Source organism: Porphyromonas pogonae (assembly GCF_036320655.1).
Classification (GTDB): domain Bacteria; phylum Bacteroidota; class Bacteroidia; order Bacteroidales; family Porphyromonadaceae; genus Porphyromonas; species Porphyromonas pogonae.
The window spans coordinates 519044-634386 of sequence record NZ_CP143258.1 but is presented as its reverse complement, the minus strand read 5'-3'; the positions used below and the strand labels follow the sequence as shown (position 1 = coordinate 634386).

Sequence of the window (115343 nt, the reverse complement as noted above, 5' to 3'; positions counted from 1 at the left end):
CAAGGTTTCCAATGAGATTATCAATAAAGTACGTGGAGTAAACCGTGTAGTATATGATATCTCATCCAAACCGCCCAGCACCATTGAGTGGGAATAAGGCTCAAGAAAGAACTTTAATCTGTGACAGATTAAAAATATAGAAACAAAAACATAAAATAGGAAGGGTTATTGAGTATGGGATATGTCCAATAATCCCTTCCTATGCTAACATTTTACAAAATCGTGTCTACACAATTCCAACCTGAAGACAAAAGAAAAGTCACCACCCACCGCCTCACAGAGATGAAGAGCCGTGGTGAAAAAATCAGCATGCTCACAGCCTATGACTACTCTATGGCAAAGCTTATCGATTCGGCAGGTATAGATGTCATCCTCGTGGGAGACTCTGCTGCCAACGTCATGGCAGGGCATGTAACCACACTCCCCATCACTCTGGATCAAATGATATATCACGGCTCATCAGTCATGAGAGCCGTAAGCCGAGCGTTAGTCGTGGTGGATATGCCTTTCGGCTCATACCAAGGTAATCCCGAAGTAGCATTGGCCTCAGCCATACGCATCATGAAGGAAACCAATGCCGACTGCATCAAACTTGAAGGAGGCACATGTGTGAAAGAGTCTGTAGCCAAGATTATATCAGCCGGAATACCTGTCATGGGACACCTGGGACTCACCCCCCAATCCATCAATCAATTCGGGTCCTATAACGTCCGAGCCAAGGAGGAGACAGAAGCACACAGACTTATTGAGGATGCCAAGCTCCTCCAATCCCTCGGTTGTTTCTCTCTCGTTTTAGAAAAAATACCGGCCACTTTGGCAGCGCAGGTAGCATCGGAGCTCACTATCCCGGTCATTGGTATTGGAGCGGGTGGAGCAGTAGACGGTCAGGTACTTGTAATGCATGATATGTTGGGAATCAACGACGGATTCAATCCACGCTTTTTGAGACGCTATGCCAATGTGGGAGAGCAGATCACCCAAGCCGTGTCTCAGTATGTTTCGGATGTAAAAGGCTCAGACTTCCCCAGTGAAAAAGAGCAGTACTAAGATAAATACAGATAGCCATTGTCAGTAACAAACGCTACCGATTTTGTCGCTTGGTGCGACTATTTGGGCACTTTCGCCTTTGCTATCAGCGGCATCAGACTTGCTGCTGCCAAACGCTTTGACTGGTTTGGAGCATATGTCATCGGTTTTGTAACAGCAGTAGGGGGAGGGACATTGAGAGACGTCATGCTCAACGTCACCCCCTTTTGGATGGAACAACCATCATATCTTATTATCACAGCATTAGCCCTAGCTTTTACTATTACTTTTAGCAAAGTTATCGTCCGGCTCGACAACACGTTGTTTCTTTTCGATGCTATCGGGCTCGGACTCTTTGTCGTTGTGGGTATAGCCAAAACCTATGATGCGGGGTTCGGATGGTGGGTAGCCTTGATTATGGGTACTATCACCGGCTCGTTCGGAGGTATGATGCGAGATGTGCTCATTCACGAAGTACCGCTTATATTCCGTAAGGATATTTATGCCGTGGCATGCTTGTTGGGAGGAGTGATGTATGTGGTACTGCTTCATTTTACCAATATGTCTATACCTTGGATGCAGTTCTTTTCTGCCGCATTCGTTGTACTGGTACGCATCATAGCTGTTACATACCACATCAGCATCCCTACTTTTAGAGGTGATGACCGCCTACGCACCAACGATTGTGATAATTAATAGAATATTTTATTGGAGTTTTGAGAGGTAATTCATATCTTGTAGCCTAATATGCTTTTATTCCGATAGAAGCATTGATGATTAAACCACACTTTTTCATTCACACCACCCAATGCAAAGACCTAATACTGAAAGCTCCATTCTCATCATTTACACGGGAGGTACTATCGGTATGGTAGAAAACCCGGCTACAGGCGTACTTGAAGCTTTTGACTTCACCTACCTCAACAAGAATGTTCCGGAGCTTAATCGCTTCGGATGTAATATATCAGTAGAGCAGTTCGATCCCCCTATAGACTCCTCTGCGATAACCCCGCAGGAGTGGATACGCATAGCGGAGATTATCAGGGACAATTATGACAGTCATGACGGATTTGTCGTACTCCACGGTACCGATACAATGTCCTACACCGCATGTGCGCTGAGCTTTTTGCTCAACAACTTGTCCAAACCTGTTATCCTTACAGGGTCGCAATTACCAATAGGCAAATTAAGAACAGACGGAAAAGAAAACCTCATTACAGCCATCGAGATAGCAGCAGCCAAAATCAACGGTAAAGCACGAGTGCCGGAAGTTTGCATCTTCTTCGAAAATTACCTCATGAGAGGGAATAGAACCTCCAAAGTAAGTGCTGATCAGTTCAATGCGTTTGATTCGTTCAACTATCCCCAGCTGGCATATGCAGGTATAGATATTAAATATAATGATGGCGCTATCATGCAACTCCCGCATGATATGCCCCCTTTCTCAATCAGTACAAACCTCAATCCCAACGTAGGCATACTCAAGCTTTACCCTGGGATTACCAGAGAAGTAGTAGAGAGCTACCTTGCCATACCCGGGCTCAAAGGCATCGTATTGGAAACATTCGGGAGTGGCAATGCTCCTATGGATGAGTGGTTCCTCGAGGCTTTGGAAAAAGCTGTAAAGAATGGGAAAGTCATTGTAAACGTAACTCAGTGTGTTACGGGCTATGTGGATATGACTCGTTACGAGACAGGACATCTGCTCGAGAAGATAGGACTCGTCAGCGGTTATGACAGCACTAGTGAATGTGCGCTGGTAAAATTGATGTACCTCTTCGGGCAAAACCTTTCTCCTGAAGAAGTAAAATGCCAAATGTGTTTACCTTTGCGTGGTGAAATAAGCATAGAGGGTGTGTACTGTCACCACTGAACGGATCATACACAATGAGCCCTACAGGATCAAGAAGCAAGAGGAGATATAGAAGTTGATAAAATTTATGAGTTTGTCCAGTGGCAGCAGTGGTAACTGCTACTATCTGGGTAATGATAACGAAGGAATACTACTAGATGCGGGAATCCCCATCCGCACCATCATAAAATCGCTCAAACAAGAGCAAATACCCTTTGACGCCAATCACCTCAAAGGTGTACTCGTCACACATGACCATGCCGATCATATACGTACCATCGGGTGCATAGGAGAAGTACATCACCTTCCCGTCTATGCTACCCAATCCGTACACAAAGGCATTGAAAAGAGTCGTTTTGTACAAGAGAGTCTATTCTCATCCAAAAGGGTTATATGCCCCAATGAGACATTTACCCTAGGAAATTTTGATATCACACCATTCCTCGTACCTCACGACAGCTCTGAAAATGTAGGCTACCACATTACAGCACCGGGGTTTAGGTTTACCCTTATTACAGATGTGGGGCATATCACTCCTGAGATTAAGCATTTTGCATCCATGGCAGATCATTTGGTTATGGAAGCTAATTATGACGAAGAGATGCTTTGGGGTGGACAATACCCACAATTTCTCAAAGAAAGAGTATCCGGCCCTCTGGGACATATCAGTAATCAGGATACAGCCGACTTTCTGGCTTCTATCTATCATCCCAATATGAAAAACATTTGGCTATGTCATCTCAGCAAAGACAATAATCACCCTGAACTGTGTTGGAAAACAGTAGAGTATCGACTTTTTTGTGAAGGTATCAGAGTGGGCAAGGACATCTCACTCACGGCATTGCGACGCACAAGCTGCTCTCCCATGTATCTGCTGGAGCCATAAACACGACTTTGCCCACATGGTATATTCGGAGTGCTATTCTCTTATCAGAGAAGAATTATTTTGCCCTCATATAACCGAGACTGTTGCAAAAGTCAACAGTCTCATGGATTTTGGAGGCAAAGCCGACAAAAGACACTTTGACCGGGCAGAGAAGGTAAAGTGCAAGGCGCTAAGAGTGAGTGCACAGGGAGTTTACTTCAGGTAAATGACCAAGCGCGAATCTCGCAAGCAACGAAGCAATTGGCCTGTTATACAACGGTCTCAACCAGCATATAATTTGAAATAAACTATAATTGGAGAAAGGAGCATACAATGAAAAACAATAATTTGAGTAGAATTATTTCTAAAAAACTATTGCATCGTATTTTTACGGTCTTACATATAGGCTCATATATTGCATTCTTCGCCTGGCTCATCTACAATCAAGTCACTGATATTTATGACAGAAGAGTCATGAGTGCTCTACTCATCTTACCTCCAATAGTTGGTTCTATTAAGTATAAATTAAAGGATAAAGAGGATAAAGAAGAAAAATAAAGATACTTTCTCTAAAAAATTTGTAACGCTCAAAAATGTTATCTTAAATTTTTGAAGGGCAAGAGAGTAATAATAATGAGGCTTACACAGACAGGTGTAATTTAAGGAAATTATCTCAGATTTGATTACTACTACTCAAGGAGTGGTAGTATTCCTTTTATAACCAATTTTCCACTGTTTAGTCTTTTGAAGCCCCTTCCAAATCAGAGCCTCGCACTCCTCGTACTATTGTCTGAAGAGTGCGAGGAGAGTCCGTGATCAGAATATGGGAGCTAAATAGTCGCCCCTTAAAATCGCGTTTATTTTCTGATATACAGTGAATTACATTCTTATACTCTTTGATAAATCTGCAAGTTTTTGTATCTTTGGATGTAGAAACTTGCAGATTTTTTATGATACGCCCTACTCAAACAGTTCAATCTCTATTCTCTTCGCTGGACGATTTGCTTAACCAGCAACATCCTCTGTATAAACTTTCCCATAAAATCGATTGGAAAAGGTTCGAAGAGGATTTTTCTTCCTTGTATTGCCCTGACAATGGTCGTCCCGGTAAGCCTATTCGTTTAATGTGTGGTCTTTTAATTCTGAAGCATTTGCGCAATATTTCAGATGAATCTGTTGTAGAACAATGGAGTGAGAACGCTTATTTTCAATATTTTTGTGGCATGCAGGAGTTTACTCCTTCCTTTCCCTGCAATGCCTCGGAACTGGTTCACTTCCGCAAACGTATCGGCGAAAGAGGGATAGAGCTTATTCTTGCAGAAAGTATTCGTGTGAATGATGACAAAAATGAGAAGGATCACCACGATACCGCTTTTATAGACTCCACCGTGCAGGAAAAGAATGTGACTTATCCTACAGATGCCAAGTTGCATAAGAAGATAGTAGGCAAGGTTCTCAAAATCGTAAGGGCTCTCAATCTACCCATTCGTCAAAGCTATACTTTCGTATTGAAAAGAATTTATCGGGATCAACGTTTTCGCAACCATCCCAAGAACCGTAAGAAAGCTCTTAAAGCGGATAAACGGTTACGAACAATAGCGGGACGTTTGGTTCGGGAACTTAAACGAAACCTGGGTAATAACAGGGAGTACGACAAACTCATTTCCCTCTTTGAAAGGATTCTTTCGCAACGGCGTAATTCCACTCAAAAGATTTATTCTATTCATGAACCGGATGTTCAATGCATCAGTAAAGGTAAGGAGCACAAAAAATATGAGTTTGGAAACAAAGTCTCGATTATACGCTCCATGACGGGAGTGATTTTGGGAGCCTCTTCTTTCCGTAATGAGTATGACGGACATACCATAGAGCAAAGCCTCGATCAGGTGAAGAGACTCACGGGAGAAAGGATTAAGAAATTGGCCGGAGATAGAGGTTACCGTGGGAAAAAAGAAATAAACGGTACGCAAATATTGATTCCTGACACTCCAAAAGCTAAAGACAGTTATTATCAACGTAAAAAGAAGCATCGACTTTTCTGCAAGCGTGCAGGAATAGAACCAACTATCGGACATTTGAAGTCAGATTATCGCTTAGGACGTAACTTTTACAAAGGGCTCTTCGGGGATGCTATCAATGTAATGTTAGCTGCAGCGGCATATAACTTCAAAAGAGCCATGAAGCTTCTTTTGTACCTAATAAACAAAATCAGCGAAACACTCCCAATGGAGAGGATTGCGCTGAAATGTGCTTTTTAAGGGACGACTAAATAAGAATCCCATTTCGTTATTTTATAAAGGTAAATCCTTTTGTCACGTTGACGATGTACAATGATCACGTTTGGGTAATACGAAATTAAATTCATACAAAGTGGATTGTCTTTCCACATAATATCTTTTAGAGGTTTCATAAGGTTATCGATATTAGACAACTTCAGCTTTTCAAAGCCTTCTATTGAAAGAAGTTTTCCATAATCCTTAGCAAAATAGAAATAATTTGATATGCGCCAGTACTTTTGATGAACAAAATACCAACCAGCTTCAGGTCTGTATGAGAGTCTCCAAATTCTTTCTTTATTGTTGTCCATTTGAGTTGGATTATCGTAGTAGTCGTAGTAGATGTAAATGGTATCTAGATTGACATACTTTTCAACTATGGTATCTTTATTTGCATGAGTAGATGCTTTGTTTATATAAGCAATACTGAATATGAATAAGCTTATAATCAACTTAATCAGGATAGATTTATTATTATTTTTCATCATCTATGGCCAATACGATTGTAGATTTCTTTTATTCTATCACGTTTTATTTTTCCTAGATTATCCCACTGTTTAGTGCCTTGAAGCCCCATCCAAATGAGAGCCTCGCACTCCCTTATGTTATTTGAGGAGTGCGAGAAAAATTAAAGATCAGAAAATGGGAGCTAAATTTGATTCCCACTTCGTTATTTTATAAAGGTAAAACTTTTTGTCTCTTTGTCGATGCACAACGAAAACGTTTGGGTAATACTCAGATAAATTAAAATAAGTCGGATTATATTTCCACATAATGTTTTTAAGGGGTTTCTTAAGGTCATTGATTTTAGAAAACTTAAGCTTTTTAAACTCATCCATTGATAATGGCTCACCTAGATTACCACAAAAAAAGAAGTGGTCAGTGAGACGCCAATTTTCTTGATAAAGAAAAAAGTTTCGATCATATTTACTTATGATTTTTGTCCAATATCTGTTTTCTTTAAAATCTTTTCGGGGAGGATTATTAAAGTGGTCATTGTAGATATATACGGTATCTGCTATTACATACGGTTTAGGAATGGTATCTGCATTCTTTTGAGCGGATACAATTTTTATGGTTGCTATCCAGATAATAGCGCTAAATAATAAAACGTAAATTCCCTTAGTTTCTTTTATTTTTTTCATCATCTATAAGCTATACGATTATATATTTGGATTATTCTTTGTTGCCTGTCACTTCCCAAATTACTCCACTGTTTAGTACCTTGAAGCCCCATCCAAATGAGAGCTTCGCACTCATCGTTTGAATAATTGGGGTCAAAGTCTGTCATTATTTCACAGAAGATATTGATGTAATTGGCAGCAATATATTCATGCTGGGCTTCCTGTTGAAAACGTTGGAAGTAGTCATGTAGCCCTGGATAATCATGATTGAAATATTTTTCATCCACCACTGCCATGTTCACAATGGGTAAGTGTTTGGATTCAGACAGTAATATGCTATGAACTCTTGCATGCACCATTTCATGAATCACCACCGAAGCCTGTAGTATATCAGAAAGCTTATTAATTTCATCTTCGTTAAAGGCAATATGGGTATTGAAATTACCAGGATTTTTCTCTGTGTTGCCTGGAGGGTATGTTTTTGCAAAAGCAGATCCTTTCATTTTCTCAACTGATAAAATTAGGTTGCCAACTGCATTTTTACCTAAGAACATTTGTTGGATTTTTTGCATCAGATTACTAGATTCCATCAATCTATCATAAATTTTTTTAATGTTAGATTTTTTAAAAGACTCTTTTTCTAAAATTATTGGCTCGGGTGTCAAGGGTGATAAATCAACTCCTCCCCCTCCAGAGTCATCATCATCAGATATAGTCATACATTCGGTATTTAAATTTGAACCTGAGCCAACTCGCCTTTTCTTCAGCCTATCTGACCATTCGGAATTATTAGATTGACCATTTGAGGATTTGCGTTTTCTACCTTCAACAACTATTTCATCTAATTTCAAATTAAACCCAAACTCCGAATCCGATCTAATTTTTGATTTTTGTACAACCATATACTCACCCGGGTTCCTAAAAATAGGATATAATTGAGTTTTATCAGGGATATTATTATCGGTGATTTTGGTCAACCGTTTAATAATCTTACCTTCACTATAAATCCATCCATTGGTAAGTGAACCATTAAGGTCATGGAAAATTATGGAGCCATCATAGTTAGGCTCTCTATGTAAATATGTATTGTATGATAGCCTATCGTAGTGTTTGTCGATGTACTCTTTTGAAGGAATCAAGGTCATTATAAAGCCGCATTTATTGTTATTAGGGTCTGTGATAATGACTAATCTACTGACAGAATGAAAATATTTCCAGTCATCTGGGTTTTTCAAAAATCTATCTGCACTGCTTTCATCGAGGAAATCAAGTTTGATAACGTCTGTTAAATCGTTCTCTACAACTTTGAAGTTATTAAATTGAGATACACCTATGAAACGCCACTTAGGGTTATTAAAAAACAGTTCGGCACTACTATTAGTAGCTTTCATTTTAGAAATGTTGTTGTACCACTCCTGAGCTGATCTGACTTCAGGGCTATTACTCATAAATGATATATTGTCATTTGGATTTGATTCCTGTTTGATTTCAAAATCCTTTTGACAACTCCAAAAAAATACTGATAGAAAAAAAAGAAGAGGAAGTCTTAGTGTTTTCATTTAATTAATAATTATTGGTTGTTAATCCCATGTAAGATAAAGAAAATAATAGAAATAGATGCAAATACTACAAAATAGTTATTGAGCCAGAGATAGGCATGAGCAAAAATCTTATATTTGTAAAATCATTGGATTAACACCTATTTCTATACCTCAAATCTATGCATACCTCACCCCACGTAATGAGTTTGATTATCTTTTTCGTTGTCAGTAGTATCACACTTTATGCACAAGACGAACAGGCTTTTGTGCATGACTGGGAAGCGTGGTTCGAAGAATATGCCCGTGAGCAAAGGACAGAAGGGTCAGAACTGCAAGAAGAGGAATTATCTGCATTGTGGGACAATCTCCAAGCCATGGCCGATAATCCTCTACCGGCTAAGGACATCAACCAGGACTATCTGGAACGGTTGCCTTTTCTCAATAGCTTTCAAATCAATAGACTTGTCAGTTATATACTAGATAAGAAAAGCCTTTACTCAATATACGACCTCAAACTCGTAGACGGGTGGGATATTACTACCATCAAGCGATTCTCTGCCTTTATAAGATTCGATTCCGATAAACTCAGCCTTATAGGCGAAAAGTCGTTGAAGCAGCGGGCCAATACAGAGATGGCCATGGTCTATGGGCGGAAAATAGGAGACAAAGTGCAGGAGGGTAAGAGCAAATGGATTGGAGAAGACTACTATTCATCGGTACGGTTTCGTCACCAATCGAAGCATAAGTTTTCTATGGGAGTAACAGCAGAAAAAGACATGGGGGAGCCTTTCAGCAAAGATATTCACAAAGGGTTTGACAGCTATTCGGCACACATGGCTTTCAAAAATAGGGGAAGACTCCGCCAAGTCATCTTAGGTGATTATCGATTTGGATTCGGGTACGGGCTTGTAATCAATCAAGGCTTCGTCCGAGGGACATATTCATGGCAGTATCAAGCAGGTAAGAAATCACCCGGTCTGAGGGAAAAATACGCAACATCAGAATCCGGTTTTATGAGAGGGATGGCCGTGGAATATGAAAAAGGCAAGTCCCGGTGGGTAGCATTGTTGTCAGCATTACCTCTGGACGCTACCGTGAGCACAGACAACGATGGGCAGTGGACTATCAGTAGCCTTACAGAGACGGGACTTCACCGGACTCCCCGTGAATGGAAAAGAAGGAACACTACCCGTATCTACACCATGGGAATTTTCTATGTGCGCCAGTATTATCATGGTCAGTGGGGCGTAAGCGCTTTGTACTATAGTTTTGGTAAAGATAGATTGCTACAGCCTCCGGGATATGCAGGTATCGAAGAGCTGAAACATCTGAGAAACAATCACAATATAGGTAGCTACTACGAATATATGCCGGGAACAGGACGCCTGAAGGTCTACGGAGAAGGAGCAGTATCTGCAACTCATGGCTATGCTGCTGTGCAGGGGATCAACTACAGCAATGATAACATAGGCTTCTTCAACATCATAGGCAGAGCTCTGGGTCCCACTTATTGGAGCTATTACGGACAGACTCTCACACACTACCGGCACGCCGGTAATGAGTGGGGAGTATATGCAAGTGCCGAATTGCCCAAGACTTCCAAGCAGTACACACTGGGAATGTATGCCGATGTTTATAGGAGTATGCGCCCAAGATGGAGAGCCTCAAAAAAAGTACGGGGTCTGGAGTGGAGTGTATACGCCATGCACACGGTAAATAGATACATCAACTGGAACATCAGGTACAGACATCTCTCTGATCACAAAGGTAAATCAAGACATTCGCTACGTGGGCTATTTACTTTTGTCCCCAACAAACAATATGCTTTGTACATCGAGCCATCTTATTCTTTAGCAAAGAATACACCGGAGGAAGATCAAGCCAGGAAGTCAAGTAAGGGCTTGGGAGTAAGCTTCAAACTGGACGGACAAGATGTGCAGGGACATTGGAAATACGGAGCACATTATGCTTACTATAATACAGATGGCTGGGATAGCCGTTTATATCTCCCTCAACAACGTATGAGATATGTTTACAGCTCGGCTTTCGGGTATGGCAAGGGCCATTTTACGGGGTTATGTATCCGATACAACAACGGGCATAAACTCTCAGTTGAGTCCAAATGGACCTATCGCTCAGGAAACGAACTATCACCACCGTCACAAAACATATTCTTCTCCGTCAGGATAAATGTGTAGATACAAAAAGCGCAACGGATATACCGTTGCGCCATAATATCATATCTCTGAAGGGGGTGAATATTACTGTAGAATAATCTCACCGAAATATTGGGGACAATGGAAGTTAGGTTTGTCCAAAGGTATGGGAGACCAACTCATGTAGTGGGGATCACTTGTTCCGTCTGCACAATTATAAAAGTTGGCATAAAACTTTTGGGGGATAGTGTCATACCCCATCAAATCCCACGGGATCATTACTGTGAGTTTCCATACATGTACGCCATGCTGCTCAGGAATGATCTGCCCCTCAAGAGGGGTATAGCGAAGTATACGTGCGTACTCATCAGGGGTAAAGACTCGGCTTTGCTTTCTTGTCTGATGAAAAGCCGCATAACAGACACCGGCCACATTGAACTCAAAGTTGGTATATGATGCACCCTCTTCCTTTTGCATAAAAAACTCTACACAACTATCTTCATGAACATAATTACCATCGCCGGGCGACAATGCCCGCAGCGACAATCCGTCGTACACGTAAGACAGATAGAGGCCTGCCTTGTTATAAGCAACCCACACAGAAACCTGCGGAGCATAGGGGAACCGGGTAGCCCAGTTGTGCCGGTCAATATTTATCCTTTTACCTTTATTCTCCAGGATGGATTGAGCCTCCATGAATCCGATAGTATTGGTAGGCAGCTCTTCCACGTAAGGGATTGTAGCTTGTATCATATTCAAAAATGATGTTAACTAAGTCCGGGAAAAATTATCATCCATATACCGGATATCAAACCGATCACAGATATTAAGGTGAATAGGAGCGCCACGATCTTATTGATCCATACAATTCCATTCATACTTATTTTTTCCCTGAAATGATTGACAATATAGGTGATAAAAAACCACCACAGAAGCCCTCCTACCGTGATACCGAGGATCGCTGAAATAAACTGCAGTGACGGATGTAAGGATTCCTTGACAAAGTTGAAACGCGAATAAAGAGCGAGAAAGAAGAATACGATAAGAGGATTGCTCAGTGTGATCAAAAACGAAGCCACAACTTTGTGCACGCCTTTCATTGAATCTATTTTCTGTTCCTTGGAGTCTTTGAGTTTATGAGTAGGCGTACTCTTATAAAGGTAATACCCGAAGGCAAGCATCAACAAACTGCCCACGATACGTAATGCGGCATCGTTTTCGGCTATGAAATCCAGCACCAGTCCTATGCCTAAATAAGAAATTATACCATACACTGTGTCGCTTATAGTAGCTCCTACACCGGTAAGCAACCCCTCTCTACGTCCACGTTGTATGGTTTCCCTGAGACATAGAATTCCTATTGGACCCATGGGTGCTGCAACGAGAGTTCCTATAACGATACCTTTTAATAATGTAATGATCATCAATTGAAAATTTTTGTACTTGTGTCTTCAGAAACAAGTCAGAGCCGTGCAAAGGTACAAATTTAATGACTTACTTCCACCTTTGTTGTGTGTTTGCCATGTGAGTCTTCTATCTGTACGATATATACACCACGTGGTAAACGGCTCGCCAAATCTATATAAGTTACAGAGCTTTCCAGCTTGAGATAGATAGCTCTGATGCCACTCATATGATAGACAGAGAGCTTTGTAAGATCTTCTATCTTGCCCAAAGCAGGACGTTTCGATTGAATCATGAGCCTGCGCCCGTCGCACTTTACAATATAGGAGTCGTACATGGATGTATCGGTAGGAGCCTTGCCATGATCGAATGAAGACTGGGTAACCAAGTCTATCCAATAGGCACCGTCGTACGGATGACTGGGGTATTCAGATGCATTGATCCACTTGCCTCCTGCTTCTTGTACATAAGCTATACGGCGGTGGGCAAAACCATCTCTCAGACGAAAGACGGGGAGTGTAAATTTATTACCGGCATTGAGTTCCACACTCAACTGATATTTACCACCCTGATTGATATCAATGTACTTACCTTGATTATCTCTCAAGGGAATAAATACCTCTAAAGAATCCGCAGAGATAGTGCGAGGTCTCTTATTGAAGCCCGAAGAACTAAAATCGTATGACGAGTAACCGGGGTAACCCATTATTGTGTGCCACTGCCCTGCGGAGCCTTCCACCTCACCGTTTTGCTGTACTTCTCGCAGGGCTACTTTGAGCTGAGGGAAACTGCCGGCAATCACTTGATTGCCTTTGAATACGACATAAGCGCCCAATATGCGAGTGCCGGGATCAAGATCATACCTATTGCCTATGCCCCTGACTCCTTCTCCCGGTAGAGCAGCTTCTATATCCTGATTATACACTGAGCCCAGCACCCCGCTATGTCTTACTAAAGGATGTCCCTCCAGAGGATCAAAGCCATTGCACTGCTTCGCTCCGGAGTGATCAGGATCAAGCCATGCACTTAGTACCTGATTTTCCATGGGAGCTTCAGTGCGTTTGTTCCATGCAGTATATATAGCATAATAAGCATCGTTGGCAGGGCTCGCGCAGGAAGACGCTCCGCCGGTGAGAGCTCCTATGATCAATCCGTCTTGATCGAAAAGCGGAGATCCTGAAGATCCTCCCGCCGTACAACCAATATCCCATTTACTGATAAGCCAGTGATGCTTGTGCCATTTAATCATACGATTTTGATCTTCTGTAATAAAGTCATCCAAAGTCAAAGTTGCTGTAGTCATGGAGTACCTTTTTACCGACGCCAAAGGATGATGTATACCGAAGTGGGAGCCCTTGACGTCGGTACTTATATTCCATCCGCTAAAGTAAGGATTGTATTCAGCGGGTATCTTAGATTTGTTGAGCCCACCCTTAGTTGAGGGTACACCGGTTATCTTTACCAAGCACATATCAGACGTCTCATCCAAGGCTACCAGTTCAGCTCCTGAAAGCGTAAGTTCTTCAGTAGCCCTAATATATTTTTCCGGAATTTGAGACTGAAACCCGAAAAAGAAAACCATGGTTTTCACTGCATTGTGGATATAGTTCATATCCCCCTTATTCTTATATATATTATTGACACAATGTGAGGCGGTCAATAGATAAGGTGTACCGTCATTTCTGAGATTGTTGATCAAGGCACCTGAACACACAGTGGTGCCATTGACAATAATAAGGGTTACACTGCGAGCTTGTTTATCTGTCTCCGGAAAACTCTTCACATTAGGGATACAATTTAGTCCTGCTAATTCAAACCAAGGCTCACCTACATTGCTACCTCCGAGTCTTGACACAGATTCATTGTACAATCTCTTTAGTCCTTTGTAGTCATGGTATACATGCGATATAACAAAGGGCACATCTGCACCTGTAGCTTGGGAATAACCTTGTGGAAAATTATATTCTATAGTCACCTCATCTCCTTCGATGGGAGATATCTGCAGCTGCATATCAGGGTTGTTATTCTCTTCCGTGTATGCTCCATGTATTGCTCCATATTCATTGTAAAAAAAGAGCTTACCCCCTTGAGGTATCCTGAAGCGCTCAAGCTTAAAGCCAAGGCTGTAAGCGCCATTGGACTTGATCTTCATGCGCCATATACGCGTTCCTTGATCGTTTGTAAAAATCTCACCTATACCTGATGGGCTGATGCTCACAGCTCTATCTATCGCAAAGTTGAGCACTCTGAATCGTGCATTGTTACCAAGGGCTGCGTTTGTCTCTTGTTTTATTATTTGCATGGTATCAAGAGATGCCATTTTATAGATGGCACTGGCAGGTACCGTGGATAAGCCTCGGTTTGTTTGGACACGGGCACCTACACCTTTATCGGCCAATGAAGCAGGCAAACCTCCTACGGTATATTGGGCATAAACAGTAGGCAGACCTCCTAATAAAAGTAATATTGAAAACAGGTATATACGTAAAGTTTGATTATTTGTCATGTGTAAATGAGATCTTATTGGTAAATGAGAATAGAAAGTAGTTAAATGGTAATTTATATTTACAATGGTGTTTACATTAATTGGTAAGTCGCCACCTCTCCCATATACAACGTGGTAGGAGCTGCCAAGCGCGTACAAGGAAAACGTAACGTCTGTCTATAATCTTGTGTCGACGTTTTTTTCTTATCGCTTTTGTTATTTCACCTGCTACAAAAGTCTTATCCATCATAAGAGGATATTTATCTTGTTTGAGCAAAGGGGTGTCTACAAAACCCGGCTTTATCTCGGTAATGTTGATAGGGGTGTTGCGAATGGCCGAGAGTTGTTTGAGCGACTGCACATACCTTGCCTGAAAAGCTTTAGTCGAAGCATAAGCCGGAGCTACACCCAGTCCTCTATAAGCAGCTATAGATGTGATAGCCACCAGGTGACCATAGCCTTTTTGCTGGAAATAGCGGAAAGCTGTACCCACACTGCGGATAAAACCATCTACATTGACAGCGGCAGTAGCCAATTCTTTGTCCAGATCAAGGTCTCTGTTTTGCCACCCCACACCGGAGCTGTGAATGTAAATATCAATGCCCCCCATCTCGGATATGAAACCCTCGATGAGAGTATCAGCATTGGGTTGAGTAATATCTATTTTTTTTAAATATACGTTGTTGGGATAAAGGCTTTGAATATCCTGCAATTGCTCCGTGTGTCTGCCACACAGAGCCAATTTGTGACCCTCGGCAGCATATCTTATAGCCAACTCCTTGCCCATACCTGAAGTTGCCCCCATGATAAATATTGTAAGTTTTGAGGCATCTGCTGAGGCTTTGGGAGTATGGTGGGCTGTATCATTTTTCATTTTCAATAATATTAAAATCGAGATTCTTCAAGATCTCTTTGTCCTGAGGTAAAGCATTTATTACTTGATATGCGCTCATCTCACGAGGATATTTATAAGCTTTGCGCAGTTCCTCGAAAGTAAGGTAGCTTGATCTTAGAGCCCTATCGGTAGGGACAGGATCAAATGTGTAGAGTAAAGCTCTTTCTATGCGAAACCCTGTAGCCATAGACATGTCTATTCTGGGACTGAGCGGAGGCTCCGGTGTTATATCACGGAGCTTATCTCCGGGATCGATGGAGAAATATTTACAAAATGCATCCATACACATACGAGCTCCGTTGGCCTTGCCGTCAGAAGAAAATCCCGCAATATGAGGTGTAGCTATATCAGCCACACGCAGAAGCTCTCTGCTGATGTTAGGTTCTCCTTCCCAGCAGTCCACGATAAGATTGGTAATAACCCTGTTGCGCTTAGCATCGAATATCGTAGGGGTATCACCCACTGCTCCTCGACAAGCATTTATGACGATAGGTTGCTTGGCACAACTTTCAAAGAACCTTTTTCCTATCATATGATAAGTAGGGTACTTGCCCCCTTTCTCAAGCGGTACGTGAAAAGAAATGATATCACACTGAGAAGCCAGTGTATCCAGATCCCTAAAGTCCTCAACCGAATCACCCTCCTGCTCTGCCCTGGGCGGATCACAAAGCATAACCTCCATACCCATGGCCAAAGCCAGCCTTTTGACTTGCTTGCCTACATTACCCACTCCTACTATACCGAGCCTCTTGCTTCTGAGTGAAAAGCCGTCTCTCATTGATAGCCTGGAAAGACTGCACATCACATACTGAGCCACAGCAAGGGCATTGCAGCCCGGAGAATTCGTCCAGTAGATGTTATGTTCCCTGCAGTATTGGGTGTCGATATGGTCATATCCGGCTGTAGCCGTTGCTATAAATTCTACAGCTGTGCCTTGCAGCAACTCTGCCGTGCATCGGTTGATGCTCCTGATAATAAGGGCTTCAAAGCCATGTCTTTTGAGGTTTTCGTTTGTAAATTCCTCTTTATCCAGATAGGTTACTTCAGCTAATTGATCCGCTACATGGCGGATATAAGGTACAGATCTTTCTACTGCTAACTTGACCATATTAATAATACCAAAACAGGTTGTTAATGATTGTAATTAGGCTTCTCCTTTGATGTGCGGAGGCTTCATCACTCCCGCTGCACCTTGTTCTTCTTCAAGATTTATCTTGCCATGTTGAGCTTCGAAATCAACGACGTTTTGTTGTAGTGTATTGATGAGTCGCTTCACATTGTCGGGAGTCATAATAATTCTGCTGAATACTTTTGCCGAGGGTTTTCCGGGTATCATGCGCACAAAATCCATTACAAATTCGCTTTGTGAATGCATCACAATGGCTAAGTTACTATATATGCCTTGAGCTATGTCATCGGGAAGTTCAATATTAAAAGACTGATTTTCTGTGTCTATATTTTTATCCATTATTAACGTAATTAGGATTAGTGTTATATATTTTTTTCAAAGATAAATATTTAGCCTTATAAAGTCCCTATTTGAGCGCTTAAAAACGCTTATTTTTTAGATGCTCACCTCTCAAAAGCGTACCGATCAAAGTAATTGGAGGAGCTTTGTACTTTTGAGCAATAAAATATCAACAATAAAAAACACAAGATGTATAAAAATGGGAAGTAATAATTTTATTTTTCATCATCATAATTTACGCACAAGGATAATAAATTCTCTGAAAAAAACGACCTTCTCTCTTGACAAAGGGGGTACTGATGTTGTATCTTTGAGGGATAAGAATAATGCGAATATAAAAGACAATGAAAGCCCGAACAAATTATATACCCAATACTGCCACCTCTGCCGAGGTTTGCTCTATAGCACACCCTATGAGCGTTGAGACTTACTCTGGCTTACATTTTGTCAAAATAAATCGAAAGAGATGAAATATCAATTTGTCAGAATATAAAAAATCCATTACAATCATGGACAAAAGCCGTATAGAGGATCTAACACCCTCTTTACGGCTTTTTTGTTACAGTGCTGTAATGTGTGTTTTTCTTAACTAAGTTTTATTATTTTTCTAACTACATGATGATATTTTTCTAACTACGTCACTCCGGTTTCTTAGTTAGAAAAATAATGTAACGTAACTAAGAAAATAATGCGGCTTAGTTACAAAAATACCAAGAGGATTTTAGCCAAACACAGTGTTATCATAAAGATACGGCTTGGTGCATATTACCATATTTTATGTTTCAAAATATGCGTTTTATGCTACTATTTGATATTCTATAAATATAAGATATACGATGGATAAATAAAACAAAATGCAAGTTTTTGCTTAGTGTAATTGTCGACGAGCTGTTTTTATTTTGCCATTCAGTTAATAAACCAATTTTTTAGGAGCTGTTTACTGGAATATTTCTCAAAGTATAAGTTTGCCCGTAAATCCATAGCAGAGGAGTGTGATTGAGAGGCTCCGAAATGGATCTAAATTAACAGTAAAAATGCAAAAATGAAAGATTGAAAATATCAATAGCCTAACCTCAGGGAAAGAGATCATTGAAATACCTTAATCAAGAATATAATACCTCAACAAACGAGACTTATAGAACGCTTCCTAAACTATAGATCTCAAAAAAATGAATTCCGAATCCTCGTTCAAATATTTTATCTTAAATTTATAATACCGTTGTACTTAACACTGGAATGTGCCTAAAGAAGAAAATAATGAATTATTTTGGTTATTAATTAATAATCACTAAATTAGCAATCAATCTCATATTGTGAATAAAGGACTCTAATTACATATAGGCTTAAATAAGTTTGTCTAAAACTTTACATTATCCTGATATACAAGTTTTAAATAAGAAATTCCGTTAAAATTAAAATAGCTTACGATATAATAACGTAGTAACTTATACTGGAATTATGCATCCAACAGTGAATTTTCCATGTAATATTATGGTTTAATAAAGAGGGCTCAACACGCTATAATATAATAACATCATTCTATTTAAAAATGCCTTGATTTTGAACATCAGAGGTATGCAGTTTTGAGGACCATGAGAAAAACTACAGGGAGGTTTGTTTGATTTTACAATAATTATAAAAAAATATAGGCCCCCAAATAATAGGTATAGGATAAGCAAAGACATAAAAGGTGTTCCCATCAGTCTTGAAAGTTTAAATGATGGGTAATCTATTACAATAAATAGTCGTCCCTTAAAAAGCACATTTCAGCGCAATCCTCTCCATTGGGAGTGTTTCGCTGATTTTGTTTATTAGGTACAAAAGAAGCTTCATGGCTCTTTTGAAGTTATATGCCGCTGCAGCTAACATTACATTGATAGCATCCCCGAAGAGCCCTTTGTAAAAGTTACGTCCCAAGCGATAATCTGATTTTAAATGTCCGATAGTTGGTTCTATTCCTGCACGCTTGCAGAAAAGTCGATGCTTCTTTTTACGTTGATAATAACTGTCTTTAGCTTTTGGAGTGTCAGGAATCAATATCTGCGTACCGTTTATTTCTTTTTTTCCACGGTAACCTCTATCTCCGGCCAGTTTCTTAATCCTTTCTCCCGTGAGTCTCTTCACCTGATCGAGGCTTTGCTCTATGGTATGTCCGTCGTACTCATTACGGAAAGAAGAGGCTCCCAAAATCACTCCCGTCATGGAGCGTATAATCGAGACTTTGTTTCCAAACTCATATTTTTTGTGCTCCTTACCTTTACTGATGCATTGAACATCCGGTTCATGAAGAGAATAAATCTTTTGAGTGGAATTACGCCGTTGCGAAAGAATCCTTTCAAAGAGGGAAATGAGTTTGTCGTACTCCCTGTTACTACCTAGGTTTCGTTTAAGTTCCCGAACCAAACGTCCCGCTATTGTTCGTAACCGTTTATCCGCTTTAAGAGCTTTCTTACGGTTCTTGGGATGGTTGCGAAAACGTTGATCCCGATAAATTCTTTTCAATACGAAAGTATAGCTTTGACGAATGGGTAGATTGAGAGCCCTTGCGATTTTGAGAACCTTGCCTACTATCTTCTTATGCAACTTGGCATCTGTAGGATAGGTCACATTCTTTTCCTGCACGGTGGAGTCTATAAAAGCGGTATCGTGGTGATCCTTATCATTTTTGTCATCATTCACACGAATACTTTCTGCAAGAATAAGCTCTATCCCTCTTTCGCCGATACGTTTGCGGAAGTGAACCAGTTCCGAGGCATTGCAGGGAAAGGAAGGTGTAAACTCCTGCATGCCACAAAAATATTGAAAATAAGCGTTCTCACTCCATTGTTCTACAACAGATTCATCTGAAATATTGCGCAAATGCTTGAGAATTAAAAGACCACACATTAAACGAATAGGCTTACCTGGACGACCATTGTCAGGGCAATACAAGGAAGAAAAAGCCTCTTCGAACCTTTTCCAATCGATTTTATGGGAAAGTTTATACAGAGGATGTTGCTGGTTGAGCAAATCGTCCAGCGAAGAGAACAGAGATTGAACTGTTTGAGTAGGGCGTATCATAAAAAAATCTGCAAGTTTCTATATCCAAAGATACAAAAACTTGCAGATTTATCAAAGAATAGAAGAGTGCAATTTGCTGTATATCAGAAAATAAACACGATTTTAAGGGGCGACTAAATAACAATGAACAACTAAAAATCAAACTCACTGATTTATTTGGTGAAGGGAAGATCTCAAGCGAGCAGCTCCTAACTCTTAAGGGAGGATATCTGCTTGAAGATGGTTGCCAAAGCTACGTATGCGCAGAAAAAAGAGCTGGAGCAAAAGAGCTTTGTAGTGGAGGTGCTTGGTGTACGAGTGCTGTAGGTCCATAAAATCCAAGGGCGATATAATCCTTTTAAGGATGGGAGTTCCCTTATATGGAGATTAGCCAAGAGAAGTAATTCATTGAAGCAGAATGGCTTCTCTTGGTGTATTTTTTTAATTATTATTCATATGAAATACATACTTAACCACTACTATAAACTTCGAAACGATTCAAAGAGATGCTATATCATTGCTCAAGGTAATGTTAATTATGAATCTTCAATATCTATTAATATAGGATGGGTTTCCGTAATTCATCCTATATATGCGATGATATTATCTGTATTTTCAGCTCCAATTAATCTTGATGAAGCTAATAGAAAAATCTCTCAACTCATCGGTATAGAGGAGAAAGCCATAAGCAATTTTATCAACAATCTAATTTATGCTAAGAACCCGTTGCATTCTAGATTAAAAGAAGGTATCAGTGGCTTTCCTATAGGTCTAATTATCCCTGAAAGTAAAGCCTTTATGTCTCCCCAATCGTATGAACTAAAAAGTTTCATATTTGATGAAGTTGATCTAAAAAGGGACAGACCATTCAACGCTCCATTGTCTATAGTGATTATGCCTACCAATAAATGCTTCACAAAATGTGTATATTGCTATGCGGATACGGAAACTCAATACAAGGAAATGTCGTTTTATCGCATCAAAGAAATCATAGAAGAAGCAGCTGATATTGGGGTGGGAAATCTAATATTAACTGGTGGAGATATTTTCACTTATTATAATTGGAAAGAATTGGTTTCCTTTCTTTGTGAAAAAGGTTATAAGCCCGACTTACTCTCTACTAAGTACCCCCTAAAAAAACCAGATATTGAGACTATCCAAACTCTTGGAATCCGAGTGCAAGTTTCCTTAGATTCACTTGACTCTGATACGCAAAAAAGCATGTTAAAAGTAGAATCTCTGTATTCAGATAAATTAATTAAGTCTATAAGACTGCTGGATGAAATGGGTGTTCATTATCAAATAGCAACTGTATTGACAAATTATAATGATAATATCCCAAATTTAGAATCGCTTAAATTATTCCTAGAAACCCTTAAAAACTTAGAGCGATGGGAAATCAGAGTAGGATTCCGATCTCTGTATTCAAGAGCCAATTTTGACCTCATTAAATCAAAGAGGGATTCAATAACTACTATAGTGGAATGGATTAAGCAAACTAGAGTTAATAGTAGACTCAATATACTTTGGTCTCCTGACCAAGACAGCAAATACAGAACAGAATATCAAGGAAGCCGGTTCTTCAAAGGAGCTAGATGTTCTGCAAATATTTCCAATATGATAGTACTTCCTGATGGCAAAGTTACTATATGTGAACAATTATATTGGCTCCCAGAGTTTATAATAGGAGACTTATCAGAACCTACGACTTCGATCTTTGATGTTTGGAACTCTGCAAGAGCTAAAGAATTATATCATTTTATTCCTAATAAAACTATTAGCAATAGCCCTTGTTCTATATGTGAAATTAGGAGAGACTGCTTCAGCTATGGAAATAGGTGTATTGCAGACATTATCAAAGCCTATGGAAAAAGCGGATGGGATTACCCAGATCCCCGCTGCATATATGCTCCTCAATTCGACCAATCATTATGCCACGACTAAAAACAACAACAAAGCTCTCGGTAATAATTACACTACACAATGAGGGAGATGAACTCAAAAATACGTTCGATAGCCTTTTTAACCATACAGCCAAAGGTGCATTAGAAGTTATTGTTATAGATGATGCTTCAAATGACGGTTATGATTATAAAATAGTATGTAGCTTTTATGATGTTATATATGTTAAAAACCCCATAAGGTTAGGTGTTGCTTCATCACGCAATATTGGCGTAGAGATGGCTTCATGTCTGTATGTTATGCTTCTTGATGCCCATATGAGATTTTATCAAAGTGATTGGTTGTCTCGCCTATTAAAGCATTTAGAGGAAGATTCTAGACGGCTTATTTGCACCCAAACTGTCGTTTTAAGAAAAAATGAAAAGAATCAAATACTTCAACATGATGAGGATCACTTATCTTATGGAGCATACGTCAATTTTATTGAGCTAGATCGTTTGTTTGAGCCTAGATGGTGTTTTTACAAACATCAAGGCATCCTATCTCTAGCCCATCCTTACAAGATTAGACCTCAAGAGATACCCTTACTTTGTATTTTAGGGGCTACATACACTTTCTCTAAGGAGATTTGGCAAAAATTGGGTGGGGTATATGGATTAAGAGAATATGGACTTGACGAGCCTTATTTAAGTATTAAGGCTTGGTTATCTGGAGTAATTCCTGTTATGATTGAGGATGTATATATCGGGCATATATACAGAAATAGAGCACCATATGCTATAAGTAAGCAAAGTCAGCTCTATAATTCTCTATTTTTATCATTGCTTTTCCTGCCATGTCCCTATATTAAAGGATACCTCTCCGCTAAATCTTTTACAGACGAAGATATTTTAGTATCTATTTTATTCGAGTTTTATAACAATTTAGACTGGATAAAAAGAGAACGAAATATTTATCTTAGTAAAGGAGGAAAATCAATAGAGCAGATTATTGATATGAACACACGTGCCTTTCTCATTGAATGCGGACGACAAGATACTGCATCACAGCTCGAGTCTATTACATCAAGAATAATATCTAATTATCACAATATTGGAGAACTAGGTTTGCTTTCAGGGCGTTTGGGGTGTATACTATATCTACTCATTTATGCTAGAGTAAAACAAAGCTCTATTATTCAGCAGATTGCAGAGACATATTCAACCCAGACAATTAAAGAAATTCTAAATATGATAAAATCCAATGAGGTTTTATTGTTTGAAATGGGATGGTTTTTGGTGTATGTTAATACATATCATTTACTAGATATAGATATGGAAAAGTTTATAGAGCTTATTGACGATGTACTATTAAATAATATCTTAAAAGACCAGTTAAGTGACAATATCACCCTAAGAGATGCAATTGGATTATACCTTGAATGCAGACTTTTTATAGAGAAAGAAAAACCCATTTCTCTGGATCTGAGAGGCTATATAGCCCATTTTATTTCAGAGTATCAATCAATTAGAACATTCTTTTTTTATTTAATAAACATTGAAGACTTTATTGAAGTGAAACCATCTTTATTTGATATTTCCTATTTTTACACTCCGTCTCCCCTCGACATAACGAAATACACTTTGGGGCTTGATGGTCTAGCAGGTGTAGGTATATCTGAGCTAAGATTTTTTGAGTATGAAACAATTGGTAATTATAGTAAAAAATTTAGTTATGAACTCTAAGTGCTTATTATTTTTGATTATGTTCTTGACTTCTCTATATTCCGTCTCCGCACAGAATTTGTTCATTACTGGACGACTTAAATCTACAAAGGGAGAGCATATAGGGATTGCACAAATTCCTATCCGTCTCATATCCCTAGACGAAAGCAAAAGAACCGACATTCAGATAACTGACTCGCTCGGAAATTTCAAATTTAGTGTAGTACAAGGTCGGAGCTATGAATTATTTATTGCGACTGTAGCTATTGAGACTATCAAGCTAAATCTGAATCACATTAGAGAAACACTCAATTTAGGAGAAATTATCGTAAAGACAAGGACCTCAATCCTAGAAGAAGTAGTCATTGAGGCTCCTTTCTCAAGCACGACTCATATTGACAAACAAGTCCTCTATCCAACTACTCCGCAACTTAAGGGAGCAAGTAATGCTATTGATGTGTTAGGTAATATGATGATACAGGGTCTATACATAGATCCTTCACAGAATCGTATCAGCACTTCTCGACAAGGGAAACTTTTAGTCCGTATTAATGGGACACCTGCAAGCCAAAAAGATTATCTAAGGATAGCACCCTACCAAATAAAAAGAGTTGAGTATCACGATTTCCCCTCAATGAGGTATGGTGATGCAGAAGCTGTAATAGATATTATCCTTAAAGAGCCTATACACGGAATCGCAGTAACATGGGATTCTCGAAATACCTTCCACACTCTTTGGGGAGATATTTATGGAGACATGTCGTATAACTGGAGGAAATCTGAGTTGGGGGTGAGTGTATCAGGGACAGTACATCAGTATGCCAAAAGTTATTCAGAGGGGAAAGAGTACTATCGGTTCCCGAGTGATAAAATAATAAGCAGAGAAATTAGAGGAATTCCTTCGAGCTTCAAGGAGGATTACGCAACAGTCACATTACATTATAACTATACAGACCTAGACAAAACATTCTTCTTGATGAAGGTCTCATATGATTACTGGAAAGAGAAATCCAATGAAAGGGTGATGATGTTAGAAAGAATGAATGATGTCCAACGACCTATAACACTATCCAATAATCAAGAGCGACGATATAGGGAGCTAAAGCCTTCCTTTGATTTGTATTATCAGAGGTTATTCAACAAAAATATATTTGCCGTAAACATAGTTGGTAACGCCTTTACCTCCTCGTCCTCAAATAAACTGCGAGAGCGTTATGAGGAGCATCTTAGAAATGAAATTTCTACAGCCGTTGACGGAAGTAGATATTCGGTTATTGGGGATGTTTTCTGGCAAACTTCACTCAAGAGTGGCCAGTTGATTACTGGGATTAATTACTCAATGGGAACAAATCGTAATGAACTCACGAATACAACGACCCTCGCTAGAGAAATTGAGCTAAAGAATTATAATACCTACACCTATGCTCAATGGAAGGGAGTATACAATAAGCTCGTCTATAGCCTTGGACTTGGCTACACTCTATATATACAAAAACAGGAGCATACAGCCCTCAATAGATCACATTTTATTACACCACAGCTAAATCTGTCTCTACTCCTAAGCAGAAGTCTTCAGGTTAGGTACTCCGGTAGCGTAAGGGTTCAGAAATTCTCGACAGGGGAGAGTAATATGATAGAGTATCCGGTAAGTAGCTATGTGATACACAGAGGTAACCCAAGCCTTAAACCATATAATCAGTTCATTAATCAGTTGGGCTTTACATACTCACCCAAGCGGTACAAGCTGTCACTCAGCCTTTTTGACTCTTACGCTAGTGGTAGCATTATGGAGAGCTATAAAGGAGAAGGCGATAAAATTATTCGACAACTTATCAATGCCGACAAATATCACCAATTCCATATTAACTTCGGGCTATCAAGCTCTTTACTTGATAGCAAACTTAATGTTGGAGTAGGTTGCGGACTCCGCCTGATGCAAACAAAGTCTCAGACTTACAACCACAAACGAACAGCATTTTCCTATGATACCAGCATTTCATACAATCATAAAAATTTGAAGTATTGGGCTAACTACCGTTCAGACCAAGCAAACCTCAATGGTGAATCTTTTTATAGAGGGAATGGTCTCATTAATATAGGAATAGATTATCGAAAGCACAATTATAAGATTGGACTTGGTTATATGACTAATGCGAGTAGATTCACAAGTAAAAAGGAGTATCTAGCAGATAGCTACAATACCTCAATTCGTAGTTTCAATGATAGTTTCCGAAACACCTTTTATCTCTCGTTATCTATCAGCTTGCACTCAGGTAAGCGATTCGAAGCAAGCGATAGATATATTTACAATTCGGACTCTGATAGTGGAACACTTAAGTAATGGCTATGCAAGCATATAATTCGTTAGGGATGAGCAATAAAGGACAAATGAGAGATATTGTCGAAACATTATGCTTTAGTTCATCTAACATCTCCCCAAAGGTTGAAGAATGTAAATCACAACTACGCAATTTATTACAGACTCCATGTATTTTTCAGAAATTAAATTACGATGATGGTATTATTGGTATCGGCTGTGGAATCTTATTGCTATTCAATGATGGTATTCTAGATAATGATTTTATGCCACTAATTTATGAACTGGATTCTATTGCGATGAAAATAGTTGACAAAAGATTGCTTACTGGAACATCACTTGGAAATGGGATCTGTGGTGTTGGTTATTATCTTTATTTAAGGTGTAAAAATCTAAATATTCAAGACTGTGATAATCTTAAAGAGTTGACCATCGCACAGTATATCATATTCTTTATTGACTGGTTGTCTGAATCAGTAAAAAGCGAGAGAGTGTGTCTCCTTACAGCTCATCATGTTTTCTATTTAATAGAGCGACTCCTTCATATTGGGTTATTAAAGGATGAGCTACATGATCTCAAGCGGTATATTTATCCATATAAGAGAAGAGTTGTTCTAAAATTAAACCGGAAAAATATAGACCCATATCCACGTTAAAATCACATTAATAATATACTCCATGTATACATCAAATATAAAATATATATCTGTATTAATACCTATTAGAGTAGATAGTCAAGAAAGACTATCAAACTTATTGTATGTAATAAAGCACCTCTCTTTTTTCCCTTATATTGATGAGATCCTTATCCTAGAAGCAGACACACATAGTCGCTTATCTATTCCTCTAGGCAAATTATTTAGGCATATTTTTATTTATGACAATGACCCTATATTTCATCGAACAAAGTATATTAATCAGCTAATTGTATCCAGTAAAAATGAAATTTGTGGAATCTGGGACACTGATGTCATCATTCCAAATATTCAGATTCAGAAGGCTACTAAAATATTCAAAGAAGAGGAATGCACACTTGTATATCCCTATACTAAAGGGATTATCTTTTTAGATTCTTCAACATCTAGACATCTAATATCTCAACAAATGACCCAAGATGATCTTTTCAACTACTTATATCTTAAAAAACAATCACTGATACAATTTAGTAGACCATCTTATGGAGGGGCTTTCTTTGTGAGTAAAACTAAATATTTGAGTATAGGAGGAGAAAATCAATATTTTTATGGCTGGGGACCAGAAGATATAGAGCGAGCTAAGCGAACCCTAATCCTAGGGAATCGCATTGAGCGTGTATATGGCAATGCATACCATTTGTATCATCCAAGAGGCATAAATTCGATTTCAGGAATGGATTCTAGAGGGATATTATTAGAAAAAGAATTACTTAAAGTATGTAGTATGTCAAGGACAGCTCTAAAGGAGTATATAGACCATTGGCCATGGAAGACAAAATTCAATTTAATTTAAGAAATAGTTGTTTATATTTCCTCTGTTATTTTACATTGAATAGGCTATGATCTTTATAAAACAGCGAGATGCTATGAATTGTGGAACAGTGAGTTTAGCTATGGTGATTAGTCACTATGGACGACATCCCAGTTTGGAGGCCTTAAGTAAGTTTTGTGACCAAGGAAAAGATGGTGTTTCACTCTTGGGGATTAGTAAGGCTGCAGAAGAGATTGGTTTTAAAACCATGGGAGGACGACTAAACTTCACCTCTCTTGCAAAGGATATAACACAACCTTGCATTGTGCATTGGGATCAAAACCATTTTGTCGTTGTTTATAAGATAAAGAAGCACAAGAAAGGGGAATATACTGTCTATGTGGCCGATCCGGGGAAAGGACTTGTAACCTATACCAAGGAAGAGTTCTGCGAACATTGGGTTAGCACCCAAACCAATGGAGAGGGAAAGGGTATTGCACTGCTTCTGGAACCTACTGAGCAATTTTACCAACAAGAGCATACAGACAATAGTCCAAAGAAAAAGCGTGTTGGATTTCTGTGGAGTTATCTTCGGAAATACAAACGTTTCTTCACCCAACTGATATTGGGCTTGCTACTTGGCTCTCTACTACAACTCATCTTTCCTTTCCTGACACAATCCATTGTTGACACAGGTATTGGAGGCAAGGATATAGGCTTCGTATGGCTTGTCCTTTTGGCTGAGATGATGCTCCTTTTCAGCCGTACGGCCATTGACTTCATACGTTCCAAGATACTTCTGCACATCTCTACTCGTATCAACATCTCGCTCATCTCAGACTTCTTTATCAAGCTGATGAAGCTTCCGATGAAGTTCTTCGATACGAAGCTCATGGGCGATCTCTTGCAACGCATCGAAGACCACCGTAGGGTGGAGCAGTTTCTGACCTCGAGTAGTCTGAGCTTGCTCTTCTCATTCTTTACCTTTATCATCTTTGGCATCGTGCTGGCGGTGTACAATCTCGGTATTTTCTTGGTCTTTCTCGTCGGCACACTCATCTATGCAGGCTGGATAATCCTCTTTTTGAAGAAAAGGCGCACGCTGGATTACAAATACTTCGAGCAAGCAGGGCGCAACCGCAATGTGACCTACCAGCTGATAGGAGGTATGCAGGAAATCAAGCTACAAGGATGCGAGCAGCGCAAACGCTGGGAGTGGGAGGATGTACAAGCCGACCTCTTCAAGGTTAATCTACAATCCCTCAACCTGCAACAAGTACAGCAGGCAGGAAGCATCACCATCAACGAGGTAAAGAATATCCTCATTACCGTGCTGGCCGCCACTGCCGTAATCCACGGAAGTATGACACTGGGTATGATGCTCGCCGTGCAATACATCATCGGACAGCTCAACAATCCTGTGGAGCAACTTATTCAATTCATCTATTCATGGCAGGACGTGAGCATCAGTTTGGATAGGATGAATGAGATCCATACGGAAACCAATGAAGAGAATACCGAGCGGACACGGAATAGCTATACCGGTGAAGCCAATGAGGGACATTCGCTCACGATCAAAGACCTTTCTTTCAAATACGATCTCTATAGTCCTAAGAACGTTCTTTCGGACATCAATCTCTCGATCCCTAACGGTAAGGTAACAGCCATCGTGGGAGCCAGCGGTAGCGGCAAGACTACCCTGATCAAACTCTTGCTCGGCTTCTATGAGCCGATAGCGGGAGCCATCGAAGTGGGCAAAGCCAATCTCAGTGATTATAATCTGGGATGGTGGCGGCATCAGTGCGGAGCGGTTATGCAGGAGGGGTATCTCTTCTCCGACACCATTGCGAGGAACATTGCCATCTCGGATGACGAACCAGACATCGAACGTATCCGCTATGCCGCTCGTGTGGCAAACATAGCCGATTATATAGAAGCGCTGCCACTGGGCTACAATACGATGATCGGGCAGGACGGGCAAGGCGTGAGCCAAGGGCAACGGCAACGCATCCTGATAGCAAGGGTGGTTTACAAGAACCCGATGTTCGTCTTCTTGGACGAAGCCACCAATGCGCTTGATGCCAACAACGAGCGAGCCATTACCGAGAAACTATCGGATTTCTATCAAGGGAAAACAGTGATCGTAGTGGCACATCGCCTCTCCACGGTGCGCCATGCCGATCAGATCGTGGTATTGGACGAGGGCAAGGTCGTAGAAGTGGGTACACATGACGAGCTTACCGCCAAGCGTGGCAAATACTTTGCCCTGGTAAAGAACCAATTAGAACTCGGCAATTGATATGGACAGAGAAGAAAAGAAACAAGAGCGAAGCTTCGAGCTTCGCAGTGAAAAAGTCCGCAGTATCGTGGGGCAAATTCCCTCCTCGCTGGTTCGCTATGGTATCAGCGTGATTGGGGTAGTATTACTTTGCCTCTTCGGGGTAGCCTGTTTCTTGCCTTACAAACAGGTCTATTCCGGCACAGCTATCATAAGAGTATCCGAGCGAGAGCTGGAAACTAATGCTAAAGCAACAAAGCTGTTACTAATATTTGGAGAAAAGCGTCCCAATTCCCAAGTGATAGAAGGGGCTGACTTGATGCTTCAATCTCCCGACGGACATCTTGCAGGAAAACTCATCAAATTATCTGCCGTGCGTGATACGCTGGGTAGGCAGGAAGCTATAATCGGCTTGCCACAGGATAGTCTTATAAAAATGCAAGGACAGACTGTTGACTTTATACTTACACAATATCAGGGGTCTCTGCTGGAGAGTCTCCTCAGCTTCTTGAAGTGATTTGAACTGACTTTTATAGGCTATAATCCAGATGTGGGAAATGGTAAAGTACTACAATCGCTGTCTTATGTATCATCATTGATAAGTCCATTGTTGAGTATAGTTTACACCAAATTATGGACAGTGCCTATGGCTACATCAGTGTAGAAGATATAATAGAGCCTTTTACCGTGCAAAAGGCTCCTTTATGAGACCGTTGCATAGCAGGCAAATTGCTTCGTTGCTTGCGAGATTCGCGCTTGGTCATTTACCTGAAGTAAACTCCCTGTGCACTCTCTCTTAGCGCCTTGCACTTTACCCTCTCTGCCCGGTCAAAGTGTCTTTTGTCGGCTTTGCCTCCAAAATCCACAAGGCTGTTGACTTTTGCAACAGTCTCTTTATGCCTTTCATCATCTACTTTTAGTAAAGTTTATTATCACCAGACGAAACAAATTCATTAGGTTGTAAACCTAATCATATATTCATCATGACTTTTATAGTCTAAAAGCTTTGCAGTATCCATTTTAGAAAGGAAACATTTTATCGTAAAATAAATCTTCATCATTAAATTGCATTAGTAAACCACGTGTTAAACAATCGAATTAACTATAATGATAAAAAATAGGAGGTTGTTGTAGCATTGATTAAGAAGGAATAATATCTAAACCATGATTTTGTATAGATTGGACAAGCCTATCAGATTGACAATAGATTATATCAATTATGAATATAAAAAATAGAATGATTATTTTATGTGTTTGTTGTATCGTAACCTTGTATCAGAATTCTCAAGCACAAAACGCCAGTAAAGACTCTGTCGAACAAGATCTGAAGTTACAGGAATTGGTGATCAAAGCCAAGAAGATCATTGCCAAAGGAGACCACCAATTGCTACACCTATCCAAGGAAAACAGGGAATTCGGTACCAATGCACTTGACGCAGTTTCGTCCCTAAACTATTTTCGAACCAAACTTAATGAGAACGAACTAACTTCGTTTGATCATAAAAATGTGTTCATCCTTATCAATGGTATACCTTCGTCAGCTTTTGATCTGAAGACTTATAAAGGCGAGGATATCAAGAGTGTCGAATACTATCCTGTAGCACCTGCCCGATATATGGCTTTTACCTCAGGTCCCGTTGCCAATATTATCATGAAGAAACATGAAAGCAGATTATACACTGCCTATCTCAATACAAATAATGCTATTAACACAGGCTTTGGGACTAACCAAACAAGTCTCACTTATGCTGACTCGCTCAACCAAATAAAAATAAACCATCTGATTGACTATCGAAATATTGGCGATATCAACCTCGATTCTCACTATGACTATGGCAAAGAACAACAGACTTTTTACCGAGGAAAAGATAACCGATACAAGGGTATCTATCAGTTTGTACAGATGTCATATCAGCGCTTTCAGAAAAAACATCTATTAAATGCCAATATAAAATATTTATGGAATCCTCGCCAACAAAATAACCTTGCGGAGGTGGAAATTATTGACGGGGCAAATCGCATACAGGGGAGTAATGGAAATGAACTGAAAAGCTATTCGCAGTCATGGATAGCAGACTTTTACTACAATTATCTATTGGGTAAGAACCGCTCTGTTGCGTTGAATATGGTGAACACCTGGTCTAAAGCAAACTCAGATCAACACCTATGGCAGCAACTACTCGCACCACATGAGGCAATGAATTACAACCTTGACAACAATATCAAAAACCATACTTATTCTTTTATCTCAGATGCTGTATACTCCTCTAATATCTTAGGAGGTTCATTTAATATGGGTGCCAGATATGAGTACCTGCATTTGCGACAGAATAATGCCGACAAGATCTATCATACAACTTTGCACAAGGGTTATCTCTACTCGGGGATCTATTGGCAATTGAAAAATATTACCATCTACCCGGCTATCGGCATCATCCAATACAAACAGAATACTACGGCTGGGAATAGCAGTGCCACGATTGAACCGAAGTGTGATTTATATTAATTTAATATACAGTTGTTTTGTATCGGTTTTCTCTATATATGATACCGTTAAGGTCCCATTTCTTGTTTGTTTTCTCCCAAATTAATCACAAACTACTACATCTCTTTTATCACTATTTCACGCCACAATAAGAGAGGTTATATCGACATTGATGGTCTAAGATGGGTACGGTTGAAACCACTCCATAATAGTTTGTAGCTATTCTGTTGGATTTATCAAGAAATAGATAAAATCCAGCAACAGGATGAAACTCATTTAACCACCAATATTATACTAAGCGTACTGCATTTTTGAAGATTGTAGAAATTTTGCAGTTGCTGATTGAAAGTAGAATCTCACAATGTCGAAAACATTTTTGCCACGTACATTGCAGTATTAAATAAAAGTATTACCTTTGCATCAGATATGGCCTCCCACGCTTCCCGTAGAACAGCGCACCCGGGGAGGTCTTCGAGTTTTTATATAGTAGCTTCTGATAAAATTGACTGATAAAACAGATTATGCAAAGAAGCCGTTGCCCATCGCCGAGCAAGTTGCGCGGCTAAAACAACGGGGGCTTGTTTTCGATGATGAAAGCGAGGCATCCGCTTATTTGTTCAATATCAGTTACTATCGACTTCGTGCATACACTTATCCATTCCAAGAGGATGGTGAAGATTCTGAACACAACTTTACTCGCAAAGATATTCACTTCAAAGACATAATAGACCTTTATTGTTTTGACCGCAGACTGCGTTCACTTATTTTCAATGCTATTGAAAAGATAGAAGTGGCAGTGCGCACAAAAATCGTACAGGTATATGCCGAAAGCACAGGTGATAGCCATTGGTACGATGATGAAAGTTTGTATCGTTTCGGCTATGATGATTTGATGGAACATATCAATGCTGACGTAAACCGTAGCAACGAAGATTTCATCAAGCATTACCGTTCTAAGTATGACAACCCTCCGATGCCACCAAGTTGGATGGCACTCGAAGTTGTATCGCTTGCCACATTGAGCCGCTTGTTCCAATCCTTAAAGTTAGACTACCGCAAGGAATACATTACAGAGCAATTCGGTTTGAAGAAAGTTGCTATATTAGAGAAATGGCTACACGCCATTTCCAATCTCCGTAATTGTTGCGCTCACCACAGCCGTACTTGGAATCGCCGTTTTATGGTTAGCGTAACATTGCCATACAACACTCTTTGTCCGTTCATGGATCGAACGACAATCGGACAAATACGCACAAACAAATTGTTTGCAGTGCTTTCTTGTATCGCGTATATCCTTGATATTATCAGTCCCGGAAGTGACTTCAAAAAGAATATCAAGGAATTGCTCAAATTCGATTGCCGTCTGCTCGACCTTAAAGATATGGGATTCCCAAAATATTGGCAATCACTTCCTGTTTGGCGAGAGAAATAGCAAACTCTACATTTTTATTACGCAACCACATAGTTTATTTCCAAGTGTCCCGATAACCCTTGATTTGTCAAGCTATCGGGGTTGTTGTTCTATATAACATTCACTCTTTATTTTATTGCCTGAAAATCAGCAACATATCCCTTCCTTAATACGATTGCTCGCATGCGTATACTAAATAGTCGTCCCTTAAAAAGCACATTTCAGCGAAATCCTCTCCATTGGGAGTGTTTCGCTGATTTTGTTTATTAGGTACAAAAGAAGCTTCATGGCTCTTTTGAAGTTATATGCCACTGCAGCTAACATTACATTGATAGCATCCCCGAAGAGCCCTTTGTAAAAGTTACGTCCCAAGCGATAATCTGACTTCAAATGTCCGATAGTTGGTTCTATTCCTGCACGCTTGCAGAAAAGTCGATGCTTCTTTTTACGTTGATAATAACTGTCTTTAGCTTTTGGAGTGTCTGGAATCAATATTTGCGTACTGTTTATTTCTTTTTTCCCACGGTAACCTCTATCTCCGGCCAGTTTCTTAATCCTTTCTCCCGTGAGTCTCTTCACCTGATCGAGGCTTTGCTCTATGGTATGTCCGTCGTACTCATTACGGAAAGAAGAGGCTCCCAAAATCACTCCCGTCATGGAGCGTATAATCGAGACTTTGTTTCCAAACTCATATTTTTTGTGCTCCTTACCTTTACTGATGCATTGAACATCCGGTTCATGAAGAGAATAAATCTTTTGAGTGGAATTACGCCGTTGCGAAAGAATCCTTTCAAAGAGGGAAATGAGTTTGTCGTACTCCCTGTTATTACCCAGGTTTCGTTTAAGTTCCCGAACCAAACGTCCCGCTATTGTTCGTAACCGTTTATCCGCTTTAAGAGCTTTCTTACGGTTCTTGGGATGGTTGCGAAAACGTTGATCCCGATAAATTCTTTTCAATACGAAAGTATAGCTTTGACGAATGGGTAGATTGAGAGCCCTTGCGATTTTGAGAACCTTGCCTACTATCTTCTTATGCAACTTGGCATCTGTAGGATAGGTCACATTCTTTTCCTGCACGGTGGAGTCTATAAAAGCGGTATCGTGGTGATCCTTATCATTTTTGTCATCATTCACACGAATACTTTCTGCAAGAATAAGCTCTATCCCTCTTTCGCCGATACGTTTGCGGAAGTGAACCAGTTCCGAGGCATTGCAGGGAAAGGAAGGAGTAAACTCCTGCATGCCACAAAAATATTGAAAATAAGCGTTCTCACTCCATTGTTCTACAACAGATTCATCTGAAATATTGCGCAAATGCTTGAGAATTAAAAGACCACACATTAAACGAATAGGCTTACCGGGACGACCATTGTCAGGGCAATACAAGGAAGAAAAAGCCTCTTCGAACCTTTTCCAATCGATTTTATGGGAAAGTTTATACAGAGGATGTTGCTGGTTAAGCAAATCGTCCAGTGAAGAGAATAGTGATTGAACTGTTTGAGTAGGGCGTATCATAAAAAAATCTGCAAGTTTCTACATCCAAAGATACAAAAACTTGCAGATTTATCAAAGAATAGAAGAGTGCAATTTGCTGTATATCAGGAAATAAACACGATTTTAAGTGGCGACTATTTACTCGGATTGCAAGGCCTATTGAGTAGCATCTCATAGTTTAGCGGACAGCAATAAAAAAAGGTGAGTCGACTTTTGATCAAGTGACTCACCTTCTTATGTATTAGACTATCTGTAGATAGCCTCTAAAATTACGGCGTATAGGTCAAAATTACTTATTGCCTGTCGCTTTTTGGATGCTTTTCTTTGCCATCTCGTATGCTATAGGTGTCGCTACGAAGAGTGTACAGTAGGTACCGATAATGATACCCAAAAGAATAGCAAAGGTGAAGCTTCTCATAGTAGCACCTCCCATGATGAAGATGATAAACATAACCAAGAAGGTAGTGAATGATGTATTCAACGTACGTGACAAGGTAGAGTTGAGAGCCCCATTGATCACCTCAAAACGGTCAGCATTGGGGTGATTATGTAATTCTTCACGAATACGGTCAAATACAATCACGACGTCATTAATAGCGTATCCGATGATCGCAAGCAATGCTGCAACAAAGTTTTGATCTACCTCCATTGTAAACGGCATCACCTTCCATAATAGTGTATACAGGGCGATAATGCTGAATGTTGTTACTGCTACTGATGCAAATGCACCTACAGAGAATGCTATATTTCGGAAACGTATAAGGATGTAAACAGCCATAAAGAGCATTGCCAAAAGGACGGCAATAATAGCACCCTGCTTGATGTCTTTGGACATGCTGGGGCTCACTTTTTGCGAGCTTACGATATCACTGTCTATAAATTGATCTTTGCTTGGTTGTGATTGGTAAAGCCCCTTTATACCGTCGTAAAGTTTGTCAGTAATCTCATGCTCTATATTTTCGTTTTCGTCTTCGATCTTATAGTTTGTAGATATACGTACCTGATCGCCCTCCGTACCAATCGTGGTTACGATTAGTTTGCCTTCAAACGGTACTTCAAGAGCTTTTCTTACATCGCTATTATTGATCTTTTTATCAAATTTTACGATATAGTTACGTCCTCCCGAGAACTCAATACCTTTATTCAGTCCAATGGCAAAGAATGAAACGAGACCGGCAAGCATGATTATTGCAGGTATAACGTAACCTTTCTTGCGCCATCCGAGGATATTGTAATGGGGGTTTACAAGAATATTCTTACTGAAAGCAGTGGTATAAGTCACATTTTTCAGCTTTCCTTTCTTTTCCAAAGCCTCCGCCACAATACGAGTAAGGAATACTGCAGTAATGAAAGAAGCCACAAGACCTATGATAAGGGTGGTGGCGAAACCACGGATAGGACCTGTACCAAAGAAGAACAACACAAAACCTGTGATGATAGTCGTAAGGTTGGAGTCGAAGATAGCGCTGAAAGCATTACCATAACCATCGGCAATCGCTCTATTCATTGATTTGCCGTTACGCAACTCTTCTTTGATACGCTCGAAAATAAGTACGTTAGCATCAACGGCCATACCCAAGGTCAATACCAAACCGGCAATTCCTGAAAGGGTAAGTACGGCATGGAATGATGCCAAAATACCGAGAGTAAAGAAGCTATTGATAATAAGAGCACCGTCAGCGATGAGGCCTGGAATAACTCCATAAGAGATGCACATATAGATCATAAGTAATAGGAGAGCTACAATGAAAGAGATGACACCAGCATTGATAGACTCTTGTCCGAGAGAAGGACCTACTATATTTTCTTGTTCGATAACAATGGTTGTTTCCATTTTACCGGAGTTGAGTACGTTGGCAAGGTCACTTGCTTCTTCTACAGAGAAGTTTCCTGATATTTGAGAATTGCCTCCAGTGATTTCCTGATTTACATTAGGAGCTGAATAAACGACCCCATCCAATACAATAGCAATGGCTCTGTTAATGTTTTCTTTAGTAAGGCGAGCCCACTTACGAGCACCATCTTCATTCATGCTCATGGAAACCTCAGGTTCGGAGTGACCAAAGTCATTGCGGATATCGCTCTTGGCTGATCTTACTACATCGCCACTAAGATCGGGATCACCGGTTCTGTTGGTGCGTATAGCATAGAGCTCATAATAATCGGTGGGTTTCTTGGTCTTAGGATCTTCCACAGCTTTTGCTCCCCACATAAGAGCAAGGTCTTCACGCATCACTTTTTGCTCTTTTGCTATTTTTAGCAATGAGTCTATGGCATTCATATCCGCTTTGCGAGCTATACCTACAACAGCGCCACCGCGAGACATGGGTGAAAGCTTGCTGAAAAGTGTATTGGTCTTTGACTGTGTATTTTCTTTTACTTCTGTTTTTGCGACTTCTTGCTTTACAGTATCGGATACTTGTGTAGCTACGGAGTCTTTAGCAGAGATAGAATCTGCGGGAGCTGTTGGTTCTTCTACAGAGGCAACTTGTTGAGCAGGGTGTATTGCCATTTCGGTAAGACGGCGATCGGCAGCAGCTAGATCTTCTTGTACTTCTTCGAACTTGTAAGTGCGCCAAAATTGGAGGTTGGCACTTCTTTGGAGAAGTTCACGTACACGCTCGGGATCTTTTACACCGGGCAATTCGACAAGGATACGTCCTTGACCTTCGAGTCTCTGTAAGTTGGGCGCTACTACACCAAAACGGTCGATACGTGTGCGAAGTACGTTGAAAGAAGCATCAATAGCACTGTTATATTTTTCCTTGAGCATCTTTACTACTTCACCATCCGTAGTCTTGGTGTTGATTTGGTCACGCAAGTCACCTGCACCGAAAAGGACTGTGAGTTTTCCGTTGGGGTCGAGTTTTTTGTATTCGCCTACAAACTGGTCGATAAAGTCTTGCTGTGAATTACTTTTTTCAGCCAATTCCAAAGCTTTGGTAAAATTAGGGTCGTCACTCTTATTAGCCAAATTGCGGAGTAGATCGCCCGCATTAAGCTTGAGTATAACGTTCATACCACCCTTCAGGTCAAGACCTAATCCGATTTGTTGAGCGCGTGCCTCTTTAAGGGTATAACCCATCCAAACTTTTTCATTGGCCATAGAGTCCAGATAGGCCATGCCTTTTACAGGTCCCAATTCTTCTGCTCTCTTGTCATATTTTTTAGTTACAAAAGAGAATGAGAGGTAAAAAGCACAGATCAAGGCCAGAGTCGTTGTGATAAAGATCACAAATCCTTTGTTTTGCATCGTTGTCTGTTTATTATTTAGTTTATTTATTGCATATTCACAGTTAGGGTGCAAAGTTAGCGTATTTTTCCGATTTTAATACTCTATAAGCCTAAAGGTTGAGTTTAATCCATCGAATAATAACAGTTTATTGTGCAAAACACCTCTTCTATTCAAAATTATTTTTATTGCCTCGATAGCCTGAAGTGATCCGATTACGCCTGGAAGAGGAGCTATGACAGGGATTCCTTTAGATGTATTTCTTTGTGAATTATCAGGCATAGTCAGGTGCATGAAAGAAGAGTCATATGAGCCGAACACATCAGTATAATAGATAGGCGTAGCAGAATAACCGAATACACTCAACTGTCCTGACCACCCCTCTATACTCCCGTAAATCCAAGGCTTTGAAAGTTCACGGCAGGTAATATCAATAAGATAGCGTGTGGGAGCATTGTCCGTGGCATCTATAACAAGATCATAAAATTTGATTATTTCCGGTGCATTTATTTGGTTTAGATAAGTCGGATAAGTTTCAATGACGCATGCTCTATTAAGCTCTTTCAAACTTTGGCCTGCACATTGGGTCTTGGAGAGTCCCACTTGTGACTCACGATACAAGATTTGACGCTGAAGATTACTCTCCGAAATGGTATCATACTCTACAATACCAACCTTTCCTATCCCTGCACCTACGAGATATTGGAGCGCCGGCGACCCCAGCCCTCCGGCGCCAACTACCAAAACTTTGGCATCAGAGAGTTTTTTCTGCCCTTCTTCTCCTACCTCGTGCAGGCTCAATTGTCTTTCATATCTTGTTTTATTCATTGATCTATATGGGTTGTTATTTACATCCAGCTGTCCCAATCTTTCCACACAGCCTCGTATCCATGGAGACGAAGTGCTCGGGCAAATTCCTCCGGGCTACGAGCATCATTGATAACAAATTGCTCAAGATCTTCATGATGTTCAGCATAGCCACCAGGCTCAGTCTTAGAGCCTGCACTCATAGACGTAATACCTAAAGGAGTAACATGATCACGGAAAGAAGATCCCTCACGGGTGGAAAGAGAGATTTCTACTTCAGGGTCTAATAGTCTGAAAGCTGTAATGAGCTGTACCATGCCTATGTCGTCTATAGGATCTTTGGGTTCCCACCCGCCTGTGGCAGGTCGCAGGCGAGGGAGTGAGATGGAATATTTGGTTCTCCAATACGTCTTTTCAAGATAGCGCAAGTGCAAAGCTGTGAAGAAGGAGTCTGTGCGCCAGTTCTCCAATCCCAGCAAAGCCCCTATTCCGATTTTTTGGATATTGGCACGCCCTATTCTATCGGGAGTCTCGAGTCGATACCTGAAGTTTGATTTTTTCCCCGTAGGGTGATATTGAGGATAAGCTTTTTCGTTATAAGTCTCTTGGTACACACATACGTATCCTACACCTGCATCATGGAGTGAGCGATACTCTTCTGTGGAGAGAGGTTGTACCTCTAATGATATTTGAGAGAAATGAGGCCTTACCCTTCGCACCATCTCTTCATAATAGTCGGCACTTGTAGCCACTTCCGCTTCGCCTGATACCAAGAGTAGATGTTTATAGCCCAAGCGTAGTATAGCCTCTACCTCGCGATCGACCTCCTCAACTGTCAGTTTACGACGATGAATCTTATTATGCCTGTTGAATCCGCAATACACACAGGCATTAGTACAGATATTAGAGAGGTAGAGGGGAATATACATTTGCATAGTGTAGCCGAAACGCTCTACCGTCAAGCGGTGTGCTTCCTGAGCCATGGGCTCCAGATAAGGTATGGCAGCCGGAGAAATAAGTGCAGCAAAGTCATTGAGATCTCGTCGGGAATGGCTCAGTGCCACTTCCACATCATGAGCATTGCAATTAGCGATACGATGCTCCACTTCATCCCAATCATATTTCCTGAGTTCATTATAAAAAGTATTCATGATATCAGGATATTTATTTGATATTGAGAAATGATGTGAGAGGAGAACTTGCTTGTGCTTCATCTTTTATTGGAGCTAGTTTGGCCTCATAAGCCATACGCCCGGCTTGTACGGCAAGACTGAAGGCTCGGGCCATGGCTACAGGATCTTGGGAAGCAGCAATCGCGGTATTGACCAACACAGCATCTGCCCCCATCTCCATAGCTTGAGCCGCATGCGAGGGTCTGCCTATCCCCGCATCCACGACTACAGGCACTCTGGACTGTTCTATAATAATACGTAAGAAGTCTTTGGTCTTGATCCCTTTGTTACTTCCAATAGGAGCACCAAGTGGCATCACAGTAGCAGCTCCTGCATCCTCCAGATGTTTGCACAGAATAGGGTCTGCTTGTACATAAGGCATTACGATAAACCCGCGTTTGGCGAGCTCCTCTGTCGCTTTGAGCGTCTCTATCGGATCAGGCAAGAGATATTTGGGGTCCGGGTGTATCTCCAGTTTCAGCCAGTCAGTTTCCAACGCTTCTCGGGCAAGCTCAGCGGCCAATACAGCTTCTTGGGCAGTCCTGACTCCTGAGGTATTGGGTAAGAGGTTTACCAAAGGCTGCTTGACCGATCTTACCAAGTCATCTTGTCCTCCCTCATGCGCATCAACTCTCTTAAGAGCCACAGTTACTAGTTCCGAGCCGGAGGCTACGATAGCGTGTGACATCTTCTCGACCGATGAGAACTTACCTGTGCCCAAGAACAACCGAGAGTTAAATAGCTTTCCGGCAATTTCCAATGTTTCCATAATTCGTGTATCTTCTGTTTTTAGCCTAAAGGTGAAAAATCGTCATTATTTATCTTTCTTATAATACAGCCACTCACGGCTATACCTTCTATTCCGGTGGCTCTGATGGGTGAGATGTCCCCTTCTTCTATTCCTCCAATAGCAAACGCAGGAATAAATATCCGTTCCTTTAACATCTCTTGTGCAATGTGTTTGTAACCCTCAAGTCCCAGAATGGGTGCAAGATTCTTCTTTGTGTCGGTGAATCTGAATGGGCCTACACCTACATAATCAGCACCCAAAGCTTCGGCGCGCTTGATATCTTCAAAAGTATTACATGTAGCTCCTATAATCTTATTTGCCCCGAGTAGTGCACGTGCCTTCGTGATGCTGCCATCGTTGCGCCCCAAGTGCACGCCATCTGCATCAGATTGGTGAGCTATATGTATACGGTCATTGATTATCAATAGAGCATCATACTGAGCACAGATCTCTTTGGCACGATAAGCGACACACAACATCTCATCATCTGAAGCCTCTTTCATCCTCAGTTGTATCCAGCGTATCCCCATGCGGCATGCTTTCTCAATTTGCTCGCACTCTTCTTGGATATCTGTCCCATTTGTAATAAACTGTAGTTTCACGTTGTGAAGTTTGAGAAGAGAAGAGTTCATCTCTTGTTTTCGATGATATGCCAGCAAGCTTTCATTGCTTCTCATCAGTGCAGACACATACCTTTGTGCACTATCGGAAGCTATTCTAAGGGAACATCCGCCTGCCCAAGCAGAGGCAAATGCTGTACTATGGGCACAACCCGTACCATGCTTAGGGTATCCGCTCCGAAGCACGGTAGTATGATAGACAAAATCAGCCGTAATAAGTTTGTCGGCTACAGTATTACCTTCGGCATGCCCCCCTTTGAGTACTATGGCGATATGATGCGTGGCTGCCAACTGCTGAAGTTCAGATTCGGATATCTTATCTCCTGCAATCTCTTCCATTTCGGGGAGATTAGGTGTGAGCACATCTATCTTATCCAATATCTGAGGGAGCAGATCTCTCTCTCGCTCAAAGACGAAGCCGGTAGATGAGGCAAAGATAGGATCCCATACAATACGTATAAGTGGAAATGCATCCCGAACCCCATCAATAATACCAAGCAAAACTGACAGATTTTCGATCAGACCTATCTTACAAACGATAGGATGAGCTCTTCCTCTCAAGACATCGACTTGCTTCATGATATCTTCTTTGGAAAGCCAGTTACACCCTTCGAAGACCTCTGTGCTTTGGTAAGTCACGCCTGTACATATATTATACCCATAGCTTCCGGTCTGCTCCGCTACCTTGATATCAGCAGATATACCGGCTCCGGCAGTAGGGTCTAGGCCACCCACCAACAGCACCTCAGGAGTAGCCAGCCTACGCCATCGCATTATTGCCTCTTGCGGGTTGCTCCAGACATATCCGAGTACAGCTACTCCTTCAAATCCCATAGCCATGGTATCCGCTATGGTTTCGGGAGTGATACCCCCCAATGCCCATACGGGGACTGTGCTTTGTGCGATAACATGCGTGGCTGAAGAGGCATCAAATGCTGACACATACCCGGGCTTGGATATGCTGTCGTACATAGGACTGAGAAAACAATAATCAATCTGAAAAGGAATACTCATGATTTCTTCAGCCGAATGACAAGAAGCAGATACCGTGACGCCTTCATCCGTCAAAGGGCGAGTAGTCATTGATTGCCATTTGGCGGTAGAAAGATGTATCCCTCCCAGCTTATAATCATCGGCAAGATGAAAATAATCGTGTATCACTACTCTTCTCCTATAACAATAGGCCACAGCTTCTATGACGCGCCTGTAATCCCCCTCAGAAGCCGTGTGAAGGCGCAAGTGTAGACGCTCCAACCCGGCTGTAAAAAGGCTGTTGAGTGTGAATATCCACTCACTACTCGGGATCGGAGGTGTGATTACTATGATTCGTTTCATCATTTTTTATTTTTCGGCGAAAAGCCATGTTGGCACGCATTGAGCAGAAGTGCTCGCCACACATAGAGCAGAAGTGAGCTTCTTTGTGCCCTTCGTCAGGTAATGTTTGATCATGAAATGATAAGGCCTTTTCGGAGTCGAGTGCCAGATGGAACTGATCTTTCCATCTAAACTCAAATCTAGCCTTACTCATCATATAGTCTCGGAAGTAGGCCGTAGGATGTCCTTTGGCAAGATCTGCTGCATGAGCAGCCATCTTGAAGGTGATTACACCTTCCTTCACATCATCTCTGTTTGGAAGACCGAGATGTTCCTTGGGGGTAACGTAGCATAACATCGATGTGCCCATCCATCCGATCATAGCCCCTCCTATTGCTGATGTAATGTGGTCATAGCCTGGTGATATGTCTGTAACAATGGGACCCAAGGTATAGAAAGGAGCTTCATGGCATGTTTCCAATTGTAATTCCATGTTTTCTTTGATCTTGTGCATAGGCACATGCCCGGGACCCTCTATGAGTACCTGTACATGGTGCTTCCAAGCGATCTCGGTAAGCTCTCCCAGTGTACGCAACTCAGCAAATTGGGCTTCGTCATTGGCATCATGGATACAGCCGGGTCTCAACCCGTCACCCAGTGATATGGCAACGTCATACCGCGCCAAGATCTCGCAGATCTCTTCAAAATGTTCGTAGATAAAACTCTCTTGCTTGTGTATTGTACACCAGTTGGCAATAATGGATCCGCCACGAGATACGATACCGGTAACGCGTTCCAAGGTAAGAGGAATATGATGCCAACGCAAACCGGCATGTATGGTGAAATAGTCCACACCCTGCTCAGCTTGCTCTATGAGCGTGTCTCTAAAGAGTTCCCAAGTAAGTTTAGTGGTGTTACCTTTCACTTTTTCCAATGCTTGGTATAGTGGTACGGTTCCTATTGGTACAGGAGAATTTCGGATGATCCATTCACGTGTCTCATGGATGTGTTGTCCTGTAGACAAGTCCATTACGGTATCCGCACCCCAGCGTGTCGCCCATACAGCCTTCTCTACCTCTTCATCTATTCCTCCTGTTACGGGAGAGTTTCCGATATTGGCATTGATTTTGACCAGGAAGTTACGTCCGATAATCATAGGCTCACTTTCCGGATGATTGATATTCGCCGGTATAATAGCACGTCCCGCAGCTATTTCATCGCGAACAAAAGCCGGTGTAATACGAGCAGGAATATTTGCTCCCTTAGGGTCGCCTTTGTCTATGGTGTATTTTGTTTTGATTTGATCGATGAGCTGATTCTCTCGGATAGCTACAAACTCCATTTCCGGCGTGATAATCCCTTGTCGTGCATAGTACATTTGGGTAACACATTTATTTTTTGCAATGAGCGGAGTGGTGCACACGTGTTCGAACCTAAGTTTGTCAAGAGACTTATCTGCATGTCTCATACGTCCGTATTCTGATGACAGGCCCTCAAGTTTTATAGTATCTTTACGCTCTACAATCCATTTTTCTCTTATTTTAGGTAGACCTTTTCGCAGATCCACGTGGTATTCCGGATCAGTATATGGCCCGGATGTATCATATACTACAATACTTTCATTGTGTTCGGTAGTCCCATCTTCCAGCCGAGTATCAGAGAGGTTAATTCGGCGCATAGGTACATGGATATCGTGCATATCTCCTTGTACATATATTTTTTCGGAGCCGGGCAGAGGCTGAGATATTACTTGTGTTGATTTCATTAGGTTGAACTTATTTTTAATATGTATTAGGCTTTTCGTTTTATCCTCCGTATGTCGCTTGTATTACTACGACTTCATCACCGTCATGCAATGCATACTCATCCCTCAGACTACGTTTCACAATTTTGTTGTTTACGGCTACGGCCACGTGCATATCTTGTATCCGGCGATCTTGCAATAGTAATCCCAAGGTGTAGCCGTCAGGATACTCTACTGATTGATCATTATATTTGATGTTCATGAAAATCTTACCTCCTTTGTTTAAGTTTCTATTTGACTCGTGTTCGGGAGGCTCCTGCGGTTGCAGTATGGTAAAGAATATCACTACTACCTACGCCGGTACTAACCGGATCAGGTTATAGGGTATGATCTCAGCCAATGTCTATGCATCGGCACCCCCGAGTTATTATATGGAAACAAAGATAAGCTAATACCTGTAGAAAAACCAATATTTCAAGTTCAAAATATATCACAGGAGGATATTTCAAGGGAAATATGATTATTTCAGGATAGCTTTACAATTGACATTTTGTCAAAAACGCAAATTCGAAATACCATTAGTTGCCTCTCTAAATTGCATCACTGAATACACATATTATTATAGAGTTCAATTTTCGAAATTCTTTGTAGTTATAGGTCTTGTTTTGGTAGTTAGTATTATTTTAGAGTAATTGAGTGTAAAAAGGATTATATCCGTACGTTCTAAGTGCCATTTGTAAGAATTATTCTGTTTTTTATATCTTTTTTATTGTCCATATCAAAAATATACTTACATTTATAAAAGTTAATTGATCTTAGAATTAACACACAAAATAACCGGTTATTTTTATATAAAATATGCATTGTGATGAACAAGATTAAGGGATTAAGCCACCCTATATCATTAAGACATCACACATGATAAAGTATTATTTTTTAATTTAAAAAATCGGCTGACTAAAGCTATACCTTTACATCTGTTATATATCATTTATTTCATCCTTAATTATAAAAGGACCTCTTGACCATTGCATAGTACCTTATTCATATGCACAATAAAATTTACTTATTTCCCTAAATAAGTAAAAACCTCTTACAATGATTTTAATGCCTAATTCGTGAAGGTCAGGTATTATCTCTAAAAATCATTTCTATACCGTATGTTCATGGTTATTCAGCACTCTATTTTAGAAAGTTTAAAGAGAAATAATTCTTTTAAATCAAAAAAGCACATGAAATCAAAATTACAGTTTCTATTAGGCCTAATGACGATGATGTTTTTCGTCTCGTCATGCTCTGAGGACAACAGCTACGAAGAAGCAAGCCTCAAAGTGTCAGAGAACACAATGCAATTTACCAAAGAAGCCTCCGAAAAAGTTCTCTCAATCCAGACAAACAAAAGTCAGTGGGTTGCCATGTCTCCTCAAGAAGGATCATGGATCGAGCTTGTACAAGAAGGCAGTAACCTGAAAGTAAAAGTTACGCCTAATACCCTGGGCATGGAAAGAAAAGGCGTGATCATGATTACTTCCGGAGATGCCGCGGTAAAAGTAGAGGTAAAACAAAGTGCAGCGGATATTATTTTGGGTACTACACCTGAAGATCTTAAAATCAGCAGTAAGGGTGGAGAAATGAAGGTCGAAATTAGCTCTAACAGCAAAGATCTTAAAGTCGAAACAGATGGAACAGCAGAGTGGCTCTCTGTAAAGTATGTTGCAGGTCAATCAACCTTTGTACTTTCGGCAAAAGAGAATAAAGAGAAAACTGACCGCATGGCCAAAGTTATCGTTACGGCAGGCAAAGTAATAAAAGAAGTAAAAGTAATACAGGCCGGTATACCTTACTACATTTTACCATTGTTGCAATATCCGGCTTCACTGGTTGATGTTGCTGCTTTTGAAAAGGAAAGAGATGGTATTTTAATCAAGACTCCTGATGGCTTATTCAACAGAACAGCATTCCGCTTTGGTACCACAAGCAAGGTGATGCCTTTCTTGGAATACAATTTCGATGAAAATGCTCCAATGTATAAAAATGCAGTAGTAGTTTCATTAGATGCTAAAGTAATGCAAGGTGCGGAATTTGACCAATTCATGACATCAAATGGCTTTGTAAAAGGTGCCGGTGATAAGACCAAGCAACTATACACTAACGAGAAGATGTCATTTACAGCATTAGTTATGTTCCCTTCAACCGGTGGTGCTCAAATGTTAATTCAGTATATACCGAAACAACCTAAACCATACGAAACATTCAAGACCTTCCCGCTTGAAAAGCAACTCCCATGGTTAGCAGACAGAACCGGAGGAGTTCACGGACAAAAACAGCCTATTATTGAAGCATACGAAAAAACTACGAGTTCAGTATTAGATGAAAATATTAGTAAAAAACCCGAGTTCTATTGGTACAACCTAAATGCAACGGAGAAGCCTTTACTCGCCAGAGCATATTGGTTTATCAAAGCTGGAGGGGATGACAATATACCAGCCAATGATCCATTCATAAATGAATTAGAAGCCACTCGTGTTATTGCAAATAATATTAATCTGGCATTCTGGGAGTTTAGCGGTGGTTATATGATGACTAATGAGTTTAAAGCATTAGTTGAGAAAGAAGGGTTTGAATATAAATACATCAATAAAGGCACATTTATATTCTATAATAAAGCAAAGACAATAGTTCTTGCAGCTAAGCCTGTAAAATTCAAAGATTATAATAACGGAGAGATCGTTTTGGATCTTCAAGCATTTAAGATGAAATTGAAGGAAAGCTCAGTTGCACAATTCATGAACTACAAGAAACATCTATCAAGCCAAAACAACGAAATGGATGTTATCATGAAGAAATTAAAGAAGTAAATTTTTCACATTTTAAAATCAAATGAAAATGATATAGTTTGTTCTGTGCTTTTGGTCTGAAAGGAGGCATAGTTTCCCGTCGATTTTCAGTCAAAAGCACAGAATCTTCAAACTCAAATATGTTTTCCTTTCTCATTCATGAGTAATTGTTCAGAATTAAACACACCTGCCTTTGCTTTTGCCAACTTACAATATTGATTTTATCGTGAGGTTTGATTTCGGACACCAACTTATGTTACACTATTTATCATGAGAAATATTATTGTCTGCATATAACAAAATACGGTCTCTCTTATGAAAAAAAATATACTTTATGCTATTGGTTTTACATCGCTGCTTATCACATCCTCTTGTAGCCGGGATCAAGAGCTTAGCACTATGAATCCTGACCAAAGCAGTACAGAACTTAGGGCATCATCAGCTACAGATTTATCCGGGACAGGAATGCCCGGTATTATGTACGTCAGGTTGTCAGACAACGCCGTCGACAAACTTGATATAGATACATCAGGCAAAGTGTCTATGAGAAGTGTATCTTCTACTATGAGCACTACACTCTCAACACTCGGTGCTACGAATGTAGAACGCCTCTTTACTCCTGATCCCAGATTTGAAGAACGCATGCACAAAGCCGGTCTCGATGAATGGTATGTAGTCAGGTTTGATCCGACCAAAAACCTCGAAGAAGCAATTACTTTGATGAGTAAGGTACAAGATGTAGAGCTGGTAGAGAAGTCTTATGCCACAGAGATGATTGATACAAAATACACTGCAATCAACAATGACGCACTACCCACGGCTAAAGCGATGCCTTTCAATGATCCCCAATTGATCAAACAATGGCACTATGACAACCAAGGCTTATATCCCAAAAGTGTTGCAGGAGCAGATATAAACCTATTTGAAGCATGGAAAACTACTGTGGGAGATCCCAAGGTTATCGTTGCTGTTGTAGATGGAGGTATTGATTACACCCACGAAGATCTGAAAGACAACATGTGGATCAACCAAAAAGAACTCAATGGAAAAGCCGGAGTAGATGATGATGATAATGGCTATGTAGATGATATTTACGGGTTCAACTTTATTCATCAAAATGGTTCTATTTATCCCGATGTTAGCTCCCATGGAACACACGTAGCCGGTACAATAGCTGCTCGCAATAATAATGGCATTGGTGTGTGTGGCATTGCGGGAGGAGATGCTACCAAAGCAGAAGCTACGGGAGTACGATTAATGACCTGTCAAAAGTTTGGCAAAAAAAATGAAGCAGGAGAGGCTGCAAATGCATACGTATATTCGGCTAATAATGGTGCTGTGATCAGTCAAAACTCTTGGGGATATACCTATCCGGGGCCAATCAACTTGCCGGAACACATCCGTGTAGCAATTGATTATTTTACCGATTATGCCGGATGTGATAAGGATGGCAATCAGCTTGCCAACTCCCCCATGAAAGGAGGGCTTGTAATCTTCGCAGCGGGTAATGATGATAAAGATTATGTTTCTTGGCCGGGAGCTTACCCAAGAGTCGTAGGAGTATCTGCTATGGCTCCTAACTGGAAAAAAGCATGGTACACCAACCGCGGAGACTGGGTGGATATTATGGCTCCGGGTGGAGACCAATATTTTCCACAAGGAGAAGTTCTCAGTACATTAGCTCCATCTATTACGGGAGGCAAAGGCTATGGTTATATGCAAGGTACATCTATGGCGTGTCCGCATGTTTCGGGCATAGCAGCACTCGTTGTATCTAAGTTTGGAGGCAAGGGATTTACCAACGAGATGTTGAGAAAACGCATATTGGGAGCTCTGAGGCCTATGAATATTGATGAGCAGAATGTAGGCTTTGAAGGTCGGTTGGGTGTTGGTTACATCGATGCCGGAGCAGCTTTTGCAGAAAATAAAAATAAAAAGCCACAGCAGGTAGCTGGAATGACTGCAGAGGCGAGTTACGTTAATATTAAGCTGAAATGGAAAACCGTAGCAGATGAAGATGATGTTACAGCTGCCATTTACAATATATACATAAGTGACCAACCTCTCAATGAAAACAATTATAAATCAGTGGCTCCGATCAAGATCAATGGATTCGGATTTAAGGTAGGTACAGAGCTAGGCTATGAATTTACAAGCCTTAAGCAAGATACTCATTATTATTTTGGAATTGAAGCTGTGGATCGTTGGGGACTGACCTCAAAACCTGCGTTTGCACAATTTAAAACCCTGAAGAATAATCCCCCTATAATCTTGGGCTTCCCACAAAAACCAATCAGAGTTAGTGGAGCCAACATTGCAAGATTCCAACTCAATGTGTCCGATCCGGATAAGCATCATATAATAATCAATGTCGAAGGTGAAGACAGAGGAGTATCATATTCTATCGAAAATAACAAAATCAATTTCAGTATTCGAGCAATAGCTCCGGTAGGTAAATATACTATCAAAGTCATAGCTCGTGATGAGATAGGAGCAGAGATAGTCGCTGAAGTCCCATTTGAGGTCTTTACTTACAATCCGCCCAGATTGCTTGGTAACATAAAACCTATGATTGTGGGAACACAGCAAAAGACTAAAGTACTTGACTTGGTTCCGCTATTCAGCCATGAAAGTGATCAAAAGTTACAATTCAAGGCTTCTTCTGCAAACGGATCTGTAGCATCTGTTGCAGTTAGCGAAGATGGTAAACTTTTACTTACAGCACATCAGAATGGAACCACAAACATCAAAGTGACCGCTACTGATGGTGTGAGTGACCCTGTAGAAACCTCTTTTGAAGTACGTGTAGTACCCAATAGTGATGATGCTGTATATGTAGTGTATCCGATACCTGTAGTAAAACAACTGAATGCTGTGGTAAATCCCGACATCAAGCGAGCCAATTTCGTAGTGGTTAGCTCTATGGGACAAGAGGTATTCAACCGCAGTTATGATATCAATGGTATGAACCTCGTAACACTGAGCCTTTCCAAGCTAGTGCCGGGTAGCTACACATTGATTGTAACTTCAGAAAAGGCTACATACAAGAAGAATTTTGTAAAACTCTAATCCCATCCTGAATTATGAAAGTAAAATATATCATTCTTTTAGCATCATTCATAGCTGTAAGCCTCGGAGCAAATGCTCAGCAAGGCCGACCATTGCCTATTCTCGATCAGAATCCGGATGCTCGCTCCGGTGCCATGGGAGGGAATATCTTCGGGGAGACATCTTCATCGTACATCTACATCAATCCCACTTCACTTCTCTACAAAGATGTTACGTGGAATGTGACTTTAGGTGCAAAAGGATTCTCAAAGATGGTCGATTCCGACAGGCCTATTCTGTATAATATTAACGGTGCTTATCGCTGGGGGGATCATGCTTTTTTTGCTGGTTACCGTTATTTAGGCGGACAGAAATACACTCCTATCAATGAGATGGGCGTGGAGAAAAAAGAAGTAAAGCCCTACGATTGGACTATCGATTTAGGTTATGCTTATAAGTTCAATGACAATATATCGGCCTATGGAAGCATGTCTATAGTCTATAGCTACATTGGCAAGAAAGCACAGACTGTAGCCTTCAATATAGGTGCTTTCTACCGCAATACCTTCACCATGTCTGATATGGAATTTGATTATGTTGTAGGTATTAAGGGGATGAACATGGGTCCCAAGATTGATTATGGCAAAAAATACAGCTCTGCTAACTTACCTGCTTCATTTGGTGGCGGTGGTGAGATAGGTATGGAATTTGCCACTGTACACCGTGTAAGTCTTGCCGGTGGTATGCAATACTTCTACTTGCCTAAGAAAGCCAAAGCATTCTCTGCAAATATCGGAGGCGAATATTCTTTTGGCAAAATGATCTTTGCACGTGCAGGTTATAACTATCAGGAACACGATATGAGTCACTTTGCTTTCGGTGCGGGAGTAGCCTATAAGATGCTGCGTCTCGATGGTTCTTATCATACAAAAGCCAACGATAATGCACCCAAAGCTGCAATAATTACCCTTGGGGTAAGTTTTTAAATTTCTAATCAATTATTCCTAAGAGGAGAGCCGTGGGGAAAGAGCAGTCCCTACGGCTCTCTATTTTTATAGAATTTTTGCATGGCTGCAATAAAAATGAATAGTGAAAACATACATCGACAATTATATTTTCCACCGGCATTTGAGATTTGGAACTATACCGTTACAGATGCTATCATTGGTATTCATCTCTAAAATGCCCTATCATCTTGACATAATGTCAAAATAAACCGCTTTTACTTAAATAGCCCTGAAATACGCAACGGTATATACACAAGTATATTAAATAAATTTCTTAATTTTTGATAAGGCTCAGAATTTATCGAGTCTTAGTTACAATTATACGCTTATTTATACAAAGTCTAAATAAGAATCCTCTATTTTGAGTATCAGAATCGACCTGAAATACGTGCTAAATAAATCTGCGGCTATACTTTTCCCTCCAAAATGAATAATGGTAAAATATGCCGCGGTATTATTCTATTTCTTTACCTTGCACACCAATTTTGTGAGGATAGAATTTGAGATCAAAATTTCACCATAATAGGATCACCATGCGCCCTGACTGCACGCTGGTTGGCTTGTATTACGTATCAAAATTTCACCATAATAGGATCACCATGGGTATACGATAAGTCTAATGACCTATTATGATAAGTCAACCGACTTGATACGATAAGTCGATTGTCCGTATACGATAAGTCAGCTGACTCTATACGATGAATCAGCCAACTTATTATGATACGTCACAGAGGGGGCAGATGCGGGGTTGTTGATGTTTCAGTAAGTAATGTACAGAAGTATCAGAGCGGTTATGCCCGGTATGATACTTCTCAGCTTGTATCATTCACTGAGGAGGCAAAGACTTGCCCCATAGGAGGTGAGGAACGGCAATCGAGTCAGATGCATACACCCTGTATATCCCTCTAAGGATAAGCTCTTGTCTGGACAAGGATGTAAAGTATTTATCGTCATAACTCTTTTTTTGTAATAATGTAATTCGTGGGATGTAAATGGGGCAATCACAAAGATACAACATGTACACCCCTTTGTCAAGAGCTCTAACATAGAGAAACAAAGCTGGAACACATGGTCCAATGCTTTGTGCCCGAAATTGACAAAATGATAGTTATACGAGTTAGCGGGGAGAAGTAGTGCACCTTTTAATTAGCAGTGCATCGTGAGACACATTCTTTGAAACAAATCCATAAACCAACCTATTACAGATAATACTCCTTTTATTGAGCATAAACGCTCTGATCCATTGATATGCTATTTCTTTAGTTCTTTTTGCCGGTAGACTCTCTTGTTAGGTTGGAATTCCAACGATATATTTTAATGTGAGGAATGGAGCATTCTTATAACTTCTTCAAGATATCTACCGTTTGCTCCACGAGAAAAGCATCAGTAACGGGAAGTCGGTATTCATCGATCATAACCGTTCCCCCCATACTTACTTCCCGACGGCGAAACTTCATAGGGCTCTCCATATTGGAGCGTAAGGACGTATGAAATTGGGTGATACCCGTGCGTCTTGCCAACTCAGCTATATTAGCAGCTCTCACGCCACACCCCGCCATAATACCAATACGTCCCTGAGATTGTCGTACGAGATCGGTCAGCAAATCCACACCCTCCGGAGCTGTAGGAGCACATCCCGAAGTAAGCACACGATGAAAGCCGTCATCAATGAGCCGTTCTAATACTTCCGTGGGGTAACGGCACATGTCAAAGGCCCTGTGAAAGGTAACTTGCATCCCCTTAGCTTTACTCATGAGTAAACGATTGGCATAAGCATCATAATTACCATCTGTATCCAAACAACCAAATACCACACCATCAGCGCCCAGTGAGCGAGCTACCTCTATATCATAAGCCATAGCATCGAGTTCCGAAGGCGAATAACAGAAATCGCCTGCACGGGCACGGATAATGACGTGAATAGGTATCTTGATAAGCTTACGAGCTTCTCTAATCTCCCCAGCCGATGGTGTAGTACCACCCTCAGGTATCCCTGCGCAGAGCTCCACACGTGTAGCTCCTCCCCTCTCCGCCTCCACACAGCTAAGAGCCGAATTGGCACAAATTTCGAGTTGAAAATTATCCATTCTGATACTTTTATAATGAGTGAATTAAAACATTGGGTAGAAAAGATTATAATTCCTACCTGATAACAAATGTAAATATAAAATTTTACTGTATTTTTGATTGTTATTGGGTTAATTGTCTTAAAAAAAGTAGGAACAGACGATGTCGATTAGAAATACTTTACCACTCACGTTACTAACAATCACTCTTATTTTTTTGTCAAATATATATACTTCGCAGGCACAATCCCGTAACAGAAGTTCAAATCAGTTTGTACTGGTGCTCGATCCCGGCCATGGAGGCCATGACCCCGGGACTATGGGAAACGGAGGCAAAGAGAAGGACATTGTGCTTGCTGTAGCATTGAAAGCCGGAGAAATGATCAGGGCTAAACATCCTGATGTAAGGGTGATTTATACGCGATCCAGTGATGTTTTTATTGGACTACAAAATAGAGCTGATTTCGCCAATAGAAATCATGCCGATTTGTTTATGAGTATTCACGTAAACAGTGCAGGCGCCAAAAATGTGACGGGTAGTGAGACTTATGTATTGGGATTGGAGAAGTTTCAGAAAAATCTCAATGTGGCGATGAAGGAAAATAAGGCAATGCTCTTGGAGGCTGATTATGAGAAAACCTATCGAGGGTTTGATCCTACCTCTACAGAAAGCTATATTATTTTTGATATGATACAAAATAGATTCCTTGATCAAAGTATTTATTTGGCAGAAGCTGTGGAACGTAATTTCAGAGCGGGTGGCAGGTACAGCAGAGGGGTACGCCAAAACGTATTCTGGGTACAGGTATATTCCGCGATGCCCAGTGTGCTGATAGAGCTGGGATTCTTATCCAATCCTACAGAAGCCGCCTTTTTGCTAAGCAATTCTGGACAGACCAAAACAGCGGAGTCTATAGCCAATGCATTTTCCCGATACTACAGCAGATATGGGAAAAAAGGAGTTGCGAAAAGTACCGGATCGGATAGTGAGGAGTCAAAAAGCAAAGACGATGATGTGAATGGCGGTGAAGAGACTGAGAAAGATACTACCGTACAAAATACAGGAATAGCATCGAAGGTCAATAACGAACAGCAAGATCCTCCTACCGCTAAGAAATCGTCGGCAGAGCGTAGCACAAACAAAACAGATGCTGTAAGCAACCGCGGAACTATTTACAAGGTACAGATATTAGCTTCTGTAAAAAAGATCAAACCGGGTAGCAGTGAGTTTAAAGGCATCAAAGAGAAAATAAGTGAAGAAAAGGGTGCAAAGTTTAATTATTATATGGTGGGCAACTGCTCATCGCTCAAAGAAGCCAAAAAGCTAAGGGCCCAAATGGCAAAGAAATTCAATGGAGCATACATTGTTATTTATAAAAACGGAAAACGTACAGGACAAATCTATAATTAATTATCGGCTATGGATAAGAAATATTCAAGAGAAATAAAAATCGGATTAGTTACCTTAGGAGCTCTGATCATAACTTATTTTGGGATTAACTTCCTGAAGGGGATAAATATCTTTAGCCCCAAAAACACTTATTATACCAATTTTGTCTCTGTAAACAACGTGTCTATAGCTACCCCTGTGACTGTGGGAGGCTTCAAAGTAGGCTCAGTAAAGGACATGGACTTTAATTACAAAGCCGGCAAAGGAGCACAGTTGGAAATCAGGTTTGATAAGAAAATAAAAATCCCTGTGGGATCTGCTCTCAAGATCAAACAAAATGCTCTCAGCGGAGCTGAGATAATCCTGTATATGGGAGACACAGCCAAAGGGTATCTTGAGCCGGGCTCTACCATACCGTCATTGGAGTCGGGCGGTGATATATTCTCGCTTACTTATGAGAAAATCCTGCCCATGGTAGACAAGCTTATGCCCAAGATAGACTCGGTACTTACGGGTGTAAACCAAAAGGTAAACAACCCCAATATCGACTCTACGCTCAGAGTGTTATATCAAACATCTCTCGACGTCAAGGATGTAGCCATGGCTCTGAAAAGCTCTACTTCTAACCTCCCTGAGATTATGAACAAAATAGAGCGAAGCACGGCTAATGCTGAAGTATTTACAAAAGATCTCCGCCAAGTAAATCTACAGGAGATCATAAACAATCTCAACGAAGCATCAGCTTCAATAAAAACGACAACACAGAAATTCAACTCCAAGGATAATACAGCAGGACTTCTTTTCAATGACCCCGCCTTATACAATCGTATAGACAGCCTGGCAAGAAGTGCGGAGATGCTGATGAGAGATATCAGAGAGAATCCGAAGAGATATGTACATTTTTCTGTTTTCTAAACAAAAGCTTAATGCCTGACAAAGAGACAAAGAGAATACTTATCACAGGAGCCTCCGGTTTTATCGGAGGCTATTTAGTACAAGAAGCGGTCAAAAAAGGCTATGAAGTGTACGCTGCCATAAGGAAAAACAGCAACACCTCCCGCCTGAAACAAAAAGATATACGACTTATCGAGATTGACTACACTAACCCGGAAGCTATCGCCCGTATGTGTGATCAACTCGCGCCATCTGCCGAAGAGCCGGCATTTCACTACGTTGTACACAATGCCGGTGTAACAAAAGTAAAAAACCTCAGTGATTTTCGGGAAATCAATGCAGAGAATACACGCCGTCTTATCGAAGGATTGAGCAAATCCCTACAACCTCCTTTGCACTTCGTTCTTATGAGCAGTATGGGAAGCTATGGCGCAACGCCCAATAACACAGATCCACTCTATTGTACCGATCCGCAAAATCCCTGTACGGAGTACGGCCGCAGCAAGCTCCTTGCCGAGCAGTATATAACGCAGAGCAAATTACGCTATAGTATCCTTATGCCCACAGGAGTATATGGTCCCGGTGACAAAGACTACCTTATGGCCATCAAGGCCATCAACAAGGGATTTGATTTTATCACCGGCCCCACTCCTCAGATGCTGACGTTTGTATATGGCGAGGACGTTGCACGTGCTGCCCTCTTTATTTTGGACAAGCCCGAGAGTATCGGGCAGCGTTACATCGTTTCAGATGGGAATACCTATACCGATATGGAGTTTGGCCGTTTGGTGCAAAAGATTTTGGGTCGTAAGCGGGTATTACACTTGAGAGTCCCCCTTCATTTTGTGAAACTGGGATGCCATTTAGGGCAACGCTGGGGCGACCTTACGGGAAATATCCTGCCTCTCAACAAAGACAAGTACGCTATCCTGGCTCAACGCAACTGGCGATGTGATGCCTCCCCTCTCTTCCTTCTTGGCTTTAAGCCGTTATATGATCTTGAAAAGGGTATCAGAGAAACAGTAAAATACGCCCGTGATCATAAACTTCTGTAACGGGAGATACGATATATCATAATGTCATAACAAAAGAAAGATTTTGAGCGTATGAAATGGTTAAATAGAAACAACGACACATCCAACTTTGAAGACAGAAGAGGCCGTCGTGGCAAGAGTATTGCCATTGGCGGCGTAGGAGGTATCATAGTGATACTACTGGCTCTGTTTTTGGGACAAGATCCCGGTAAGATGATGGACATGGCCAATAGTGTAGCCGGTGGTGATGGCAATTCGCAAGAGAGCGTTGACCCCGAAAAGGCTCATGCCTATGAGGAGTGGAAGGATTTTACGCTGGGGGTATTCAATAGTTGCAATGATGTTTGGTCAAAGATATTCCGTGAAGAACTGAAACAAGAGTATACCAAGCCTACATTAGTCGCTTTTACAGATCAAACAACATCTGCATGCGGAGGCGCATCGGCTTCTATGGGGCCTTTTTACTGCCCTGCAGATACTAAGGTGTATATTGACTTATCTTTTTTCAAAGAACTCGCCGAACGCTTCAAGGCTCCCGGAGATCTTGCCATGGCATACGTGACTGCCCATGAAGTGGGACATCACGTACAAAACCTTCTGGGAATCTCAGACAAACTGCATAGCATGCGTGGACGCATCAGCGACAAAGAATATAACAGACTAAGTGTGAAGCTGGAGCTGCAAGCAGATTTCTTCGGAGGTTTATGGGCTCATTACGCTGACAAGATGGGTATTATCAAACTCGAAGAAGGCGACTTGGAATCGGCCATAGCTGCGGCACAAGCTATAGGAGACGATGCTTTACAAAAGGCAGCGCAAGGCTATACAGTGCCGGACTCATTTACACATGGCACATCTGCCCAACGTGTATATTGGTTCAAAAAGGGATTTGTTACCGGTGATTTTTCACAAGGTGACACCTTTGGAGATACCTCTCTCAATTAATATCTTGGTAGTATTCCCAAAGAATATGTCGACAGTTTCAAGCAAATATGTCGACAGTTTCAAGCGAATATGTCGACAGTTTTCGGCAAAATATGTCGACATTGCAAAATGCCACCATTGCTCATCGCCGGCATGGGCCCATTGCTCACACTCAGGGCTACAAACTCACGCCCGCTTTAGCCCCTCCCTCCTCCTTGCAAAGAAGTCATCAAACCCAAAATAGTTTCCTTAAATTGCACCTGTGTAAGTCTCATTATTGTTATTCTTTTTTTCCTTTACAAATCTAAGATGAGACTGTTGCAAAAGTCAACAGTCTCCTGAATTTTGGAGGCAAAGCCGACAAAAGACACTTTGACCGGGCAGAGAAGGTAAAGTGCAAGGCGCTAAGAGTGAGTGCACAGGGAGTTTACTTCAGGTAAATGACCAAGCGCGAATCTCGCAAGCAATGAAGCAATTGGCCTGCTATGCAACGGTCTCAAGATAACATTCTTGAGTCTTACACACTTTTTGGAGACAGTATCCAGTATCGGGATATTGGATCGTCTCCATAATCTAATAGTGCAAAAACACCTCCATAGAACAACTATTCCACGGAGGTGATATACATAGAGGCATTAATCCAAATATCAAGAACCTGTCACTCGATGAACTTCTCGGAACGGTTCCTGAGCTTTGTTCGAGTCTTTGTCTTTGGATCGCTCTCTTTTACGTTCGTCCATACGCTTGTTGTATTCGATATTCTTATCCACTTCTTCTTTGTTTTCTTCAGGCTTAACCTTTCTCAACTCAAGGGGCTTCTGTTTATTGAGAGGAATCTTGTTTACTTGCCACGTCTCTCCCGTGGTAAATCCTTTCTTGAGAGCAAACATTATAGGACAGTAATATACATCTTCAGGCTGCTTGTCCGGGTACTCCCCCGTATCCCAAACGCCATTGCCATTGGCATCAACGAAGAGACGTGCGTAGTAATCGCCCGGTTGTATGTGATCGAACTTTGCCATCAACTTCTTATCCGCAGCTCCGGAAGTTGCCGCTAAAGAATCTGCTACCACAGTACTGTCTTTGGGTATCGTCAAAGAGTCTTTGTTGGCAATAATCAAAGGTGGAGATTTTGCAGCAACACTATCCGTTGTAGACGTTTGAGTCGGCTGTTTTTGCGGGATAAGATTATTTGATGAAGCTGAATCTCGAACCCCTCGTGCTGTATCACCCATTTTTTTGTTTACAGTAGAATCCGTATTGGCAGACGGGGCAAGATATTTTGCAGGAATCACGGCAACTACATTGTCGGATTTATCCAATAGCTCTACAATAGCACGATCATCTGTATTTTCAAGAGTAATCTCCAAGCTACTCAATTCTTTCTCAGCTTGAATACGTAAACCAAATTCCGTCTTGTTACACCCTACTCCATACACATCCTTGATAGCTGCTGAGTCAATATTGACTTTGTATTGAGTATCAAATTCCCATTGGTGCATCAAGTAATATTGTTTGCGATACATGGAGTCTTGTTTGATAGTGAAAGAGATGGGCGTACTCACAGAGTCTACGACTTTATTGATTTTGATCTTTGACTCATCAAAAGGAGACAAAGGCCGGTTGGCTATAAGTTTAATAGTATCACCCGGAGTGCCCCCATATACGCCTTTGGAGCCTGTAATCTGCAGGTTGAGCAGCGGTTCATCTTGGTTTTTACCTGATTTCTTTTCTTTGAATTTGGAGCGGTTGAAGTCTAAAGTGTCCGTTGCTGCCAACACTTTTCCCAAAGAATCGGTTTTGTCATACGTAATAAGCATTTTTACAGACTCTGCTCGTACTAAGCGAGGATCCGTAAACCAGTACTCCAGCATATTCTTCTCTCCCCGAGTGATAAATATAGCCTTATCGGCATCAATGCCAGACTGATCAACCAACTTGACAGGAACCAAGCGTGTGGGCGGAGTAAGAAAATCCACGGTAAAGAATAAGGAGTCTGGACGTGTAGAGCGTGATATACCCATACGTTGTAAATTCTCTTTGAAGAGCCTGAGCACAATGTTGTCAGGTTGATATCTTATATACTTTTCGGTAATAAGAGAGTCCCTTACCACCGTATCACGAAGGGCATTGAGCTCTTTGATCTTGATAGTATCCGTGCGATTAGCAGGTTTAACTGTGGTGAGATACTCTGTTTTGTCAAAAGCTATTCCTTCATTAGGTTGGCTGAAATAGAAATTATTATCGTTGTCTTCCAAGCCGAATATCCTATACTTTCCGGTTGACAAGTTGAGTAGTTTAAACTGCCCTTCATTGTCCGTACGGGTAGCGTATTTGAATTTCTTTGATTTGAAAAGAGAGTCTTGTCCTGCTTGATATACTCCTACGACCTTATTCTGAACAGGCTCTAATGTACGAGCATCTAACATAATACCACTCATTTGCATAGTATCGATAGTGGGTCCTGTAGAAAACGCATAGGTGAATCCTTTAAGTTTGTTCCCCTCAGTATAATCAACTATAGCATCATTGAAATTGAAGCTATAGGTTGTGTTATTCATAAGCTCTTCTTCAAACTCTATATCCAATGTTTTACCCACAGCGTTGAACTTGGGCTCCTTGGTCTGCGGAGGAGATACTATCACTTTCTCGCGCTGTTTTTCCAAATTGATGTTCTCATCAAAATAGAGTGTAATCTTTTTGGGTTTAACATTTACTGAGTTGGGCGGAGGTGTAGCTTTGATCATACGAGGTGGAGTTGTGTCGAAAGGCCCTCCCTCGGGAGAGCCCATATTGGCACAACTGCCCAAGATGAACAGTACAAAAAAGAAAAGGACAGTGGCTAAAGCCACTTTATGTTGATCGGACTTATACATGCTTTTTGCGAAATTAACTGACAGCAAAGTTAAGAAATATACTAAAAGACCATTACACCGGCTTGAAACTCAGTCGAAAAAACGTTTATCAACCATTAGGAATGGTCTGGGCAAGCTGTTATGACCCGAAATGATAACGCTTGAGACGCAAACTATTTGTCACCACAGAAATAGAACTGAGAGCCATGGCAGCACCTGCAATGCCGGGATTCATGACAAAACCATTGATAGGATATAATACTCCCGCAGCAATAGGGATAGCTATAAGGTTGTAAATCATAGCCCAAAATAAGTTTTGCTTGATAATGCGATAAGTACGGCGTGAGAGCTCAATAGCTTCAGGGATGAGGCGGAGATCAGAATGCATAATGGTAATCATAGAGACATCCATAGCAATGTCACTGCCTTCGCTCATGGCAACGCTGATATCGGCCTGATTGAGGGCTTCTGTATCATTGATGCCATCACCGGCCATGAGAACAACCTTACCTTGTTTTTGCATTTCCTTGATGAATTTATTTTTTTCATCGGGCATTACTTCGGCTACACAAGATTCTATTCCTATACGATCAGCAATAGCTTGGGCTGCCTCATGCTTATCACCGGTAAGCATAATAGTACCGATACCCATCGATTTGAGCTTGCCTATAGCTTCTATGGAGGTCGAGGGGAGTCTATCGGTAACATCAGCTATGGCTATGATTTTGTTTTCTTGGCTCATCCATATACTCCCCAATGAAGTGCGGTCTTTATCACTGGCATAAGACTTCAGTACCATAGTCTCTTCGGATTTGATATACTCTTTGATAAAAGACGGACTTCCTATGGCATAGTGATCTTCCTGATAAGAAAATGTGATGCCTTTACCGGGAATATTCCTTACATCAGTGATGTCTACAGTTTGCAACTGATCCAGTTTGAGATACTCCAGCACAGCTTTTGCCATGGGATGAGTACTCCGTAGCTCAGCAGAATATAGGAGTTGTTTGTACAAAAGCTCTTCTGATGAATCCCCTGCGTAAGACACGTGTGTTACCTCAGGTGTACCCGAAGTAATAGTGCCGGTCTTATCAAATACAGCGACATCTGTTTTTACTAACCTCTCCAGGGCAAGAGCATCTTTGATCAGTATATGATTTTGGGCTGCTTTACCGATTCCTACCACGAGCGCAGTGGGCGTAGCTAATCCCAAAGCACATGGGCATGCAATGACAAGCACAGAGACAGCAAAAACAAATCCTAATGAAGTGCCACTATCACCACCCCATAGCGACCATCCGATATAAGTAAGAAGAGCTATGACCAACACGACGGGAACAAATACGGAAGCAATCTTATCGGCTAGTCTTTGTATTGGAGCTTTGGTTGCCTGAGACTCCCTCACGGTGCGGATGATTCCACCCAATAAAGTATCTTGTCCTACCGAGCGTGTTCGGATAAGCAAAGGGTTAGCTTCGTTGACTGTCCCCGCAAATACGGGTTGCCCTACGGATTTCTCACGGGGCAAGGGCTCGCCATTGATCATGCTTTCATCTATAGTGGATATTCCTTCTTTTATTTCTCCATCTACCGGGATTCTTTCCCCTGAGCGTACTCTTATCAAATCTTCAGGTTGAAGCATGCTGATGGGAACTAATATCTCCTGTCGTCCCTTGACAAGCAAGGCTTCACGCGGCTGTAGCCCAATGAGGCTCCTGATGGCAGAACCAGTATTGTAATTGGACCGCTTCTCCATGAATTTACCCAATAATACAAAGGCGATGATCATGGCAGAAGCATCGAAATACAAATGATACATAGCATGATTGCCGTGCAAAGAATCACTTATAAGTAATATAAAGCTGTAGAGAAATGCAATAGAGGTACTGAGTGACACCAGAGTATCCATAGACGTCATACCATGACGTAACTGGCGCAAGGCATTGATATGAAACAACCTCCCCGACCATAAATAAACAGGAAGGGTGAGAAAAAACATAATGTAATTGACGTAAGCGGAATGATGAGATGTAAACATAATAAGCATCATAACCACTGTACATGCCCATGCTATAATAAGATCTCGCTTCATACCGCTTAGTTCCCGGCGGTATATCTTATCTTGCTGCTCAGAGATATCTTCTCCGGTACTTTCGATTACAATATCAAAGCCGATCTTCCTTACGGCGTCACGTAACTCATCTTGGCTGCATTTAGTCTCGTCATAGTGAACATTGACCGTGTTTTCCGATAATAAAACATTGGCAGACATCACTCCCGTAAGCTTCGAGAGAGCTTTCTCCACATTACCGGCACAAGCGGCGCAGCGCATTCCTATCACAGGAAATATTTTTCGCATAAAGATTAGATTAAATATATCACGACCGTCCTATGTCGAATGCGTGATAAGTATTTATTAATTACAAATCACAGTCGTAGCCGGCCTCTGTGATTTTTTGAGCTAATACGTGTGGAGAAGTCACTGCGTCATCATAGGTCACATCAGCAGTATTTGCTTCCAAAACGACTTGTGCCGATATTACACCATTTTGCTCTTCCAAGACTTTCTTGACGGCTGATACGCAGCCCTCGCACATCATTCCTTGAATGTTGAATATTTTTGATACGATTGACATAATAATATTTTGTTTTGGTATTTAGCAAGAACTATTTATAATAAGAAACCATTTTGCATATGTTATTCCTAAACCACAGCAACACCTTTTCTCTGCATGAGCGATAAGGGATGCTCTGATCTAACATATTATCTATCACACTCTTTATTACTCCTATAAATTTAATAAAATAAAGCGACTAAAGAGTATAAAATCTTTAGCCGCTTCATTGTTTGTATCAATAATGCTTTTTTACATCATCTTAAGCTCCTTGATAAGACGAGGACATTTACCCCATTTGTCTATTGTCCAAAGCACGTAACGAATATCCACAGATATAGTGCGTTGTAAGTCAGGTTCAAATTCGATATCACCACTCATTGCCTCCCAGTTTCCATCGAAAGCCAAACCAATGAGACGTCCGTTTTTGTCAAATACAGGACTTCCAGAGTTTCCGCCTGTGATGTCGTTGGTAGAAAGGAATGCAATATTGAGATTTCCATTCACACCATATTTGCCGAAATCTTTACGCTTTACCAAATCCAGAATATCTTTTTGCAGATTAAACTCATCTGAGTTCGGGTCATACTTTTCAAGCAGACCTTTATCTGTGGTGTAGTATCTATATGTCACAGCATCGGCAGGTTCGTATCCCTTGATAGAACCATAGCTCATACGCATTGTAAAGTTAGCGTCGCTGGGCATAAGTCTTTTGGGATCCATCTCACGACGTCCGGCAAAGTACAAGCGATTACCCTTTTCAATAGCCATAGCATAAGCTTCGTTTTCCGTCTGTAATTTTCGTGCAGCGGCAAGAACAGATTTTCCAAAGATAATACCCGGATCAGTTTTGGATAAATTGGATAGATCTGCCGACGGATTCTTCATGATCTCATTTACTTTTTCTTTGTAGGGCACAATACTGTTGCTAAACAAATAGTCGGTATACTTTTGGGTACTACCACCAAACTGTTTGTCAATAGTCTGATAAATATCCGGTAATTTGTCAGCAGGAACTTTTTTGCGTACAAGATCGAGCATAGCAGGCAATACTTTCTTATCTAATGCAGGAAGATAGTCCTTGTAGTTGTGCTCGTTTACATAATTCAAGAGATCAGCACGGCGTTGTGGCATAGTAGCCATAGCATCTACATATTGGCTGATGCGTCCTATTTCTGCACCACCGATCAAGGCTTCGTACATATAACCCATATCTCTGGCTCCTTGTCCGGATGCTTTATATGCCTGTTCCATAGAAGACAGTACATCCGAATACATAGATTTATTACCTTTTTTTACCCAATCGGCAAAAGCTCTCTCTTCCGCTTCCTTGCGTCCGATAACATCCAGCTTCTGAATACCTCGGTTCATCCCTATAGAGTTTTTCCAATAGTTGGCACTCTGAGCATATTTTGAAGCATATTTAATACGTGTAGCCTGATCTGCCTGCATGGCCTTTTTCCATATCTCCTGCTTTACACCTCGCACTTCGATACGTGGAGCATTTTCATTCTCCATACGGCTTTTCACTCCCCACGAAGGGATATATCTTTCGGTACTTCCGGGAAATCCTATAGTCATAGCATAGTCTCCGGGTTTGTAGCCCTGCATACTTACTGCTGCAAAATATTTAGGCTTATATGGCTTATTATCTTTATTGTATGATGCCGGATTATTGTCTTTGTCGGCATATACACGAAACACTGAGAAGTCGCCTGTATGTCTTGGCCACATCCAGTTGTCCGTGTCACCTCCGAACTTACCTATAGAACTGGGAGGAGCAAATACCATACGTACATCTTCAAACACATCATAGGCAATCATGTAGTAGGCATTGTTTGCATAGAAAGGTTCTACAATAACCTGTGCATGTTTTCCCAGCTTTTCATTTTCTTTGGCAGCCATCTCGCTGCATACTTTACCGGCTTTTTGCAGACGTTCCATCTCATCCTTAGAGTCCTTGATGGCGTCAAGAACTTCCTTGGTCACATCTTTTACAGAACGTAGATATTTGACTTTAAGACCTTCGATAGGAATCTCATCATTGATTGATTGTGACACAAAACCATCACGCAAATAATCATGATCTACAGAGCTCTTACTCTGAATAGAAGAGTAGCCGCAGTGGTGATTGGTAAAGATAAGTCCCGTATTGGAAACGGTGATACCGGTACATCCTCCACCAAAAATAACTACAGCATTGGCAATAGACGGTTTGTTGAGACTGTAAAGAGAATCGGCTGATAGCTTGAAGCCTAACTCCTTCATCTTTTCGATGTTTTGCTTGTTGAGCTCGTTGAGGATCCACATTCCTTTATCAGCTTTGGCGATAGAACCTAAACCAAGGAAAAGGCAAGCCCCAAGTACTAGGGTTTTAAAATGGTGTTTCATAAGTTTCTATTTTGAATTATCGTAAATTATATTGACATATTTTGTTTTAGTTCTATTTTTCAACCATTCGTTTAATCGTGTCTGGTCTTTGTTGGATATATTCTTTTCTTTTTTCACAATTACCAACAATACGGAATCCTGCCCTAATGCCAAAGCGGGTGTAGGAGCAAATGTAATTTTCTTCACTTCCGGGAAGACTACTTTAGCTTCGCTATTAATATCGGGTATCATGCGGTTGTATTGTCCATAAACGTTGAGAAGATTTTGCAAAGAGTCTATTTTCTGCTGTTGATCCTTGATGATTTTGTCAGAGTTATTGTACAGATCCTGCAACAATACACTCTTGAGTTCGCTCACATCATAATCAGTCTGGGGCTCTAAGCCCTGCTTGATCACAAGGGGAATATCTTTCAGTCCGTATTTGGGCATCAGCGCTGTAATGCTATCGATATACGGTTTAGTCAGGGTTTGCCCCAGAAGTATTACTTCAAGTTTGTAAGCCCCTTTCTCCGTCACCAACTGATCTTTGATCACCTGCGTACCTGCTAAGTTGAGGTTCTCTTTTACAAAACGATGGGCACCGTCTTCAATTACACTATCTTTGATAAGTTTGAATCCTAAATAGATACTTGGTACTATTGTACAAATGGCAATAAATGCGACTAATTTGCGTATACGTTGCTCTCTAGCCTTATCCACCATTGCTTTACGGGGAAATTTCAAAGCTCTTACCATCAAAAAGGTGGCCAAAGCGATAAAAACCGAGTTGATGATGTAGAGATAAAAAGCACCGAAGAAGAATTGCATATTCAACTGTGCCAGTCCATAACCTGCAGTACACAACGGAGGCATCAAAGCTGTAGCAATAGCCACGCCGGGGATTACATTACCTTTGGTTTTAGTACTACTGGCAAGTATACCGGCTATACCACCCACAAAGGCAATGAGTACATCATAGATAGTGGGTTGGGTACGGGCGAGCAACTCACTCTGAGCTTTGCTCAACGGGGAGAGTAAGAAGTAAATGGTAGCGGTGAGAATACTGAAAAGCGTAGTAAGAGCAAGATTTCTCAGAGACCTTTTGATCAGTTCAAAGTCCGAAATACCCAATCCCAGTCCGAATCCGATAATAGGGCCCATAAGAGGGGAGATAAGCATGGCACCGATAATAACAGCCGTAGAGTTTACATTAAGCCCCAAGGATGCAATCATAATGGCACAAATAAGTATCCATAGCTTGGTACCCCGAAAATCTACATCTGCTTTGATGGTTTCTATAGTACGGAAATCATTTTCCTTATCATAATTGAGATTGAAAATCTTTTCTAAAAAAACTTTGAACGTCACATTGGGTTCTTGCGGGTTTGCAGATGCACTTGCACTTACCTTAGTATTATTATTTTCCGAGTTCATAATCTTTTTACTGTTTTTTCCTGAGTAGTGATATCTGACCGAGAGGTATATCTCGCTTAATAATTACATAAAGCATGATCAAAATAAGTAAAGTATTTATCATGATTCTGAGCCAGCTCATGCTGTCAGGGATATAATTCCATCCCAGTAGCTCCAAACTTACCAAAACTGAAGCAATAAGCACATAAAAACCTATTGATCTCAGATCATAAGGTACATGATAGTATTTCTTACCAATAAAATAGGACAGGAGCATAATCAATGTATTACTGATTACAGATGCCCATGCACAAGCCATGAAACCGAAGCGGGGAGCTCCAAAGATAATGATAAGCACAGTAAGGGCACAGCCTGCGACTGAAAATATAGTTCCCCAAAAAGTCTTATCGGTTATTTTGTACCACAGAGACAAGTTGGAATATATCCCGAACATCATCTCCCCGAACATTACGAGCGGTACTACAGCAAGCCCTGCATAATAGGCCGACGATACAAAATGTTTGAGAATATCCAGATATCCTATTACCCCCACATAAATAAAGAGCGAGGAAATAATAAAATATTTCATCGCAGATGCATAAGCAACTCTCTCATCAGCGTCGTGTCCTTCTTTCTTATTGAAAATAAAAGGCTCATACGCATAGCGAAAGGCCTGCGTGAACATCACCATTACTACAGCAATCTTGAAGCACGCAGCATAGATACCTAGCTGTTGGTCTGCATAGGCACGGTCTTCAAAGAGCAATGGAAAAAGTATCTTATCCGCCATTTTGTTGAAATTCCCTGCTATGCCCAACAATAATAATGGGAAAGAATAATGCATCATCTTCTTCCATAATTGAAGGTCAAACACCCTGCCCACATGACGTAACTGGGGAGACAGCAGCAACAATGTCATAGCACTGGAGATAAGATTAGCAATAAATATATATCCTATTACATAGCCGGGAGTATAAAACCAATTGACGGAAGCGGGAAAATGATTCAACAACCATGGACATGCAAGCAAGAAGAAACAGTTGAAGAATATTGTGAGGCCTATGGAGATCAATTTGACAAGAGCGAATCTTACGGGACGTTTTTTGTAACGTAAATAAGCAAAAGGTATTGCAGAAAAAGAGTCCATGGCTACTATTATCATCAACATAGCCACAATATCACTGTTACCAGCATATCCCAGAGCCGTACTGATAGGAGAAAGAAAAAACAAACCCAGTACTAAAAACACCAATACATTAAAACCCACACTCCATAGAGTGGTGGTGTATACTTTATTGGGCTCTTTGCTTTGGTTGATGTATCGGAAAAGACCCGTTTCCAAGCCAAAAATAAGGATTATCATCACCATGGCAGTCCATGCATAAAGATTGCTTATAATACCATATTCACCGGTAGAACTGACGGCTCTAACATGCAAAGGGACCAACATCCAATTGAGGAAACGTCCTAAAATACTGCTCAATCCGTATATGGCAGTATCTTTCATCAAACTCTTTATCGTCGAAGCCATAAAAGACTTTTAATTTAAATTATATCCAAGCATTTTCCTCCTTGATTCTCATGATACCATCTCAGATCCGTTGAAAAACCTTTATATTTCATCAAAAAATGTGGGTTGAGATGGGTGCATAGATCTTCCCAAATGCTTATAGGCAAGCTCTGTTACTTCGCGTCCGCGAGGAGTACGCTTGATAAAACCCTCTTTGATAAGGAAAGGCTCGTACACCTCTTCTATGGTACCGGGATCTTCCCCCAAAGCTGTAGCTATAGTGGTGAGCCCTACAGGGCCTCCGCCAAACTTATCTATGATGGTTGTGAGCAATTTATTATCTATCTGATCCAGTCCGTAGCGGTCAATATTGAGAGCTTCCAAGGCGTAACATGCAATGGGTTTATCTATAGCTCCGTTACCTTTGACTTGTGCAAAGTCTCTTACTCGTCTCAAAAGGGAATTGGCAATACGTGGAGTACCCCGGCTCCTACTTGCGATTTCTGCCGCCGCATCATCAGCACAGAAAACATCCAGAATTGAGGCCGACCGCAATATAATCTTCTTTATCGTGATAGCATCGTAGTACTCCAAGTGCAAATTGATGCCAAAACGGGCTCGCAACGGGGCTGTGAGTAATCCGCTACGCGTAGTGGCTCCTACCAATGTAAACGGGCTGAGGTCTATCTGTATGGATCGTGCGCTGGGACCTTTGTCCAGCATAATATCTATGCGATAATCTTCCATGGCAGAGTAAAGATACTCTTCCACCACGGGACTTAGTCGGTGTATTTCGTCGATAAAAAGGACATCATTGGGCTCAAGTGACGTAAGCAGCCCCGCCAAATCTCCCGGCTTGTCCAATACAGGGCCGGATGTGATCTTCATACCCACACCCAGTTCGTAAGCTATAATATTAGACAAGGTAGTTTTACCTAACCCCGGAGGACCATGCAAAAGTACATGGTCGAGTGATTCGCCACGGAGCTTGGCTGCTTGCACAAAGATCCCCAGGTTTTCGACCACTTTATCTTGTCCGCTAAAGCTTTCGAAGCTCAGCGGGCGCAATACGTTTTCTATCTCTTTCTCTCCTTGGGAGCTCAACTGTTCGTTACGAATGTCAAAAGGATTTTCCATCTTCAATTGATAATATACAAATATAGTCATTTTCACATACAGCTCATTGCTTATCTTGCGGTTTGGTCTCTGTATGGAGACTGTTGCAAAAGTCAACAGTCTCGTGGATTTTGGAGGCAAAGCCGACAAAAGACACTTTGACCGGGCAGAGAAGGTAAAGTGCAAGGCGCTAAGAGTGAGTGCACAGGGAGTTTACTTCAGGTAAATGACCAAGCGAGAATCTCGCAAGCAACGAAGCAATTGGCCTGCTATGCAACGGTCTCGTATGAGGTGCAAAGTATCCGGGAGCTGTGTCTCATGATCTGCTGTATAATAAGAAAACTATCAACGCAATTGCTTTGAGGTATACTGTGACACCCGGCAAAATGCGCTGATAGTCTTGATTTGTAAAATTATCATCGAAAAGCTCGATGACAATACTCCGAAACAACTCGGAGATGATAATCACCGTTTACTGCTGATTTGATTTCTTCAGCTCGTCACGGATTTCTTTGAGCAATTGTATATCCACAGGATCTGCGGGAGCTTCTGCCACGGGCTCAGGCTGTTTCTTTCTGAGGCTGTTGATGCCTTTGATCATCAAGAATATCACAAAAGCTATGATTAGGAAATCAACGGTATTCTGGATAAACATACCCCAGTTGAGAGTAATTGCTTCCTTGGTAACTTCTCCTGTAGCAGGATCCATAACAGCAGGGTGAAGGATTGTTTTCTTATCGGCAAATGTATTTCCGATAAGTAGTCCCAGCGGTGGCATCAGTATATCATTGACCATAGAAGATACAATCTTACCGAATGCACCTCCAATAATGATACCCACAGCCATGTCCATTACATTGCCCTTGAGAGCAAATTCTTTAAACTCTTGTATGAACTTTGCCATATAATTCCGATTTGTGATTAGTGTTATTTTTTAAGTACTCCTTGTTTTTTATAACAGCGCCCAATAATAAACTGTTTATATCCTCACCGAAATTAGAACCATTTGATTTTTCTGAAAATATAAAAAGCCAATACCGAGAGTAGAAGAGAAAAGAGTACAATACCCACAAATGCATAAGGTATTTTACCTATATGGATATCCACGTTCATGCCGTAGAAGCTCGCTATCAGTGTAGGTACCATGAGTACAATGGACAAGCTAGTCATACGTTTCATGATCGTATTCACATTGTTGGATATGATACTGGCAAAGGCATCCATTGTACCCGTAACGATATCGCTGTAGATGTTTACCGTATTATATGCCTGTCTCAGCTCTATCACCACATCTTCTATCAGCTCGGGATCCACTATTTGGGCTTTATTCACCGTACGCAGTCTTCCCAGCATAGCCTCATTGCCTCGTATAGAGGTGCTGAAGTATACCAGTGATTTCTGCAACCTCATGATGCGTAGCAAGTCTTCATTACGTATACTGCTTTCGAGGGCTTTCTCTGCGGTGGTTACTTCGAGATATATAATCTTGAGATATTTCAGAAACCAAACTGCTGAGGAATAGATGAGACGAGTGATAAAATCGGATTGTGATTCGAAGTTGATACTCTTGCGACGAATATGATTGATAAAGTCGGGCAGCATCTGCGATTTTTTATAGCAAACGGATACCGTAGCCCGTTCATTGGTAATGATACCTATAGGTACAGTAGTGTAAGGAGCTCCCTGAATATTACTCTCTACCGGGATACGCAGTATGGTAAGCTGCCAGTCACCTTCGTGCTCGGTACGCGGGCGCTCATCCAAGTCTGCAATGTCCGACAGAAATTCTTCAGGGATATTAAGTTCTTGTGTAAGGAAGTTGAAGTCGTCTTCGTCGGGGCATTCTACATTGACCCAGCAACGATTTGCGAAAGCAGGCAGGATTTTGAGCCCGGCTTCCATTTCAATGAAAGTTGTCATACTTGGTAAATCTCCTAAAAACTTTATTGTGGTTGCCCGGGGAGAACACAAGTGAGACAAAACCTCCTGAATAATTAAATGGAGATGATAACTGATTTGTGTGCTATGATAGGCAATGCCACGGATTGCTTACTCGGGGGGATTGAGTCGTCCATATTAATTATTACATCTGTTTATTAAAACAGTTGCAAAGGTAAGCAAATTAGATCTTCCTGACAACTCTATAACACATCCATTTTATGTACTGTAGCTTATAGCCCCTAAAGTATTGTATTTTAGGCTACATTTCCTTTGCTTTTATTTTAGATGAGTACAAGATTTTTCTTACGAACCGTCGCATACTGTATGATGCGCAAAAAAGCACCAATTTATCTTTCACTTCATATTGAGGCTGTTGACCGCCTTACAATAAATGACAAATCATTACCTTTGTGCCAAATAAATTTATTTAATTGATGGAAAAGAAGTTCAAACGCACACTTGTCACCACAGCTTTGCCTTATGCCAACGGCCCCGTACACATTGGGCACTTGGCAGGAGTGTATGTTCCCGGAGATATCTATACCAGGTATCTGAGGCTCAAGGGAGATGATGTAATCATGATAGGAGGATCAGACGAACACGGCGTACCCATCGCCCTGAAAGCAAAAAAAGAGGGTACTACACCACAAGATGTAGTGGATCGCTATCACTTCCTTATCAAAAAATCGTTTGAAGAGTTTGGCATCACCTTCGATATTTACAGCCGTACCTCCAGCCCCACACATCATGAGATGGCAAGCAACTTTTTCCGTACTCTCTATGATAAGGGTGAGTTTATCGAGCAGACCAGCCGTCAATATTATGATGAAGAAGCCAATCAATTCCTTGCGGATCGCTATATCACCGGCACTTGTCCTCACTGCGGTAACGAGAAGGCGTATGGCGACCAGTGCGAAGCTTGCGGTACGTCGCTCAATGCTACAGACCTCATCAATCCCAAGTCTGCCGTCAGCGGCAGCATACCTGTCATGCGTGATACCAAGCACTGGTACCTGCCCCTTGACAAGCATGAGCCCTTTCTCCGTCACTGGATTCTGGACGAGCACAAAGAGTGGCGCAGCAACGTGTATGGACAATGCAAAAGCTGGCTCGACATGGGCTTGCAGCCGCGTGCAGTAAGTCGTGACCTCGACTGGGGTATACCTGTGCCGGTAGAAGGCGCAGAGGGCAAAGTGCTGTACGTATGGTTCGATGCCCCTATAGGATACATCTCAAATACCAAAGAGTTACTGCCCGATACGTGGGAGACTTGGTGGAAGGATCCTGAAACACGCTTAGTACATTTTATCGGTAAGGACAATATCGTATTCCATTGTATCGTATTCCCGGCAATGCTCAAAGCAGAGGGCTCATTTATTTTACCGGACAATGTACCCTCCAATGAGTTTCTTAATCTTGAAGGAGATAAGATCTCCACCAGTCGCAACTGGGCTGTGTGGCTACATGAGTATCTGGAAGACTTCCCCGGCAAACAGGACGTCTTGAGATATGTGCTTACGGCTAATGCTCCTGAGACTAAGGACAATGATTTTACATGGAAAGACTTTCAGGCACGCAACAACAACGAATTGGTAGCAGTACTGGGCAACTTTGTCAATCGCGCCTTGGTGCTCACAGCTAAATATTTCGACAACCAAGTGCCCGCTTGTGGAGAACTGTCCGATTACGACCGTGCCACCATCCAAGACTTCAAAGAAATCAAAAAAGTACTGGAGCATAACCTGGACGAATTCCACTTCCGCGAGGCGCTCAAAGAGGCCATGAACTTGGCTCGCATCGGTAACAAATACCTCGCAGACACAGAGCCATGGAAGCTTGCCAAGACGGATATGGATCGTGTGGCTACTATCATGAATGTAGCATTGCAGATTACCGCCAATCTGGCTATTGCTTTCGAGCCGTTCTTGCCCTTTAGTTCAGATAAGTTGCTCAAGATGCTCAACATGGAGCCTTTCGGATGGGAGCGTCTGGGTGCTGTGGATTTACTTCCTGCAGGACACCGACTGGGCGATGCCGAGCTCCTCTTCGAGAAGATAGAAGATGAGGTGATAGAGGCACAAATAAAGAAATTGCAAGATACAAAGGCAGCTAATGAGCTGGCAGCTCACAAAGCCAACCCCATAGCAGAGGATATTGAGTTTGATCAGTTCCTCAAGTTAGACATCCGTGTAGGTACCGTACTCGAGTGTAGCAAAGTGCCCAAAGCCGACAAACTGCTACAGTTCAAAATCGATGATGGTCTTGGCGGTCGCACTATCGTATCCGGCATTGCCAAACATTATAACCCTGAAGACTTGGTAGGCAAACAAGTATGCTTTATAGCCAACCTACCGCCTCGCAAGCTCAAAGGAATAGAATCAAACGGGATGATCCTTTCAGCAGAAAGTGCTGACGGATCATTGAAAGTCATCATGCCTCAAGGGCATGTCGCTCCCGGTAGTGAAGTGAAATAGTAATAACGCTTACAAACAAAGAAAGGGAGTTGCCTCATGCAACTCCCTTTCTCTTTATGCCCAACGAGGCATCAGAATAAAATATCAATTAAATCTAATCAAACGCCATACCCTTATATAATATGGTCAGTACCACTAATATCAATCCTGATATGTTTACGACAAACCTTTTTGGGTTTTGTAAGTGTAGCCCCGAACCTCAAATATCCTGTTTCAAAATATATATTATCGATAAACCTAAAATAACTATTTACAATAGTATGATGGAGGAGCTCGACCAAACGAGATTTGCTATAATCATAGCATGCTCAATCCGTAAAAATATTTTATTAAACTCCCCCATTACAGCCTTTAGCGCATATTACTTGACAGCCTCATGATGAAGGTAAGCTCATGATAGAGCTGCATTTTTCCTGGAACGTTCGAGTCTTTTTGTGAAATCCTTGTATACTGTAAGGGAGGGCATTCCAATGGTCAGAATGATCATACTTGACGTAATAAAGATCTGTAACACCCTCGTTGAAATGAAGAATTAGTTTTAGTGATGCTATGGTAAACTGTTTAGTTTGATAAGGCTCGTCCTTACGGCATCCCGATGTGCAGGCGATGAATAGAGCTGATGCAATCAGTAAGCAAAAAAGAATACTTTTTTTCATAAACAAAACTTCAGGGTATTAATAATAAGTATTTATAGTTATCGATTATCGTTTATAGATAATTAAGAAACTCATCGGCAACAGGAGCCGACGCATGGCAGTCTTGAAAACAGCAACAATAGAGTATGGTATAGTTCAGAATATTTTTCGCCACGAATATAAAAATTATTATTTAGAAAGCAATAACGGCTCCAAATTAACACTCTTTGTATCAATAAAATACTACCGTATAATAAAACAACTAATCTGACAATAACGGGGATATAAACTTTATAGCTAACTACCCTATCAGAGATTTAAATTAATCATAATCAGAGGAGTCCGAATAAAGCATTTATGTTTATAAACCAAGCGAAACCGCATTACAATATGCAATACAAACCAAGCATATATGACGCAAATTGACAGAAAAACAAACACATTTACTTACAAAGAGCTTCGACACCCCAATCGAATTTGAGGCACTTGGGCTACTTTTCTACAAGATTTTCGGGTGTGGGAAGTGGGACTTCTGCGTTTTAATTGTAACTAAAGGGTATTTTAGTTATAACACAAAAACATTTTAGTTAAGATACCACAACGTTTTAGTTGTAACATGGAGTCATTTTAGTTAAAACACGATTGTGTTTTAGCTGTAATAAAAACAGATTTAGAGCTACAAAACAAAAAAACCGCATACAGAGTCATGACCTCTGCATGCGGTGGTATGGTAAAGTAATAGGTATGCAACTACTCCCTGAATGACAAAATGATATTTTCTTTTTTATCGTCGGTATTGACAAAATGTAACCTTTGGGGTGTATACATCCACACAAGACTTCCGGGGGTATAAATATTCACCGAAATAGAGTATCAAGTCATTAGTTGTATTAGCTTTCATTTGCACCACGTTATAAATAAGTACATAATCAGGGTATAAAATAAACACTACAGCCATAAAGGTACAACATCGTACCCCCCTTTGTCAAGAGGTGAAGCAATTTTTTTTCAAGATCAGGCTCGACACACTTGTAGCTTTACTATGAACAGGGCTACATAGTACCACGAGGCTACTCTAATAGAGACCGTTGCATAGCAGGCAAATTGCTTCGTTGCTTGCGAGATTCGCGCTTGGTCATTTACCGGAAGTAAACTCCCTGTGCAATCACTCTTAGCGCCTTGCACTTTACCTTCTCTGCCCGGTCAAAGTGTCTTTTGTCGGCTTTGCCTCCAAAATCCAGGAGACTGTTGACTTTTGCAACAGTCTCTAATATCGAGTGTGTTTTTACTACCTTTGTGAGTATGAAGATGACAAGGCGAATACTCAACTTAGCTGTACCTAATATCATATCCAATATTACCGTACCTCTGCTATCTATTGTAGATATCTCTTTGGCAGGGCGCATGGGCACAGCCGGAGCCATAGGCGCGGTGGCAGTAGCGGGCGGTGTGGTCAACTTTGTTTATTGGCTGTTTGCCTTCCTACGCATGGGGACTACCGGTTACACAGCCCAGGCTTTCGGCAGATCCGACGTCAAAGCCATAACCTTGCAACTGGCTCGTGGTATATCACTAGGGTTACTGGCCGCCATTATTATTATAGCTGCGCGCCCTCTGCTTTATCACTTTTCTTACCTGCTGAGTGCAGGGCGTGATACTATCAGTGGCGAGGCTCAGAGATATCTGAGCATTGCTTTTATGGGAGCACCGGCAGCACTGATGATGTATGTATTCAATGGTTGGTACGTAGGTATGCAAAATACACGTATCCCCATGATCGTCGCCATTACATCCAACATCATCAATATTACCCTTAGTTTATACTTTGTCAAAGTGATGCAACTGGGCATTCCGGGATTGGCTATAGGCACGGTGATAGCGCAGTATGCAGCGTTGGGAATGCTCATTCTTTACGCACGTCTTCGTTTCGGGCGTATCCTGCGCTTCATGCAACTATCCCAGCTCAAAGATACACGGGGGTATGGCGACTACTTGCGCACGGGGCGCGACCTTTTTCTCCGAACTGCCATGCTGGGCAGTGTAACGCTTTTTTTCACTTGGGCATCGAGCTATTCCGGTGAAGTTACTGTGGCTGCCAATGCACTCCTGATGCAACTATTCACCCTCTTTTCTTACTTCATGGATGGTTTTGCTTACGCCGGCGAAGCCCTTACGGGACGTTATCTGGGACATCGCAAGCCCCGGGAGTTGCACATCATGGTGAGACAACTGTTTCGTATAGGATGGGCATTGTCCGTATTAGCTTCCTTGATCTACTTATTTTTCCCGGAAACAATAATACGCATTTTCAGCAATGAGCCACAAGTGGTGGCACATGCGATAGGATCGGCATACTGGGCAGCACTTATACCGATAGTATCTTTCGGTGCATTCTTATGGGACGGCATCTTTGTGGGAGCCACAGCATCGAAAGAGTTGCGCCAGACTATGACAGCAGCATTCGTAATCTATTTTATTATTTATTTCAGCACCCGCAATCTTTTGGGCGAGGGAGCTCTTTGGCTGGCTTTCATCTGTTATTTGGGAATGCGCAGTGTGATGCAGCATTTTCTCAGTCGCAAAGTACTCAGTATGTCCAGGGCCTCGACAGCCTGAAGTGGTCAGCATTACAACAATAGAGACCGTTGCATAGCAGGCAAATTGCTTAGTTGCTTGCGAGATTCGCGCTTGGTCATTTACCTGAAGTAAACTCCCTGTGCACTCACTCTTAGCGCCTTGCACTTTACCCTCTCTGCCCGGTCAAAGTGTCTTTTGTCGGCTTTGCCTCCAAAATCCACAAGACTGTTGACTTTTGCAACAGTCTCAATAATAACCTATACCCTACGCACTCATCCCGTGCATGCAATAAAAGAGGCGAAGCCATGTGCATCATTGCTGCACAGCCTCGCCTTCGTTTTTGGGAGAGGGAGATCAGATGTATTTAGAGCATCTATCTCCGTGGGAGTAACGCCTGAAAAGTTATTTCTTTCCTTCTCCTGCCATATAGCTTTGATATGCCTTGTACCCGCCAAGCATGTTATACACGGTATACCCATGCTCAGAGAGCAGGCGTGCAGCCTTGGCACTACGTGCCCCTGAACGGCAGTAGACGGCTACGGGACGATCCTTAGACAATGTTTCTAAAGCTTTTGACAAAAAATCAGGAGCCTTGAAGTCTATCATACGGGCTTTGTCGATATGCCCCTCAGCAAACTCGGCAGGGGTGCGTACATCCACGAGTTGCACCTGAGTGTCTCCGATGAGTTTCACAAAGTCCCTTACCTCTAAATTGGTATAGGGTGCTTGTGATACCTGCTCGGCAGGTACGGAATCGGCAGATGCCGCTATACTATTAGCATGATTGTTTTGTGAGCAAGCCGTGAGTCCTAATAGGAACAACGTTGCCAGCATAGACATACATTTTTTTACCATAATACATGTTCGATAAAATTCAACATTCAAACTACATCATTCCTCATTGAGATGAGAATAATCCTGAAAGAGAAAATCGTTGTAAGGGAATCTCGTTACATGAATCTGCTTTACACGCTCGTAAAGAACATCTTTGAGATGCTCCACACCCTCACCTGTTTTGGCAGAAATAAACATGCAGTCATCACCCATCTTTGCCATCCACGTATCCATGAGTTCCTCTGCACTGACATTCTCACGTGTCTTGGGGGTAAGGTCGTCTTCATCCTTGGGATTAAAACTAAAGGCATCCAGCTTATTGAACACCAGAAGTTGAGGAGTATCCTCATTACCATTGATCTCACGCAAGGTTGTATTCACCACTTCGATCTGCTCTTCGAAGTTGGGATGCGACACATCCACGACATGTACCAGCAAGTCGGCCTCCCGCACTTCATCCAGAGTACTCTTGAATGACTCGATGAGCTGAGTGGGAAGCTTGCGAATAAACCCTACCGTATCACTAAGCAGAAACGGCAGATTGTGTATGATCACCTTACGCACGGTGGTATCGAGCGTGGCAAAAAGTTTGTTCTCGGCGAAAACATCGCTCTTAGCCATAAGATTCATGAGGGTGGACTTACCCACATTGGTATAACCAACGAGGGCTACCCTAACCATCTTACCCCTGTTTTTGCGCTGTACAGACATCTGACGATCGATGCTTCGGAGCTGATCCTTGAGGAGTGATATCTTGTCCAAGATAATACGGCGGTCCGTCTCCAGCTGAGTTTCTCCGGGACCTCTCATCCCTACACCTCCACGCTGGCGTTCGAGGTGGGTCCAAAGACGCGTGAGTCGGGGTAACATATACTGATATTGTGCCAGTTCTACTTGGGTCTTAGCATGAGCAGTCTGTGCTCTGGAAGCAAAGATATCCAGAATGAGACTGGTACGATCGAGTATCTTTACCTTGAGTTCCTGCTCTATATTGCGTAGCTGTTTGGGTGATAATTCGTCATCGAATATCACAATTCCTATTTCTTTTTCCTCAACATAACTCTTGATTTCTTCCAACTTCCCTTTACCTACAAAGGTGACGCTATGCGGCTTGTCAAGCCTTTGCGTTACCCTTAGCACAGGCTCTACACCTGCTGTTTCAGATAAGAAAGCAAGTTCGTCAAGGTACTCTTTTACTTGTGCCTCACTCTGAGTAGGAGTGATGAGGCCTACGAGCACAGCCTGTTCGGTGCGAGCCTCTGTGATGATAAATTCCTTCATTGATACAAATATATAAAGAATGCGGGATGTATCATTATAGTACACGCTTATATGCGCTATAAAACAGTATTTTACCCCATGTAAGCTCCTCAATGCACAGTCCACAGTGAAGGGTAAAAGAGGCGAAGCATATGCTTCATCTTTTCTTAACGGACTCTTGTGCATGTCTTCATCTTTGCTTAACACTTCTTCGAGACCTTTGCGGGTGTAATAAAAAGACTGAATTTTCATGACGAAAAACTTCCCACTCACATCAGCGATGCTGATGATGATGCTGTTATTGTTTAGCTTATCTCTTGCAGGCTCCGGCCATAGATTACCTCCTGCACCTGTAGCACTGAAAGGTTTAATCGTAGATGCATCGGACAATAGTCCACTCATGGGTGCATCTGTTTATATCAAAAAAATCAACAAAGGAGCGTTCACAGATATTAATGGAGAGTTTTCCATACCTGCTGTACCGGAAGGCACATACGAAGGTGAAGTAAGATATGTGGGCTATAAGCCCCGGAAGGTGAGTATATCCACCCGAAATAGTAAAGAGACTGACCCGCTTGTCATCAAACTCGAAAGCGAATCGTCACGACTGGAATCGGTATACGTAGTAGCACAAGCTCGCAAAAACAGCGAGGTATCGCTGATATCCCAAGCACGTAAAAGCCTTGTGGTCACTGACGGCATCAGTGCCCAGCAGATCTCACGCACAGGTGACAGCAATGCATCCGATGCAATGAAGCGTATACCGGGCATCACACTTATGGACAATAGGTACGTCATGGTAAGGGGATTGAACCAGAGATATAATAATGTATGGATCAACGGAGCCTCCGTACCGAGCTCTGATGCTGACTCCAGAGTTTTCTCCTTCGATCAGATACCTTCGGATCAGTTAGACAATATGGTGGTGGTAAAAAGCCCTGCGCCGGAGTATCCATCAGATTTTTCAGGAGGATTTATATTACTTGACACCAAAGATATCCCCACATCCAACAGCGCACAGATTAGCGTAAAAGCAGGTGTTAATACTGAAACTCACCTCAAAGACTTTCTTTATAACAAGGGTGGATTCTATGATGCTCTGGGACTTGATGGCGGACACAGAGCGCTACGATCGGTAGCAAAATCACAACTTGACAATGGTAATCGCACACAACTTGTCGAGGCTGCCCAAAGCGGATTTAATCCGAATTGGCTCATACGTAATGTCAAACCGGTATCAGACTTCGGTGTGAGCGCCTCTATCAACAGGATATTCAACTTGGGAGATGGTAAAAAGGCTGGCTTATTGGCTTCGGTAAATTACAATCACACCTATAGGTCTGTCAAGGATATGTCCAACAACAGACTCGACCTCTACAACAAGAATAAGGACGAACCTATCTATCTAAAAAAGTTTCACGACAACCGCTATGTTATCGGCAATATACTGGGCGCTATGCTCAATGTATCTTACAAGCCTACCGAGAGGCTGAGTTTTTCGTGGAAAAACAACGTGAATCTGCTGGGCATCAATAGATATACCGACAGAAGTGGAAAAGAGGTTATCAGCGGAGAATACGACGTGACGAAAAACGAATACTTCTACAACAGTCGCACCATACTCACTAGCCAGCTATCGGGCACTTGGAACGGTACATCACACGAGCAACGTGTTGATTGGCTCGCAAGCTACAGCTACTCCAACAACAATAGACCCGACAGAAGAATATTGGATAGAGAGGAGAATACCAATCCCTCAGACCCACACTTCGGGCAACTTGAGATGGTAGAGGCATCTCGACAATTTACACGCCTAAGCGAAAATATAGGTACGGCTAAAGCTGACTACAAACAAATACTAAACATCGGTAAGACCGAGATGACTCTGAAAACAGGTGCTTACGCAGAACTGAGACAAAGAGAATATCTCACAAGAGCCTTCAACTATGACCTATCAGCCAACAGGAATCGCCCCGGATTTATCGATATGCTTTATAACGATCCCGTGAAAGAAATCTTTGTTCCCGGAAATTACACGACTGACAAACTATTTATTAATGAAGATATAGACTGGACCAATAGCTACGGAGGTAAGAGCCTGCAAGCGGCTTACTATGCGGCTTTGAATATTCCCATAGGAAAGCTGAGCATCTACACAGGAGCAAGACTGGAGCACAACAGGATGACACTGGATATATACAAAGCCAAAGACAACCCTTCACTCCGCGAAAACAAAACGTTTACTGATCTCGGTATTTATCCCAGCGTCAATATGACCTACGGCTTCAATGAGAAAAACCAAATAAGACTTTCATGGGGACGAACTATAAACCGCGGTGAGTTCCGTGAATTGTCACCGGCAGTGTACTATGACTTCGAACTCTTTAGTGACGTTAGTGGTAACCCCGAGCTTAAGCCTGCATACGTACATAATATAGACATGCGCTATGAATGGTACCCTGAAAATAACGAGAAAATTTCGCTGGCACTCTTCTACAAGAACTTTACCGACCCTATAGAGTGGAGTTATGATGTGGCAGGCGGATCATATCGCTACTACTTCAAAAATGCTAAGGCGGCGGACAACTACGGTGCAGAGCTCGAGATCCGCAAAGGACTTGGTTTTATGGGACTCAAAGACTTCACCCTACAATTCAACGGTGCTTTGGTCAAGAGTAAAGTCAGATTTGAACCTAACAACAGATCGGCAGACAAGGATAGACCCATGCAAGGTCAATCGCCTTACATGATCAATGCCGCTCTCTTTTACATGCATCCCTCAAAAATTGTGTCGGCCTCCATCCTATACAACCGTATCGGGAAACGTATTGTAGGGGTGGGTATGACCGACACCACAGGGGCAACGGATGCGGACAGAATAAACAATAGCTTCCCTGACAGCTATGAGATGCCTCGGGATATTATCGACCTCACCGTGGGATGGCAACCTACCGCCAGACTGGGGCTCAAACTCTCTATGAAGAATATACTCAACAGCCGCGCGCTTTACAAAGAGTTTCCCCGCTTTATTGACAACGAGGGCAAACTACAACAGCGTGAGCAAACAACGCGGGCTTATAATAGCGGCACTGATATATCACTCTCTGCTTCTTATAAATTCTGATCAAACAAATCACACATTAACAACAACCAATTCAATCAAGATGAAAATGAAAAAAAGTTTGTTTATCCTTTCAATGAGTTTATTAGCACTGACGGGGCTTTCCTCTTGTGGCGAAAGCAACACAACTAAAACCATACCGACTCCTATACCGGGAACAGGCGACATGAAAGCAATGCCGGTACTCGACGGTAATATTATTGGCGACGGCACCAATGCCTACGAAGTGAAAGGTGGTAAATACCTCCTCAAAAAAGGTACTTATGTGATGAAAGGCTGGATCTACGTTACCAAAGGATCGTCACTGACTATAGAACCGGGAACGGTGATCAAAGGGGACAAGGCCACCAAAGCTGCGTTGGTAGTAGAGCCCGGTGCACAGATATACGCACAAGGCACTCCTGACGCTCCTATTGTGTTTACCAGTAACCAGCCCAAAGGCATGAGAAAACCGGGAGATTGGGGCGGCATTATCCTCTGTGGCAATGCAAGAAACAACCAAGGAACTGCAACTATAGAAGGCGGGTTGCGCACTAAATTCGGCGGAGACAATGACGAAGACAATTCCGGTGTACTCTCCTATGTGAGAATAGAGTTTGCCGGTACTCCTTTTACTCCGGACAATGAAATCAACGGTCTTACATTAGGATCTGTAGGATCAAAGACCAAGCTAGATCACATACAAGTATCACACTCCAATGACGACTCATTCGAGTGGTTTGGCGGTACGGTCAATGCTACGCATTTGATTGCTTACAGAGGATGGGATGATGACTTCGATACTGACTTCGGCTATTCCGGCAAGGTGCAGTTTGCGCTTTCGGTAAGAGATGGTCGCATTGCGGACGGATCTTACTCCAACAGCTTTGAATCGGACAATGACGGTAGCGGCAGCACCAAAGCTCCATATACATCGGCAGTCTTTTCCAACGTAACGTTGATAGGTCCTATGGTCAATAACCCTGATTTTAAAAACAACAATACCTATATCAATGCGGATGGAAATGCGCCGAACAACGGCTCAAAACTGGGATTGTTCCAGTCAGCTATTCAGATAAGACGTAACTCTCACCTCAGCATCTTCAACTCTGTTATCGCAGGATGGCCTGTAGGCATTATCATCGAGAATGACAAAGGCTCGGCTACACAGGGTGCAGCAACTGCCGGAGAACTTAAGGTGCAAAACATCTTAATGGCACAGGTGGGTATTCCCGGAACTGATGTAAATAAAAAATTAGTCTCTGTCTATTCTACTGATGGAGGTATCACCACAGACAACACCAAGACTCCATTCTCGGTAGAGTACTTCCTCCTTCCCGCCAACAAGAACAAATCAAAGGCAAGTTACAGTGACATGAAGCTTAATGCTACTTATATGCCCATAGCAGGAAGCCCGGTACTCAACGCAGCTTCTTTCACAGATGCCAAGCTGAAAGGATTGAGCAGAGTTGCTTATGCCGGAGCATTTGCTCAAGGCGATAACTGGGCTGCGAAATGGACTAACTTCGACCCACAGAGCACAGCGTACTGATACCGCATACACATATATAATACATCACGGATTCGCAATTTATTGTTGAGGCTCCGTGATATTGTTTATACAGGATTCTTCAGGTAATAAAAACACTGTTACACACCAGTGTTAGGCATATTCCCCTTGACCAAAGGAGTAGTCAGAAACAATCGGCCCCACTGGCAATAATAGCATTTCTTCTTCTCGCAGTAGTTTTTGGATAGCCACACAAGCGCCTGACTTTCCGCAGCCGTTTTGGCTCGAATGCCTTGCTTCTTGAATTGTCGGGTATAGCGGTTATTCTCTGCCGGAATTTTGTCCAAGAAATCTATGGCGCGCACTTTCAGCTCTTCATTCTGCTCTTTTATTCCATAGGCGAAGATGAATGGAATAGCGACATTGATCAAAAGAATTTTAATACCCAGATCACTTAACCTGCCGGAGAATATATTTTGTATAGTCTCATTGCTTTTGAAATGGTAGTGCTTTTCCCAGTATTTGGATATAGTAGTCTCGAAGAATTTATCAAGATCACCCAGACTTGTAGTGTAAAGGCATTTGTCGGGCAGGAACTCCTCTCTGTGTAATATAGAAGCCACCTGAGCAATACGCCTGTGGGGGAAGTTTGCAGGACGTATGCGATGCATCTTGAATACACCACGAGGCAGCGGTTTGAGAGAGAACTTATGTCGCATAAATTCATACTCGGTTTTTAGCTTGTAGGTATAGTCGTCTTCCGGTATTTCGGGAAGCAAGGAAGCCTGTCCCATCAATACAGCTTCTATCTGCATCATATTGTTGCGGTGTTTCTGTATTATACTGAAAGGTATGCTCCGTGCCAGCATCTCCATAGCATCATTGTTGAGACCAAATCCAAAGTAACGCATCAGCAAGCGATAAAAGACCTCTCCCCAATTGCCTCGGCACTCTTGGTAGGATTGTAATATGTTATTTGCTTTTTGTTCCAGTCTCTCGGACGTAAGTCTATCAAGCCATTGGATCTTCTGTATATTATCAAGATTGGGCAATCGCAGGGAGCACGACGGAAACTCATCGTGATGCAACATTCTTTGAGCTTCGAGCCGTGTATACTCAGGGATATACATTACCCCGGTATCAAGGGGTTTGCCTTGTGAGTTATAACAGGGAGTGTCATGCTCAGCCACAATATGTAGTATTACATTGTCGTAAGCAGGGTCATGTTGGTGGCGATGTTTGACCCAATCACTGCTTTTGAGGTGAATCTCAATATTACCAACAAGAGTGAGATCATTTACCTTGACCTTTGCATTGAAGAAGTCAGGTCCTGCGTGATGATTGAGTTGGCCGGGATCAATTATTTCTATTGTGTTGTCACTATATGCATTAGAAGTTACAAATTCGAGCTTGTCATATAGCTGATACTGCCATAAGTAATGAAGTAAGCTTTCCATCCGGTATTGTATATAAGGTAAAAAAGGAAATGCCCTGTATCGGTAATAGTATAATAAAAGAGCGGAAGTCTTTGGGGCGTTAGACTTCCGTTCCTGTATAGTTTGTCAATTATATTTCTGGTCAAAATTGATGGAGGCGTCTGCGGAAAAATGTTTTATCCGCTGTTCCTGATCTTGTTTGCATATGAGCAAGACATTATTGGCCTCCGCGATCACACAATCGTCTATCCCCTGCACTACAACCAACTTATCGGGGTCATCTACCGAGACGATGTTGCGGTGGGCTTCATAGAACATTGATTTGGTTTTGAGGGATACATTCTCCTGCTCATCTTTCGGACTAAGCTCGTAAAGAGAGCCCCATGTACCTAAATCTGCCCAGCCAAAATCCACAGGCAAGACCATCACATTTTCAGCCTTCTCCATAATGCCGTAATCAATAGAAATATTCGGGCACAAAGGGAATGCTTTGTGAATAAAGTCTTGCTCTTGATCAGTATTGAACTTATTTTCGAGACCTTCATCCATCAGTGAGCTGATTTCAGGAAGATGCTGACGAAAGGCTTTCAGTATACTACGGACATTCCACACAAACATGCCGCTATTCCAAAGAAATTCGCCGCTCTGAATAAATACTTCGGCCATCTCTCTGTTGGGCTTCTCCGTAAATGTCTTTACTTGTATGAAGTCTCCTATTTTATCATCAGCCATCTGGATATATCCATATCCGGTTTCAGGTCGCGAAGGCATTATACCCAGTGTGACCAGCTGTGCCTGCTCACGCACAAAATTCAAAGCTTTCTCTGCAGCTTTGACAAACTCATTCTCTCTCAAAATCAAATGATCAGAGGGAGCTACGATGATGTTGGCCTCAGGATTCTTGGCATAAATATTATAGCAGGCATACGCTATGGCGGGCGCTGTATTACGTCTGGTCGGTTCTGTAAGGATCTGTGAGCTGCTCAACTCCGGGAGTTGTTCTCGAACTGTTTGGGCATAATTTTCATTGGTGACTATGAGAATATTCTCTTTGGGAACAAAATTGAGAAATCTATCGTAAGTCATCTGAAGAAGTGACCTACCCAACCCAAAAAAATCTAAGAACTGCTTAGGATAGCTCTCCAGGCTCAACGGCCAGAATCTACTACCTATGCCTCCACCCATGATTACACAAAAATTATTCTCCATGGACTTTTTCACTTTAGTTTTATCATATGACACAAAGCTAAACATTATTCATGAGAGAATAGACTTTTTGAAAGAAATAAAACCGACATGAAAACGCAATTAAAACTATCATTTGATTCAATCAGCTACATTTATGTTGTCAAATAATCATTCTTGAGTATCTTTGCGTATTATAGTAATACACCCACATATTTTTATGGAACATCCTTTGCACATCTATAATACACTGTCCCGTAAGAAAGAACAGTTTATACCTTATAACGAACCACATGTAGGACTTTATGTATGTGGCCCCACTGTTTATGGCGATGCGCATCTGGGACATGCCAGACCTGCCATCACTTTCGATTTGCTTTTCCGCTACCTTCAGCATCTCGGCTACAAAGTACGCTATGTACGTAACATCACTGATGTAGGTCACTTGGAGCACGATGCTGACGAGGGGGAAGATAAGATTGCCAAGAAAGCAAGGCTGGAGCAGTTGGAACCCATGGAAGTGGTACAGTATTATTTGCTGCGCTATCACCATGCTATGGATAGGCTCAATGTATTGCCTCCCAGCATAGAACCCATGGCATCAGGGCATATCATAGAACAGATAGCACTGGTACAGCGCATCCTTGACGCAGGCTACGCCTATGTAAGCGAGGGGTCTGTATACTTCGACGTAGAGAAGTACAACAAAGATTATAAGTACGGAGTACTGAGCGGGCGTAATATCGAAGATATGATGAACAATACCCGTGAACTGGACGGCCAAAGCGAAAAAAGAAACGGGCTCGACTTCGCACTGTGGAAGAAAGCCCAGCCAGAGCATATCATGAGATGGCCCAGCCCTTGGAGCGAGGGTTTCCCCGGATGGCACTGCGAGTGTACCGCTATGGGCAATAAATATCTGGGCAATCACTTCGACATCCACGGGGGTGGTATGGACCTGGTGTTTCCTCACCATGAGTGCGAGATCGCTCAGGCAGTAGCTTCTCAGGGCGAACCCATGGTACACTACTGGATGCACAATAATATGATCACCATCAATGGGCAGAAGATGGGCAAGAGCTTGGGCAACTTCATCACCCTCGACGAGTTCTTTACCGGCGAGCATGCTGCTCTGGTACAGGCTTACAGCCCTATGACCATCAGATTCTTTATCCTTGGAGCCCACTACAGAGGCACGGTAGACTTCAGCAATGAAGCCTTACAAGCATCGGAAAAAGGGTTGGAACGCCTGCTGGATGCAGCAGCATTGCTGGACAACCTGAAAACAAGTGCACAATCCACGGTAGAGATCAGTGACCTTCGCAGTAAATCTTATGAAGCCCTCAATGATGATCTCAACAGCCCCATGGTGATAGCACAGCTTTTCGAAGCAGCCAGAGCCATCAACTCCGTTCACAACGGACAGGCTTCGATAACTCAAGCCGACCTGGATGAGCTCAGCACTGCATACCGCCTGTTCCTTTTCGACATTCTGGGACTGAAGGATGAGAGAGCTGCGGGATCAGAAGGCAACGAAGCCTTTGGCAAAGCCATAGATCTTTTGCTCAATATCCGTGCCGAGGCCAAGTCGAAGAAAGACTGGGCTACCTCTGACAAGATACGTGACGAGCTCACAGCCATAGGCTTTACCATCAAAGACACCAAAGACGGTGCAGAGTGGAAATTATAATGATATAGTATAGTGTATTCGATCATCATACCTGTATATAACAGACCCGACGAAGTGCGGGAATTGCTGGAAAGTCTCACGAAGCAATCGTATCGAGACTTCGAAGTCGTAATCGTGGAAGACGGGTCCTCGGTAAAATGCGATGAAGAAGTGGCGCAATTCAGTAACAGGCTTGATATCACATATCATGTAGTGCCCAACGGTGGTCCCGCAAAAGCACGCAACATAGGTGCCACACTGAGCCGGGGTGATTACCTCATCATTCTGGACTCTGACGTGGTATTGCCTTCACAATACCTCTACGAAGTCCACAAAGCAGTGATGGAGACCCATGCCGATGCCTTCGGCGGACCGGATGCTGCGTCACAGGACTTCCTGCCCATGCAAAAGGCTATCAACTATGCTATGACCTCTTTCATCACCACAGGAGGAATACGCGGGGGCAAGAAAAAAATGGACAAATTTTACCCCCGAAGCTTCAATTTGGGTTGTCGCAAAGAGGTATATAATGCTTTGGGTGGATTTTCAGATATGCGTTTCGGCGAAGACATCGATTTCAGCCTGCGACTGTTCAAGGGTGGTTACAAAGTACTGCTCTTCCCTGAAGCCTTTGTCTATCACAAGAGGAGAGTTGATCTCAAAAAGTTTTTCAAACAAGTGCACAATTCCGGTATAGCACGTATACACCTCGAGACGCGGCACCCCGGTAGCATGAAAGCCGTACACACACTACCCGCCCTATTTACCTTGGGCTGTGCAGCACTGCTGGTGCTGGCATGTTTCAGCCTGTGGGCGTTGCTGCCTCTGCTTTTGCTGGCGTTTATCATTTGGGTGGATGCTGTGGGGCAAACCCGCTCTCCCAAGATCGCTCTCATGGCTGTAGCGGCATCCTATGTACAGCTACTGGGATACGGCTCGGGATTTATAAGAGCATGGTGGAATAAATACGTCTTGCGCAAGCCGGAATTTACCGCTTTTGACAACACCTTTTACAATTAAAAATACAGCTTCGGCAATATCGGGGCAAATATCCGTTAATTAAGATAAACAATACAACAATATAACTTATGGTATCCGAAAAGAAGAATACTCACTCCGTCATGCCGCAGACTCCTGCCCAATGGAAATCAGTCTGGAAAAGAATATATCCCATCCTCGGTGTTGTACTTATCTTTGCCACGATCTCTCTGGCATACTTCTATCCTGCTGTATTCGAGGGCAGACAACTCTTTCAGCAAGACGTGGCAGGTGCCAGCGGTACCGCGCAGGATGTAAGAGATTACAAAGAGCAGACAGGAGAAACTTCTTACTGGACCAATAGTCTATTCGGCGGTATGCCCATGTACCAGATAGCTCCCAGCTATCCCTCTACCCAGGCACTACAAACCACACAAGACATACTCACGCTACGCAAGCCTCTGGACATCCTGCCGGGTGAGGCATGGCTCATCTTTGCCATGCTCATAGGCTTTTATATCTTCATGCGCTCACTGGCTTTGCGCCGCCTCCCCTCACTCATAGGTGCGGTGATGTGGACCTTCTCGAGCTATTTCATCATACTCATTGTGGCAGGCCATATCTGGAAACTCACGGCACTGGCTTTCATACCACCCACCATTGCGGGACTTATTTGGTGCTACAAGGGTAACTACCTCAAAGGAGCCGTGGTAACAGCTTTCTTCTCCGCGCTACAAATCATGGCCAATCATATACAGATGAGCTACTATTTCTTCTTTGTCATGCTCTTCCTCATGATTGGCTACCTGGTCGAAGCTATACGCAACAAAACCATCCCCCATTTCCTCAAAGCCACGGCTGTAGTCATTGTATCGGGTATCATAGGTATCGCTATCAATGCATCAGGGCTGTATCATACGTATGAGTATAGTAAAGAGACCATGCGTGGCGGTAGCGAACTCACACTCAAGCAAGAAGATGGTTCCGTACCACAGTCCAATCACGAAAACAAATCCGGGCTGGACAAAGAGTACATCACCCAGTGGAGCTACGGCATAGGCGAGACCATGACACTGCTGATCCCTGATTTCAAAGGGGGAGCTTCAGGCTACATGGGACAGGATATCAAAGCTATGGAAAAGGTGAACCCCATATATGTCAATCCGGTGTCACAGATGAATCATTACTGGGGAGATCAGCCCTTTACGGCAGGGCCGGTATATGTGGGCGCATTTGTGCTGTTTTTATTCTTTTTGGGATGCTTCATTGTCAAAGGGCCCATCAAGTGGGCTATGATAGCAGCTACGGTATTCTCCATACTGCTTGCATGGGGGCACAATTTCATGAGCCTCACAAGCTTCTTCATAGATTATATGCCGCTGTACAATAAGTTCCGCACAGTATCCAGCATACTTGTGATCGCGGAGTTTTCCATCCCCACCCTCGCCATACTGGCGTTGGTACAATTCTTCAAAGATCCCAAACCTGTACTCAAAAACAAAACAGCTCTGGGAGTAAGCCTTGGCGTCACAGCCGGTATAGCCTTGCTTTTTGTCCTTGCCCCCTCGCTGTTTACTACACTGCTGAGCAAGCAGGAGCAAGAGATGTTTCGTCAGGTAGCAGGGCACCCTGATGTGTCAGGTATCATGAGCGCCCTGAAATCGGCTCGCGAATATATACTGCGCACAAGTGCATTGTACAGTTTAGGTGTCATAGTCGCAGGTTGCGCTGTGATGTATTTCTATGCTATAGACAAGCTCAAGCGAGTACCGGCATTGATCATACTCGGGGTCATCACCCTTGCCGACCTGTGGGTGGTAGACAAGAATTACCTCAACGACTCACACTTTATCGACAACACACAAGTGCAGGCACAAGCTCATCCCGTGACGGATGCAGACAAGGAAATCACCCAAGACAAAGATCCTCACTACCGTGTACTCAACCTCTCCGTAAGTACATTCAACGATGCCACCACAAGCTATAAGCACCGCAGCATAGGGGGGTATCACCCGGCTAAGCTACAGCGTTACCAGGATCTCATAGAACATCAGATCACCAAGCAGAACCAGCAAGTACTCAACATGCTCGATACGAGATACTATATAGCGCCACAGGAAAACGGTCAGATATCCGTACTCTACAACCCGCAAGCATTCGGCCCCGCATGGTTTGTAGACGATGTGGCGTGGGTAAATAATGCTAACGAGGAGATGAAATCCTTGAACAATGTAATCCTCAACACTACGGCGGTGATAGATCGCAGATTCGAGACCAACGAAATCAAATCAGCATCCACCCCCATAACCACCAAGGATAGTGCCACCATAACACTGAAAGAGTACAAGCCCAACAAAGCGGTATATGACATCAAGGGCAATACCCGTAGCCGTGTGGCAGTATTCTCTGAGATATACTATCCTCATGGCTGGAAGGCGTTTGTCGACGGCAAACCTGCTTCCATATTCCGTACGGACTACATCCTGAGAGGTATGGTGATCCCGGCAGGAGCCCACAAGGTGGAGATGATATTCGATCCTAAATCCATCCATACCACAGAGACTCTGGCTTTCATAGCACAGATAATCCTACTGCTGGCAGCTATAGCGGCTGTGGGTTATCCTCTGTACAAGAGATGGAGACGTAACAACCCGGGATCCGCTACCCGATAAAAGGCCACACGTCACACAGAGAGACAAAAACATGCCCGACCTATCTCAGCACACACTCAAAGACTTTGCAATAGCTCCTTCTTACCTACCGCAGAAGGATGCCTTGCTCAGCCTCATTGCCGGATTTGACTATGATGGCACGGAGATCTACCGTGCCCGCAACGTACTCAAGGTATTTGACTCGCCTCGGGATTCGCATCACAAGCTTGTGATCAAATCCTTTGCATCGCCCAACTTGGTGCAAAAGATCTCCTACACCTTCTTTCGCACTACGAAGTGCAGACGTTCATTTGAGAATGCGGCCACACTGTCATCCCTGGGAATAGAAAATCCTACTGCCGTAGACTATGTGGAATATTACAGGTGGGGATTTTTTGACAAAGGTTTTTACACCTGCGAATTTATACCCGATACTTTACAGATACGTGACTTGATGCAGACAGACAGCCCTGATGCGGATCTGTTGCAAGCCCTTGCGCAGTACATACTCAATCTGCACAACCAAGGAGTGGAACACCTCGATCTCTCAGCCGGCAATATCATCTATCATCAAGACACTGCGAGTATATACCACTTCTATCTGGTGGACCTCAACCGCATCATTTTCCATCCCAAGCCTTTGACCACGGAGCAGCGTGTGCACAACCTGCGCAAGCTCATCATGGAACATGATCACGGCTACCTCGCTACTTGCTACGCGGGGCTGTATAGTGCAGATCCGCAGGAGAGCCTTGCTATGGCCACACAGATACGGCAGGAGAGCAAGGACTTCTACCTCAAACGCATGAAGATCAAAAGCATCAAAAGAACCTACCGTAAGTACGGGCTCTTCTCTGCTGAAATGAGAGAGGTAAGGCGCTTTTATGCCCTAAGACGCTTGCGTATCCACAAGCAAGGCGAGCTATCACCCCCATCACCCGATGAGAAAGCACTGTATCACAAGCGCATTGCGGCGGAAGACAGTGGTTTTCTATACACTCGATTTTACCGCTAACATAACCCACGCAAAGAATCAAAACAGCAAAAAGTCAGGATATACTCTCCCGGCGCATCATAATGACACTTACAGACTCTGTGATTATGTAAAAAAATAAATTGCAAAGAGCTAATAGCCTGTCAACTAAATTACTTTTCGAAGCCTTACAGAGAATAAACCACCCTGAATATGGTGGTCAAAAACGATATTATCCCTTCAAAAAACAGAATAAGACCGGTGATAAGACACTCCTCGATATTTGATATAAATACAGCCGTACTATAGTTATCATACAACGGTATCTTAACTATAACACGGCGGTGGTTTAACTAAAACACTGGAGTATTTTAACTAAAATGTTGTCGTGTTTTAGTTAAGATACAATCGTGTTTTAACTGTAATATGGGGATCAAAAAAGGATAGAACAGTAGCGAGCAAGAAAGCGCTACCCGATAAAATAGATGTGTGGATAAGGGGTATGTGCTACACCTCTAAGATACACCCGTAATCCACGGCATGCCGGATATACCGAGACAAGTCATCATGGGCAGTTACCGATAACAACATATTAGTCAGGCTATTTATATCACTGATGATAGAAGGGGACATGCAGATATTAATTTATTTGAATACAATGGAGACTTCGGATACATGACAAAGATACAACATCGTACCCCCCTTTGTCAAGTCCTTCAACGAGTACAAAGAGATATCATTATGATTACATTTAGCCATAAAACACATCATAATGACACATCAAGAATGTGTTGATAGGACATAATTGTATATGTCTTACATAAAAAAACAGGAGGTACACACGAAAAAAATATTCTTACCAATACGCTTATTTCTAATTCATAAGATATCTTATGAATTAACACATAATAAGCGTAAGACTTCTTCGTAAACAATTAAACTGATGTAAAATGCGTTTATAATTATAGAAGACAGCTCTTTGCATACGGGGATTAAGCACCAAAGCCGACACCGCAAAAAGGCCTCTCCACAAAGAATAAAATCAATTTATACAATAAGATAGCTCGGATGGGCGTAAAAATTATTATCTTTGAAACAAAGTAACAAACTCTGAACAAACTTTATATAATGGATATACTAGACGAACAGATGCATCATCCCGAAAATGATACGTGTTACGAAGGCCTTAAAGTAAACAAGGGTGTAAAAGCTCAACCTATAGTGAATCCACATTTCAAGAGAATAGAGAAAAAAAATTATACTATAGACGAATTTGTGGACGGAATACTCCGGGGAGACATTACATGCTTGAGCCGGGCTGTCACACTGGTAGAAAGTAACAAAAACGAACATCAGGAAATAGCACAACAAATCATAGAGCGATGCCTGCCACACTCGGGCAAGTCTATGCGTGTAGGGATCACGGGAGTACCGGGTGCGGGTAAAAGTACGTCCATCGACTCCTTCGGGATGCACCTCATCAAGCAGGGGCGTAAGCTTGCCGTACTGGCCATAGACCCCAGCAGCGAGCGCTCGGGAGGAAGTATCCTCGGTGACAAAACGCGTATGGAGCTATTGTCGCGTGAGAAAAACGCTTTTATACGCCCCAGCCCCACAGCAGGGTCACTGGGTGGCGTGGCACGCAAGACAAGAGAAACTATTATATTGTGTGAGGCAGCGGGGTTCGATACCATATTTGTAGAGACGGTGGGAGTGGGACAAAGCGAAACGGCTGTACACTCTATGGTGGACTTCTTTCTGCTCATCCAGCTCGCCGGCACAGGCGATGAGCTGCAAGGGATAAAAAGAGGTATCATGGAGATGGCAGACGGCATAGTGATCAACAAAGCCGATGGCGACAATGTGGACAAAGCCAACCTGGCAGCATCACATTTTCGCAACGCCCTACATCTATTTCCTCCCACTGAGTCCGGTTGGAAACCCAAGGTTCTTACTTACTCAGGCTACTACGCACTGGGGATAAAAGAAATTTGGGATATGATAGATGAGTACAGGCATTACACCACGGACAGCGGATACTTTCATGAAAAAAGGCAACGCCAAGCCAAATGGTGGATGTACGAAACCATCAATGAAGTACTGCGCAAATCGTTTTATGCCAACGAGTCGGTAGAGAAAATGCAAGGGGATATAGAACATAATATTGTCACCGATAAAATGTCTTCATTTACCGGAGCACATGCGCTGCTAAACGCTTATTTTAATTCTTTAAAAAAGAATTAAATAACCAAAAAGGAATTAAAACGGAATGCAAAGAGTTGTAATTCATTGATTTTTCAAAGAAAAGCCCTATATTTGCAGACCAAAAAAGAAAATATCACATCAAATTTTAACAAGGATAAAAAGCTATGACGAAGGCTGAAGTTGTAAACGAAATTTCGAAATCTACGGGAGTTGATAAGGAAACAGCGATGAATGTTGTGGAAGCATTCATGGAATCAGTAAAGGACTCCCTCTCGAGAGGAGAGAATGTATATTTGCGCGGATTCGGTAGTTTCATCGTGAAAGAGAGAGCAGAAAAAACTGCTCGTAACATCTCTAAGCAAACTACTATTATCATCCCGAAGAGACGCATCCCTGCTTTTAAGCCCTCAAAGATGTTTTCAAGCAAAGTAAAGTAATTAACAGAAGTAAAACTCATAAAAATTTTTCAAGATGCCAAGCGGAAAGAAAAGAAAAAGACATAAAATGGCTACGCACAAGCGTAAGAAAAGGCTGAAAAAGAACAGACACAAGAAGAAATAAACTGCATACGGGGGATCAAGGTTTTTTTAAAAAAGACTGCTTTCCCCCCGCTGTTGTTTTATATAACAGCCGGATTTTATTTCTTGTCAAATCTAAAAAACATCACAAGTGAACAGCGAACTTATTGTTGACGTTTCACCCAAAGAGATTTCGATGGCTGTCCTCGAGGACCAGAAACTCGTGGAGTTGCAACGTGAACGCAGAGACCTGGCTTTCTCCGTAGGTGATATATACCTCGGAAAGGTCAAAAAGATAATGCCGGGGCTTAACGCTGCTTTTGTGGATGTGGGTTACAAAAAAGATGCTTTCCTCCACTATCTTGATTTGGGCATGACCTTTGGCGCCCAGACGAAGATGATGGAAATGATAGCAAAAAGCAAAACGGTACCATCGCTGAATAAAGTACAGGCAGGAACCGAATTGCCCAAAGACGGTAAAATAGGTGACATACTCACCGCGGGACAACAAGTATTGGTTCAGATAGTCAAAGAGCCTATCTCTACCAAAGGCCCCCGACTGACAACAGAGATTTCTCTTGCTGGCAGAAATCTGGTCTTAGTACCTTTCTCAGACAAAGTATCGGTATCACAAAAGATACAATCACAAGAAGAAAGGGCAAGGTTGAAGCAACTTATTCTTAGCATTAAACCTAAGAACTTCAGCGTTATCATCCGCACATCGGCTCAAGGCAAAAAGGCCTCAGAGCTGGACAAAGAGATGAGACGCCTCGTGCGTAGATGGGAAGAAAATATTACCAAACTCATCAAAGCCAAAGCACCTAAGATTATCTACGAAGAAACAGGACGTGCTTTGGGACTTTTGAGAGATACTTTCAATCCCTCTTTTCAGAGCATTCAGGTTAATGACAGAGAATATTACGAAACCATACGCGATTATATCTCAATGATCGCACCTGGTCGTGAAGAAATCGTAAAGTTGTATGAAGGCGAATTACCTATTTTCGATCATACAGGCATAACAAAACAAATCAAAGCGCTCTTTGGGCGCACTGTTACTTATAAGAGTGGAGCTTACCTGATTATCGAGCAGACAGAGGCTATGCACGTAGTGGATGTCAATAGCGGTAACAGGTCTCGTAATAGTACGGAACAGGAAAATACAGCTGTGGACGTAAACATGGCAGCAGCCGAAGAGTTGGCTCGCCAGTTGCGACTGAGAGATATGGGCGGCATCATCGTAGTCGATTTTATCGATATGCATGAACCCCAACACAGACAGCAGTTATATGAATACATGGTAAAGCTGATGGCTAATGACCGGGCTAGACACAATATCTTACCTTTGAGTAAGTTTGGTGTAATGCAGATTACCCGACAGAGAGTAAGGCCTGCCATGCAAATTAATAATGAAGAAACTTGTCCCACTTGTATGGGTACCGGTACGATGAAATCATCTATACTCTTTACAGACCAGCTGGAAGAAAAGGTGACTCATCTTGTAAAGATTCAAAAAGTAACCCATTTCACGCTGCACGTACACCCCTACGTGGCGGCATACCTGAAGAAAGGGCTGTTCAAGTCTATCGCAAAGACTTGGAAGTCCAAAATATCAAAAGGTATCCGGGTAATCCCCAATGAGAGCCTCGCCTTTCTGGATTATAAATTTATAGACAATGAAGGCAACGAGATAGAACTCATAGAGGATTAAACAAACATTTAATAGAAATAAGGGGTTAAGAGAAGAAAGACGGGCATAAGAAGCCTGAGTGTACGCTCTTAACCCCTTGCTTTTTTGCAATAACTGCACAATGAATACTCAATATCCATCCAAACTTGTAGAGCGGGCAGTGGAGCAATTTTCGTCCCTTCCCGGCATTGGTCGCAAAACAGCACTGAGACTAACCTTGCATCTTCTATCACGTCCAGAGGAATACACCACAGTATTTGCAGATACACTCAAAGATCTACGCCTCAACATAGTTTATTGCAAGCAGTGCCACAATATCAGTGATACGGAGCTGTGTCCTATATGTGCCAATCCACGCCGAGACAGACAGACTCTCTGCGTGGTACAAAATATCAATGATGTGATGGCTATTGAGAATACGGCTCAATACCATGGACTATATCACGTACTGGGCGGTGTAATATCTCCCATAGAAGGCATAGGTCCTCAGGATCTCAATATCGCATCTCTGATACAGCGCATCAGTGACGAAGACATCCGTGAAGTGATACTAGCCCTGGGCACTACAATGGAGGGCGATACAACCAATTTCTTTATCCACCGCAAACTGAGTGAGACAGGTGTGAAGATATCAGTGATAGCCCGTGGCATCGCTATAGGTGATGAGATAGAGTATGCTGATGAAGTGACGCTCGGCAGATCGATTCTCAACCGCACCACCTTCAATGACTCCGTCAAGTTTTAACCCATTTGTATGATATGCAAGCCTGTTTCAAATCGAAAAACATAAGCTTCAGGGCAATAGAGCCACAAGATGCCGAACTTCTTTTCCGCTGGGAAAACGACACCACGGCATGGAGTAGTGGCGACAACCTCAATCCTGTGAGCAAAGCATTTATCCAAAACTATGTCACGACATCGCACCGCAGCCTCTTTGACGAGGGTTATCTCCGACTCATTATTCTTGAAAACTCAGGTAAAACTGCCATAGGCAACATATCTCTTTATGACTACGACGCCTTTCACAAAAGGGTGTCGCTGGGCATCTACATTGACAGCCGCTACCGGCAACACGGCTACGGTAAGGAAGCTTTACAAATGCTATCGTCCTACGTTTTGGACAAACTCAGGCTTCACCAACTTTACGCCTTCGTCTCAGACCTCAACACGCCTGCGAAGTCGTTATTTATATCTGCCGGATTCAAAGCCACAGCCGTCTTACCTCAATGGATATGGGCTGAAGGTGAGTACCAATCGATCAACGTATTTCAACTATGGAAAGAATAGAAGAACGCATCCGCGAACTCCGCAACGAGATAGATGCGCACAATTATAATTACTACGTACTCTCCCAACCGACAATTGAAGACAGGGACTTCGACTTCCTCATGAAAGAGCTGCAACAGCTCGAAGCCGCTCACCCCGAACTTATCACACCGGACTCCCCTACACAGCGAGTGGGCTCTGATAAGACGGAAGGATTCAGCCAAATAGCTCACCGCTACCCTATGCTCTCGCTAAGCAATACCTATAATTATGATGAGGTGGCAGATTTCTACCACAGGGTGGAGCGGGAGCTTTCGGGAAGAAATTTCGATATTATTGCAGAACTCAAATTCGACGGTCTTTCCATTTCTCTCATTTACAAGCATGGTATACTCTCCCATGCAGTGACACGGGGCGATGGACAGTACGGTGATGATGTCACAGCCAACGTGCGCACCATACGCTCCATACCACTCAAACTCCGAGGGCATGACTACCCTGATGATATAGAAATAAGAGGGGAGATACTACTTCCTTTTGCTCGATTCAACGCCTTGAATAAGGAACGAGAGCAAAACGGTGAACCGCTGTTTGCCAATCCTCGCAATGCGGCCTCCGGTACGCTCAAGCAACTCGATCCCTCCGTTGTGGCCAAGAGGCAAATGGATGCCTACTTCTACTACGTCCCGGGACAACCCACACTGCCCGACAGTCACTACGAGCGTCTCATGGACTGCAAGCACTGGGGGCTCAAAATATCAGATGCCATAGCTCGCTGTCACTCTTTGCAAGAGGTATACGCCTTTTTGGACTACTGGGATGTAGCTCGTAAGAACCTCCCTGTAGCCACTGACGGAGTTGTACTCAAGGTAGACTCCATCAAAGAACAAGAACAACTAGGCTACACTGCCAAAAGCCCCCGATGGGCCATAGCTTACAAGTACCAAGCCGAACAAGCTCGTACCAAGTTGGTATCTGTGGACTACCAAGTAGGTCGCACAGGAGCTATCACACCGGTAGCTAATCTGGAACCTGTGTTGCTTTCAGGTACGGTAGTCAAGAGAGCTTCGCTACACAATGCCGACTTCATACGTGACAAAGACCTCCATATAGGCGACTATGTCCTGGTAGAAAAAGGAGGAGAGATTATCCCCAAAATTGTAGGAACGGATCTGACGGCACGTACAGAAAGTACCGGTGAGGCAGTGACCTTCCCCACCATATGCCCTGCGTGTGGCACGCCTTTGGTGAGGCAGCATGGCGAGGCTGCTTATTACTGCCCTGACAGTGTATCATGCGCACCGCAGCAAAAAGGGCGCATCGAGCATTTCTGTAGTCGCAAAGCTGCCGATATCAATATAGGGCCGGAAACTATAGACCTGCTATACAAGCATCATTTTGTAAACAACGTGTCAGATCTCTATGATCTTACAGCTCCACAGCTTATCACCCTGCCGGGAATACAAAAGAAAGGAGCCTCCAAGCTCGTTGCAAGCATAGAGAAGTCCAAAGACCGTCCTTTCCACGCCTTGCTTTACGGACTAGGCATCCGATATGTGGGAGAAACGGTGGCCAAAACACTCACCAAGGCATATTCGGATATAGATAGCCTCAGAGCTGCTACATTCGAAGAACTCATCACAATACCCGAGATAGGGCCCAAAATAGCCGAGAGTATTCGCATCTATTTTGACAATTACGACAATAACCATTTGGTAGACCAGCTCCTTTTCAAAGGGCTCAATTTCAGCCGTCCCGTACAGGAGGCATCTACATCCAATGCCGACACACAAGTGCTGGCAGGCAAAACGGTAGTCATAAGCGGAGTATTCCGGCATCACAGTCGCGACGAGTATAAGGAGTTAGTGGAAAGTCTGGGAGGCAAGATGTCTTCATCCATTTCCCCCAAAACCGATTTCATCCTTGCGGGAGAAAACATGGGACCTTCCAAACTCGAAAAAGCCAAACAACTCGGTGTCGAAATCAAATCAGAAGACGACTTCCGAGCCCTCATAGGTGAAGCGTAACGCTTGATCAGCTCTTCCTGGTGCTTTATCCCTCTTCTCTCCATAGAGCATTTAGGAAAGGCTTCAGGCACACTTATAATATAAAATATCACCCTGTCGATAAAGCCTGATCAAGTCTTATGGGTGGGGTGATAATATTTGTACAGCTGAATATGACCTCTAAAGATCACATAGATGAGCACGAGCTATTCCGAGAGGATATAGATCCACTCATCTGCAGACGTGCGTGCGCCGGAGTCCCCGTCACTATATACGAAACCGTTGGGGCTAAACCCTTTGAGCTGTTCAGGGTCGGTAATACGATGCTGCAATATATGTCGAGCCATGAGGCCTCGAGCCATTTTGGTATAGATCACTATTTGTTTGAGTTTACCGCCTGCCTGTGGTACCATAAACAACGGCGTGATGACACGCACTGATTTTTCCACCCTGTTCCAATCAAACAATTGCTTCATCTCCTCACTTGCCAAATAACACAACACGCCACCCGCCCGCTGTATCTCGGCAATAAAGATATCCGTCATAAGCGGTCTCCAATAATCAAATACCTTACCACTCACCGGCACAGGTAGCTCCACATTTCCCTCCATTCGATACGGCACTATACCATCAGCCGGCGCAAGCATACCGTAGGCAAAGGAGGTGATACGCAAGTGGTCAGCAGCATATGACCAAGTATCAGAAGAAAACGTAGCAGCATCAAGCTTCTTGAATACCATACCTGAGTACAGCAATGCCGCAGGAGCACAAGGCTCGGATGGGTTGAGAAACGACTGCCAATGCAAATACGCCTTGCCGGCTATCTTACTGTTGACCTCCATACTCCTCGCTATATCATCAGGCTTCAGCCCCGAAGCGGCTAGGGCTATCTTGCGGGCATACTCCCGGTAGCGTGGCATAGTCATCTCTACGGGGCTTTTGATCTTGGCAGGATCGGCAAATGTTTTGGCGGGGGATATAAGAACTATCATGAACTTTTATTTAAATGTAAATATCGGATTTTCGGCAAAGCACCGTGAGCCTAATGAGCACAGAACTCACTGAATCAGCTTGGTTCCTTACGGACAATACCGGGAATCCGTAAGGCAAGATACAAAAATTCCCGATGCCGCTAAGCATCGGGAATCTTCCGTATAAGTATCAAGCTTCTGCCTCTGTGGCATTACTTGTTGGCATCCATTATTTCTTTCTGCTTGTCGTTCATACCCAGGTTGTAGTACACATTACCTAAGATGTAGTAAGTTTCTTTGGGCATAGTCTTGTATGCTTTTTCGAGCATGGGGAGAGCCTTTTGGAACCATTCCTTAGCTTTAGCTTCGGTGGCCGGATCCATCTTCTCTCCTGATTTCAGAGTTACACCTTCATTATAGTATGTTCTTCCCAGGTCAAAATAGCCTTCTGCATATTCAGGATCAGCATCGATAGACTTCTGGAAAAACTCAGCAGCCTTCTTGTAATCCTCTTTTTGCTCATACAATTTACCCATTACGTCATAAAGCTGTGCGTTCTTGGGATCTTGAGCGATAGCATTGTTTAGGAATTCGATCGCCTTGTCATACTCTTTGTTTTGTATGAAAGAGTTAGTCATGTTCAGCGTATAGTATGATTCTTTTGGGAAAATCTTCATACCCTCTTCCAGTACCTTTCTGTAAGATACGCTATCACCTTTCTTGAGGTAAGAGTCGGCAAGCAACTGATAGATCTCGTTTTTCTGATAGTCCAAATCCTTTGCAGCGTTTGCGATACTGATAGCCTTGTCATAGTTTTTGCTCTGATAAGCCGAAACAGCTCCGTAGAAACCTGCTATCATAGCATTAGAGTCCACAGCAGTCATAGTATTGTCTTCAGCAAACATAGGCAACTTCTTGATGGCAAGGAACTGATCGAAAGCTTCTGTAGCCTTGTCATATTTCTTCTCGTTCATGAAGTGTGCACCGGCGTTGATCAGGTGTAAGTGATCGCTCTTGAGATCCTTCATGATGTCCTTCTCATACTTAGGCTTTACTTTACCTTTATCGTTGGGTACACGATCCAGAGAATCCGCAGTTTTGTAGAATGGGAATACTCTCAACAGAGAGCTATACATCCTGGTCTTATCACCTTGGCCGTTGGGCATCATGTCTTTGATAAGTTCTTTTTCAAACTCCTGGTTTTCCACCAACCCTGAAACATACCAAGTATAAGGATCAGCTTTAGTCTCGGCATTCTCACGTGCTGACTTAATTAAGCCACGAGCTTCCTCGAAATTAGGCTTGTCCGACTTTGCAATTTTCTCGGCTGCCTTTACATTCGCTTTTTGTGCGAAAGCACCTGTAGAGAATACCATACAGAGTGCTGTTGCATAAAATAACTTTTTCATTGTTCAGTCTTGTTAATTAGTTTGTTTTATCAAATTTAAATATCTTCAGCATCGGAATCAAATAAATCAGTAGGGACATCTTTTTCTATAACATCCGACTGCTCTTCATTATTATCCTGCATTTTCTCTTTTATTTCTTCTTGAGCTTCTTCCTCAATCTCGTCTTCCGATATCACACGGCATACAGAGGCGATCTCATCGCTACGTTTGTCCAGATTGATGAGCCTTACGCCCTGAGTGGCACGGCCTATCACATTGATATCTCTTACTTTGACACGTATAGCTACACCACTCTTGTTGATGATCATGAGGTCAAAGTCGTCCGTTACCGAGCGTATGTCTACCAGCTTACCCGTTTTATCGGTAATATTCAGCGTTTTCACGCCCTTACCGCCACGGTTGGTTATTCTGTAATCCTCGATATTGGAGCGCTTACCAAATCCCTTCTCGCTCACCACCAAGATAGTTTCCTCTTCCGGGTACTTGATGGATATCATACCTATCACTTCGTCTATACCATCATTGTCCAGGGTCATACCCTTTACACCCATGGCAGTACGACCGGTGGGGCGTATGGCAGACTCATGGAAGCGTATGGCACGTCCGTTCTTGTTGGCTACCACGATCTGGCTATTACCATTGGTCATGCGTACACTCACCAGGTTGTCGTCCTCGGCAAGGTTGATGGCTATCACACCATTGGCACGAGGTCTTGAATAAGCCTCGAGAAGTGTTTTCTTGATAATGCCTCGCTTGGTACAGAACATGAGATAGTGAGAGTTTACAAACTCGGTGTCGGTGGTAAGGTTCTTGACACGTATAAAGGCATTGATACGGTCACCGGACTCGATGTTGAGCAGGTTTTGTATGGCACGTCCTTTGGAGTTTTTGCTTCCCTCAGGGATCTCATACACCTTGAGCCAGTAGCAACGTCCCATAGCGGTAAACAGCATCATGGTAGCGTGCATGGAGGCCGGGTAAATATACTCTACAAAGTCTTCGTCTCTGGAGTCAGCACCCTTGGAGCCTACACCGCCACGTCCCTGTGTATGGAACTCCGACAGCGGAGTACGCTTGATGTATCCCAGGTGTGATATGGTGATGATCATTTCATCATCGGCATAGAAGTCTTCGGGGTTGAACTCCTCCGAAGCATATACAATTTCACTGCGACGCTCATCGCCGTATTTTTCTTTGATGGCTACGAGCTCTTGCTTCACTACGTTCATACGCAGCACTTTGTCGCCAAGCAACTCTTCGAGGTATTTGATGGAGTTCATCAGCTCGTCAAACTCAGCCCTGAGCTTGTCTCTCTCAAGACCGGTAAGAGCCCTGAGACGCATGTCCACAATGGCACGAGCCTGTATCTCGGTGAGATGGAAACGCTCTATGAGTCGCTCCTGAGCTATCTGAGCATTCTGTGATCCTCTGATGATGTTGATCACTTCGTCTATATTATCAACAGCAATAAGCAACCCCTCGAGGATGTGAGCACGCTCCTGCGCTTTGCGTAGCTCGTACTCGCAGCGACGTGTCACCACATCATGGCGGTGATCTATAAATTCGCGTATGAGGTCTTTGAGGTTTAGCAGCTGGGGGCGTCCATTGACCAAAGCGATGTTATTGACAGAGAATGAGCTCTGCAACGGGGTCATCTTGTACAATTTGTTGAGTACCACAGATGCATTGGCGTCTTTCTTGACGTCTATCACTACTCTGATACCCTTGCGGTTCGACTCATCGGAGATATTCGATATACCGTCGATCTTCTTGTCGGATATCAGCTGTGCTATACCACCTACAAGCTCGGCCTTATTTACTTGGTACGGTATCTCTGACACGATGATACGCTCATGGTTGTTGTATTGCTCTATCTCGGCACGGCTTCTGATCACTACCCTGCCTCGCCCAGTATGGAAGGCATCCCTTACACCTGCGTATCCGTATATAAACCCTCCTGTGGGAAAGTCGGGAGCCTTGATATGCTGCATGAGACCTTCTATATCGATCTCACCCTCGGATTCTATATACGCCACACACCCGTCTATACACTCGGAGAGGTTGTGGGGAGGCATATTGGTAGCCATACCTACAGCGATACCCGCAGCGCCATTGATAAGCAAGTTGGGTATGCGTGTGGGAAGCACCGTGGGCTCGAGTATAGTATCGTCGAAGTTGTTTTGAAAATCCACAGTCTCCTTGTCGATATCCTTCAGCATCTCACCTGCTATCTCGCTGAGACGAGCCTCGGTATAACGCATAGCTGCCGGTGAGTCACCGTCTATGGACCCGAAGTTACCTTGTCCCTGCACCAGCGGGTAGCGCAAGCTCCATGGCTGTGCCAGACGCACTATGGTCATGTATACTGAAGAGTCGCCATGAGGGTGGTATTTAGCGATAACCTCACCTACTGCCTTGGCAGACTTCTTGGTGGGATTGGTAAAGGTGTTACCCATATCATTCATCGCATACAACACACGGCGGTGTACGGGTTTGAATCCATCACGAACATCAGGCAGAGCACGAGACACGATTACGGACATTGAATAGTCAATGTACGCTGTCTTCATCTCGTCCTCAATGTTGATGTCTATAATTCTGTCTTCTTGATCGATCATTTTATTTTTGAAACGCTTTTAGGTCTAACTACGTTTAAGCCACTAAGGTAACATTTTTTTATGATTTTTTTGCTTTTTATCATGATCCAATTGCTAACAAACCTACAGATTTCGGCATTTTACAGCGTAAAAAAAGGACAAAAGTGCAGGCAGCGCTCTTTTTCATATTCCGGCATAGTTTTTCCCTGCTATCCGGACACATCCATCAGACAAATTCATTGCCCGAAATGGGCTGCCCAAAGATGGAAAGAACTCATGTAAAAGGGGCAAAAAGGACCGACCAGACCTATCTTTTTGACAGCAAAAACAAGTAAGGAAAGGTGCAATTCACCCATAACAGACTGAAACAAGCCCATACTAAAGCACAATTGTAGCAAAAGGAAAGCCCCAAATGAGAAAAAAATCAAATTTACATGCATCCTATGTTCATGATTCGAACTTATTTGGAAAAGAAAAGACCAAACGAAGAGTTATGGAGCGGGGAGTAACTTCGATTCCCGACAATGAGTGTATCATAACTAAAACAGCTTTGTGTCTTAGTTAAAGCACCAAAACGTTTTAACTGTAATACAAGCGTGTCTTAACTAAAGCACGGCTGTGTTTTAACTAAAGCAGGAAAGTATTTTAGCTAATACATAGAGGACGTTGAGCCATAACATAGATACATTTGTCTGGTAAAAGAGGAAAAAGAAAACGGCTCCGAAAGCCATATTCGCCTTCGGAGCCGTGGTGAGAGTGTATGTGTATGTTGTTAATTAGGGGAGATTCGAGTCGGTTTTACAACCCTGACCCGGGATTATTACCGGGATTACCGGGATCCGGGTTATGATCACCGGGCTTCTTTGTCTTGAAGTTTTTGGGGTCTTCCACTGCCAAGGTGATATCTTTTGCCCACATGCGCATCTCCTTGTTTTGCCTGAGTACTACTCTGGGTTTCTTAATCTTTCGGGCATCCACATCGTCGGCTTTCTCCACAAATTGCGAACGGAAACTGACGCTAAATATGCCCAAATCACCCAGATTGATACGCTTACCGCTCATAAGTTCACGCTTCATCACATAGCTGAGTCTGTGCAGAGTAGCCTCCACATCCGCAGCAGTAAGGCTGCATGAGTCTGCAATGTCGTTGGCGATGGTGCGTAGAGATAGGGTTTGGGTAGGTGCGGGCTTGGCGTAATACACCGTTTTTCCTTTGAGCTTGCCCACAAGAGCTTTTCTTTTTTCTACAGTAAATAACATAATAAATAAATGATTATAAAGTGAATAAATAAATGATTATAAAGTGAATAAATAAATAGGATGTCGACGTGAAATAAAAGCGTCGACAATGCAAATATACAACCTCAAACACCCCTTTGTCAAGACCTTGTACGTTAAAAAAACCAAAATCTATATAATTGACTAACAGCAAGTAAACTAATATTTCTAAGGAAGTAACGTGTTTCTATAGTGCACCATCTTACATCTCTGTAACCATTGTGCTCACCACTACTCCACAACTCCACCCAGACACTTCATAGACCAATGGAGAAATGGACACTTATATCTGTAAGAAACAGCCTAATAGGCCTATCAGTATAGATGATGAAGAGTACATCAACACAGGGTATACAAAACAGCAAAAGCTCCTTACTCCATATAGGAAATAAAAAGCTTTTGCTTAGGACTAAGAGGTGGGGACTCTACACTCCCACACCTATGCCCAGACAGGTGATGCCGTACTGCTCCAACGAATTGTCGAAGACATTGCGTCCATCGATCACCAACGGTGTACGCATAGATTTCTTGATCACTCCCCATGATGGCATGCGGAATTGTTTCCATTCTGTGACATGGAAAATAACATCGGCATCAAGGGCTGCATCATAGATATCATCGGCATAGCGTACTTTGTCTCCTATGCGTCGCTTGCCTTCGTCCATGGCTACCGGATCATACACTGCTACTTCACAACCTGCTTGGAGGAGATCCTCAATAAGTTCCATGGCGGGAGCTTCACGCATATCATCAGTGCCGGGCTTGAAGGCAAGCCCCCATACCGCTGCTTTTTTACCGTGGAGATTTCCTTGGAAATGATTGTGAAACTTATTGAAAAGAATCTTCTTTTGGTCATGATTGACCTCTTCTACAGCTTCAAGCACTCTCATGCTATATCCATTGAGCCGAGCTGTATGAATGAGAGCTTTGACATCTTTCGGGAAGCATGATCCTCCGTATCCACAGCCGGGATAAAGAAACTTGTTGCCTATACGGGTATCGGAGCCTATACCTTGCCGCACCATATTGACATCGGCTCCCACGAGTTCACACAGGTTGGCCACATCGTTCATAAAGCTGATGCGGGTAGCTAGCATGGCATTGGCAGCATATTTGGTCATCTCGGCAGAGGGGATATCCATAAACAATACTCTAAAGTTATTGAGCTGGATAGGCTTGTACAGATTGGTCATGAGCTCACGGGCACGCTCGGACTCTATGCCCACTACTACACGGTCGGGTTTCATGAAGTCGTTGATAGCATTGCCCTCTTTGAGGAACTCGGGATTGGAAGCCACATCAAATTCAAGATCTGTACGGCCGCGAGCATAGAGCTCCTCTTGGATAGCTTGCTTGACAAGCCGTGAGGTACCCACGGGTACTGTGCTCTTGGTAACGACGAGACAATACTTTTCGAGACTGCGGCCGATGGTATGGGCTACGTCGAGTACATAGCGCAAATCTGCCGATCCGTCTTCATCAGGAGGCGTACCTACAGCACTAAACACGATTTCCACATGGGGCAACACCTCACTGATGGATGTGCTGAAGTGTAGCTGACCGGCTTCCATGCCATGACGCACCAAGGTATCGAGACCCGGCTCATAGATGGGGATGATACCGCTCTTGAGTTTCTCTATTTTATCTTCGTCTACGTCCACGCAGTATACGGTGGCACCCAGCTCTGCAAAGCATGCAGCACTCACGAGCCCGACGTATCCGATGCCTATGATAGCAATATTCATAAGAAGGGGGAAGTGTTGTTTATAGTTTATGGCAAATATATTATACCTGCTCTCTGATGCGATCTCCTATCCTTGCGAGTTCGTCACGGGTATAAGACAGCCTTGGTTTCTTGAAGTCCAAATCGCCCTCTTGCTCTATGGGTACGAGGTGGATGTGGGCGTGCGGTACTTCAAGCCCTATCACGGCTACTGCTACGCGCTTGCACTCAATAGCCTTTTGGATACCTTTGGCTACTTTCTTGGCAAAGATCATGAGTTCTCCCAAGGTTTCGTCATCAAGGTCAAAGATATAGTCGACTTCTTTCTTGGGGACAACCAGGGTGTGTCCCGGAGCAATGGGCTCTATATCAAGAAAGGCATAGAACTTATCAGACTCGGCTATGCGGTGTGAGGGTATCTCACCTGCTATTATTTTACTGAAAATACTTGACATGGCTTATGTGTTTTTATGAAGAGGATATGGCACTCTACCGAAAAAAGAGTCCGTACCCGTTTGTTTGGGGAAGTTATAGCGCAATATCTATAATCTCAAACGTAACTACGCCTGAAGGCACTGTGATCTCTACCACATCTCCCACTTTTTTCCCCATAAGTCCCTTGGCAATGGGAGTGTTTACGGAGATTTTGTTTTCTTTCAAGTTTGCCTCAGAGTCTGATACCAGGGTGTAAGTCATCTGCGTACCGTTTTTGGTGTTTTTGATGGTTACCTTGTTGAGTATCTGTACACTGTCAGTGCCCACCTGCGACTCATCTATGATGCGGGCGTTGGCAATAACACCTTTGAGCTGCGATATTTTGGCTTCAAGTATACCTTGTGCCTCTTTGGCAGCATCGTATTCGGCGTTTTCCGATAAATCCCCTTTGTCACGTGCTTCGGCAATCTGCCGTGAGATCTCCGGTCTTTGCACGGATTCCAGTTCGTTGATTTCGGCCAAGACTTTCTCGTAGCCTTCCTTGGTCATATAAGAATATCCCATATAGTTAGTTATTAATTTATTTTCCTAATGTTCATTAAAATAAAAAGAATCCCGAACTACTGCTCCGCTTGAATATCGGGAGCAATTATCTCGGAATCCTATTTTCGGGATGCAATATAAGCATTTTTATGAAATAAACATTCACAGCATGGCGATAGGATTTATTGCATCGTAATGAATAATAGCCTTTAAGCTGATAATACCCGTGTACAAAGCCGCAGGGTGGGTGTATCTACAATACGGGCTCGGGGCAAAACTCTCTGAAAGGAATGCCCTTGAGGTCTTTGTCGGAAAGTTTAAACTCTGGCTTGCTCACCCCGTAACCCTCCCAGTCTATAGCCAGGTCCTCATCGTCGTAGCGCACTGAGCATTCGCTTTGTGGGGAGTAAGCATTGTCTACTTTGTACTGCGCTATGGCTGTATCGGAAGTGACAAGGAATCCGTGCGCAAACCCGCGAGGGACAAAGAGCTGATGCTTATTCTCAGCAGAAAGCACGGTAACAAACGTTTGTCCATAAGTGGGGGATCCTGCACGCAGATCTACTACCACATCCACAAAAGAGCCAGAAACGCAACGTATCAGTTTGGCTTGGCTATGAGTACCGCGCTGAAGATGCAATCCTCTGAGTACTCCTCGTGTGGAGAATGATTCGTTTTCCTGTACAAAGTTGATCGTGCCGATATTCTGCTCAAACTGTTCTTTGAGGAAGAACTCCATAAAATATCCGCGGTGATCTCCCATGACTTTGGGGATGATGAGATAAACTCCGCTGAGCGAAGTTGTACGAAATTCCATAATATTACTTGTGTTTGTCCGATTCAAAGTTAAGCCTTTTTGACGTATCTACCACAATGATTGCGACCGTAGCTTAAACACGGAAGCAAAATGAACTAATATTTTGAGGCTATTGTTTATATTAAAAAGGAATAAATGATCATAGGTGCTCCCCTTTTGAGCTAGTTTCCCGCTTGCATCAAGAGCATGATAATCACGGCTTGATTTTTTAAATTGAAACACATTTAACTTTACATATTATGGAAGAGAATAAACTTGTAACAGTGGCGATTCACACTTACGAAAAAGCCGAAATACTTAAAACTATACTCGAGAGCGAAGGCATAGAAGTATTCCTGACGAACATCAATCAGTTGCAACCAATGGTGTCTGCAGGAGTAAGAGTACGTATCAGCGAGAAGGATCTGCCCAAAGCCCTCAACATCATTGAGAACATGCACTGGAACGAACAACTGGAAGAAGACGCACAAACACCCGAAACAGACTATGACAAAGAGGAAGATGAGAAAGACAACAACTTTGTACTTATCCCCATCGACTTCAGTGACTACACCCTCCGTATTTGTAAGATAGGAATCAACTATGCTGCCCGAAGGGGACTGAATGTGGTGTTGATACATGCTTATTACACGCCTTTTATCCCCAGCCCCATGATGATAGAAGACATTACTGCCGTGCAACTCTCTACGGAACTCAACCTGAAGGAAGAAATGAAACAGGTGATGAGCGATATGGAAAAGCTGAAAAGAGATCTCAATGACCTCATGGCGCAAGGCACAATACCTCAAGTCAACTTCAAGACTCTGCTGAGAGACGGCACACCCGAAGATGTGATCTTGGGCTATGCCAAACGCCACAGACCGGTAGTGATTGTGATGGGAACCCGAGGCAAAGGCAAGAAAGACAGTGACCTCATCGGTAGTGTAGCGGCAGAGGTGATAGACTCCAGCAAAGTACCCGTACTTGTGGTGCCGGAAGGAACACCTTTCGATGATCTTGCTAAAGTAAAAGAAGTGGCCGTAGCAACGAGCATGAAGCAAAATGACCTGCTGCTCTTTGAAAGCTTCATCAAATTACTGGGACATCACAATCCTAAATTCCATATCTTCAACATATCACTCGGTGAGGGCAAAGAGTGGAACCAAATACAGCTCGAAGCAATCAAAGATTATCACCTCAGACACTACCCCACACGGGAGATTGAAGTGAACCAATTAGAACAAGGTGATTTTGGAGAGGCGTTGGAGAAGTTTATCAATCGCGAACATATTGATCTTATCGTGGTCAATACTTATGAGCGTGGATTCTTTGCCAAGCTGTTTAACCCCAGTATGGCTCGCAGGATGCTCTATCACTCAGGTACACCGATGCTGGTGATGCGCAATAAACCTGACAACAAATAGACATTTAGAATACCGGATAGATGAGCCGGTAACCAAAAACAGAGACAGGCACGGAGCATAGCATCTGTGCCTGTTTCTTTATGCAAAATAGGGTGTAAGCTACGGCTATACTATAACGAGACCGTTGCATAGCAGGCAAATTGCTTCGTTGCTTGCGAGATTCGCGCTTGGTCATTTACCTGAAGTAAACTCCCTGTGCACTCACTCTTAGCGCCTTGCACTTTACCTTCTCTGCCCGGTCAAAGTGTCTTTTGTCGGCTTTGCCTCCAAAATCCACAAGACTGTTGACTTTTGCAACAGTCTCATAACCGGATTCAATATAAATTGAGCAAGGGGGAAACAGAGCAAGGGCTCTCAACCTGAACAATACAAGCAGAGAGCCCTCACAATTATATGTATAGAATATAATGGTTATTTATCAACTAAGGATATCCATAGTATCTTTGGCTATCATATATTCTTCATCAGTAGGCACCACCATAATTTTGACACGACTATCCGCTGCACTGATAACAGCATCTTTACCTCTAAGCTCGGTATTTACAGACTTGTCGACCTTGATGCCCATAAACTCAAGCCCTTCGCATACGATCTCACGGGTAGTCCACTGGTTTTCACCCACACCGCCGGTAAAAATGATCAGATCTACGCCACCCATAGCAGCAGCATATGCTCCAATATACTTTTTGATACGGTAGTTATACATTTCCATAGAGAGCATTGCACGCTTGTTACCGCCATTGATAGCCTCTTCGATTTCACGCATATCGGACGAAACTCCGCTTACACCCATCACTCCACTTTGCTTATTAACCAAGTCTGACAGGCCTTTGCCATCAAGCTCTTCCTTATCAGCGATAAAAGCAAGAGCACCCGGATCTACATCACCACAGCGGGTACCCATCATGAGTCCTTCAGTAGGAGTAAATCCCATGGAGCAGTCAATACTCTTACCATTGACAATGGCAGTCATGGAGGCACCATTACCAATGTGAGCAGTGATGATCTTACAGTTCTTGTAGTCGAGCCCAGCAAGTTCGGCGCCTTTCTTGCTCACATATCTATGGCTAGTGCCATGGAAGCCATAGCGGCGTACTCCATATTTCTCGTACATCTCGTAAGGCAAGGCATACATGTAGGCATAGTCCGGCATCGTCTGGTGGAAAGCGGTATCGAACACTCCTACCTGACGAATGTTGGGGAGCAACTTCATTATCGCTTCTATACCCATCAGGTTAGGGCCATTGTGCAACGGAGCCAGATCGATACACTCGCGCAACTTCTCAATCACTTCCTGATTGATAGCTACACTCTCACTGAACTTGTTTCCTCCATGAACTAATCTGTGTCCTACGGCTTCTATCTCGTCAAAAGATTTGATACAACCGTACTTTTCACTCATCAGCGTTGAGAGTATAAATTCGACAGCTACAGTGTGATCCGGCATATCTTTTTCAAGCTGCACTTTCTCACCATTAGGCATCTTAAACTTCAAAAAAGAACCGGGAAGGCCGAGTTTCTCTACTCCGCCCTGAGCTAAAACATCACCTTGGGGCATGTCGATCAACATATATTTGACTGACGAGCTACCACAGTTTAGTACTAAAACTTTCATATCTATATGTTTTTTATTTCGATGCGATTGCTTGATTGGCAGTAATAGCCACCATCTTATAAATATCCTCCACCGAGCATCCGCGACTCAAGTCATTTACAGGAGCTGCCATACCTTGAAGTATTGGGCCCACAGCTTCAGCATGACCGAGACGTTGCACCAGTTTATAGCATATATTTCCTACTTCCAGAGAGGGGAATACCAGTACATTGGCTTTACCAGCCACAAAACTGTCTGGAGCTTTGAGAGCCGCCACATTGGGGATGATTGCCGCATCTGCCTGCAACTCCCCGTCGATCTGCATATCGGGAGCCATTTCTTTGGCTATACGTGTAGCCTCCACTACCTTGTCCACCATCTCGTGCTGAGCACTACCTTTGGTAGAGAAGCTAAGCATGGCAATACGTGGTTCCATAGCAGCAATAGCACGAGCCGACTTTCCTGTAGAAACAGCTATCTGAGCCAATTGCTCTGCTGTAGGATTGGGCAATACTGCGCAGTCGGCAAACATGAGCAGACCATTCTGCCCAAAATATTTATCCTGAAGGAACATCAGGAAGGTACCGCTTACACAGCTAATACCCGGCATAGTCTTGATGATCTGAAGTGCGGGGCGTAGTACATCACCCGTAGCATTCTGAGCACCGGCGATCTCTCCGTCGGCATCTCCATTCTTGATCATAAGACATCCCAAATACAACGGGTCTTCTACCAATACAGCAGCTTTCTCGGGAGTAAGCCCCTTGGCCTGTCTCAGCTTGAGTAGCAGCTCCTTGTATTCTTCTTTCTTTTCGTGGTTTTTAGGATCAAGCAGTGTGGCTTCAGCAACATGGCTGAGCTTAAGTTCATCTGCTTTCGCTTTTATTTGATCAGGATTACCTATCAGTATAAGATGGGCTACCTTATCTCTCAAAAGCATATCGGCCGCACGGAGCGTACGCTCCTCAAGACCTTCCGGCAAAACGATTCTCTGTAGATTCTCTTTTGCCCTTGCAATAATGTTTTGAATTAGATCCATGGTCTTATTACCTGTTTAATTTGTTAAGTGAACATTACAATTTCTGCAAAGTTAATCAATCCTAATTGATTTATTGATAGATTGAGTGCCCCAACTCTCACGGTCGAGACTTCTATAATTAATAGCTTCGCCGATATGTTCGGCTCTGATCTCCTTCGAGCCTTCGAGATCAGCTATTGTGCGAGACACCTTAAGTATTCTGTCATAAGCCCTTGCAGACAAATCAAATCGTTCCATGGCCAACTTAAGGCGGTGTAAACCATTGGCATCCGGCCTTGCAAATTCTTGCATCATCTTCGGTGTCATTTGCGCATTAGAATGAATTTCCGGGTAATTTTCAAATCTTTTATTCTGTATCTCCCTGGCCTTCATCACACGAGCACGTATCTCCGTGCTGCTTTCGGCTTCGACGGGATCAGACAGCTTGTCAAAAGGCACCGGCACAATCTCTACCTGTATATCTATTCTGTCCAAAAGCGGACCCGATATCTTACCCAGATATTTCTGTACTTGTTGAGGTGAGCATTGGCAAGGGCGTGACGGATGATTGTAATACCCGCATGGACAAGGGTTCATGGCAGCCACCAGCATAAAACCTGCGGGATAATCCACGGTAAATTTGGCTCTTGCCACAGTTACTTTGCGCTCTTCCAGCGGTTGCCTCATCACTTCCAGCACGTTTCTGTTAAACTCGGCAAGCT

85 protein-coding genes and 1 riboswitch (2 of these 86 running past the window's edge) are annotated in these 115343 nt (G+C 42.6%); of the genes, 39 read left to right on the top strand and 46 right to left on the bottom strand.

What is annotated here, in order from left to right; genetic code table 11:
• The 6 genes from guaA to VYJ22_RS02485 form a co-directional block, all read left to right on the top strand.
• A protein-coding gene (guaA, locus tag VYJ22_RS02510; protein ID WP_329904858.1) for a glutamine-hydrolyzing GMP synthase crosses the window boundary here: on the top strand, positions 1 to 97 show its 3' portion. The gene continues 1424 nt to the left of window position 1, outside the view; 97 of the gene's 1521 nt are visible here — the last part of the coding sequence; the start codon falls outside the window, past its left edge; its stop codon occupies positions 95 to 97.
• Positions 98 to 222: 125 nt separating this feature from the next.
• Positions 223 to 1047, top strand: coding sequence for a 3-methyl-2-oxobutanoate hydroxymethyltransferase (gene panB, locus VYJ22_RS02505; RefSeq protein WP_329904857.1), 825 nt, complete (start codon positions 223 to 225; stop codon positions 1045 to 1047).
• Between the two features lie 18 nt (positions 1048 to 1065).
• Positions 1066 to 1722, top strand: a complete 657-nt coding sequence (locus VYJ22_RS02500) for a trimeric intracellular cation channel family protein (RefSeq protein ID WP_329904856.1) — start codon at positions 1066 to 1068, stop codon at positions 1720 to 1722.
• 112 nt (positions 1723 to 1834) lie between these two features.
• Entirely contained in the window at positions 1835 to 2899 is a 1065-nt protein-coding gene (locus VYJ22_RS02495; protein WP_329904855.1) for an asparaginase, read from the top strand.
• Between the two features lie 67 nt (positions 2900 to 2966).
• Positions 2967 to 3764, top strand: a complete 798-nt coding sequence (locus tag VYJ22_RS02490) for an MBL fold metallo-hydrolase (protein ID WP_329904854.1) — start codon at positions 2967 to 2969, stop codon at positions 3762 to 3764.
• A gap of 929 nt (positions 3765 to 4693) precedes the next feature.
• A complete protein-coding gene (locus VYJ22_RS02485) occupies positions 4694 to 6001 on the top strand; it encodes an IS5 family transposase (RefSeq protein ID WP_329903152.1) in 1308 nt (435 codons plus the stop codon).
• On the opposite strand, the gene VYJ22_RS02480 is transcribed toward VYJ22_RS02485, so the two are convergent.
• From VYJ22_RS02480 to VYJ22_RS02470, 3 genes are all read right to left on the bottom strand, one after another.
• Positions 5998 to 6507 carry a hypothetical protein gene (locus VYJ22_RS02480; protein WP_329904852.1) on the bottom strand — a complete coding sequence of 170 codons (510 nt, stop codon included), beginning with the start codon at positions 6505 to 6507 and terminating at the stop codon, positions 5998 to 6000. The two genes, VYJ22_RS02485 and VYJ22_RS02480, sit on opposite strands and share 4 nt — an antisense overlap.
• A 147-nt stretch (positions 6508 to 6654) precedes the next feature.
• On the bottom strand, positions 6655 to 7167 hold the full coding sequence (locus VYJ22_RS02475) for a hypothetical protein (RefSeq protein WP_329904851.1): 513 nt from the start codon (positions 7165 to 7167) through the stop codon (positions 6655 to 6657).
• Positions 7164 to 8702 carry a hypothetical protein gene (locus VYJ22_RS02470; protein ID WP_329904849.1) on the bottom strand — a complete coding sequence of 513 codons (1539 nt, stop codon included), beginning with the start codon at positions 8700 to 8702 and terminating at the stop codon, positions 7164 to 7166. The genes VYJ22_RS02475 and VYJ22_RS02470 overlap by 4 nt, the downstream gene beginning before the upstream one ends.
• Before the next feature lie 182 nt (positions 8703 to 8884).
• Between VYJ22_RS02470 and VYJ22_RS02465 the strand changes: the two genes are divergently transcribed.
• Positions 8885 to 10882, top strand: coding sequence for a hypothetical protein (locus VYJ22_RS02465; protein ID WP_329904847.1), 1998 nt, complete (start codon positions 8885 to 8887; stop codon positions 10880 to 10882).
• Between the two features lie 63 nt (positions 10883 to 10945).
• On the opposite strand, the gene VYJ22_RS02460 is transcribed toward VYJ22_RS02465, so the two are convergent.
• The 7 genes from VYJ22_RS02460 to VYJ22_RS02430 form a co-directional block, all read right to left on the bottom strand.
• Positions 10946 to 11593, bottom strand: a complete 648-nt coding sequence (locus VYJ22_RS02460; protein ID WP_329904846.1) for a carbohydrate-binding family 9-like protein — start codon at positions 11591 to 11593, stop codon at positions 10946 to 10948.
• Between the two features lie 14 nt (positions 11594 to 11607).
• A complete protein-coding gene (locus tag VYJ22_RS02455) occupies positions 11608 to 12264 on the bottom strand; it encodes a LysE family translocator (RefSeq protein ID WP_329904845.1) in 657 nt (218 codons plus the stop codon).
• A 62-nt stretch (positions 12265 to 12326) separates the two neighbouring features.
• Positions 12327 to 14750, bottom strand: a complete 2424-nt coding sequence (locus tag VYJ22_RS02450; RefSeq protein WP_329904843.1) for a trypsin-like peptidase domain-containing protein — start codon at positions 14748 to 14750, stop codon at positions 12327 to 12329.
• A gap of 76 nt (positions 14751 to 14826) precedes the next feature.
• Positions 14827 to 15603 (bottom strand): SDR family NAD(P)-dependent oxidoreductase, encoded by a 777-nt coding sequence (locus VYJ22_RS02445; protein WP_329904842.1) that lies wholly within the window; start codon positions 15601 to 15603, stop codon positions 14827 to 14829.
• Positions 15593 to 16732 (bottom strand): 4-phosphoerythronate dehydrogenase, encoded by a 1140-nt coding sequence (locus VYJ22_RS02440; protein ID WP_329904841.1) that lies wholly within the window; start codon positions 16730 to 16732, stop codon positions 15593 to 15595. The genes VYJ22_RS02445 and VYJ22_RS02440 overlap by 11 nt, the downstream gene beginning before the upstream one ends.
• A gap of 36 nt (positions 16733 to 16768) precedes the next feature.
• Positions 16769 to 17092 (bottom strand): DUF3467 domain-containing protein, encoded by a 324-nt coding sequence (locus VYJ22_RS02435; RefSeq protein WP_329904840.1) that lies wholly within the window; start codon positions 17090 to 17092, stop codon positions 16769 to 16771.
• A gap of 1752 nt (positions 17093 to 18844) precedes the next feature.
• Positions 18845 to 20152, bottom strand: coding sequence for an IS5 family transposase (locus VYJ22_RS02430; RefSeq protein WP_329903374.1), 1308 nt, complete (start codon positions 20150 to 20152; stop codon positions 18845 to 18847).
• Between the two features lie 435 nt (positions 20153 to 20587).
• On the opposite strand from VYJ22_RS02430, the gene VYJ22_RS02425 reads away from it, so the two are divergent.
• The 9 genes from VYJ22_RS02425 (at position 20588) to VYJ22_RS02385 (ending at position 33694) form a co-directional block, all read left to right on the top strand.
• On the top strand, positions 20588 to 22075 hold the full coding sequence (locus VYJ22_RS02425) for a radical SAM/SPASM domain-containing protein (protein ID WP_329904839.1): 1488 nt from the start codon (positions 20588 to 20590) through the stop codon (positions 22073 to 22075).
• On the top strand, positions 22063 to 23757 hold the full coding sequence (locus VYJ22_RS02420) for a glycosyltransferase family 2 protein (RefSeq protein WP_329904837.1): 1695 nt from the start codon (positions 22063 to 22065) through the stop codon (positions 23755 to 23757). The genes VYJ22_RS02425 and VYJ22_RS02420 overlap by 13 nt, the downstream gene beginning before the upstream one ends.
• Positions 23747 to 26077, top strand: coding sequence for a TonB-dependent receptor (locus VYJ22_RS02415; RefSeq protein ID WP_329904835.1), 2331 nt, complete (start codon positions 23747 to 23749; stop codon positions 26075 to 26077). Before VYJ22_RS02420 ends, VYJ22_RS02415 begins: the two co-directional genes overlap by 11 nt.
• Positions 26077 to 26709, top strand: coding sequence for a hypothetical protein (locus VYJ22_RS02410; protein ID WP_329904834.1), 633 nt, complete (start codon positions 26077 to 26079; stop codon positions 26707 to 26709). Before VYJ22_RS02415 ends, VYJ22_RS02410 begins: the two co-directional genes overlap by 1 nt.
• A gap of 22 nt (positions 26710 to 26731) precedes the next feature.
• Complete coding sequence (locus VYJ22_RS02405; RefSeq protein WP_329904833.1) at positions 26732 to 27541, top strand: galactosyltransferase-related protein; 810 nt, start codon at positions 26732 to 26734, stop codon at positions 27539 to 27541.
• Positions 27542 to 27587: 46 nt separating this feature from the next.
• Positions 27588 to 29798 (top strand): peptidase domain-containing ABC transporter, encoded by a 2211-nt coding sequence (locus tag VYJ22_RS02400; protein WP_329904832.1) that lies wholly within the window; start codon positions 27588 to 27590, stop codon positions 29796 to 29798.
• A 1-nt stretch (position 29799) separates the two neighbouring features.
• Positions 29800 to 30294 carry a hypothetical protein gene (locus VYJ22_RS02395; RefSeq protein ID WP_329904831.1) on the top strand — a complete coding sequence of 165 codons (495 nt, stop codon included), beginning with the start codon at positions 29800 to 29802 and terminating at the stop codon, positions 30292 to 30294.
• A 720-nt stretch (positions 30295 to 31014) separates the two neighbouring features.
• Positions 31015 to 32283, top strand: coding sequence for a hypothetical protein (locus tag VYJ22_RS02390; protein WP_329904830.1), 1269 nt, complete (start codon positions 31015 to 31017; stop codon positions 32281 to 32283).
• 481 nt (positions 32284 to 32764) lie between these two features.
• Positions 32765 to 33694: an Abi family protein gene (locus tag VYJ22_RS02385; RefSeq protein WP_329904828.1), complete on the top strand. Its 930-nt coding sequence runs from the start codon at positions 32765 to 32767 to the stop codon at positions 33692 to 33694.
• A gap of 186 nt (positions 33695 to 33880) precedes the next feature.
• Here the strand turns inward: VYJ22_RS02385 and VYJ22_RS02380 are convergent, their stop codons facing one another.
• From VYJ22_RS02380 to thiS, 8 genes are all read right to left on the bottom strand, one after another.
• Entirely contained in the window at positions 33881 to 35188 is a 1308-nt protein-coding gene (locus tag VYJ22_RS02380) for an IS5 family transposase (protein ID WP_329904827.1), read from the bottom strand.
• Positions 35189 to 35456: 268 nt separating this feature from the next.
• Complete coding sequence (gene secDF, locus VYJ22_RS02375; protein ID WP_329904826.1) at positions 35457 to 38420, bottom strand: protein translocase subunit SecDF; 2964 nt, start codon at positions 38418 to 38420, stop codon at positions 35457 to 35459.
• Positions 38421 to 38495: 75 nt separating this feature from the next.
• Positions 38496 to 39227 carry a HesA/MoeB/ThiF family protein gene (locus VYJ22_RS02370; protein WP_329904824.1) on the bottom strand — a complete coding sequence of 244 codons (732 nt, stop codon included), beginning with the start codon at positions 39225 to 39227 and terminating at the stop codon, positions 38496 to 38498.
• A gap of 20 nt (positions 39228 to 39247) precedes the next feature.
• Positions 39248 to 40357 carry a 2-iminoacetate synthase ThiH gene (gene thiH, locus VYJ22_RS02365; RefSeq protein WP_329904823.1) on the bottom strand — a complete coding sequence of 370 codons (1110 nt, stop codon included), beginning with the start codon at positions 40355 to 40357 and terminating at the stop codon, positions 39248 to 39250.
• Positions 40358 to 40370: 13 nt separating this feature from the next.
• Entirely contained in the window at positions 40371 to 41147 is a 777-nt protein-coding gene (locus tag VYJ22_RS02360; RefSeq protein ID WP_329904820.1) for a thiazole synthase, read from the bottom strand.
• Positions 41148 to 41167: 20 nt separating this feature from the next.
• Positions 41168 to 43123, bottom strand: a complete 1956-nt coding sequence (locus tag VYJ22_RS02355; RefSeq protein WP_329904819.1) for a thiamine phosphate synthase — start codon at positions 43121 to 43123, stop codon at positions 41168 to 41170.
• Positions 43083 to 44867 (bottom strand): phosphomethylpyrimidine synthase ThiC, encoded by a 1785-nt coding sequence (gene thiC / locus VYJ22_RS02350; RefSeq protein WP_329904818.1) that lies wholly within the window; start codon positions 44865 to 44867, stop codon positions 43083 to 43085. Before thiC ends, VYJ22_RS02355 begins: the two co-directional genes overlap by 41 nt.
• 40 nt (positions 44868 to 44907) lie before the next feature.
• Positions 44908 to 45108: a sulfur carrier protein ThiS gene (thiS, locus tag VYJ22_RS02345; protein WP_329904817.1), complete on the bottom strand. Its 201-nt coding sequence runs from the start codon at positions 45106 to 45108 to the stop codon at positions 44908 to 44910.
• Between the two features lie 69 nt (positions 45109 to 45177).
• A riboswitch (TPP riboswitch) is annotated at positions 45178 to 45277 on the bottom strand.
• Between the two features lie 801 nt (positions 45278 to 46078).
• On the opposite strand from thiS, the gene VYJ22_RS02340 reads away from it, so the two are divergent.
• From VYJ22_RS02340 to VYJ22_RS02325, 4 genes are all read left to right on the top strand, one after another.
• Positions 46079 to 47704 carry a BACON domain-containing protein gene (locus VYJ22_RS02340; protein WP_329904816.1) on the top strand — a complete coding sequence of 542 codons (1626 nt, stop codon included), beginning with the start codon at positions 46079 to 46081 and terminating at the stop codon, positions 47702 to 47704.
• Between the two features lie 294 nt (positions 47705 to 47998).
• Complete coding sequence (locus tag VYJ22_RS02335) at positions 47999 to 50752, top strand: S8 family serine peptidase (protein ID WP_329904815.1); 2754 nt, start codon at positions 47999 to 48001, stop codon at positions 50750 to 50752.
• Positions 50753 to 50766: 14 nt separating this feature from the next.
• Positions 50767 to 51717 carry a PorV/PorQ family protein gene (locus VYJ22_RS02330; protein ID WP_329904814.1) on the top strand — a complete coding sequence of 317 codons (951 nt, stop codon included), beginning with the start codon at positions 50767 to 50769 and terminating at the stop codon, positions 51715 to 51717.
• A gap of 738 nt (positions 51718 to 52455) precedes the next feature.
• Entirely contained in the window at positions 52456 to 52647 is a 192-nt protein-coding gene (locus VYJ22_RS02325; protein WP_329904813.1) for a hypothetical protein, read from the top strand.
• 428 nt (positions 52648 to 53075) lie between these two features.
• On the opposite strand, the gene VYJ22_RS02320 is transcribed toward VYJ22_RS02325, so the two are convergent.
• A complete protein-coding gene (locus VYJ22_RS02320) occupies positions 53076 to 53825 on the bottom strand; it encodes a copper homeostasis protein CutC (protein ID WP_329904812.1) in 750 nt (249 codons plus the stop codon).
• Between the two features lie 196 nt (positions 53826 to 54021).
• Here VYJ22_RS02320 and VYJ22_RS02315 point away from each other — a divergent pair, with 196 nt between their 5' ends.
• The 4 genes from VYJ22_RS02315 to ypfJ are packed head-to-tail and all read left to right on the top strand — an operon-like array spanning position 54022 to position 58067.
• Positions 54022 to 55215, top strand: a complete 1194-nt coding sequence (locus VYJ22_RS02315) for an N-acetylmuramoyl-L-alanine amidase family protein (RefSeq protein WP_329904811.1) — start codon at positions 54022 to 54024, stop codon at positions 55213 to 55215.
• A 9-nt stretch (positions 55216 to 55224) separates the two neighbouring features.
• Positions 55225 to 56109 carry an MlaD family protein gene (locus VYJ22_RS02310; protein ID WP_329904810.1) on the top strand — a complete coding sequence of 295 codons (885 nt, stop codon included), beginning with the start codon at positions 55225 to 55227 and terminating at the stop codon, positions 56107 to 56109.
• 11 nt (positions 56110 to 56120) lie between these two features.
• Positions 56121 to 57143, top strand: a complete 1023-nt coding sequence (locus VYJ22_RS02305) for an NAD-dependent epimerase/dehydratase family protein (RefSeq protein WP_329904809.1) — start codon at positions 56121 to 56123, stop codon at positions 57141 to 57143.
• Between the two features lie 51 nt (positions 57144 to 57194).
• Positions 57195 to 58067, top strand: coding sequence for a KPN_02809 family neutral zinc metallopeptidase (gene ypfJ / locus VYJ22_RS02300; RefSeq protein WP_329904807.1), 873 nt, complete (start codon positions 57195 to 57197; stop codon positions 58065 to 58067).
• A gap of 626 nt (positions 58068 to 58693) precedes the next feature.
• On the opposite strand, the gene VYJ22_RS02295 is transcribed toward ypfJ, so the two are convergent.
• The 9 genes from VYJ22_RS02295 to VYJ22_RS02255 all read right to left on the bottom strand — a co-directional run bounded on the left by VYJ22_RS02295 (position 58694) and on the right by VYJ22_RS02255 (position 71845).
• Complete coding sequence (locus VYJ22_RS02295) at positions 58694 to 60922, bottom strand: Ig-like domain-containing protein (RefSeq protein ID WP_329904805.1); 2229 nt, start codon at positions 60920 to 60922, stop codon at positions 58694 to 58696.
• A gap of 118 nt (positions 60923 to 61040) precedes the next feature.
• A complete protein-coding gene (locus VYJ22_RS02290) occupies positions 61041 to 63260 on the bottom strand; it encodes a heavy metal translocating P-type ATPase (RefSeq protein ID WP_329904804.1) in 2220 nt (739 codons plus the stop codon).
• 61 nt (positions 63261 to 63321) lie between these two features.
• Complete coding sequence (locus VYJ22_RS02285) at positions 63322 to 63537, bottom strand: heavy-metal-associated domain-containing protein (RefSeq protein WP_329904803.1); 216 nt, start codon at positions 63535 to 63537, stop codon at positions 63322 to 63324.
• 231 nt (positions 63538 to 63768) lie between these two features.
• A complete protein-coding gene (locus VYJ22_RS02280; protein WP_329904802.1) occupies positions 63769 to 65907 on the bottom strand; it encodes a S46 family peptidase in 2139 nt (712 codons plus the stop codon).
• 6 nt (positions 65908 to 65913) lie between these two features.
• Positions 65914 to 67320, bottom strand: a complete 1407-nt coding sequence (locus tag VYJ22_RS02275) for a TIGR00341 family protein (RefSeq protein WP_329904800.1) — start codon at positions 67318 to 67320, stop codon at positions 65914 to 65916.
• 7 nt (positions 67321 to 67327) lie between these two features.
• Positions 67328 to 68830, bottom strand: a complete 1503-nt coding sequence (locus VYJ22_RS02270) for an oligosaccharide flippase family protein (protein WP_329904799.1) — start codon at positions 68828 to 68830, stop codon at positions 67328 to 67330.
• A gap of 81 nt (positions 68831 to 68911) precedes the next feature.
• Positions 68912 to 69946 (bottom strand): Holliday junction branch migration DNA helicase RuvB, encoded by a 1035-nt coding sequence (gene ruvB, locus VYJ22_RS02265; protein WP_329904798.1) that lies wholly within the window; start codon positions 69944 to 69946, stop codon positions 68912 to 68914.
• Between the two features lie 451 nt (positions 69947 to 70397).
• Positions 70398 to 70829, bottom strand: a complete 432-nt coding sequence (gene mscL / locus VYJ22_RS02260) for a large-conductance mechanosensitive channel protein MscL (protein WP_329904797.1) — start codon at positions 70827 to 70829, stop codon at positions 70398 to 70400.
• A gap of 92 nt (positions 70830 to 70921) precedes the next feature.
• The gene (locus tag VYJ22_RS02255) at positions 70922 to 71845 is read right to left on the bottom strand and encodes a magnesium transporter CorA family protein (protein ID WP_407989203.1); all 924 of its coding nucleotides are present in this window, start codon (positions 71843 to 71845) and stop codon (positions 70922 to 70924) included.
• A gap of 455 nt (positions 71846 to 72300) precedes the next feature.
• On the opposite strand from VYJ22_RS02255, the gene metG reads away from it, so the two are divergent.
• On the top strand, positions 72301 to 74340 hold the full coding sequence (metG, locus tag VYJ22_RS02250; protein WP_329904796.1) for a methionine--tRNA ligase: 2040 nt from the start codon (positions 72301 to 72303) through the stop codon (positions 74338 to 74340).
• A 374-nt stretch (positions 74341 to 74714) separates the two neighbouring features.
• Here metG and VYJ22_RS02245 read toward each other — a convergent pair whose 3' ends face one another.
• Both VYJ22_RS02245 and VYJ22_RS02240 read right to left on the bottom strand, forming a co-directional pair.
• Positions 74715 to 74996 carry a hypothetical protein gene (locus tag VYJ22_RS02245; protein ID WP_329904795.1) on the bottom strand — a complete coding sequence of 94 codons (282 nt, stop codon included), beginning with the start codon at positions 74994 to 74996 and terminating at the stop codon, positions 74715 to 74717.
• Between the two features lie 1118 nt (positions 74997 to 76114).
• Complete coding sequence (locus tag VYJ22_RS02240) at positions 76115 to 76432, bottom strand: hypothetical protein (protein ID WP_329905635.1); 318 nt, start codon at positions 76430 to 76432, stop codon at positions 76115 to 76117.
• Here VYJ22_RS02240 and VYJ22_RS02235 point away from each other — a divergent pair.
• The gene (locus VYJ22_RS02235) at positions 76320 to 77591 is read left to right on the top strand and encodes an MATE family efflux transporter (protein ID WP_329905554.1); all 1272 of its coding nucleotides are present in this window, start codon (positions 76320 to 76322) and stop codon (positions 77589 to 77591) included. The two genes, VYJ22_RS02240 and VYJ22_RS02235, sit on opposite strands and share 113 nt — an antisense overlap.
• A 363-nt stretch (positions 77592 to 77954) precedes the next feature.
• Here VYJ22_RS02235 and VYJ22_RS02230 read toward each other — a convergent pair whose 3' ends face one another.
• Positions 77955 to 78407, bottom strand: coding sequence for a rhodanese-like domain-containing protein (locus VYJ22_RS02230; RefSeq protein ID WP_329904793.1), 453 nt, complete (start codon positions 78405 to 78407; stop codon positions 77955 to 77957).
• Positions 78408 to 78443: 36 nt separating this feature from the next.
• Positions 78444 to 79667: a GTPase HflX gene (gene hflX / locus VYJ22_RS02225; RefSeq protein WP_329905553.1), complete on the bottom strand. Its 1224-nt coding sequence runs from the start codon at positions 79665 to 79667 to the stop codon at positions 78444 to 78446.
• Positions 79668 to 80046: 379 nt separating this feature from the next.
• Between hflX and VYJ22_RS02220 the strand changes: the two genes are divergently transcribed.
• Positions 80047 to 82770, top strand: a complete 2724-nt coding sequence (locus VYJ22_RS02220; RefSeq protein ID WP_329904792.1) for a TonB-dependent receptor — start codon at positions 80047 to 80049, stop codon at positions 82768 to 82770.
• Between the two features lie 46 nt (positions 82771 to 82816).
• Positions 82817 to 84298, top strand: coding sequence for a hypothetical protein (locus tag VYJ22_RS02215; RefSeq protein ID WP_329904791.1), 1482 nt, complete (start codon positions 82817 to 82819; stop codon positions 84296 to 84298).
• A 98-nt stretch (positions 84299 to 84396) separates the two neighbouring features.
• On the opposite strand, the gene VYJ22_RS02210 is transcribed toward VYJ22_RS02215, so the two are convergent.
• Both VYJ22_RS02210 and VYJ22_RS02205 read right to left on the bottom strand, forming a co-directional pair.
• On the bottom strand, positions 84397 to 85713 hold the full coding sequence (locus VYJ22_RS02210) for a DUF2851 family protein (protein WP_329904790.1): 1317 nt from the start codon (positions 85711 to 85713) through the stop codon (positions 84397 to 84399).
• Positions 85714 to 85818: 105 nt separating this feature from the next.
• Entirely contained in the window at positions 85819 to 86901 is a 1083-nt protein-coding gene (locus VYJ22_RS02205) for a mannose-1-phosphate guanylyltransferase (protein ID WP_329904787.1), read from the bottom strand.
• A gap of 196 nt (positions 86902 to 87097) precedes the next feature.
• Here VYJ22_RS02205 and cysS point away from each other — a divergent pair, with 196 nt between their 5' ends.
• From cysS to ligA, 10 genes are all read left to right on the top strand, one after another.
• Positions 87098 to 88567 (top strand): cysteine--tRNA ligase, encoded by a 1470-nt coding sequence (gene cysS / locus VYJ22_RS02200; protein ID WP_329904785.1) that lies wholly within the window; start codon positions 87098 to 87100, stop codon positions 88565 to 88567.
• 9 nt (positions 88568 to 88576) lie between these two features.
• Positions 88577 to 89566, top strand: a complete 990-nt coding sequence (locus VYJ22_RS02195; protein WP_329905552.1) for a glycosyltransferase — start codon at positions 88577 to 88579, stop codon at positions 89564 to 89566.
• A 68-nt stretch (positions 89567 to 89634) separates the two neighbouring features.
• Entirely contained in the window at positions 89635 to 92196 is a 2562-nt protein-coding gene (locus VYJ22_RS02190) for a YfhO family protein (RefSeq protein WP_329904784.1), read from the top strand.
• Positions 92197 to 92227: 31 nt separating this feature from the next.
• Positions 92228 to 93190, top strand: coding sequence for a lipopolysaccharide kinase InaA family protein (locus VYJ22_RS02185; protein WP_329904783.1), 963 nt, complete (start codon positions 92228 to 92230; stop codon positions 93188 to 93190).
• Positions 93191 to 94297: 1107 nt separating this feature from the next.
• Positions 94298 to 95392 (top strand): methylmalonyl Co-A mutase-associated GTPase MeaB, encoded by a 1095-nt coding sequence (meaB, locus tag VYJ22_RS02180; protein WP_329905550.1) that lies wholly within the window; start codon positions 94298 to 94300, stop codon positions 95390 to 95392.
• 125 nt (positions 95393 to 95517) lie between these two features.
• Entirely contained in the window at positions 95518 to 95790 is a 273-nt protein-coding gene (locus VYJ22_RS02175) for an HU family DNA-binding protein (RefSeq protein WP_329904782.1), read from the top strand.
• A gap of 232 nt (positions 95791 to 96022) precedes the next feature.
• Positions 96023 to 97582, top strand: coding sequence for an Rne/Rng family ribonuclease (locus tag VYJ22_RS02170; RefSeq protein WP_329904781.1), 1560 nt, complete (start codon positions 96023 to 96025; stop codon positions 97580 to 97582).
• 100 nt (positions 97583 to 97682) lie between these two features.
• Positions 97683 to 98306, top strand: coding sequence for a recombination mediator RecR (recR, locus tag VYJ22_RS02165; protein ID WP_329904779.1), 624 nt, complete (start codon positions 97683 to 97685; stop codon positions 98304 to 98306).
• A 14-nt stretch (positions 98307 to 98320) separates the two neighbouring features.
• Positions 98321 to 98848: a GNAT family N-acetyltransferase gene (locus VYJ22_RS02160; RefSeq protein WP_329904778.1), complete on the top strand. Its 528-nt coding sequence runs from the start codon at positions 98321 to 98323 to the stop codon at positions 98846 to 98848.
• Entirely contained in the window at positions 98836 to 100854 is a 2019-nt protein-coding gene (ligA, locus tag VYJ22_RS02155) for an NAD-dependent DNA ligase LigA (RefSeq protein ID WP_329904776.1), read from the top strand. The genes VYJ22_RS02160 and ligA overlap by 13 nt, the downstream gene beginning before the upstream one ends.
• Positions 100855 to 101039: 185 nt before the next feature.
• Here ligA and VYJ22_RS02150 read toward each other — a convergent pair whose 3' ends face one another.
• The 8 genes from VYJ22_RS02150 to rfbC form a co-directional block, all read right to left on the bottom strand.
• Positions 101040 to 101825, bottom strand: coding sequence for a YaaA family protein (locus VYJ22_RS02150; RefSeq protein ID WP_329904775.1), 786 nt, complete (start codon positions 101823 to 101825; stop codon positions 101040 to 101042).
• Between the two features lie 191 nt (positions 101826 to 102016).
• On the bottom strand, positions 102017 to 103213 hold the full coding sequence (locus VYJ22_RS02145; RefSeq protein WP_329904773.1) for a tetratricopeptide repeat protein: 1197 nt from the start codon (positions 103211 to 103213) through the stop codon (positions 102017 to 102019).
• 35 nt (positions 103214 to 103248) lie between these two features.
• Positions 103249 to 105831 carry a DNA gyrase subunit A gene (gyrA, locus tag VYJ22_RS02140; RefSeq protein WP_329904772.1) on the bottom strand — a complete coding sequence of 861 codons (2583 nt, stop codon included), beginning with the start codon at positions 105829 to 105831 and terminating at the stop codon, positions 103249 to 103251.
• Positions 105832 to 106608: 777 nt separating this feature from the next.
• Positions 106609 to 107070 carry an HU family DNA-binding protein gene (locus VYJ22_RS02135; protein WP_329904771.1) on the bottom strand — a complete coding sequence of 154 codons (462 nt, stop codon included), beginning with the start codon at positions 107068 to 107070 and terminating at the stop codon, positions 106609 to 106611.
• Positions 107071 to 107513: 443 nt separating this feature from the next.
• Positions 107514 to 108833 carry a UDP-glucose dehydrogenase family protein gene (locus tag VYJ22_RS02130; protein WP_329904769.1) on the bottom strand — a complete coding sequence of 440 codons (1320 nt, stop codon included), beginning with the start codon at positions 108831 to 108833 and terminating at the stop codon, positions 107514 to 107516.
• A gap of 40 nt (positions 108834 to 108873) precedes the next feature.
• On the bottom strand, positions 108874 to 109266 hold the full coding sequence (locus VYJ22_RS02125) for an HIT family protein (protein WP_329904767.1): 393 nt from the start codon (positions 109264 to 109266) through the stop codon (positions 108874 to 108876).
• Between the two features lie 73 nt (positions 109267 to 109339).
• A complete protein-coding gene (gene greA, locus VYJ22_RS02120) occupies positions 109340 to 109810 on the bottom strand; it encodes a transcription elongation factor GreA (RefSeq protein WP_329904765.1) in 471 nt (156 codons plus the stop codon).
• 232 nt (positions 109811 to 110042) lie between these two features.
• On the bottom strand, positions 110043 to 110606 hold the full coding sequence (rfbC, locus tag VYJ22_RS02115; protein ID WP_329904763.1) for a dTDP-4-dehydrorhamnose 3,5-epimerase: 564 nt from the start codon (positions 110604 to 110606) through the stop codon (positions 110043 to 110045).
• Between the two features lie 239 nt (positions 110607 to 110845).
• On the opposite strand from rfbC, the gene VYJ22_RS02110 reads away from it, so the two are divergent.
• Positions 110846 to 112009 (top strand): universal stress protein, encoded by a 1164-nt coding sequence (locus VYJ22_RS02110; RefSeq protein WP_329904761.1) that lies wholly within the window; start codon positions 110846 to 110848, stop codon positions 112007 to 112009.
• Positions 112010 to 112013: 4 nt separating this feature from the next.
• On the opposite strand, the gene VYJ22_RS02105 is transcribed toward VYJ22_RS02110, so the two are convergent.
• The 4 genes from VYJ22_RS02105 to VYJ22_RS02090 form a co-directional block, all read right to left on the bottom strand.
• Entirely contained in the window at positions 112014 to 112184 is a 171-nt protein-coding gene (locus tag VYJ22_RS02105; RefSeq protein ID WP_329904759.1) for a hypothetical protein, read from the bottom strand.
• 243 nt (positions 112185 to 112427) lie between these two features.
• Positions 112428 to 113624: an acetate/propionate family kinase gene (locus VYJ22_RS02100; protein ID WP_329904758.1), complete on the bottom strand. Its 1197-nt coding sequence runs from the start codon at positions 113622 to 113624 to the stop codon at positions 112428 to 112430.
• Between the two features lie 13 nt (positions 113625 to 113637).
• Positions 113638 to 114642 (bottom strand): phosphate acetyltransferase, encoded by a 1005-nt coding sequence (gene pta / locus VYJ22_RS02095; protein ID WP_329904756.1) that lies wholly within the window; start codon positions 114640 to 114642, stop codon positions 113638 to 113640.
• Positions 114643 to 114693: 51 nt separating this feature from the next.
• On the bottom strand, positions 114694 to 115343 hold the end of the coding sequence (locus tag VYJ22_RS02090) for a YifB family Mg chelatase-like AAA ATPase (protein WP_329904755.1). It continues 919 nt past the right edge of the window; 650 of the gene's 1569 nt are visible here — the last part of the coding sequence; its start codon lies off the right edge, out of view; its stop codon occupies positions 114694 to 114696.

Coding starts and splice junctions, on each gene's coding strand:
- VYJ22_RS02420 (WP_329904837.1), top strand. CDS start 22,063: ATGCCACGACTAAAAACAACAACAAAGCTCTCGGTAATAATTACACTA.
- VYJ22_RS02185 (WP_329904783.1), top strand. CDS start 92,228: ATGCCCGACCTATCTCAGCACACACTCAAAGACTTTGCAATAGCTCCT.
- VYJ22_RS02130 (WP_329904769.1), bottom strand. CDS start 108,833: ATGAATATTGCTATCATAGGCATCGGATACGTCGGGCTCGTGAGTGCT.
- VYJ22_RS02245 (WP_329904795.1), bottom strand. CDS start 74,996: ATGAAAAAAAGTATTCTTTTTTGCTTACTGATTGCATCAGCTCTATTC.
- hflX (WP_329905553.1), bottom strand. CDS start 79,667: ATGAAGGAATTTATCATCACAGAGGCTCGCACCGAACAGGCTGTGCTC.
- VYJ22_RS02370 (WP_329904824.1), bottom strand. CDS start 39,227: ATGAATAAAACAAGATATGAAAGACAATTGAGCCTGCACGAGGTAGGA.
- recR (WP_329904779.1), top strand. CDS start 97,683: ATGAATACTCAATATCCATCCAAACTTGTAGAGCGGGCAGTGGAGCAA.
- VYJ22_RS02430 (WP_329903374.1), bottom strand. CDS start 20,152: ATGATACGCCCTACTCAAACAGTTCAATCTCTGTTCTCTTCGCTGGAC.
- thiH (WP_329904823.1), bottom strand. CDS start 40,357: ATGAATACTTTTTATAATGAACTCAGGAAATATGATTGGGATGAAGTG.
- VYJ22_RS02275 (WP_329904800.1), bottom strand. CDS start 67,320: ATGAACTCGGAAAATAATAATACTAAGGTAAGTGCAAGTGCATCTGCA.
- VYJ22_RS02390 (WP_329904830.1), top strand. CDS start 31,015: ATGATTATTTTATGTGTTTGTTGTATCGTAACCTTGTATCAGAATTCT.
- VYJ22_RS02435 (WP_329904840.1), bottom strand. CDS start 17,092: ATGGATAAAAATATAGACACAGAAAATCAGTCTTTTAATATTGAACTT.
- gyrA (WP_329904772.1), bottom strand. CDS start 105,831: ATGATCGATCAAGAAGACAGAATTATAGACATCAACATTGAGGACGAG.
- VYJ22_RS02100 (WP_329904758.1), bottom strand. CDS start 113,624: ATGAAAGTTTTAGTACTAAACTGTGGTAGCTCGTCAGTCAAATATATG.
- VYJ22_RS02395 (WP_329904831.1), top strand. CDS start 29,800: ATGGACAGAGAAGAAAAGAAACAAGAGCGAAGCTTCGAGCTTCGCAGT.
- VYJ22_RS02340 (WP_329904816.1), top strand. CDS start 46,079: ATGAAATCAAAATTACAGTTTCTATTAGGCCTAATGACGATGATGTTT.
- VYJ22_RS02175 (WP_329904782.1), top strand. CDS start 95,518: ATGACGAAGGCTGAAGTTGTAAACGAAATTTCGAAATCTACGGGAGTT.
- VYJ22_RS02285 (WP_329904803.1), bottom strand. CDS start 63,537: ATGTCAATCGTATCAAAAATATTCAACATTCAAGGAATGATGTGCGAG.
- VYJ22_RS02360 (WP_329904820.1), bottom strand. CDS start 41,147: ATGGAAACATTGGAAATTGCCGGAAAGCTATTTAACTCTCGGTTGTTC.
- VYJ22_RS02380 (WP_329904827.1), bottom strand. CDS start 35,188: ATGATACGCCCTACTCAAACAGTTCAATCACTATTCTCTTCACTGGAC.
- thiC (WP_329904818.1), bottom strand. CDS start 44,867: ATGAAATCAACACAAGTAATATCTCAGCCTCTGCCCGGCTCCGAAAAA.
- VYJ22_RS02415 (WP_329904835.1), top strand. CDS start 23,747: ATGAACTCTAAGTGCTTATTATTTTTGATTATGTTCTTGACTTCTCTA.
- cysS (WP_329904785.1), top strand. CDS start 87,098: ATGGAACATCCTTTGCACATCTATAATACACTGTCCCGTAAGAAAGAA.
- VYJ22_RS02190 (WP_329904784.1), top strand. CDS start 89,635: ATGGTATCCGAAAAGAAGAATACTCACTCCGTCATGCCGCAGACTCCT.
- VYJ22_RS02330 (WP_329904814.1), top strand. CDS start 50,767: ATGAAAGTAAAATATATCATTCTTTTAGCATCATTCATAGCTGTAAGC.
- VYJ22_RS02295 (WP_329904805.1), bottom strand. CDS start 60,922: ATGTATAAGTCCGATCAACATAAAGTGGCTTTAGCCACTGTCCTTTTC.
- VYJ22_RS02355 (WP_329904819.1), bottom strand. CDS start 43,123: ATGAAACGAATCATAGTAATCACACCTCCGATCCCGAGTAGTGAGTGG.
- VYJ22_RS02280 (WP_329904802.1), bottom strand. CDS start 65,907: ATGAAACACCATTTTAAAACCCTAGTACTTGGGGCTTGCCTTTTCCTT.
- VYJ22_RS02145 (WP_329904773.1), bottom strand. CDS start 103,213: ATGAAAAAGTTATTTTATGCAACAGCACTCTGTATGGTATTCTCTACA.
- VYJ22_RS02400 (WP_329904832.1), top strand. CDS start 27,588: ATGATCTTTATAAAACAGCGAGATGCTATGAATTGTGGAACAGTGAGT.
- ruvB (WP_329904798.1), bottom strand. CDS start 69,946: ATGGAAAATCCTTTTGACATTCGTAACGAACAGTTGAGCTCCCAAGGA.
- VYJ22_RS02490 (WP_329904854.1), top strand. CDS start 2,967: ATGAGTTTGTCCAGTGGCAGCAGTGGTAACTGCTACTATCTGGGTAAT.
- ligA (WP_329904776.1), top strand. CDS start 98,836: ATGGAAAGAATAGAAGAACGCATCCGCGAACTCCGCAACGAGATAGAT.
- VYJ22_RS02210 (WP_329904790.1), bottom strand. CDS start 85,713: ATGGAAAGCTTACTTCATTACTTATGGCAGTATCAGCTATATGACAAG.
- VYJ22_RS02160 (WP_329904778.1), top strand. CDS start 98,321: ATGCAAGCCTGTTTCAAATCGAAAAACATAAGCTTCAGGGCAATAGAG.
- VYJ22_RS02450 (WP_329904843.1), bottom strand. CDS start 14,750: ATGACAAATAATCAAACTTTACGTATATACCTGTTTTCAATATTACTT.
- VYJ22_RS02470 (WP_329904849.1), bottom strand. CDS start 8,702: ATGAAAACACTAAGACTTCCTCTTCTTTTTTTTCTATCAGTATTTTTT.
- VYJ22_RS02465 (WP_329904847.1), top strand. CDS start 8,885: ATGAGTTTGATTATCTTTTTCGTTGTCAGTAGTATCACACTTTATGCA.
- VYJ22_RS02455 (WP_329904845.1), bottom strand. CDS start 12,264: ATGATCATTACATTATTAAAAGGTATCGTTATAGGAACTCTCGTTGCA.
- VYJ22_RS02495 (WP_329904855.1), top strand. CDS start 1,835: ATGCAAAGACCTAATACTGAAAGCTCCATTCTCATCATTTACACGGGA.
- VYJ22_RS02335 (WP_329904815.1), top strand. CDS start 47,999: ATGAAAAAAAATATACTTTATGCTATTGGTTTTACATCGCTGCTTATC.
- VYJ22_RS02215 (WP_329904791.1), top strand. CDS start 82,817: ATGAAAAAAAGTTTGTTTATCCTTTCAATGAGTTTATTAGCACTGACG.
- VYJ22_RS02150 (WP_329904775.1), bottom strand. CDS start 101,825: ATGATAGTTCTTATATCCCCCGCCAAAACATTTGCCGATCCTGCCAAG.
- VYJ22_RS02305 (WP_329904809.1), top strand. CDS start 56,121: ATGCCTGACAAAGAGACAAAGAGAATACTTATCACAGGAGCCTCCGGT.
- VYJ22_RS02290 (WP_329904804.1), bottom strand. CDS start 63,260: ATGCGAAAAATATTTCCTGTGATAGGAATGCGCTGCGCCGCTTGTGCC.
- ypfJ (WP_329904807.1), top strand. CDS start 57,195: ATGAAATGGTTAAATAGAAACAACGACACATCCAACTTTGAAGACAGA.
- VYJ22_RS02445 (WP_329904842.1), bottom strand. CDS start 15,603: ATGAAAAATGATACAGCCCACCATACTCCCAAAGCCTCAGCAGATGCC.
- VYJ22_RS02425 (WP_329904839.1), top strand. CDS start 20,588: ATGAAATACATACTTAACCACTACTATAAACTTCGAAACGATTCAAAG.
- VYJ22_RS02405 (WP_329904833.1), top strand. CDS start 26,732: ATGTATACATCAAATATAAAATATATATCTGTATTAATACCTATTAGA.
- VYJ22_RS02110 (WP_329904761.1), top strand. CDS start 110,846: ATGGAAGAGAATAAACTTGTAACAGTGGCGATTCACACTTACGAAAAA.
- VYJ22_RS02320 (WP_329904812.1), bottom strand. CDS start 53,825: ATGGATAATTTTCAACTCGAAATTTGTGCCAATTCGGCTCTTAGCTGT.
- secDF (WP_329904826.1), bottom strand. CDS start 38,420: ATGCAAAACAAAGGATTTGTGATCTTTATCACAACGACTCTGGCCTTG.
- mscL (WP_329904797.1), bottom strand. CDS start 70,829: ATGGCAAAGTTCATACAAGAGTTTAAAGAATTTGCTCTCAAGGGCAAT.
- VYJ22_RS02270 (WP_329904799.1), bottom strand. CDS start 68,830: ATGGCTTCGACGATAAAGAGTTTGATGAAAGATACTGCCATATACGGA.
- VYJ22_RS02440 (WP_329904841.1), bottom strand. CDS start 16,732: ATGGTCAAGTTAGCAGTAGAAAGATCTGTACCTTATATCCGCCATGTA.
- greA (WP_329904765.1), bottom strand. CDS start 109,810: ATGGGATATTCTTATATGACCAAGGAAGGCTACGAGAAAGTCTTGGCC.
- meaB (WP_329905550.1), top strand. CDS start 94,298: ATGCATCATCCCGAAAATGATACGTGTTACGAAGGCCTTAAAGTAAAC.
- thiS (WP_329904817.1), bottom strand. CDS start 45,108: ATGAACATCAAATATAATGATCAATCAGTAGAGTATCCTGACGGCTAC.
- VYJ22_RS02410 (WP_329904834.1), top strand. CDS start 26,077: ATGGCTATGCAAGCATATAATTCGTTAGGGATGAGCAATAAAGGACAA.
- VYJ22_RS02310 (WP_329904810.1), top strand. CDS start 55,225: ATGGATAAGAAATATTCAAGAGAAATAAAAATCGGATTAGTTACCTTA.
- pta (WP_329904756.1), bottom strand. CDS start 114,642: ATGGATCTAATTCAAAACATTATTGCAAGGGCAAAAGAGAATCTACAG.
- rfbC (WP_329904763.1), bottom strand. CDS start 110,606: ATGGAATTTCGTACAACTTCGCTCAGCGGAGTTTATCTCATCATCCCC.
- VYJ22_RS02125 (WP_329904767.1), bottom strand. CDS start 109,266: ATGTCAAGTATTTTCAGTAAAATAATAGCAGGTGAGATACCCTCACAC.
- VYJ22_RS02230 (WP_329904793.1), bottom strand. CDS start 78,407: ATGGTAAAAAAATGTATGTCTATGCTGGCAACGTTGTTCCTATTAGGA.
- VYJ22_RS02205 (WP_329904787.1), bottom strand. CDS start 86,901: ATGGAGAATAATTTTTGTGTAATCATGGGTGGAGGCATAGGTAGTAGA.
- VYJ22_RS02105 (WP_329904759.1), bottom strand. CDS start 112,184: ATGACCAAGCGCGAATCTCGCAAGCAACGAAGCAATTTGCCTGCTATG.
- VYJ22_RS02475 (WP_329904851.1), bottom strand. CDS start 7,167: ATGATGAAAAAAATAAAAGAAACTAAGGGAATTTACGTTTTATTATTT.
- VYJ22_RS02480 (WP_329904852.1), bottom strand. CDS start 6,507: ATGATGAAAAATAATAATAAATCTATCCTGATTAAGTTGATTATAAGC.
- metG (WP_329904796.1), top strand. CDS start 72,301: ATGGAAAAGAAGTTCAAACGCACACTTGTCACCACAGCTTTGCCTTAT.
- VYJ22_RS02325 (WP_329904813.1), top strand. CDS start 52,456: ATGATACGTCACAGAGGGGGCAGATGCGGGGTTGTTGATGTTTCAGTA.
- VYJ22_RS02135 (WP_329904771.1), bottom strand. CDS start 107,070: ATGTTATTTACTGTAGAAAAAAGAAAAGCTCTTGTGGGCAAGCTCAAA.
- VYJ22_RS02220 (WP_329904792.1), top strand. CDS start 80,047: ATGGGTGCATCTGTTTATATCAAAAAAATCAACAAAGGAGCGTTCACA.
- VYJ22_RS02255 (WP_407989203.1), bottom strand. CDS start 71,845: ATGACAACTTTCATTGAAATGGAAGCCGGGCTCAAAATCCTGCCTGCT.
- VYJ22_RS02485 (WP_329903152.1), top strand. CDS start 4,694: ATGATACGCCCTACTCAAACAGTTCAATCTCTATTCTCTTCGCTGGAC.
- VYJ22_RS02460 (WP_329904846.1), bottom strand. CDS start 11,593: ATGATACAAGCTACAATCCCTTACGTGGAAGAGCTGCCTACCAATACT.